This window comes from Prevotella sp., from assembly GCF_036570325.1.
In the GTDB taxonomy this organism is placed as follows: Bacteria; Bacteroidota; Bacteroidia; order Bacteroidales; family Bacteroidaceae; genus Prevotella.
The window spans coordinates 634,386-749,728 of the sequence record NZ_DATCYK010000056.1 but is presented as its reverse complement, the minus strand read 5'-3'; the positions used below and the strand labels follow the sequence as shown (position 1 = coordinate 749,728).

At 41.1% G+C, this 115,343-nt stretch carries 98 protein-coding genes and 1 tRNA gene (2 of these 99 cut by a window edge); 68 read left to right on the top strand and 31 right to left on the bottom strand.

Annotated elements, in window-relative coordinates; genetic code table 11:
- A protein-coding gene (locus VIR50_RS07325) for a DUF3078 domain-containing protein (RefSeq protein WP_331934476.1) crosses the window boundary here: on the top strand, nt 1–655 show its 3' portion. It extends 509 nt beyond the left edge of the window; the window shows 655 of its 1,164 coding nt (coding positions 510–1,164); its start codon lies off the left edge, out of view; the stop codon is at nt 653–655.
- A 296-nt stretch (nt 656–951) separates the two neighbouring features.
- Here VIR50_RS07325 and rlmH read toward each other — a convergent pair whose 3' ends face one another.
- Together rlmH and VIR50_RS07315 are read right to left on the bottom strand one after the other, a co-directional pair.
- Entirely contained in the window at nt 952–1,422 is a 471-nt protein-coding gene (rlmH, locus tag VIR50_RS07320) for a 23S rRNA (pseudouridine(1915)-N(3))-methyltransferase RlmH (protein ID WP_331934475.1), read from the bottom strand.
- Nucleotides 1,423–1,428: 6 nt separating this feature from the next.
- Complete coding sequence (locus tag VIR50_RS07315; RefSeq protein WP_331934474.1) at nt 1,429–1,713, bottom strand: DUF4491 family protein; 285 nt, start codon at nt 1,711–1,713, stop codon at nt 1,429–1,431.
- Between the two features lie 196 nt (nt 1,714–1,909).
- Here VIR50_RS07315 and VIR50_RS07310 point away from each other — a divergent pair, with 196 nt between their 5' ends.
- On the top strand, nt 1,910–3,658 hold the full coding sequence (locus VIR50_RS07310) for a phospho-sugar mutase (RefSeq protein ID WP_331934473.1): 1,749 nt from the start codon (nt 1,910–1,912) through the stop codon (nt 3,656–3,658).
- Nucleotides 3,659–3,786: 128 nt separating this feature from the next.
- On the opposite strand, the gene VIR50_RS07305 is transcribed toward VIR50_RS07310, so the two are convergent.
- Nucleotides 3,787–6,075, bottom strand: a complete 2,289-nt coding sequence (locus VIR50_RS07305) for an NADP-dependent malic enzyme (RefSeq protein WP_331934472.1) — start codon at nt 6,073–6,075, stop codon at nt 3,787–3,789.
- Between the two features lie 111 nt (nt 6,076–6,186).
- Between VIR50_RS07305 and VIR50_RS07300 the strand changes: the two genes are divergently transcribed.
- Complete coding sequence (locus VIR50_RS07300) at nt 6,187–6,843, top strand: TetR/AcrR family transcriptional regulator (RefSeq protein ID WP_331934471.1); 657 nt, start codon at nt 6,187–6,189, stop codon at nt 6,841–6,843.
- 155 nt (nt 6,844–6,998) lie between these two features.
- On the opposite strand, the gene VIR50_RS07295 is transcribed toward VIR50_RS07300, so the two are convergent.
- The 4 genes from VIR50_RS07295 to VIR50_RS07280 form a co-directional block, all read right to left on the bottom strand.
- Nucleotides 6,999–7,166: a PG1828 family lipoprotein gene (locus VIR50_RS07295; RefSeq protein WP_331934470.1), complete on the bottom strand. Its 168-nt coding sequence runs from the start codon at nt 7,164–7,166 to the stop codon at nt 6,999–7,001.
- Between the two features lie 166 nt (nt 7,167–7,332).
- On the bottom strand, nt 7,333–8,493 hold the full coding sequence (locus tag VIR50_RS07290) for a glycosyltransferase family 1 protein (RefSeq protein ID WP_331934469.1): 1,161 nt from the start codon (nt 8,491–8,493) through the stop codon (nt 7,333–7,335).
- 18 nt (nt 8,494–8,511) lie between these two features.
- Nucleotides 8,512–9,486 (bottom strand): glycosyltransferase family 2 protein, encoded by a 975-nt coding sequence (locus VIR50_RS07285; protein WP_331934468.1) that lies wholly within the window; start codon nt 9,484–9,486, stop codon nt 8,512–8,514.
- On the bottom strand, nt 9,438–10,331 hold the full coding sequence (locus VIR50_RS07280) for a glycosyltransferase family 2 protein (protein WP_331934467.1): 894 nt from the start codon (nt 10,329–10,331) through the stop codon (nt 9,438–9,440). The genes VIR50_RS07285 and VIR50_RS07280 overlap by 49 nt, the downstream gene beginning before the upstream one ends.
- Nucleotides 10,332–10,399: 68 nt before the next feature.
- On the opposite strand from VIR50_RS07280, the gene VIR50_RS07275 reads away from it, so the two are divergent.
- Together VIR50_RS07275 and VIR50_RS07270 are read left to right on the top strand one after the other, a co-directional pair.
- On the top strand, nt 10,400–11,290 hold the full coding sequence (locus tag VIR50_RS07275; RefSeq protein WP_331934466.1) for an RluA family pseudouridine synthase: 891 nt from the start codon (nt 10,400–10,402) through the stop codon (nt 11,288–11,290).
- A 15-nt stretch (nt 11,291–11,305) separates the two neighbouring features.
- Complete coding sequence (locus VIR50_RS07270) at nt 11,306–11,458, top strand: hypothetical protein (protein ID WP_331934465.1); 153 nt, start codon at nt 11,306–11,308, stop codon at nt 11,456–11,458.
- 85 nt (nt 11,459–11,543) lie between these two features.
- On the opposite strand, the gene VIR50_RS07265 is transcribed toward VIR50_RS07270, so the two are convergent.
- The 3 genes from VIR50_RS07265 to VIR50_RS07255 form a co-directional block, all read right to left on the bottom strand.
- Nucleotides 11,544–11,936: a hypothetical protein gene (locus VIR50_RS07265; RefSeq protein WP_331934464.1), complete on the bottom strand. Its 393-nt coding sequence runs from the start codon at nt 11,934–11,936 to the stop codon at nt 11,544–11,546.
- 120 nt (nt 11,937–12,056) lie between these two features.
- Complete coding sequence (locus VIR50_RS07260; RefSeq protein WP_331934463.1) at nt 12,057–12,626, bottom strand: Maf family nucleotide pyrophosphatase; 570 nt, start codon at nt 12,624–12,626, stop codon at nt 12,057–12,059.
- Between the two features lie 73 nt (nt 12,627–12,699).
- Nucleotides 12,700–13,218 carry a KdsC family phosphatase gene (locus VIR50_RS07255; protein WP_331934462.1) on the bottom strand — a complete coding sequence of 173 codons (519 nt, stop codon included), beginning with the start codon at nt 13,216–13,218 and terminating at the stop codon, nt 12,700–12,702.
- Between the two features lie 546 nt (nt 13,219–13,764).
- On the opposite strand from VIR50_RS07255, the gene VIR50_RS07250 reads away from it, so the two are divergent.
- From VIR50_RS07250 to VIR50_RS07220, 7 genes are all read left to right on the top strand, one after another.
- Entirely contained in the window at nt 13,765–14,235 is a 471-nt protein-coding gene (locus tag VIR50_RS07250; protein ID WP_331934461.1) for a helix-turn-helix domain-containing protein, read from the top strand.
- A gap of 8 nt (nt 14,236–14,243) precedes the next feature.
- Entirely contained in the window at nt 14,244–16,214 is a 1,971-nt protein-coding gene (locus VIR50_RS07245; RefSeq protein WP_331934460.1) for a dipeptidyl-peptidase 3 family protein, read from the top strand.
- Between the two features lie 21 nt (nt 16,215–16,235).
- Nucleotides 16,236–16,853, top strand: a complete 618-nt coding sequence (locus VIR50_RS07240) for a DNA alkylation repair protein (protein ID WP_331934459.1) — start codon at nt 16,236–16,238, stop codon at nt 16,851–16,853.
- A gap of 82 nt (nt 16,854–16,935) precedes the next feature.
- Complete coding sequence (locus VIR50_RS07235; RefSeq protein ID WP_331934458.1) at nt 16,936–17,430, top strand: Fur family transcriptional regulator; 495 nt, start codon at nt 16,936–16,938, stop codon at nt 17,428–17,430.
- Between the two features lies 1 nt (nt 17,431).
- The gene (locus VIR50_RS07230; protein ID WP_331934457.1) at nt 17,432–18,712 is read left to right on the top strand and encodes an adenylosuccinate synthase; all 1,281 of its coding nucleotides are present in this window, start codon (nt 17,432–17,434) and stop codon (nt 18,710–18,712) included.
- A gap of 11 nt (nt 18,713–18,723) precedes the next feature.
- Nucleotides 18,724–20,088, top strand: a complete 1,365-nt coding sequence (hisS, locus tag VIR50_RS07225) for a histidine--tRNA ligase (RefSeq protein ID WP_331934456.1) — start codon at nt 18,724–18,726, stop codon at nt 20,086–20,088.
- A 119-nt stretch (nt 20,089–20,207) separates the two neighbouring features.
- Nucleotides 20,208–20,768 carry an NADH peroxidase gene (locus tag VIR50_RS07220; protein ID WP_331934455.1) on the top strand — a complete coding sequence of 187 codons (561 nt, stop codon included), beginning with the start codon at nt 20,208–20,210 and terminating at the stop codon, nt 20,766–20,768.
- A gap of 72 nt (nt 20,769–20,840) precedes the next feature.
- On the opposite strand, the gene VIR50_RS07215 is transcribed toward VIR50_RS07220, so the two are convergent.
- Nucleotides 20,841–25,061, bottom strand: coding sequence for a translocation/assembly module TamB domain-containing protein (locus tag VIR50_RS07215; protein WP_331934454.1), 4,221 nt, complete (start codon nt 25,059–25,061; stop codon nt 20,841–20,843).
- A gap of 436 nt (nt 25,062–25,497) precedes the next feature.
- Between VIR50_RS07215 and VIR50_RS07210 the strand changes: the two genes are divergently transcribed.
- The 16 genes from VIR50_RS07210 (at nt 25,498) to VIR50_RS07130 (ending at nt 43,730) form a co-directional block, all read left to right on the top strand.
- A complete protein-coding gene (locus VIR50_RS07210; RefSeq protein ID WP_331934453.1) occupies nt 25,498–26,850 on the top strand; it encodes a Na(+)-translocating NADH-quinone reductase subunit A in 1,353 nt (450 codons plus the stop codon).
- 6 nt (nt 26,851–26,856) lie between these two features.
- Nucleotides 26,857–28,011: an NADH:ubiquinone reductase (Na(+)-transporting) subunit B gene (locus tag VIR50_RS07205; protein ID WP_331934452.1), complete on the top strand. Its 1,155-nt coding sequence runs from the start codon at nt 26,857–26,859 to the stop codon at nt 28,009–28,011.
- A gap of 15 nt (nt 28,012–28,026) precedes the next feature.
- The gene (locus VIR50_RS07200; protein WP_331934451.1) at nt 28,027–28,662 is read left to right on the top strand and encodes an FMN-binding protein; all 636 of its coding nucleotides are present in this window, start codon (nt 28,027–28,029) and stop codon (nt 28,660–28,662) included.
- A gap of 23 nt (nt 28,663–28,685) precedes the next feature.
- The gene (locus VIR50_RS07195; protein ID WP_331934450.1) at nt 28,686–29,309 is read left to right on the top strand and encodes an NADH:ubiquinone reductase (Na(+)-transporting) subunit D; all 624 of its coding nucleotides are present in this window, start codon (nt 28,686–28,688) and stop codon (nt 29,307–29,309) included.
- A gap of 3 nt (nt 29,310–29,312) precedes the next feature.
- Nucleotides 29,313–29,939: an NADH:ubiquinone reductase (Na(+)-transporting) subunit E gene (nqrE, locus tag VIR50_RS07190; protein ID WP_331934449.1), complete on the top strand. Its 627-nt coding sequence runs from the start codon at nt 29,313–29,315 to the stop codon at nt 29,937–29,939.
- Nucleotides 29,940–29,957: 18 nt separating this feature from the next.
- Entirely contained in the window at nt 29,958–31,226 is a 1,269-nt protein-coding gene (nqrF, locus tag VIR50_RS07185; RefSeq protein WP_331934448.1) for an NADH:ubiquinone reductase (Na(+)-transporting) subunit F, read from the top strand.
- Between the two features lie 208 nt (nt 31,227–31,434).
- Nucleotides 31,435–31,950 carry a pyridoxamine 5'-phosphate oxidase family protein gene (locus VIR50_RS07180; RefSeq protein ID WP_331934447.1) on the top strand — a complete coding sequence of 172 codons (516 nt, stop codon included), beginning with the start codon at nt 31,435–31,437 and terminating at the stop codon, nt 31,948–31,950.
- A 747-nt stretch (nt 31,951–32,697) separates the two neighbouring features.
- Nucleotides 32,698–35,334, top strand: coding sequence for a DNA gyrase subunit A (gene gyrA, locus VIR50_RS07170; RefSeq protein WP_331934446.1), 2,637 nt, complete (start codon nt 32,698–32,700; stop codon nt 35,332–35,334).
- A 34-nt stretch (nt 35,335–35,368) separates the two neighbouring features.
- Nucleotides 35,369–36,589 (top strand): tetratricopeptide repeat protein, encoded by a 1,221-nt coding sequence (locus VIR50_RS07165; RefSeq protein WP_331934445.1) that lies wholly within the window; start codon nt 35,369–35,371, stop codon nt 36,587–36,589.
- Between the two features lie 451 nt (nt 36,590–37,040).
- Nucleotides 37,041–37,961: a tetratricopeptide repeat protein gene (locus tag VIR50_RS07160; protein WP_331934444.1), complete on the top strand. Its 921-nt coding sequence runs from the start codon at nt 37,041–37,043 to the stop codon at nt 37,959–37,961.
- Between the two features lie 11 nt (nt 37,962–37,972).
- Nucleotides 37,973–39,319, top strand: a complete 1,347-nt coding sequence (locus VIR50_RS07155) for a DEAD/DEAH box helicase (protein WP_331934443.1) — start codon at nt 37,973–37,975, stop codon at nt 39,317–39,319.
- A 282-nt stretch (nt 39,320–39,601) separates the two neighbouring features.
- Nucleotides 39,602–40,675: a 3-phosphoserine/phosphohydroxythreonine transaminase gene (gene serC / locus VIR50_RS07150; RefSeq protein WP_331934442.1), complete on the top strand. Its 1,074-nt coding sequence runs from the start codon at nt 39,602–39,604 to the stop codon at nt 40,673–40,675.
- Nucleotides 40,676–40,693: 18 nt separating this feature from the next.
- Complete coding sequence (locus VIR50_RS07145; RefSeq protein ID WP_331934441.1) at nt 40,694–41,611, top strand: NAD(P)-dependent oxidoreductase; 918 nt, start codon at nt 40,694–40,696, stop codon at nt 41,609–41,611.
- A 96-nt stretch (nt 41,612–41,707) separates the two neighbouring features.
- Nucleotides 41,708–42,955: a DUF1015 domain-containing protein gene (locus VIR50_RS07140; protein WP_331934440.1), complete on the top strand. Its 1,248-nt coding sequence runs from the start codon at nt 41,708–41,710 to the stop codon at nt 42,953–42,955.
- Nucleotides 42,956–43,540, top strand: coding sequence for an IMPACT family protein (locus VIR50_RS07135; protein WP_331934439.1), 585 nt, complete (start codon nt 42,956–42,958; stop codon nt 43,538–43,540).
- 102 nt (nt 43,541–43,642) lie between these two features.
- A tRNA-Ser gene (locus VIR50_RS07130) sits at nt 43,643–43,730 on the top strand.
- A gap of 190 nt (nt 43,731–43,920) precedes the next feature.
- Here VIR50_RS07130 and VIR50_RS07125 read toward each other — a convergent pair.
- Nucleotides 43,921–44,856, bottom strand: a complete 936-nt coding sequence (locus VIR50_RS07125; protein ID WP_331934438.1) for a DMT family transporter — start codon at nt 44,854–44,856, stop codon at nt 43,921–43,923.
- Between the two features lie 41 nt (nt 44,857–44,897).
- Entirely contained in the window at nt 44,898–45,275 is a 378-nt protein-coding gene (locus VIR50_RS07120; protein WP_331934437.1) for a YccF domain-containing protein, read from the bottom strand.
- Nucleotides 45,276–45,469: 194 nt separating this feature from the next.
- Here VIR50_RS07120 and VIR50_RS07115 point away from each other — a divergent pair, with 194 nt between their 5' ends.
- The 6 genes from VIR50_RS07115 to VIR50_RS07090 all read left to right on the top strand — a co-directional run bounded on the left by VIR50_RS07115 (nt 45,470) and on the right by VIR50_RS07090 (nt 51,089).
- Nucleotides 45,470–45,937, top strand: coding sequence for a nucleoside deaminase (locus VIR50_RS07115; protein WP_331934436.1), 468 nt, complete (start codon nt 45,470–45,472; stop codon nt 45,935–45,937).
- A gap of 99 nt (nt 45,938–46,036) precedes the next feature.
- Nucleotides 46,037–47,116 carry a bifunctional hydroxymethylpyrimidine kinase/phosphomethylpyrimidine kinase gene (locus tag VIR50_RS07110; protein ID WP_331934435.1) on the top strand — a complete coding sequence of 360 codons (1,080 nt, stop codon included), beginning with the start codon at nt 46,037–46,039 and terminating at the stop codon, nt 47,114–47,116.
- Nucleotides 47,117–47,283: 167 nt separating this feature from the next.
- Nucleotides 47,284–48,156 carry a pyridoxal 5'-phosphate synthase lyase subunit PdxS gene (pdxS, locus tag VIR50_RS07105; RefSeq protein WP_331934434.1) on the top strand — a complete coding sequence of 291 codons (873 nt, stop codon included), beginning with the start codon at nt 47,284–47,286 and terminating at the stop codon, nt 48,154–48,156.
- Entirely contained in the window at nt 48,156–48,701 is a 546-nt protein-coding gene (gene pdxT / locus VIR50_RS07100) for a pyridoxal 5'-phosphate synthase glutaminase subunit PdxT (protein ID WP_331934433.1), read from the top strand. The genes pdxS and pdxT overlap by 1 nt, the downstream gene beginning before the upstream one ends.
- Nucleotides 48,702–49,010: 309 nt before the next feature.
- Complete coding sequence (locus VIR50_RS07095; protein WP_331934432.1) at nt 49,011–49,409, top strand: FKBP-type peptidyl-prolyl cis-trans isomerase; 399 nt, start codon at nt 49,011–49,013, stop codon at nt 49,407–49,409.
- A gap of 372 nt (nt 49,410–49,781) precedes the next feature.
- Entirely contained in the window at nt 49,782–51,089 is a 1,308-nt protein-coding gene (locus tag VIR50_RS07090; protein WP_331934431.1) for an NCS2 family permease, read from the top strand.
- A gap of 109 nt (nt 51,090–51,198) precedes the next feature.
- Here the strand turns inward: VIR50_RS07090 and VIR50_RS07085 are convergent, their stop codons facing one another.
- Nucleotides 51,199–51,885 (bottom strand): hypothetical protein, encoded by a 687-nt coding sequence (locus VIR50_RS07085; RefSeq protein WP_331934430.1) that lies wholly within the window; start codon nt 51,883–51,885, stop codon nt 51,199–51,201.
- A gap of 166 nt (nt 51,886–52,051) precedes the next feature.
- Between VIR50_RS07085 and VIR50_RS07080 the strand changes: the two genes are divergently transcribed.
- On the top strand, nt 52,052–52,495 hold the full coding sequence (locus VIR50_RS07080; RefSeq protein ID WP_331934429.1) for a hypothetical protein: 444 nt from the start codon (nt 52,052–52,054) through the stop codon (nt 52,493–52,495).
- A 76-nt stretch (nt 52,496–52,571) separates the two neighbouring features.
- Here the strand turns inward: VIR50_RS07080 and VIR50_RS07075 are convergent, their stop codons facing one another.
- Entirely contained in the window at nt 52,572–55,106 is a 2,535-nt protein-coding gene (locus tag VIR50_RS07075) for an ATP-dependent Clp protease ATP-binding subunit (RefSeq protein ID WP_331934428.1), read from the bottom strand.
- A gap of 167 nt (nt 55,107–55,273) precedes the next feature.
- Here VIR50_RS07075 and mtaB point away from each other — a divergent pair, with 167 nt between their 5' ends.
- Both mtaB and VIR50_RS07065 read left to right on the top strand, forming a co-directional pair.
- A complete protein-coding gene (gene mtaB, locus VIR50_RS07070) occupies nt 55,274–56,614 on the top strand; it encodes a tRNA (N(6)-L-threonylcarbamoyladenosine(37)-C(2))-methylthiotransferase MtaB (RefSeq protein ID WP_331934427.1) in 1,341 nt (446 codons plus the stop codon).
- An 11-nt stretch (nt 56,615–56,625) separates the two neighbouring features.
- On the top strand, nt 56,626–57,657 hold the full coding sequence (locus VIR50_RS07065) for a glycosyltransferase family 2 protein (protein ID WP_331934426.1): 1,032 nt from the start codon (nt 56,626–56,628) through the stop codon (nt 57,655–57,657).
- 168 nt (nt 57,658–57,825) lie between these two features.
- Here the strand turns inward: VIR50_RS07065 and VIR50_RS07060 are convergent, their stop codons facing one another.
- The 3 genes from VIR50_RS07060 to VIR50_RS07050 all read right to left on the bottom strand — a co-directional run bounded on the left by VIR50_RS07060 (nt 57,826) and on the right by VIR50_RS07050 (nt 61,715).
- Nucleotides 57,826–60,171, bottom strand: a complete 2,346-nt coding sequence (locus VIR50_RS07060; RefSeq protein ID WP_331934425.1) for an ATP-dependent helicase — start codon at nt 60,169–60,171, stop codon at nt 57,826–57,828.
- 28 nt (nt 60,172–60,199) lie between these two features.
- Nucleotides 60,200–60,937 (bottom strand): monofunctional biosynthetic peptidoglycan transglycosylase, encoded by a 738-nt coding sequence (gene mtgA, locus VIR50_RS07055; protein ID WP_331934424.1) that lies wholly within the window; start codon nt 60,935–60,937, stop codon nt 60,200–60,202.
- A gap of 100 nt (nt 60,938–61,037) precedes the next feature.
- Nucleotides 61,038–61,715 carry an OmpA family protein gene (locus VIR50_RS07050; protein ID WP_331934423.1) on the bottom strand — a complete coding sequence of 226 codons (678 nt, stop codon included), beginning with the start codon at nt 61,713–61,715 and terminating at the stop codon, nt 61,038–61,040.
- A 297-nt stretch (nt 61,716–62,012) separates the two neighbouring features.
- On the opposite strand from VIR50_RS07050, the gene proS reads away from it, so the two are divergent.
- A complete protein-coding gene (gene proS, locus VIR50_RS07045) occupies nt 62,013–63,494 on the top strand; it encodes a proline--tRNA ligase (protein ID WP_331934422.1) in 1,482 nt (493 codons plus the stop codon).
- Nucleotides 63,495–63,576: 82 nt separating this feature from the next.
- Here the strand turns inward: proS and tilS are convergent, their stop codons facing one another.
- The 3 genes from tilS to VIR50_RS07030 are packed head-to-tail and all read right to left on the bottom strand — an operon-like array spanning nt 63,577 to nt 66,805.
- Complete coding sequence (gene tilS, locus VIR50_RS07040) at nt 63,577–64,917, bottom strand: tRNA lysidine(34) synthetase TilS (RefSeq protein ID WP_331934421.1); 1,341 nt, start codon at nt 64,915–64,917, stop codon at nt 63,577–63,579.
- A gap of 6 nt (nt 64,918–64,923) precedes the next feature.
- On the bottom strand, nt 64,924–66,105 hold the full coding sequence (locus VIR50_RS07035; protein ID WP_331934537.1) for a class I SAM-dependent rRNA methyltransferase: 1,182 nt from the start codon (nt 66,103–66,105) through the stop codon (nt 64,924–64,926).
- Nucleotides 66,106–66,127: 22 nt separating this feature from the next.
- Nucleotides 66,128–66,805, bottom strand: coding sequence for a 3'-5' exonuclease (locus VIR50_RS07030; protein WP_331934420.1), 678 nt, complete (start codon nt 66,803–66,805; stop codon nt 66,128–66,130).
- A gap of 159 nt (nt 66,806–66,964) precedes the next feature.
- Between VIR50_RS07030 and VIR50_RS07025 the strand changes: the two genes are divergently transcribed.
- The 4 genes from VIR50_RS07025 to nudC all read left to right on the top strand — a co-directional run bounded on the left by VIR50_RS07025 (nt 66,965) and on the right by nudC (nt 72,671).
- Nucleotides 66,965–69,478, top strand: coding sequence for an FtsK/SpoIIIE family DNA translocase (locus tag VIR50_RS07025; protein ID WP_331934419.1), 2,514 nt, complete (start codon nt 66,965–66,967; stop codon nt 69,476–69,478).
- Nucleotides 69,479–69,494: 16 nt separating this feature from the next.
- Nucleotides 69,495–70,100: a LolA-like putative outer membrane lipoprotein chaperone gene (locus VIR50_RS07020; RefSeq protein WP_331934418.1), complete on the top strand. Its 606-nt coding sequence runs from the start codon at nt 69,495–69,497 to the stop codon at nt 70,098–70,100.
- A 112-nt stretch (nt 70,101–70,212) separates the two neighbouring features.
- Complete coding sequence (locus tag VIR50_RS07015) at nt 70,213–71,898, top strand: bifunctional metallophosphatase/5'-nucleotidase (RefSeq protein WP_331934536.1); 1,686 nt, start codon at nt 70,213–70,215, stop codon at nt 71,896–71,898.
- Nucleotides 71,898–72,671, top strand: coding sequence for an NAD(+) diphosphatase (gene nudC, locus VIR50_RS07010; RefSeq protein ID WP_331934417.1), 774 nt, complete (start codon nt 71,898–71,900; stop codon nt 72,669–72,671). Before VIR50_RS07015 ends, nudC begins: the two co-directional genes overlap by 1 nt.
- Before the next feature lie 50 nt (nt 72,672–72,721).
- Here nudC and VIR50_RS07005 read toward each other — a convergent pair whose 3' ends face one another.
- The 3 genes from VIR50_RS07005 to VIR50_RS06995 are packed head-to-tail and all read right to left on the bottom strand — an operon-like array spanning nt 72,722 to nt 75,620.
- A complete protein-coding gene (locus tag VIR50_RS07005) occupies nt 72,722–73,357 on the bottom strand; it encodes a trimeric intracellular cation channel family protein (RefSeq protein WP_331934416.1) in 636 nt (211 codons plus the stop codon).
- 22 nt (nt 73,358–73,379) lie between these two features.
- Nucleotides 73,380–74,336 carry a D-2-hydroxyacid dehydrogenase gene (locus VIR50_RS07000; protein WP_331934535.1) on the bottom strand — a complete coding sequence of 319 codons (957 nt, stop codon included), beginning with the start codon at nt 74,334–74,336 and terminating at the stop codon, nt 73,380–73,382.
- 9 nt (nt 74,337–74,345) lie between these two features.
- A complete protein-coding gene (locus VIR50_RS06995) occupies nt 74,346–75,620 on the bottom strand; it encodes a replication-associated recombination protein A (protein ID WP_331934415.1) in 1,275 nt (424 codons plus the stop codon).
- Between the two features lie 118 nt (nt 75,621–75,738).
- Here VIR50_RS06995 and VIR50_RS06990 point away from each other — a divergent pair, with 118 nt between their 5' ends.
- Entirely contained in the window at nt 75,739–76,551 is an 813-nt protein-coding gene (locus VIR50_RS06990) for a hypothetical protein (protein ID WP_331934414.1), read from the top strand.
- A 525-nt stretch (nt 76,552–77,076) separates the two neighbouring features.
- Nucleotides 77,077–77,868 carry a DKNYY domain-containing protein gene (locus VIR50_RS06985; protein WP_331934413.1) on the top strand — a complete coding sequence of 264 codons (792 nt, stop codon included), beginning with the start codon at nt 77,077–77,079 and terminating at the stop codon, nt 77,866–77,868.
- Nucleotides 77,869–78,030: 162 nt separating this feature from the next.
- Here VIR50_RS06985 and VIR50_RS06980 read toward each other — a convergent pair whose 3' ends face one another.
- Together VIR50_RS06980 and VIR50_RS06975 are read right to left on the bottom strand one after the other, a co-directional pair.
- A complete protein-coding gene (locus VIR50_RS06980) occupies nt 78,031–79,041 on the bottom strand; it encodes a GGGtGRT protein (protein WP_331934412.1) in 1,011 nt (336 codons plus the stop codon).
- A gap of 15 nt (nt 79,042–79,056) precedes the next feature.
- Complete coding sequence (locus VIR50_RS06975; protein WP_331934411.1) at nt 79,057–79,758, bottom strand: iron-sulfur cluster assembly scaffold protein; 702 nt, start codon at nt 79,756–79,758, stop codon at nt 79,057–79,059.
- A 201-nt stretch (nt 79,759–79,959) separates the two neighbouring features.
- Between VIR50_RS06975 and VIR50_RS06970 the strand changes: the two genes are divergently transcribed.
- The 15 genes from VIR50_RS06970 (at nt 79,960) to uvrA (ending at nt 101,176) form a co-directional block, all read left to right on the top strand.
- Nucleotides 79,960–80,613: a carbohydrate-binding family 9-like protein gene (locus VIR50_RS06970; protein WP_331934410.1), complete on the top strand. Its 654-nt coding sequence runs from the start codon at nt 79,960–79,962 to the stop codon at nt 80,611–80,613.
- 75 nt (nt 80,614–80,688) lie between these two features.
- On the top strand, nt 80,689–82,407 hold the full coding sequence (locus VIR50_RS06965; RefSeq protein ID WP_331934409.1) for a glutamine--tRNA ligase/YqeY domain fusion protein: 1,719 nt from the start codon (nt 80,689–80,691) through the stop codon (nt 82,405–82,407).
- An 85-nt stretch (nt 82,408–82,492) separates the two neighbouring features.
- Complete coding sequence (locus VIR50_RS06960; RefSeq protein ID WP_331934534.1) at nt 82,493–83,122, top strand: DedA family protein; 630 nt, start codon at nt 82,493–82,495, stop codon at nt 83,120–83,122.
- Between the two features lie 20 nt (nt 83,123–83,142).
- Entirely contained in the window at nt 83,143–84,666 is a 1,524-nt protein-coding gene (locus VIR50_RS06955; protein ID WP_331934408.1) for a DUF4301 family protein, read from the top strand.
- Between the two features lie 12 nt (nt 84,667–84,678).
- Entirely contained in the window at nt 84,679–86,895 is a 2,217-nt protein-coding gene (locus tag VIR50_RS06950; RefSeq protein WP_331934407.1) for a RelA/SpoT family protein, read from the top strand.
- A gap of 33 nt (nt 86,896–86,928) precedes the next feature.
- Nucleotides 86,929–87,786, top strand: coding sequence for an N-acetylmuramoyl-L-alanine amidase-like domain-containing protein (locus VIR50_RS06945; RefSeq protein ID WP_331934406.1), 858 nt, complete (start codon nt 86,929–86,931; stop codon nt 87,784–87,786).
- Nucleotides 87,787–87,924: 138 nt separating this feature from the next.
- Nucleotides 87,925–89,535: an ABC-F family ATP-binding cassette domain-containing protein gene (locus VIR50_RS06940; RefSeq protein ID WP_331934405.1), complete on the top strand. Its 1,611-nt coding sequence runs from the start codon at nt 87,925–87,927 to the stop codon at nt 89,533–89,535.
- Between the two features lie 79 nt (nt 89,536–89,614).
- Nucleotides 89,615–90,214 carry a nucleotide exchange factor GrpE gene (locus VIR50_RS06935; protein WP_331934404.1) on the top strand — a complete coding sequence of 200 codons (600 nt, stop codon included), beginning with the start codon at nt 89,615–89,617 and terminating at the stop codon, nt 90,212–90,214.
- 19 nt (nt 90,215–90,233) lie between these two features.
- Entirely contained in the window at nt 90,234–91,391 is a 1,158-nt protein-coding gene (gene dnaJ, locus VIR50_RS06930; protein ID WP_331934403.1) for a molecular chaperone DnaJ, read from the top strand.
- 9 nt (nt 91,392–91,400) lie between these two features.
- Entirely contained in the window at nt 91,401–92,696 is a 1,296-nt protein-coding gene (locus VIR50_RS06925) for a bifunctional folylpolyglutamate synthase/dihydrofolate synthase (protein ID WP_331934402.1), read from the top strand.
- 112 nt (nt 92,697–92,808) lie between these two features.
- Nucleotides 92,809–93,897, top strand: a complete 1,089-nt coding sequence (locus VIR50_RS06920) for an aldose epimerase family protein (protein ID WP_331934401.1) — start codon at nt 92,809–92,811, stop codon at nt 93,895–93,897.
- A 44-nt stretch (nt 93,898–93,941) separates the two neighbouring features.
- Entirely contained in the window at nt 93,942–95,252 is a 1,311-nt protein-coding gene (locus tag VIR50_RS06915) for an MFS transporter (RefSeq protein ID WP_331934400.1), read from the top strand.
- A 324-nt stretch (nt 95,253–95,576) separates the two neighbouring features.
- On the top strand, nt 95,577–97,598 hold the full coding sequence (locus VIR50_RS06910; RefSeq protein ID WP_331934399.1) for a transketolase family protein: 2,022 nt from the start codon (nt 95,577–95,579) through the stop codon (nt 97,596–97,598).
- A gap of 78 nt (nt 97,599–97,676) precedes the next feature.
- Nucleotides 97,677–98,123 carry a ribose 5-phosphate isomerase B gene (rpiB, locus tag VIR50_RS06905; RefSeq protein ID WP_331934398.1) on the top strand — a complete coding sequence of 149 codons (447 nt, stop codon included), beginning with the start codon at nt 97,677–97,679 and terminating at the stop codon, nt 98,121–98,123.
- Nucleotides 98,124–98,299: 176 nt separating this feature from the next.
- On the top strand, nt 98,300–101,176 hold the full coding sequence (uvrA, locus tag VIR50_RS06900) for an excinuclease ABC subunit UvrA (RefSeq protein WP_331934397.1): 2,877 nt from the start codon (nt 98,300–98,302) through the stop codon (nt 101,174–101,176).
- 148 nt (nt 101,177–101,324) lie between these two features.
- Here uvrA and VIR50_RS06895 read toward each other — a convergent pair whose 3' ends face one another.
- Nucleotides 101,325–102,245: a helix-turn-helix domain-containing protein gene (locus VIR50_RS06895; protein WP_331934396.1), complete on the bottom strand. Its 921-nt coding sequence runs from the start codon at nt 102,243–102,245 to the stop codon at nt 101,325–101,327.
- A gap of 185 nt (nt 102,246–102,430) precedes the next feature.
- Here VIR50_RS06895 and VIR50_RS06890 point away from each other — a divergent pair, with 185 nt between their 5' ends.
- From VIR50_RS06890 to VIR50_RS06875, 4 genes are all read left to right on the top strand, one after another.
- Entirely contained in the window at nt 102,431–103,375 is a 945-nt protein-coding gene (locus VIR50_RS06890; protein ID WP_331934395.1) for an aldo/keto reductase, read from the top strand.
- A 7-nt stretch (nt 103,376–103,382) separates the two neighbouring features.
- Nucleotides 103,383–104,825: a carboxymuconolactone decarboxylase family protein gene (locus VIR50_RS06885; RefSeq protein WP_331934394.1), complete on the top strand. Its 1,443-nt coding sequence runs from the start codon at nt 103,383–103,385 to the stop codon at nt 104,823–104,825.
- A gap of 189 nt (nt 104,826–105,014) precedes the next feature.
- Nucleotides 105,015–105,338, top strand: coding sequence for an amidohydrolase family protein (locus tag VIR50_RS06880; RefSeq protein ID WP_331934393.1), 324 nt, complete (start codon nt 105,015–105,017; stop codon nt 105,336–105,338).
- Nucleotides 105,338–105,649: a hypothetical protein gene (locus VIR50_RS06875; protein WP_331934392.1), complete on the top strand. Its 312-nt coding sequence runs from the start codon at nt 105,338–105,340 to the stop codon at nt 105,647–105,649. The genes VIR50_RS06880 and VIR50_RS06875 overlap by 1 nt, the downstream gene beginning before the upstream one ends.
- Before the next feature lie 46 nt (nt 105,650–105,695).
- Here VIR50_RS06875 and VIR50_RS06870 read toward each other — a convergent pair whose 3' ends face one another.
- Together VIR50_RS06870 and VIR50_RS06865 are read right to left on the bottom strand one after the other, a co-directional pair.
- Nucleotides 105,696–106,580, bottom strand: a complete 885-nt coding sequence (locus tag VIR50_RS06870) for a glycosyltransferase family 2 protein (protein WP_331934391.1) — start codon at nt 106,578–106,580, stop codon at nt 105,696–105,698.
- 3 nt (nt 106,581–106,583) lie between these two features.
- Nucleotides 106,584–107,036, bottom strand: coding sequence for a hypothetical protein (locus VIR50_RS06865; protein ID WP_331934390.1), 453 nt, complete (start codon nt 107,034–107,036; stop codon nt 106,584–106,586).
- An 85-nt stretch (nt 107,037–107,121) separates the two neighbouring features.
- Here VIR50_RS06865 and VIR50_RS06860 point away from each other — a divergent pair, with 85 nt between their 5' ends.
- Nucleotides 107,122–107,928, top strand: coding sequence for an MBL fold metallo-hydrolase (locus tag VIR50_RS06860; RefSeq protein ID WP_331934389.1), 807 nt, complete (start codon nt 107,122–107,124; stop codon nt 107,926–107,928).
- Nucleotides 107,929–107,937: 9 nt separating this feature from the next.
- Here the strand turns inward: VIR50_RS06860 and VIR50_RS06855 are convergent, their stop codons facing one another.
- Entirely contained in the window at nt 107,938–110,142 is a 2,205-nt protein-coding gene (locus VIR50_RS06855; RefSeq protein ID WP_331934388.1) for a translocation and assembly module lipoprotein TamL, read from the bottom strand.
- A 44-nt stretch (nt 110,143–110,186) separates the two neighbouring features.
- Nucleotides 110,187–111,374 (bottom strand): MltF family protein, encoded by a 1,188-nt coding sequence (locus VIR50_RS06850; RefSeq protein WP_414703537.1) that lies wholly within the window; start codon nt 111,372–111,374, stop codon nt 110,187–110,189.
- Between the two features lie 134 nt (nt 111,375–111,508).
- Here VIR50_RS06850 and hisG point away from each other — a divergent pair, with 134 nt between their 5' ends.
- From hisG to VIR50_RS06830, 4 genes are all read left to right on the top strand, one after another.
- On the top strand, nt 111,509–112,360 hold the full coding sequence (hisG, locus tag VIR50_RS06845; RefSeq protein WP_331934387.1) for an ATP phosphoribosyltransferase: 852 nt from the start codon (nt 111,509–111,511) through the stop codon (nt 112,358–112,360).
- Nucleotides 112,361–112,388: 28 nt separating this feature from the next.
- The gene (hisD, locus tag VIR50_RS06840) at nt 112,389–113,672 is read left to right on the top strand and encodes a histidinol dehydrogenase (protein ID WP_331934386.1); all 1,284 of its coding nucleotides are present in this window, start codon (nt 112,389–112,391) and stop codon (nt 113,670–113,672) included.
- Nucleotides 113,673–113,679: 7 nt separating this feature from the next.
- The gene (gene hisC / locus VIR50_RS06835) at nt 113,680–114,720 is read left to right on the top strand and encodes a histidinol-phosphate transaminase (RefSeq protein ID WP_331934532.1); all 1,041 of its coding nucleotides are present in this window, start codon (nt 113,680–113,682) and stop codon (nt 114,718–114,720) included.
- A 124-nt stretch (nt 114,721–114,844) separates the two neighbouring features.
- Nucleotides 114,845–115,343 carry the start of an acyl-CoA carboxylase subunit beta gene (locus VIR50_RS06830; RefSeq protein ID WP_331934385.1) on the top strand. 1,067 nt of this gene lie beyond the right edge of the window, so 499 of the gene's 1,566 nt are visible here — the first part of the coding sequence; the start codon lies at nt 114,845–114,847; the stop codon falls past the right edge of the window.

Here is a 115,343-nt window from a genome sequence, read left to right as displayed (position 1 = left end):
GAAGGTCAAGTGGGACAACAAGTTGGAAATGAAACTGGGCTTTCAGACTTCACGAAGCGACAGTCTTCATAACTTGAAGACCTCTGAAGACTTGCTAAGATACACGGGTAAGTTGGGTTTGCAGGCGTCGAAACGGTGGTATTACACGCTGCAATTGCTTGCTCATACGCAATTTATGCGAGGATTTAAGAACAATGATAGGAAAACCTATAGCGATTTCTTGTCGCCTTTCAATGCTAACTTATCTGTCGGTATGGACTATAACGTGGAATGGTTTAAGAAAAAACTAGTCGGAACCATCCATTTGGCTCCTTTGGCTTATAACTTTAAGTATGTGGGACGTAAGGATTTGGCTACACGCTATGGCCTTGATTCGGGTAAAAGGACACTCCATGATTTGGGTTCGGAGTTTACTGTTGACTTGGTTTGGAAGTTTAATAACATGATAAATTGGAAGACCCGTCTCTTTGGTTATACTACTTATAGAAGAGCGGAATTGGAGTGGGAGAATACACTGACGTTCCAATTTAATAAATACATATCATCAAAGATATTCTTATATCCTCGTTTTGACGACGGATCTATGCGTGATGACAAGTATGGCTATTGGCAATATAAGGAATATGCCAGCCTTGGTTTCTCTTATTCTTTCTGATAAGAAAAGGGAGATAACTGGTTAGAATAATTCTTTGATTATTAATCTTGTAGATCGAATCGATAGAGCTTTAGTTGTAATAGCTAAACGCTCGCTTTATAAAAGGGCTGCTTTTACACGTTAAAAGCAGCCCTTTTATTTGGTCAAAGCTATCCTTTCGATGGTTCAAAGCGGTCCTTTTGTTTATCCAAAGATGGTCTTCGGGTAGGCTAAAGCTGCCCTTGGGAAGGCATAGGGGGAAACTTTAGGAAAATTGTTTCTTGTGTAATAAAGAAATATAGTAGGAGAGTGGGCGATTACTCGTGGTGATAAGGCTCACCCTTAATGATGGTGCAGGCCCGGTAGAGTTGCTCGGTAAAGATGAGCCTCACCATTTGATGGCTGAATGTCATTCGAGATAAACTGATTAGCTCGTTAGCTCTTTGGTAGACTTCTTGGGCGAAACCATAGGGACCTCCAATGACAAAGATGAGATTACGAGCCGTGTTTTGCTTCTTCTGTATCCAAGAAGCGTATTCTATACTCTTAAATTCCTTGCCGTGCTCGTCAAGCAATACCACGGTGTCAGATGGCTTGACATGCTTCAAGATTTCTTCCCCCTCTTTGGCTTTCTGTTGCTCTTCGGATAGGCTTTTGGTATTTTTTATATCCGGAATAACCGTTATTTTGAAAGGTAAATAGTGGTTTATACGTTCTGTATAGTCCTTTATGCCCGCTTGAAAATGAGCATTATTGGTCTTGCCGATAAGGATTAGTTCTACTTTCATGGGGCTTTAATCTTTCTTTTCTCTCTTGGGAAACCATCCTTTTTCTACTCTTTTACGTTGAGCAAACAGCTCACCAATGCTCCATAGGAAAGAAGCGCCGAGTACGCCGAGCAGCGAAGAAATAATAATATTGCTCACAAAGAGGGCTATGACTACTGAGGCTATACCCAGAATGAGGAATATCCACCATGGTTTTGTGCCAAAATAATATTCTGTTTTTATGACGACCGGATGAAATATTCCTATGATAAGAAAAGTTGAAACTGCGATAAGAATACCTGTAAAGTGCATAATATTGGTTTTTGACGACAAAGATACAAAAAAATAACAGATATAGTTGGGTAGGTTTGACTTTAAATGATTATCTTTGCAATGGTACCATTTGTAATGAAATTCATGGCATGGCCTTGTTTAAATAAACAGTAGGAGTAAAGAAACCGTTATATATGAACATCTAAATATCAATTAATTTATACCAAATAAAATTATGGATAATAATTCAGAACTGATTGCACAGTGTGAAGCAAAAGCAAAACAATGGTTGTCTCCCGCCTTTGATGAGGAAACCCGAAAGGACGTTCAACAAAAACTTGAGGCAGCAGACAAAACAGACTTGATAGAAAGTTTTTACAAAGATTTAGAGTTTGGAACCGGTGGCCTTCGTGGTATTATGGGCGCAGGCTCCAATCGCATGAATATCTATACGGTTGGTATGGCCACTCAGGGCTTTGCCAATTATCTGAAATTGAACTTTAAGGACCGTGAAACAATCTCTGTTGTCGTTTGTCATGACTGCCGCAATAACAGTCGCAAGTTCGCTGAAACCGTAGCCGATATATTCTCTGCCAATGGCATAAAGGTATTCTTGTTTGATGACATGCGTCCTACGCCCGAGTGTTCTTTTGCCATTCGTCATTTAGGTTGTCAGGCTGGAGTTAACATTACGGCCAGCCATAATCCCAAGGAGTACAATGGCTATAAGGCTTATTGGGAAGATGGAGCGCAGGTTTTGTCACCGCATGACGTGGGAATCATTGCCGAAGTCAATAAAGTTACCGTTGATGATGTGAAATTTACGGGCAATAAGGAGTTGATAGAGATTATCGGCGAGGAAATCGATAAGATTTATTTGGAGCAAATTCATACGCTCAGCATTGATCCCGAGGTTATCAAGCGTCAGCATGATTTGAAGATAGTGTACACTCCGCTTCATGGAACGGGTATGATGTCTATACCGCAGTCCTTGAAATTATGGGGCTTTGAGAATGTTCATTGCGTAGAGGAGCAGATGGTACGAAGTGGCGATTTCCCAACCGTAAAGAGCCCTAATCCTGAAAATGGCGAAGCTCTTTCCTTTGCCATACGTGACGCGAAAAAATTGGATGCTGACATCGTTATGGCCAGCGACCCCGATGCAGACCGTGTAGGTATGGCTTGCAAGAATGATAAGGGCGAGTGGGTGCTTATCAATGGCAATCAAACATGTCTCTTATTCTTATATTATATCATTACCAATCGTAAGGCAAAGGGCTTGTTGTCACCGACTGATTTCATCGTTAAGACCATTGTTACAACCGAACTGATTAAGAAGGTGGCCGACAAGGCTGGCATAGAAATGCGTGATTGCTACACCGGCTTTAAGTGGATAGCCCGTGAAATCCGTATTTCAGAAGGCAAACAGAAGTATATCGGTGGTGGTGAGGAGAGCTATGGCTTCATGGCTCAGGACTTTGTTCGCGATAAGGACGCCGTTTCCGCTATGAGTTTGTTGGCAGAGATCTGTGCTTGGGCTAAGGATCAGGGTAAGACGCTCTATGATGTTCTTATGGATATCTATATTGAATATGGCTTCTCAAGAGAGTTTACCATCAATGTTGTTCGTCCGGGTAAGACGGGCGCTGATGAAATCAAGCAGATGATGACCAACTTCCGCAATGATCCTCCGAAGGAATTGGGTGGTTCTAAGGTTATTCTTAGAAAGGATTTCCAGTCTTTGGAGGCTTTGCACAGCGATGGTAGAGTAGAGAAATTGGATATGCCTGATACAAGTAACGTTCTCCAATGGTTCTGTGAGGATGGTACGAAGATTAGCGTAAGACCTTCAGGAACAGAGCCGAAGATTAAGTTCTATTTGGAAGTTAAAGATACGATGGCCGCTGCTTCTGAATATGAATCGCTCTACGAGAAGAGTTCTGTTCGTATTGAAGCGATTAAGAAGAGCCTTAATTTGGACTAAGACTCTCATAAAGTTAAGTTTACAAGGTGTAGGACAAAGTCCTATATCCTAAAGAACTTAGACTGAATTATAGAGTTTGATATATAAAATAAGGGCGACTCAATTGAGTCGCCCTTTATTTGTTCCAGTTATTTCTTTCCTTTTATTTTCTCTACGTATGCGTCGATGACGGCCACGGCCGTGATGTTTACAACATCGCGTACGGACGCTTCAAAGTCTGTGAAGTGGATAGGTTTGTTCAAACCCATTTGGATTGGGCCGATAATTTCCACGTCGGGATCAATCGCTTTTAAGAGCATGTATGAACCGTTTGCCGATGACATGTTGGGGAATACCAATGTATTGACGTCTTTTCCTTTAAGGCGTGTAAAGGGATATTTGTCATCCCGCAGTTCTTTATTCAGCGCGAAGCTCACCTGCATTTCACCATCGAGAGCCAAGTCTGGGTCTTCTTGTTGCAATCGTTCTACGGCTTGGTGCACTTTAAGTGGTGATCCGACTTCGTCGGTTCCGAAGTTCGAGTAGCTAATCATGGCCACAACGGGCTCTTCATTGAAGAATTTGACACTCTCAACACTAAGTTTCGCAATATCGTATAAGATGTTTTCATCGGGATGGCGATTGATAAGTGTATCTGCCAAATAGTAGGTTCCCTTCTTCGTATTCAAGATGTGCATGGTGCCAAAGGTCCTATAGTTGGGGCGTATGCCTACCACTTCTTTGGCAACTTTAATCGTATTTGAATATTTGGTATAGAGGCCTGTAATGAACGCATCGGCATCTCCATGTTCTACCATTGACATTCCGAAGTAGTTACGCTCGTACATTTTGTCGTAAGCCTCTTCAAATGTATATCCTTGACGTGCTCGTTTCTCTGCCAAGTGTTTGGCAAAGGTAGCTCGCCTTCCTTGCTCTTGATCGGCACGCATATCAATGATTTCTATACCGTCAAGATTAAGTTTGAGTCTGAGTGCCAATCGGTTGAGGCGGTCAGGATTGCCTAAGAGGATAGGAAAGCAAATGCCTTCTTGCTTTGCTTGTACGGCAGCTTTCATCATTGTTGGATGTCCGCCTTCCGCAAAAACAACACGTTGCGGGTGACGTCGTGCCGTATCATGCAGTTTTTGGGTTAATTTGGTCTCTTGGCCTAATAGCTGCATGAGTCCGTTCTTGTATGCGTCCCAATCCGTGATAGGGCTTCTGGCCACACCGCTTTCCATCGCGGCCTTGGCCACTGCTGCGCTGACTTCGGTAATGAGGCGTGGATCAACAGGTTTGGGAATAAAATAGTTGGGACCGAAGGTTAAGTCATTGACGTGGTAAACGTCATTGACCACATCTGGAACGGGTTGCTTTGCTAAGTCCGCAATGGCATGCACGGCTGCCATTTTCATTTCTTCGTTGATGGCACGGGCGTGTACATCTAAGGCTCCTCTGAAGATATAAGGGAATCCAATCACATTGTTGATTTGATTGGGATAGTCGCTTCGGCCTGTTGACATTAAGACATCAGGGCGGCTGGCCATTGCTTCTTCGTATGAAATTTCAGGAACCGGGTTGGCGAGAGCAAAGACAATGGGGCTCTCGGCCATAGAACGTATCATGTCTTGGGTAAGAATGTTGCCCTTTGAAAGGCCTACAAAAACATCTGCGTCTTTGATTGCTTCCTCCAAAGTGTGGATGTCTGTTCTGCTTGTAGCGAATTGTTTCTTCTGTTCCGTCAGGTTGGGACGATCCGCAGTGATAACTCCTTTAGAGTCAAGCATTACGATGTTCTCATGTTTTGCACCTAAAGCGCAATAAAGTTGAGTACAACTGATGGCTGCGGCTCCGGCACCATTCACCACGATTTTAACCTTACTGATGTCTTTTCCGGCAACTTCCAAGGCGTTCTTCAGACCGGCTGCTGAAATAATAGCGGTTCCATGCTGGTCATCGTGCATGACGGGAATATCCAAAGTTTCTTTAAGTCGCTTTTCGATATAGAAGCATTCGGGAGCTTTAATGTCCTCAAGGTTTATACCACCGAATGACGGTGCGATCTTCTCAACGGCTTCGCAGAATTTTACGGGGTCCTTTTCGTCCACCTCAATGTCAAAGACATCAATTCCACCATAAATCTTAAATAGCAATCCCTTACCCTCCATGACGGGCTTGCCGCTCATGGCACCAATGTCGCCGAGCCCAAGAACGGCGGTTCCGTTACTGATAACGGCAACGAGGTTTCCTTTGTCCGTATATTTATAAACGGAGTCCGGCTCGCTCTGAATTTCCAAGCATGGATAGGCAACGCCGGGCGAATAAGCAAGACTTAAATCGGTTTGTGTATGGTAGGGTTTAGTGGGTTTAACTTCAATCTTTCCGGGTCTGCCGTTTGAATGGTATTCTAAGGCAGCTTCTTTTGTAATTTTTACCATAATAGTTATGTGTTATGAAATTATTATCATTAAGGCAAAGTTAATAAAAAACTACTAAAAGAAAGTGGGTTTTTTGATTTTTTTGTAACTTTGCATGTATAAAGATATAATATGGATAAGAATACACAAACAGCTTATAGGCGAAATCTGAAGGGAATGATTTTGGATGTTGCGATGCATGAGTTTTATTCTAACGGAATAAAAAGTGTGAAGATGGACGATATTGCTAAGAAACTTCAGATATCAAAGCGTACCCTTTATGAAATTTATGGCAATAAGGAGGAGCTGTTATTGGAAGGTCTGCGTCGTGATGAGCTGTTTTTTGAAAAGCAACTTCAGCATTTTGCGAGTGAACAAGCAAGAAATGTCATGGAAATAGTCATGAAGTTCTTTCAGATGCAAATGAAGCGCTTGGCAATGGTGAATCCTTGTTTCTTTGTTGAATTACATAAATATGACCTGATTGTTTCTTATTTGGATAAGGTTCATATTAGGCGAAATGTGCGTTCAGTAGAGTTTTTCAAGACGGGCATTAAGGAAGGATTGTTTAAGGAAGACTTAGATTATGAATTGATTTCTTTGCTATGTGAGGAGATGATTCGGGGTGTCATGGCAAAGGAGTTGTATCGGGTTTACGATCTACAGCATATTTTTAGAAATATCATTATAGTCTTTGTTCGCGGTTTTGCGACCAAAGAAGGAATCGCGGTTATCGATAAACTTTTAGCAAAAGAGAACTTGGGATTGGAAGAAAGTAGCAAGTTTTAGTTGCTACTGCAAGTCTCTGATAGTGCCCTTTTATTTTTATTGTCAACAAATCAATGAAAAATAAAAGGGATGATTTATGTTTTGTCTTTTATAAGAACGAAAAAACCGCTAAGTGATTACTTAGCGGTGTTCTCTCATTTTGTTCTGTAGCTAAATTACATAGCGCTGTCAGCAGCAGCTGTATCAACAGCAGCAGAGTCTGCAACAGAGTCAACCATAGTGGTGTCAGAGTCTGCATTGCCAGCAGCGTTCTGAGTTTTCTGACCACAAGATGCGAAAGAGATAGCTGCGATAGCTACGAACATAAAAACTAATTTCTTCATTTTCTTTGCTTTTTAATTCTGTAAAACAATCATTTGTTTATTAAAACGATGCAAAGGTAAGTATTTTTTTTATACGTTGTTCTTTTTTTTATCTTTTTTTTTAGTGTATCTTGTAACATTTTTGCAAAGTGCTGTAAATCAATAATTTGTAAATGGTAAATAAATGTTAAATATCTTTGTGTGCCTTAACAGTAGTCTTTTTCCTTAGTAGATTCTCATAAATATGGAGGTAGTTTGAGGCTATTTTCATATAGTCATGATACTTATTTATATATTCTTTGCTATCTTTTTTCAACTTATCTATGAGGGTTGGGTGTTGAATAAGAAAAAGTAATTGATTATAAACACTATGGTAAGTCGGAAGAACGTTGATAATTGGCTTTAAATCCGTATCGTTCAATATTTCATAATTTTCGGGTTCGCCGCCCCCAACGCAGATTAATCCTTGGTTCATCGCTTCCAATGAGTTCATGGATGGGGTGTAGCTATAGAGTTGGTCAAGGATAACGTCGCAGTCCTTCATAAGTTCCCTGTACTCGTTGAAGGGGATATTTTCCGCGATTTTTAAATCGATTAGTTGGGGGAATTGGTGATGAATGTCTCTCGCAGCTTGCAACATAATATCCGTTCCTTTATATACGCTTCTCTCTTTATTGATTCCTATAAAAACTTTTAATTTGTCTTGGCACTTTTGTTCCTCTTTGTTTTTGAGGTGCTTGGTTGGTTGTGGCTGAGTCGTTAGTGGGATTATAGGCAAGGGGATGAAGTGAGTCTTTTCCACAAAGTAATCTTTATATGCAATCCAATATTCGTAAAGACCGCATATAATCGCGTCACAATCCAAGGCAATCATGCGATTGAGTGCTTCTTTTTGTGTGCCCAACCAATCTTTTCGCTCCTTAATCGCATCTTTGTTTGTTCTGAGTTGATTGCCAAAATTGAAGTCGCTGTAACGTAGTGGTTTGATATTTGTCCCGGAGTTAACCCAATAATAGTCCATCCCCATGGCGCATAAGACAACACGGTTGTTATGTTTTCTCAAGTATTTATATAAAAGAAAGATTCGCTCGGCTTTGAGTTCAACAAACATAGGATTGATAAGTTGAACAATATCATACCCTCTAAAGTGTTTCAGGTTGCGTATTATTTTGATGGCAAGGCGAATTCCACCCGCTTTACCTTGCCGGCGTGACAAATCAATATCCTTGTCATAATTCTTCCAAAAGTCACCATTTGAAGCGACAGTCACCTCATGCCCAAGTTTTCTAAAGCCTTGTGCTAAAGTTGCATGTACATTACTGTATTCGCCTAATAAAAGAATACGCATCTTATTGTGGTTATGCTTTTATCTGATTGTAGCCAATAAGAGAGTCTTTCCTATCTTACTTTTGATGGCTTTTCTGAATATTGTGTATTTATTCGTGTAATTCTTTTCCGGCAAGGGGAACAAACCATGCTCTTTTAAGTTGTTGATGGCTTGCGTCAAATGCTTATTGCTATGGGTCAGACGAATTACGTTATACAGATAGTCCATGGATAATTGGGCCACCCGTCGTTGCAAAGCCTCAGCCTCTTCCGTTGAAACCGTTGCTATCAGGTTTGATAAGCGGTGGATGACCTCGACGCTATTATTTAAACGTTGTATCTTGCTCATCGTATCAGTCTTGTGCGTGAGAGAGCCGTGCCGTTGTCTATAGTAGTAGGCTTTGGCCTCTGTAAAGTACACCGTCTTGGTTAAAAGAAGCAGTTTGGTCGTATATTCTTCGTCTTCCGCATAAGTAAGATCCTCGGAGAATTTAATGCTTTTCGCAATGGATTTCCTGAAGAGACAGCTCCAAACAGCCGACTTTAAACTATATTCTCTCATGTATTCACTACCGGAAATAGGTCCGTTTATATCTAAGGCATAGTCGCTCTCTTCATTGTCTGTAGCTTGAAAACGCACCATATCGGGGATAAAACGTTTTGCTATCTGTATACAATGGTCGTATGCGGTAGGCAACAGATAGTCGTCTGCGTCAACAAACTGTATATATTTGCCCGAAGCCATCTTCATACCCATGTTGCGTGCGGTGGAAGGACCTGCATGTTTACACCTTATATATATAATAGTATCTTGAAATTCGATAATGTCATCCAAGGGTGGAATGTCGCTCCCGTCATCAATAATGATAATCTCTCGTTCTGTATCAGCCAATCGCAGCTTTAGAATGTTCTCTATACACTCCTTTAATATCGTGGTAGGTTCATTGAAATAGGGGATGATGAAACTTATTTTAAAGCTCTCATCAGTTTGTGGTAAAGCAGGTTCAATTTGCATAATTTATCAAGACTAAGAATGTGTAATAAGCATAGTTTAATAGTCCCATAGTAAGGCTTTAGTGGCAGTCTTAGCTGTCTGTCGCCCAATTCGTAGGTGTCTAATTGTATATTGAGGACGCTCTCGTAATAAGCGCTATTGGAAACTTCCTGCAATATTTTAAGATAGGATGTCAGGAGAAAGGAAAAATCAGCAGCCGATGCGTTTGCGGTTATTCCCTTGTTGTTCCAACAATAGTGATAAAGACCTAATGAAGTGGTCCGGATTTTTCGACTTTGTTTGGCCAAGAGCGGCAGTGTCGCGACGTCTTCAAAGTGCTTCGCTATGGGAAAACGGATATTGTTGAATAATGATTTTCTGAAAATCTTATTACACATGTACGCATGCTGATAGGCGTAAGCCTGAAGCCAATAGTCCTTAAAGGTGGTATATGCCTGATTTGGCAATATCTTTTTGCGCTCAAGGCGCCGGTGTCCTTCTTTCTCAATGTAAGAAAATTCGATAATATCTGTGTTCTCATCTTGTTCGAAAAGCTGAAGCAATGGAATGTATGTGTTATCTTCCAAATAATCATCAGCGTCAACAAACGTGATGAAACTTCCCGTAGCAACGTCCAATCCCTCGTTTCTTGCACGGCTCAATCCCGCATGCGCTTGTTGAATATAGCGAATCTGCGGTATGGATTCGGCCAAATGCTCACACAAAATGTTGCACTCCTGATCGGTAGAGCCATCATTGACAAGGATAATCTCCATGTCGTCAACATGCTGGTCCACAACACTTTTGAGGCATTTCTCCAGTGTGGAAGCCGCATTGAATACAGGAATGATGACCGATAGTTTCATAAGGCAAAGATAATAAAAATACATTTAATCAACCATCTAATCGATATTCTTTTATTATCTTTGCAACAATGAAGACCAATAGAATCCAACAACCCAATGAGTATGAGCACTATATGGTCAAGGAACCGGCTCCTTTGTTGGAGTGGTTGCTTGCCAATGCCCGTGAAAGCAGGTCTAAAATAAAGGCAACGCTTAAAGGGAAAGGTGTCAAAGTCAATGGTAAAGTTGTTTCCCGTTTTGATTATCAGTTGACCGAGGGAGACAAAATTACGATTAGTAAGCACAAGCGTAACGACACATTTAAAAGCCGTTACCTCAAAATAGTTTATGAAGACCGTTATCTTCTCGTTGTTGAGAAGAACGTAGGAATCCTTTCTATGGCGGGCGGTCACGCCTCACTTCACGTCAAAGCGATATTAGATGATTATCTGAACAAAAGCCGACAGAAATGCACGGCCCATGTCGTGCATCGTCTCGACCGTGATACGAGTGGGCTGATGATTTACGCCAAGGACATGCAAACAGAGCAGTTGTTAGAGCGTGATTGGCATAACATCGTTTATGATCGCCGTTATGTCGCCGTTGTTTCCGGCGAAATGAAAGACGACGAGGGTACTGTGGCCAACTGGTTAAAGGACAATCGGTCTTATATAACCTATTCTTCGCCTGTCGATAATGGTGGAAAATATGCCGTGACCCACTTTCACGTGCTGCGGCGGTCGCCTTTTCATAGTTTGGTAGAGTACAAATTGGAGACCGGACGCAAGAATCAGATACGTGTTCATAGCGCGGATATGGGCCATCCCGTGTGTGGCGACATCAAGTATGGCAATGGTGACGACCCTTGTGGACGTCTCTGCCTGCATGCTTATTTGTTATGTTTCTATCATCCGATTACTCATGAGCGCATGGAATTTGAGACTCCGATTCCTCCTGCGTTCCAAAAAGTGTTTAAATAAATCAAAAGTTAGCGTATGGATTCCAGTATTATGTATTTTGTATATATCCTGATTGCGGTTGTAGTAGGTGTTTTCTTGTTGAAGAAAGTCACGAGCTGTCTTATCAAAACCGTATTGGGAATTATTTTGATAGCCATCTTGGCCGCGCTCTATTTCTTGCAATCTTAACGCATCAGGCGGTAAGCCTGATCCTTATATATCAACGCCATCCCGTTAAATCATAAGGGATGGCGTTTTTTGTTTCGTCTTTTCGTTAGTTTATGGCTATTCTTTGAAACAAGGTTTGGTTAGTAAATCCCATCACGGAACGATTGTATTCAAGAGGATATAGAATCTCTTTGTTTGTTATGATATAGGGTGTAGGGGCATTGCTTGGTATGGTGTAGGTCTTATTATTTATCGTGTCTTTAATCTGTTTGCTGATAATCCAAGGCCCAAATTCCTTAATTATGACAATGAAACGTCCCGTGAAGTCTATCAGTTCGGGTGGTTCTATGCTGACAGTCGTATCTTGTTGGTTGTTGATAGCATGCAGTGTGTCTTGGATGGATGGCTGTAAAGAAGAAAAACGAACCTGCTCGGTTTGGTGTCTGCTACATGAAAGCAAACTGATGATAGTGCAAAAAATAATGATTTTACGACTCATGACACCTTAATTATATATAAATAGACTTCCTTTTTATGGATTATCCCACCTTATCATTTATATGGTTGTTCTTTGGCCCCACATTATTCTCAATGTGAAAATTATGTCATTCGCAGCGATCTACATTGCATTCATTTCTTCATAGATTCTCTGCACGGGAAGTCCCATTACATTATAAAAACTTCCTTCCAAGTTAGTTACGCCGATATAGCCTATCCATTCCTGAATACCATAGGCGCCGGCTTTGTCAAAGGGGCGGTAGGTGCTGACGTAATAGTTGATTTCGGAAGGTGTCAGTTCCTTAAAAGTTACTTTTGTCGTGACGCTGAATGCCCGGTTGCCGGTCGTGGTTGTTAGGCACACTCCGGTGGTTACCAAGTGGGTTCTGCCGCTTAATAGGGAGAGCATGTGGCGGGCTTCCTCCTCGTTAGCAGGCTTGCCTAAAATCTCATTACCAATAATGACGACGGTATCAGCCGTTATCAGTAAATCACCTTCTTGTAAGTCGGCTTTATATGCGGCAGCTTTCTTCTTGCTAAGAAAGAGAGGTACGTCCTCGGGGGCAAGCTCATGCGGATAAGTCTCGTCAATGTCGGACTTCACTTTTACCTTAAATTCTATGTCTAAGCCGGCAAGTAATTCTTTCCTTCTTGGAGAGTTACTGGCTAAAATAACCTGCTTGAATTTCATAAAGTTTTAATATAGTAAAATAGATATAAATAGCAATATAACAATAAAATAAATATAGACTGTAAAGGTTTTGTTACCAACCAAACGCAACATTGCTGCTCAGCCATTTTCCTTGGGCGCTCAACACTTGTTCTATGATGTCTCGACCGACTCCATGGCCACCTTTCTTGTGGCTGATGTAGGTGCTGATTTGCTTGATTTCCGCACAAGCGTCAGCCGGGCAGCAAGGACATCCCACACGCTTCATCACTTCAAAATCGGGAATATCGTCGCCGGCATATAATATCTCTTGGTCGGTGAGTCGATATTTTTGCTTGAACTCCTCGTAAGTGGTTACTTTTACGGCGCATCCCATGTAAATATCCGTAACGCCCAAACCCTCATATCGTTTTCTGATAGCTTCTGTTTGTCCGCCCGTAAGAATAACGATGCGCAATCCCATTTTCACGGCCAACTGAATGGCATACCCATCCTTGATGTTGACGGTTCGCAAAGGTTCTCCACTCGAAGCCAAGGTAATTGTTTCGGCCGATAGCACACCATCGACGTCGAAGATAATGGCTTTAATTTGGGTTAGGTCATAATTTATCATAAGCCTTTCTTTTTCTGCAAAGTTAGTAATAATTAGTGATTTTGCGGTATGATTTCTATACAATAAAAATCTTTACAAATAAATCGTCAAACATCTTTACAAAAAGCAATTAGAAAGTACCCTTCATAGGCATGAATGTAGGGGAAGGGGTGGATGGAAGCGTTTTTAGTGGTTTTCGCTAACTTGCCATAGGTCAGCCGGATATGCGTGAATGGTGGTTTGTAGGTTTGGTTTTGTGGTGGTCAAAGCAGGCTTTTGGTCTTGTAAAAGCATGGCTTTGAGCTTGTGGTAGAGGCGTTTCAGCAATGCGGTAGAGTAGGAATAGGAAGGTGAAAGCGCAGTTTTGACATGATTGTTGTTTGTTTTGGGCTGTAGAATCATCTAAAAAGGAAGCGGTAATCGCTTTTTTATGGCATTTTCGGTGTTGAACAGTGATAATTTTGCTCGTCCTTTTTTATGAAAAATATTTATGAAAAGGCTTGATTATTATGTCATTTTTCTTTATATTTGCAAAATAAAAGACGGTGTTTCAAAAGCAGAAAGAATATGGCAAAGTACAACATTGTTGAGAAGAAAGAGAAAGATGCGGTTTATCGAACGCTGATTAGCCCCAAGCTGATGGATGAGCTGAAAGAGAAGATTTTGGACGTCATCCTGATTCAAAAGAAGTACAAGGATAAGGGCTATTCCGCCAAACGATTGGCCGAGGACTTGGGAACCAATACCCGATATATCTCTGCTGTCGTGAATGTTCGCTTCCACATGAACTACACTGCCTTTGTTAATAAGTATCGGGTGGAGGAAGCCATGTCGCTGCTTAGTGACAAACGATACAAGGATTTGAACATGGAAGATGTGTCAGACATCGTTGGCTTTGCCAATCGGCAGTCCTTTTATGCTGCTTTTTTCAAGCAAAATGGTTGTACGCCCCGTGATTACAAGGTGATGCACATGGCTGCGGATGACCCGAAACCCAAGAAACGTGGTCGTAAGCCGAAAGCCCTTAAAGAAAAATAGACTGTTATATGGATAATCAAAATATCAGCTCTGACATGCGTTTTGCCGACATTCAGATGCTGCGTTACCGGCTCAAAGGTTTTGAAAACCTGTCATTGAGCAATAAGATATTTATTTATTACCTCGCCCAAGCTACGCTGGTCGGTCGCGATATAACGACCGACCAATTTGGTGCGTATAACATTGTCGTCAGAAAAGTGCTGGAAAAGATTTATTGCCAATATGCGGGCGATAGGTCGGAGCCCGATTTTTTGGCGCTTGAAACCTACCTTCGGCAAGTTTGGTTTGCCAATGGTATTTATCATCATTACTCATGCGATAAGTTTCAGCCGGCGTTCTCGGAGCGCTTTTTCGTAGCGCAATATGAGCAATTGGCTCATGAGGATTTGCCGTTGGCTGACGGACAAAGCAGGGAAGAGTTGCTAAACGATTTGCGTAGTGTTATCTTTGACAAAGATTTTTTGCCCAAACGGGTGAATAAGACCGATGGGGCTGATTTGGTACAAACGTCGGCTTGTAATTATTACGAGGGAGTTTCGCAGCAAGAGGTGGAGGCTTTTTACCGTGAATTGTCTGAAGCCTATGCCCGGACTAATCCGCTGCGGGCGAACCGCCAGCCGTCGTGGGGGCTTAATTCGCGGCTGGTGAAAAGGGACGGACGGCTGCTGGAGGAGGTCTATTCCGTAGAAGGACGCTATGGAAAAGTTATCCGACAGATTGTGGGATGGCTTCAGAAAGCGCTTGATTTTGCGGAGAATGAACAGCAAAAACGGGTTGTAAAACAACTTATAAAATATTATCAGACAGGAGATTTGTCTGATTTTGATGAATATTCTATTGAATGGTTGAAGGAAACATCCGGTCAAGTGGATTTCATCAATGGGTTTATTGAAGTCTATGGTGACCCTCTCGGCCTGAAAGGATCTTGGGAAGGCATTGTGGAGTATAAAGATATGGAAGCTACAAAGCGCACACGCCTGATAAGCGAAAATGCCCAATGGTTTGAGGATCATTCACCCGTTGATTCCCGTTTTCGCAAGCAGCAAGTGCGTGGAGTGGTCGCGAATGTAGTGTGTGCGGCCATGCTTGGTGGCGACGAATACCCATCGACAGCCATTGGTATCAATCTTCCCAATGCCGATTGGATAAGAGCTGAACATGGCTCAAAGAGCGTTACGATAGGCAATTTGACGGAAGCCTATCATCAGGCGTCGCAGAACTCCGGCCTTTTGGAGGAGTTTGTGGACGGTGAGCAGACTTTGACGATGATACGGAAGTATGGCGATATTTGTGATGATCTGCACACTGATTTGCATGAATGTTTGGGGCATGGCAGCGGACAACTGCTGCCCGGGACCGATCCAAATGCCCTTAAACATTATGGCAATACGATAGAGGAGGCCAGAGCCGACTTGTTTGGCCTTTATTATATGGCTGATCCAAAGCTCGTGGAGTTGGGACTTGTGCCCGACGAGGAGGCTTATAAGAGCCTTTATTACACGTATCTGATGAATGGCAGCATGACGCAGTTGGTTCGTATTCGGCCGAATGACCGAATAGAAGAATCGCACATGCAGAATAGGGCCTTAATCAGTCGCTGGGTGATGGCCCACGGCAAGGGTGCCGCGGAGTTGGTAGAACGTGACGGGCGCCATTATGTGAAGGTGAATGACTACGTGGCTTTGCGTGGACTATTTGCCACTTTATTGGCTGAAATCCAGCGGATAAAGAGCGAGGGCGACTTCTCCGCGGCAAGAGAGTTGGTAGAAAACTATGCCATTCAGATTGACGCGGAATTGCATCAAGAGGTGTTGGAACGTTATGAGAGGCTTCATATAGCCCCTTATAAAGGCTTCATCAATCCTCGGATGACACCGGTTAGGAATGAGAAGGGCGAAATTGTAGACATCAACGTGGATTATGAGGAAAGCTATACGGAGCAAATGCTTCGTTACGGCAGCGAGTTCGGCATTTTGTAAAACGAATGATATTCGATGATAATGGAAGAAGAAATAAAGCAAAAGCTCAATAAGATAAAACAAGGTTTCCGCTTGTTCATGAGTGGACCGACATCACAGTCGATGCGGGAAAAAGGCGTCAGTTACAAACTTAATTGGGGAGTGTCGTTCTCTGATTTGAAAGTGATGGCACAAGAGTATGGCAAAGACAAGGCACTGGCTATTGAGTTGTGGAAAGAGAATATACGTGAGTGTCAGATTTTGGCCACATTGATTATGCCTGCCGATGAGTTCTCACGCGAAATCGCTGAGATATGGATGGAGCAAGTGACGGCTCCCGAGCAGGCCACCATGTTGGCTTTTAACTTGTTGCAAGACGTGGATTACGCTCCGGAGTTAGCATATCAATGGATAGCGGCAGATAAGCCGTTGTATGAAATATGTGCCTACACGCTGTTGGGTCGTCTTTTTCAGAAAGGAATGACGCCTAATGAAAGGGGTGTGAATGAGCTGATAGACCAGGCCATTACGGCTTTGAAAAGTGATAATATGATGGTTCGGCATGCCGCATTCAATTGTATGAATAAGTTGGGCGAGCTTGGCGAGGAGTATGATCGAATCGTGCAGACGGTATTGAGTCAACATTTGGGCAAGTCGTAATAAAAGTAACTTCAAGCAGAATATAGGGACCGGATTGATAAAAAAGTAGTACTTTTGTCCCAAGAGAGAGAAAAGAAAGCGTATGGAAGACAGCATTCACATAAAAGCCCGTAGGATATTGGAAAGCTATTTGGAAGAGAATAAGCTGAGAAAGACTCCGGAGCGCTATGCCATCCTTGATGCTATCTATCAGATGAAAGGTGTGTTCACACTGGAAGAATTAAGTCTGTTGTTGGCGGAGGATAATTTTCGGGTGAGTAGAGCTACCTTATATAATAACATTCGCTTCTTTCTGAAATTGCGTCTTGTAGTACGTCATACGTTTATGGAGGGCACCAAGTACTCCGCCGGTTTGGTAAAACAGAATCTCTGTCACCAGATTTGTACGGTGTGTGGCGAGGTGAAAGAAATTCAGATACCGGCTGTGATGCGTGCTGTCAGTGAGGCTCGGTACAAAAGATTTCATCAAGATACTTATGCCTTGTATGTTTATGGCATGTGCAGTAGCTGCCAAGCCAAGCAGACGAGGAAGAAACTTCAAAGTTATAAGTCGGATATACGAAAAACCAAAGCATAAAATGGAAACAAAGGGTAAAGTAGATGTCCTGCTGGGATTGCAGTGGGGCGATGAAGGTAAAGGAAAAGTTGTAGACGTGTTGACCCCCAACTACGATGTCGTAGCTCGATTCCAAGGAGGTCCCAACGCCGGTCACACGCTGGAGTTTGAAGGACAGAAATACGTGCTTCGCTCTATTCCTTCTGGTATTTTCCAAGGTGGGAAAATCAATATTATCGGTAATGGAGTAGTCCTTGCCCCGGATTTGTTCATGGCAGAGGCACAAGATTTGGAGAAAAGCGGCCACCCGTTGACCGAGCGTCTCTACATATCGAGGAAAGCCCATTTGATAATGCCTACCCATCGGCTGTTGGATAGAGCTTATGAAGCTGCCAAAGGAAAAGCCAAAGTTGGTACTACCGGCAAGGGAATCGGCCCTACTTACACAGATAAAATTAGCCGTAACGGTTTGAGAGTAGGAGATATACTTGAAAACTTTAAAGAAAAATATGAGGTTCACAAACAACGCCATTTGGATATGTTGAAGGCTCTTGGCTGGACAGACTTTGAGGGTTTGGAAGCTGCCGAAGCCAAATGGATGGAGGGTGTGGCCTATATGCGCCTTTTCCGTTTTGTGGATTCCGAGCATGAAATAAACGATGTCTTACGTAGTGGTAAGAGTATATTGTGTGAAGGTGCGCAAGGTACTATGTTGGATGTGGATTTTGGCTCTTATCCTTTTGTAACTTCATCGAATACGGTTTGTGCGGGAGCATGCACCGGATTGGGTATCGGCCCAAATAAAATCGGCAATGTGTATGGTATCATGAAAGCTTATTGTACGCGTGTTGGCTCTGGTCCTTTCCCAACAGAGCTGTTCGATGAGACCGGCAAGACGCTTCGTGACCTCGGTCATGAGTATGGTGCCGTGACCGGACGTGAGCGTCGGTGTGGCTGGATAGACCTTGTGCAGTTGAGATATTCTGTCATGGTGAATGGCGTTACGCAGCTGATCATGATGAAGAGTGACGTGCTGGATAGTTTTGAAACGATCAAAGCATGTGTGGCTTATCGGTTGCCGAACGGTGAGGAAACAACCAAACTGCCTTATGAGATTGACAATGTAACGCCAGTTTATAAGGAGTTTAAGGGTTGGAAAACAGATATGACCGGATTTACAAGTGAGGAGCAGTTCCCGGAAGCATTCTGTGCTTATGTAAAATTCTTAGAAGAGTTCTTGGAAACGCCTATCAAGGTTATTTCAATAGGTCCGGATCGTGCTCAAACAATTGTTAGAAAATAAAATACAAACTAATGTCGCAGAAAACGAATATACCGAAAGGAACGCGTGATTTTGGTCCATTGGAAATGGCCAAGCGTAACTATATCTTTAATACAATAAAGGAAGTCTATGCCTTGTATGGGTTCCAGCAGATAGAAACTCCATCTATGGAAACCCTGCAAACATTGATGGGAAAGTATGGAGAAGAGGGAGACAAACTCCTTTTTAAAGTCCTTAATTCGGGTGACTACCTAAGTAAGATTACGGATTCGGAGCTTACGGAGCGTAATTCTTTACATTTGGCTTCCAAACTGTGCGAAAAGGGCCTGCGTTATGATTTGACCGTTCCTTTTGCCCGCTACGTTGTGATGCACCATGATGAGTTGCAATTTCCTTTCAAGCGCTATCAGATTCAACCCGTTTGGCGTGCCGATCGTCCGCAGAAAGGGCGTTATCGTGAGTTCTATCAGTGTGACGCTGATGTCGTAGGATCGGATTCTTTGATGAACGAGGTGGAGCTCATGCAGATTGTTGACACCGTTTTTACCAAGTTTGGTATTCGTGTTCAGATAAAGATTAACAACCGTAAGATTCTGTCAGGTATAGCCGAAGTGATTGGCGAAGATGACAGAATTGTTGATATTACGGTAGCTATAGACAAGCTGGATAAGATAGGGCTGGATAAAGTAAATGCGGAATTGAAAGACAGCGGGCTTTCAGACGAGGCTGTGGAGAAGCTGCAGCCCTTTATTACTTTGTCAGGTTCTAACGAAGAGAAGCTGCAAGTGGTGGCACAAGCCCTCGCTTCTTCGGAAATAGGACAAAAGGGTGTAGAGGAAATAGAGTTTATTTTGAATACCCTGAAAGCAATAGGCTTGCAAAATGAGATACAGTTTGACTTGACATTGGCACGTGGTCTTAACTACTATACGGGTGCTATCTTTGAGGTAAAGGCGCTTGATACACCGATGGGAAGTATAACCGGGGGTGGTCGTTACGACAACTTGACGGGTATTTTTGGAATGCCGGGATTGAGCGGAGTAGGCATTAGTTTTGGAGCTGACCGTATTTATGACGTATTGAATACCCTTGATTTGTATCCGAAAGAGACAATTAGTTCCACGAAGGTGATGTTCATCAACTTTGGAGAGCAGGAAACAATGTACTGTTTGCCTGTTTTGAGCGAATGCAGGAAAAGAGGTGTACGTGCGGAAATCTATCCGGATGCGGTTAAGATGAAAAAGCAGATGAGCTATGCCAATGCCAAGCAAATACCGTATGTGGCGTTGGCCGGTGAGAATGAAATGAAAGAAAGAAAGATTACGCTCAAGAATATGGTTACAGGCACCCAAGAGCTGTTGGCGCTTGAGGAGCTATGTGACAGATTGATAGATTAAATGTTGTTAATAAAAGAAAGAATATTTTTATATATGTAGATAAAAGTCTATTTTCGCATAGCTACTGAATATAAGACATTTTTTATTTTATATAGAGTTTATTTTTAATACAAAGACTTATGAAAAAGAAATTTATTTGCACCGTTTGTGGTTATATTTATGAAGGTGCAGAGGCTCCTGAGCAGTGTCCTATTTGTAAAGCTCCTACCAGCAAGTTCAAAGAGATGGAAGACGTAGCTGTTGATGATCTCGAATTGGCTACGGTTCATTATTTGGGTGCTGCTTATAAGGAAGGTGTCAGTGAAGAGTTGATTCAACATTGCAAGGATACTTTTGCCGGTGAGTGTGGTGAAGTAGGTATGTACTTGGCTATGGCTCGTCAGGCTGATCGTGAAGGCTATCCTGAAATTGCCCGTGCTTATGAGCATTATGCTTATGAAGAGGCTAACCACGCTTCTCGCTATGCAGAGTTGCTGGGTGAAGTTCTCGGTGATACCAAGAGCAATTTGGAAGCACGTATCGCTGCAGAAAAGGATGCATGCGCTGAAAAGTTTGCTATGGCTAAGAAGGCTAAGGCTGAAGGCAATGACACACTTCATGATACCATTCACGAAATGGCTAAGGATGAGGCTCGTCACGCAGCTGGCTTTGCAGGTCTCTACAAGCGTTTCTTTAAGTAAGAGCAGAGTAACCAAATTTTAGTGATAATAAAAGGAGACATCAACAGATGTCTCCTTTTTTGGTATCTCTTTTTATTTCTTTGATTTGTTTTTCTCCTTTTGAGAGTTCGTATCTTTCTTCTTTTTAGACTTATTCTTACGGAAGAGATCTCTCCAGCGGTTGAATTCTTTCTTGATGACAAAACCAATGCCTTGCGTATTCAAGCTGTTGCGGGTAAAATAGCGGTCATTGGACTGATTATAAACGCGAATAGCGTAATTCCCACTTGGGGTCAGTAAATACTTTGCTTCAAAATCGCCAATGAAGCTGGTCGACGCCTTGGTGGCGTTATCCCGATAGCCAAATTGCCCATTAATCAGCAGGCGATTGTTTAATAGACGCCCGGAAAGGAGCCCCTCGTATTCAGCGTTACTCCAGCCTTCGTTGCCGGTGGATATATTGGCACCAAAATTCCAATTGTCGTTTTTAGTGACAGAAGAAAGGATATTGTTGATTTGTTGGCTGACAGTGCCACTGAGCAAGCTCTGCATGGCAAGACTTGTTTGGCTTTGCTGTGATGGACTTCCGGGAGTGCTTTCCGTATTGTTGCCTTGTGAATAGAATCGGCCTATTGCCAGCAGGTATAGTACTTGTTGGTTCATTTCGTTTTCGCTGTTGATGAGGCTGAAAATCATCTGTTTGGCTTCATTATTCAAAGAAGGTATGTCTAACGAAAAATCCAACTTGGGTGTGGCCGGTGTTCCGGTAATATTCATAAGGCAGTTGACACGTACATTATTCGTGGTAAAGCTTTGTCCTATATTTAAATCGGACAAACTTACGGCAGGGACGACGTATTGTGCCTTTAAATCAAGCGCAGCCGCATAGGGATCACCTCCGAAAGCGATGGTGCCACCTTGGTTAAAGTGGAAATCTTTCTTGATGATATTCTGTATTGTGAGTTTATAGATACCGTGGTCAATGATATAATTTCCATACATATCTAAGCGTCCCTTATTAAAATAGGTGGCTCTGAGGACGCCATTGCCATTTAAGGCTATATAGTCGCCAGTCTTCTCATCCATGAGTAATCTCAACGTTGCATCCGGTGTCATGTTGATGAGAAAGTTTATGTGCATATTGGAGGGAATGTCTGCATCGTCGTTATCCGGTAGGGTAGCAAGCGTGCTGTCACCAGCAATTAATGCCGTTGGTTGATTCTTTTTCCAATGGATAAATTCTTGATTGCTTACTCCTCCCGGACTTGCGGCATTGTATACGAATTGTGAACCCTTCTCGGGGGTAACGTCTATGTCTAATATGATTTCTCCATTATGTTCATAAATGTGGCAGTTTCCGGAAGCATAGGCAGTGCCATAGAAGGTGTCGTCGCCAAAATCATGTGTGTCGTATGCTAACAGATTTTTAGCAGTTATATTTAAATCGTAAGTAAGTTGGGTAAGATTATGATGGCGAAGTGTACCATTAACAATGCCAATGTTTCCTGCTCTATCATATACGGTATCTTGAGAGAGTATGATTTGGTCAGGAATCATACGGATTGTATCGTTTGATAATCGATAGGTTGTATTGGTTGGAGTAATTTTTAGAGAGCCATTAGCTACCACTTCTCCTGTGAGATTGATGGCATTCAGCGGGCCGACAATTCTGACATTACCTTCTGCGGTTGCGTTGATGTCGCTCATAAAACTGCCACAGAAGCTCTTTAGAAATTCAATATTTGTGTCTTTGGCTTTGATGGCTAAATCAATATTATTATGCAAAGGGGATACATAGCCATTGATAAATGTCTCTTTTCTCTCGTCTTTTGCAATCGCATCGATATTAATTTTGCCTTCAGAGTTGTCGTAAATAGCCGTAGCTTTTAACCTTCCCAATGGTCCGTCTTCAAAATGGAAATTATCAACCGTTAAATTTGCGGAGGCTTCCGGATGGTTAAAGGCCGATGAAATGGTAGCGGTTCCGGAGGCTTTGCCGCTAAAGGAAACCGCATGGAAGTTGACTAAATTTAGAATATAGCTCAGGTCAACCTCTCTGAGGTCGGCAGTAAGTACGTCTGCTTTGTTTTGTGAGGCTTGTCCTGATATGATAATATGTTGCTTATTATGCTGAATGGCAAAATGGTCTACGGTTAAATGATTCTTAGAGTATATAATGTCGCTGGGTTCAATACTCCAAGTAGAATCGCTGACAAGTATGGTTGACGGTAGTATTCTGATATGTGCAGTGGCCTCCTGCTTCTGATTTTGAAAAAAAGAAGTGCTGGTTTTGAGAGAGCCTTTGAAAAGATTTATTCTATTGTTATTGAAGTCTAATTGTGTTTCTAAGTTATTGTGGCTGGCTGTTGCGTTAACTCCGATAGATAGCTTCTGACCTTTTTCTTCTTTTTTTTGGAAAGCAGCAACTAATTTCAAAGAGTCATTGATCGAAAAAAGATTTATACTTCCACTCTTTAAAATATTATTTTCATACTCAAAGTGTGGAAGATGGGCTGTAAGAATTACTTCTTTATTTTTATCATTAATGTGCCCTTTTAATGCTAACGGTTCATGAAGTATAAAAGGAATGTGGAACAGTTTGGAAAACAACTCGTGATTGCGAATCTGCGCAGTGATATGAAAGTTGTTTTCGGTAGCTTTGGTCTTGGGCAGACCGGGGATAGAAGGCAGTCTGCTACCTATAATATTATAAATGGTAGCAGGTAATTGTGAATAGTTGAAAACTCCATTGATATGAATGTCAGCAAAGTCACTGATGAGCGAAGCAAAGTTTTTATGCTGTTCTTTTCCCATTTTTAACTGCAAGTTATTCATGGTGTATTCACCGGAATGATCTTGCAATTTTAAATCTTGTATGCTTAAATGGCCTATTGCGTTTGTAAAGTTAGTGCCTGTAAATCGCGTTTCAATGTCGGTGCTGATTCGTGTTCCTTCCCACTGGTTGCTAAGGTGCATGGCAGAAAGGTTAAGATTTCTAATTTGGGCTTTGGCCCAAAGAGTAGGAGAAGACGAATTAATGATATACTGTCCTTCTGCCTGAATAACTCCATTAGGGTCGTTTACCGTGATATTTGCATCTATCGTTTTATTTGTAGCAGCTTGCTTGAATTGACCGGCAAAGGCTACATCTTTGTATTGATAACCATTAAAGTTTAGTTCGAATAGGTTACCTTTTGTATGGATGGCAACTGATTTCTTATCGAGAATTCCGTTGAAAGTGAGTCTTGTGGAAACTTTACCTAACTGTTTAATATCTAATAGTTTTCCAATATTTAAGTTGGTGCTTTCTATATATCCTGTAATGTCTTTATAATTTTTTGTGCATAAAAACTTGGAAGAGCCGAGGTTCGTTGATATTTTTCCGTCTAAACTTAGTTGCTGTTTCTTTCCCCTTGCGGATCCGATTAAAGATAAATGTTTAATATGGCCAAGCTGTTTGGGGAGATTTGCCATCTTTATGATGGTTTTAATACCGGCTTCTCCTATGTCTAATTTGTTTATTTTACCACTCCATTGGGGTGAAAAAGAGTCTTTAGTATAAAGGATCTTACCCTGGATATTGACATTTAATCCATATTGATTATGATAAATGTTTAGATGCTTAATATTCGTTGTAGATTCGTCCCCTTCAATGCTGGTCGTCAAATAGAAAGGATTCTTAAGATTAGACAGTAGGGGTGCAATAAAGGCAAAGTCGGAAAAAGAAATTTTACCGTCAATCTCTGTTATTCCATGATGTGCTCGCAATAAATCAAGTGGCTTCTTTCCCAATGGCTTTTTGATAAGAATTTTATCTATTTTGAGCTGGGTATTAGGGAGGGTTAATGCAATTTCACTGAGTTGAAATTGGTTGAGAGTAGCTATAAAATTAGCGTGTAAGTCTTTTAAAGTAAGCCCTGAAGCTTCTGTGAAAGACAATTCTTTTATGTGAGTGGAAATAGATTCTTTCTCATTAAGATGAAAGAATAGGTGAGTATTAAAGTTGTTGATATTCAAATGGTTAATGTCGAGTTTGTGAAGTGTTTTGTCTTTGGGCATAAACCATTTGTCGAATTGTAAAGAACTGTTACGAATGATGAGAGAACCTATCGTAAGGTCTATAGGTGGCTTTGCCTTGTTATCATCTTTTGACTTAAAGGCGTCAATAAGAAATTGACAGTTTAAGTCAGAAGTAGGAGTTCTTTGATATATATGAGCATGTAATCCAAAAAGTTGAGCGGCAGCAATATTAATATTTCCTTGGAGTAAATCTATTATGGAAAGTTGTACCGACAAACGGTTGGCTGACAGCATGGGCTGATGGCTTCTGTCAAGAATCTTAATATCATCAATGATAATTCTATTTAAAAAGCCTAAATCTATTCGGGAAATTTCAACTTTGGTCTTGAGTTCTTTTTCTATAGCATCGCTGGTAATATGTGCGATTTTATGTTGTATTACAGAGATATTCAGTAATACAACGCAGGCTATATAGATGGTAAGAAATGACCAAATAATGCCATTTATGATATGTACAAGCTTTTTCAGATGTATGTTGATAGTAATTTAGTAAGACAAAATTACACCATAAAAGCTGAATATTAAAATAAAAACATGTTTTATTTCTAATTACAGTTAAAAATGATTATATTTGCAGATGAATTTCAAGTATGGTTGTCAGAGAGAATATCTATATAGATAATGGCTTGTCTTTTTGAAAAATAATCAATAAAATATATTTTATAAAACAATGGTGAATGTCATAAAGTTACGAAAAGGCTTGAACATTAACCTTAAAGGAAATGCGGTAAAGGAAATTGTTTCTGTGGTTTTACCATCAGAAATTGGTTTTATTCCAACTGCTTTTGAAGGAGTCGTTCCTAAGGTTATTGTAAAAGAAGGTGATGTAGTAAAGGCTGGAGACACATTGTTCGTTAACAAAGCTTTTCCTGCAGTTAAGTTTTCTTCTCCTGTTAGTGGTAAAATTACGGCTATCGTACGAGGAGATAGAAGAAAAGTGCTTTGCGTAAAGGTTTTGGTTGATAGCGAACAGCAGTATGTGGATTTTGGTAAAAAAGATGTTTCTCAGTTGTCTGGGGATGAGGTAAAGAGCGCTTTGTTGGATGCAGGTTTGTTTGGGTATATTAATCAATTACCTTATGCAGTCTCAACAAATCCAAGCACACAGCCGAAAGCCATTTTTATTTCTGCATTACGTGATATGCCTTTGGCTTCTGATTTTGAAGTAGAGCTTGAAGGAAATGAGGACGCTTTTCAAGCAGGGTTGACTGCTTTGAGTAAGATTGCAAAAGTTTATTTGGGTTGTGGTACACAGCAAACTAACAAGGCTCTTGTTAATGCTCATGATGTTGTGACGACTGTTTTTGATGGTCCATGCCCGGTAGGTAATGTTGGAGTGCAGGTAAATAAGATAAATCCTATCAATAAGAACGAAATTGTTTGGACTGTAGATCCCGCTTCTGTCATCTTTTTTGGCCGTTTATTCTTGACCGGTAAAGTAGATTTACAGAAGGTTGTGGCTATCGCTGGTAGTGAAATCAATACCCCATGTTATGTCAAGACAATAGTAGGTGCACCTCTTTCTGATGTTTTGCAAAATCAACTAAAGCATACTGAGCATGTCAGACTTATTCATGGTAATCCTTTGACGGGATATAAAACAGATTTAACAGATTATATCGGTGGTCATACTTCTGAAGTGACAGCGATTCCTGAAGGAGATAATGTAGATGAAATGTTGGGATGGATTCTTCCAAGATTTAATCAATTTTCTGCTTCTCGTAGTTACTTTACATGGTTGTTGGGTAAAAAGAAAGAGTATAATCTCGACGCTCGAATAAAAGGAGGTGAGCGCCACATGATAATGGGAGGCGAATACGATAAGGTTCTTCCTATGGATATATATGCGGAATATCTTATAAAAGCGATTATTTCTGGAAATATAGAGCGCCAAGAGCAATTGGGAATATATGAAATAAGTCCGGAGGATTTTGCTTTGGCTGAATTTGTGGATAGTTCAAAATTGCCTCTTCAAAAGATAGTTCGTGATGGCTTGAATATATTAAGAAAAGAAAACGCATAAAGAAATATGAGCTTAAGAAATTATCTCAATAACATTAAGCCAAACTTTCAACAAGGTGGTAAGTTGCACATGTTTGAAAGTATTTTTGATGGCTTTGAAACTTTCTTGTTTGTTCCGAATAAAACTTCTGCGGCTGGAGCAAATATACACGACTCTATAGATTCTAAACGAATCATGAGTATTGTCGTTATTTCGTTGTTACCGGCCTTGTTATTTGGCATGTATAATGTTGGGTATCAAAATTATATTGCGGCAGGAACATTTGCTTCGGCAAGTTTTATAGAAGTCTTTTGTTATGGCTTTTTAGCCGTGTTGCCAAAAGTTTTAGTAAGTTATATTGTGGGCTTAGGAATTGAATTTGCTTGGGCACAATGGAAACACGAAGAAATTCAGGAAGGCTATTTGGTTTCAGGAATTATTATACCTTTAATAGTCCCGGTTACAACTCCTTTATGGATGTTGGCATTAGCTTGTGCATTTGCTGTCATTTTCTGTAAGGAAATCTTTGGTGGTACGGGAATGAACATATTCAATGTGGCAGTTGGTGCAAGAATGTTCCTATTCTTTTCTTATTCTTCCAAGATGACCGGCGATACAATATGGGTTGCACAGAACTCTATTTTTGGTTTGGGAAATACTCTGCCTGATGGTTTTTCGATGGCAACTCCACTGAGCCAAATAAGTCAAAGCATTGTTCCACAAGGAAGTTTGTACGATATGATAGTTGGGTTTATCCCCGGTTCTATTGGCGAGACGTCTGTTATAGCGATTGGAATAGGTGCTATAATTTTGTTATGGACGGGCATAGCTTCTTGGAAGACGATGGGGAGCGTCTTTGTTGGAGGAATTGTTATGGCCCTTATATTCAGTTCTTTGGATATGACTTCCATTGCTTGGTATGAACATTTGGTTCTGGGTGGCTTCTGCTTTGGTGCCGTATTTATGGCAACAGACCCTGTAACATCTGCTCGTACAGAAATGGGTAAGTATATTTATGGATTTATGATTGGAGCGATGGCAATCATTGTAAGAGTTATGAATCCCGGATACCCTGAGGGTATGATGTTAGCAATATTCTTTGGTAATATGTTTGCGCCGCTGATAGACTATTGTGTTGTCAGCAGAAATATTGCCCGAAGAACTAATCGTATTAACAAATAGAGAGAAAATTAGGTTATGAAAACAAATTCAAATTCATATACTATTATCTATTCAGCGATATTGGTTGTTATCGTCGCTTTCCTATTGGCCTTTGTTTATACAGCTCTAAAGCCCATGCAAGATGCAAATGTTGCATTGGATCAGAAAAAACAAATTCTGAATTCTCTGAATCTTCGTAATTTATCGAATGAAGAAGCCGAGAAAACATATAATGAGTTTGTTAAAGAGCAACAGGATCAAGAACGAGTATATTACAAGTGTAGTATAAAAGGAAAGACCGTATATGTTTTTCCTCTTAAAGGTATGGGGCTTTGGGGAGGAATCTCCGGTTACGTAGCCATTGAGGGTTCAGATATGAATACGGTATATGGAGTCTATTTTAATCATGAAGGTGAAACAGCCGGTTTAGGTGCGGAGATTAAGGATAATCAGAAATGGCAGGAGCTATTTATTGGAAAGAAAGTTTTCAGTAAGTCTGGTGAAATAGTCCTTGGCGTAAAGAAAACCGTGAAGGTTCCTGAGAGCGAGGTTGACGCTGTCACCGGTGCGACTCTTACTTCAAATGGTGTAGATGAAATGCTAAAGGACGGGTTGTCAGCATATAATCTTAAAGCCTTGAAGTCAGAAGCTTCTTTAAAGTCTGAAAAGTAATTGAAATAATAAGAAAATTAATTATGGCATTATTTAGTAAACAAAATAAAGAGGTGTTCTGCAACCCCTTGAATTTGGATAATCCTATTATGGTTCAAGTTTTGGGTATATGCTCCGCCTTAGCAGTTACTTCCCAATTAAAGCCTGCTATTGTTATGGGATTGGCAGTAACTATAATTACCGCTTTCTCTAATGTGATAATTTCTGTTATCCGAAATACAATACCTAACCGTATTCGTATCATTGTTCAGTTGGTGGTGGTTGCTGCTTTGGTAACAATCGTAAGCCAAATATTGAAAGCTGTTGCTTATGACGTGAGTGTTCAGTTGTCTGTATACGTAGGTTTGATTATAACCAACTGTATTTTGATGGGACGCTTGGAGGCTTTTGCTATGACCAATAAACCTTGGCCCAGCTTTTTAGATGGTGTAGGAAATGGCTTAGGCTATGCAATGATTTTAGTGATTGTAGGTGCTGTTCGTGAACTGTTTGGCCGTGGTAGCTTGTTAGGATTTCAGTTGATTCCGCAGGGTGCGTATGATGCAGGTTATATGAATAATGGAATGATGACCATGTCAGCCATGGCTTTGATTCTTGTAGGCTGTGTGATTTGGGTTCATCGTGCTTTCTTCTATAAAGAAAAATAAACTATGGAACATTTAATAAATTTATTCTTCCGCTCCATTTTTGTAGATAATATGATCTTTGCATATTTCTTAGGAATGTGCTCTTATTTGGCTGTTTCTAAGAATGTAAAGACTTCCTTGGGGCTGGGACTTGCTGTTACTTTCGTGTTGTTGATAACAGTTCCTGTTGATTATATACTTCAAACAAAAGTGTTGGGACCGGATTGCTTAGTGCAAGGAGTGGATCTCTCTTATTTGAGCTTTATTCTCTTTATTGCTGTAATCGCAGGTATCACCCAATTGGTAGAAATGGTGGTTGAAAAATATTCACCTTCTCTTTATAGTGCTTTAGGTATTTTCTTACCATTGATTGCTGTAAACTGTGCTATTATGGGTGCGTCTCTCTTTATGCAGCAGCGTGTTTTGATGGATCCTTCAAGCAGTCAGGCGATTACCAGTTTGAGTGATAGCATTGTATATGCAGTTGGTTCCGGCATAGGATGGACGTTAGCGATAGTTTCCATGGGAGCCATTCGTGAAAAAATGGAATATTGTGACGTGCCTAAACCTCTGCAAGGTCTTGGCATTACCTTTATTACAGTAGGCCTCATGGCTATGGCTATGTTGTGTTTCAGTGGTTTAAAATTTTAGTAAGGAGGACGTATTCAAATGATGGAATTTATATCTATAAGCATAGGAGTATTCCTTATTATAATTATTCTCTTGGTTATCATTCTTCTGATAGCTAAGAAGTATTTGAGTCCGAGTGGCAACGTAACCATTGACATCAATGGTGAAAGTACATTGTCTGTGGAGCAAGGCTCCTCTTTGATGAGTACATTAAATGAGAATGGAATCTTTTTGCCATCTGCTTGTGGTGGTAAAGCCAGTTGCGGACAATGCAAGGTGCAAGTTTTAGAAGGGGGAGGAGAAATCCTCGACTCTGAACGTTCTCACTTTACACGCAAGCAAATTAAAGAACATTGGCGTTTAGGTTGCCAATGCAAAGTGAAAGGTGACCTGAAAATAAAGGTGCCCGAAAGTGTTATGGGCGTAAAAGAGTGGGAGTGTACCGTTATCTCTAATAAGAATGTCAGCTCATTCATCAAGGAATTTAAGGTGGCCCTTCCTCCCGGAGAACACATGGACTTCGTGCCGGGTTCGTATGCGCAGATAAAGATACCTGCTTATGACTGTATCGATTACAATGTCGATTTTGACAAAGAAGCTATCGGTAAAGATTATATCGGAACATGGGAAAGGTTCAATATCTTATCTTTGAAGGCACATAATCCCGAACCAACCGTTCGTGCCTATTCAATGGCTAACTATCCGGCAGAAGGCGATATTATAACATTGACGGTTCGCATTGCCAGCACCCCATTCCTGCCACGTCCGCAAATAGGATTCCAAGACGTTCCCACCGGTATAGGTTCTTCCTATATCTTTAGCTTGAAGCCCGGAGATAAAGTGATGATGAGTGGCCCTTATGGCGACTTCCATCCTAATTTCACTTCAGGAAAGGAAATGATTTGGATTGGTGGAGGTGCAGGTATGGCTCCTCTGCGTGCTCAAATCATGCACATGACAAAGACTTTGCACACGACTGATCGTGAAATGCATTTCTTCTATGGTGCCCGTGCTTTGGGTGAAGCGTTCTTCTTGGAAGATTTTTGGGCCTTGGAAAAAGAATATCCTAACTTTCACTTCCATTTATCGCTCGATAGCAAGGACCCAATAGCAGATGAACAAGGTGTAGCTTACTATCAAGGTTTTGCGGTGAATTGCATTCGCGATACCTATTTGAAAGACCATGAAGCTCCCGAGGATTGTGAGTACTATCTCTGTGGTCCTCCTATGCTTATCAAGACGGTTACAGACTATCTTTATAGTTTGGGTGTTGAGCAAGATGCGATTATGTATGATAATTTTGGATGATTTCGTAAGAAATCGATTGCCAAGACAATTTGTTTTTAAAGAAATTATTGCTTAATAAGTAAAGAAAGAAGGCTGATCAGATAATGATAAGTCTTCTTTCTTTTTATTTAAAGAAAGTGTTTCGTTTCCATGAAACAGCAACCTTTTTGAGATTATTCTTTATATCTACACTGATTTTATTTATCTTTGAACGCAAAATCGAAGCATAATGGAAAATATAAGAGCCATGCGCCGTAAGCGCCAACTGCTTTCCGGAGCAGAGAGTATTGAAATTCTTAATCAGGCAACATCAGGTGTTTTATCTTTAATAGGTGATGAGGGCTATCCGTATGGAGTTCCTATCAGCTACGTGTATTACGATGGCAAACTTTTTTTCCATTCCGCATTGGCTGGTCATAAAATAGATGCTATAAGAAATAATGCCAAGGCCTCATTTACGGTAATTGCTGCTGATGACGTTAAACCAAAAGAGTTTACTACTTATTTCAGGAGTGTAATCTGTTTTGGCAAGGTACATATCATAGAAGATGGTGATGAGAAAATGTGTACTTTACGCCTATTGTCCGAACGATATAGTCCAAACGATGAGGAAGGACTGAATGAAGAAATCCGCAAATCCTTCTCTCACATGTGCATGATATGTTTTGAGATAGAACACATGACGGGAAAAGAAGCCATAGAATTGGTACGACAGAAAAACTTACAGCGCAAAGAAAATGAATGATAACAGTTTCTCTTATATGTGTACGCAGCTTAGAGGAAGATGAATATTTAATTTAATCTTATACTATATAAGTACCACTGAAGATGCAGAGTGCGATAAATATGTACTATTTAAAGTTTAGCATGTTGGCTAATTGAAGAAAATGGTCATTCGACCAAATATCCAGTTACTTCGGATTGTGAACAAATGACAGAACTTCTGTTTTTACTTGATTAATGTCGGCTGTAGAGAGGCGCTCTTTTAGCTTCTCTATGAATGATTCTTTAGTAATGTTCTCTACGTTAAACTGTTATGCACGTTTGAGCAAGTGAGTGAAGTAGAGTGAGGTGTTGCGATGCATGTACCACCATAAAAGGCTGCTTTGAGCCGCTGAAAAGGCTGTTATGAGCGGGTAAAAGCTATGCTTTGGCGAGCCCATTTGGCATGTTTGGGAAGCGCATAACTAAAGACTGTGCTTTTGCTTTCTATTAATTAGTTTGTCAGCCCCTTGTTTTACGCTATTTTATAGTGGTTTTCAGCCTTTCTTGGTAGCAAATACTACGAGCTTTATAGGGATTTGTTAGCAGGTTGACCAATATTTTGTAAAATCAAGTTTATTTAGATATAATAATTTGAATAAACCATTTTTTTTATATAATTTAGCAGCTTGAAAACGTGCAAAACGCCTTAAATCGAAAGGAAATGTGTTTAAAATGAATTTCCTTTTATTGCAGGCGAGCAAAAAACAAATAAAAAAGAAACTGTTAAATGGACGAAAATCAGACAATTGATCAGGATCGTATCTTGAAGATAAACATTGAAGAAGAAATGAAATCTTCATACATAGATTATTCTATGTCGGTAATTGTAGCCCGTGCGCTTCCTGATGTGCGTGATGGATTTAAACCTGTTCATCGACGCATTCTTTATGGTATGCTTGGTATTGGTAACACAAGTACAAGCCCATATAAGAAATGTGCCCGTGTAGTTGGAGAAGTGCTTGGTAAGTATCACCCCCACGGTGACAGCTCGGTGTACGGTGCCCTTGTTCGTATGGGCCAAGAGTGGAATATGCGTTACAAGCTGGTAGACGGTCAGGGTAACTTCGGTTCTGTAGACGGAGACTCTCCTGCGGCCATGCGTTATACCGAATGTCGTTTGTCTAAGATGGGCGAGCATGTAATGGATGACCTCGAAAAGGACACCGTTGACATGACAAATAACTTCGACGATACCCTGCAAGAGCCTACCGTTATGCCAACGAGAATTCCTAACTTGTTGGTAAATGGAGGTAATGGTATTGCCGTGGGTATGGCCACCAATATGCCTACGCACAATTTAGGAGAGGTGATCGATAGTTGCTGTGCCTATATCGATAATCCCGATATTGACACGGAAGGTCTTATGCAGTATCTTCCGGCTCCTGATTTCCCGACCGGTGCGACCATCTATGGCCTACAGGGCGTGAAAGACGCTTATGAAACCGGTCGCGGACGTATTATCATCAGGGCCACTGCCGATATTGAAAGTGGCGAGGATCATGATAAGATTGTCATAACAGAAATTCCTTATGGCGTCAATAAGCAGCAGTTGATAGAGTATATCGCTGACCTTGTGAAAGAGGGCAAGCTCGATGGTATTTCAAATGCCAATGACGAGTCAGGCCGTCAAGGTATGCGTATCGTTATCGATGTGAAGCGCGACGCGAATGCCAACGTTGTTTTGAACAAGCTCTTTAAGATGACTGCGTTACAGAGTTCATTCTCAGTAAACTGCATAGCGCTGGTGAAAGGTCGTCCACGTTTGCTGAGCTTGAAGGAATGTATCAAGTATTTCGTTGAGCACCGTCATGAAGTTACCATTCGTCGCACGCAGTATGACTTGAAGAAAGCGCAGGAGCGTGCCCATATTCTGGAAGGTTTGATTATCGCATGTGACAACATTGACGAAGTAGTACATATCATTCGCAACAGTAAGACGCCTTCAGAGGCTCAGGCTAATTTGGAGAAACGCTTTAATTTGGACGAGCTTCAGAGCAAGGCTATTGTTGATATGCGTCTGAGTCAGTTGACCGGCCTGCGCATGGATCAACTCCATACAGAGTATGAGGAGTTGGAGCGTCAGATAGAATATTTTAACCAAATATTGAGCGATCCGGAGCTTTGCAAGAAGGTTATGAAAGACGATCTCTTGGAAGTAAAGGAGAAGTATGGAGACGAGCGTCGCACCAAGATTAAGCCCTATGACCATGAGTTTAATCCGGAAGACTTCTATCCTAACGATCCCGTTGTAATTACGGTTAGCCACATGGGCTACATCAAGCGCACTCCTCTTTCTGAATTCAGGGAGCAGGCTCGTGGAGGTGTGGGCAGCAAGGGCGCCCGTCATCGTGAACAAGACTTTACAGAGTTTATTTATCCGGCTACGATGCACCAAACCATGTTGTTCTTCACCAAGAAGGGAAGATGTTATTGGTTGAAGTGTTATGAGATACCTGAAGGAGGCAAGGACTCTAAGGGAAGAGCCATTCAGAATATGCTCAATATTGAGTCAGACGATGCCATCAATGCCATCTTGCGCTTGAAGGGCTTGAATGACGAGGAATTTATCAATTCACATTACGTGGTATTCGCCACTAAGAACGGTACCGTAAAGAAAACCAGCCTTGAGGCTTACTCTCGTCCTCGCACAAACGGCGTTATTGCTATCAACATAGCCGAGGGTGATGAGGTGGTTGACGTACGCCTGACCAATGGTAATAACGAATTGATTATCGCCAATAAGAATGGACGTGCTGTTCGTTTTGATGAGAATACAATCCGTACCATGGGTAGAACCGCTACCGGCGTACGTGGTATGAGATTGGATGACGACAACGACCAAGTTGTTGGTATGGTTGTAATCAACAATCCTGAGGAGGAAACTGTAATGGTTGTCAGCGAGAATGGTTATGGTAAGCGTTCACAAGTAGAGGATTACCGAGTGACCAACCGTGGCGGTAAGGGTGTGAAAACCCTGAATATTACCGATAAGACCGGATTGTTGGTTGCTATCAAGAATGTGACTGACGAGAACGACTTGATGATTATTAATAAGAGTGGCATTGTCATTAGACTTGCTGTTTCTGATTGTCGTGTGATGGGCCGTGCTACACAAGGCGTGAAACTCATCAATCTTGAAAAGAAAAATGATGTGATAGCAAGTGTTTGCAAAGTAATGTGCTCTGAATTGGAGGCTTCGGTCGAAGAAGAGAGCCGTTCTAAGTGGGCACGTAAAAATGAAGAAATTCAAAAAGATATGGACTCGTCTGTAACTTTACAAAGTGAATTACCGTCTAACCCAATAGAAATTGATGAAACAGAAGGTGAGCAGAATGACACCGCTTCTGATCAAGAATCAAATTAATATTGAAATAATCAACCTTTTAAACAATTCAATTATGAAAAAATTGATGATTGCTGCCATGATGTTACTAGGTACATCAGCAGCATTTGCTGGCGACAGCGAACCACTGAAGGCTATTCTGAAGTCAAAGACTTATGAGGAGGCACAAAATTTGGTTAAATCAAGTCTCAACCAGTTAGCTAACGCAGAGGAGAAAGCCAAAGCTTACAATAAATTGGTGGATCTTGCTATGGACAAGGTGAGCAAGGAGCAGTCCATCATCACTTCCAATCAAATGGCTGCACAGTTCGGGCAGGGCAAGCAGCAGGCTTTTGACACGCTTGGCTTTTACAATGCGGTTATGAATGCCATGGAGAGTGCTATGGCTTGTAACGAGTTTGACCAGCAGCCTAACGCAAAAGGTAAGGTTAAGCCAAGATTCCAAAAGTCAAATGCTGACAGACTTTGGGGCCTCAGAACGCATCTGATCAATGGTGGTCAGCAGGCAGGAAACGCTGAGAATACTGCCTTGGCTTATAAAAACTACTCTCTGTATGTAGATACATCTACTCATCCTTTGTTCAGTGGCATTGACAAGACCAAGGCTCCTGATCAGTATTTGGGTGAGGTTGCACGTGTTGCGGCTGTTTTCGCTTTCCAAAATAAGCAGGTTGAAAATGCCAACAAGTATGTTGACATCGCAATGAAGGATACCGCTGTTTATAAGGATGCGTTGAACTTGAAGTTATACATCATGCAGCAAGGTCTGAAGACCAAGGAAGATTCTGTCAACTATGTTAATAAGTTGAAGGATTTGTACATGCAAGATAGCAAGAACGATCAAATCTTCGCCACTTTGGCCAGCATGTATGGAAGTCTTAAGATGAATGCGGAGCAGGATCAGATTATCAAGGACAAATTGACCAAGGAGCCTAACAACTTCTCTGCTTGGGCTTTGAAGGGTCAAAACGAAATGAACGCCGGTAAGACCGAGGAGGCTATAGCCAGCTTCAAGAAGGCTTCCGCTATTGATGACAAGAATGTTATCATTCTGACTTATCTTGGCTTCTGCCTGAACTCTAAGGCCGCCAATCTTAACGTAGCTTCTGAGCAGAAGGCTTTGTATCAGGAGTCTATGGGAATATTGGAAAAAGCTAAGTCATTGGATCCTAACCGTGATAAGGCTAACTGGAGTTATCCTTTGTATCAGTGCTATTACACAATTTATGGCGCTAATGATGCAAGAACAAAGGAAATGGAAACTCTTAACAAGTAATACTTTTAAAAGCAAAGGCAGCAGTCATGTGGTTGCTGCCTTTGTCTTTTCTGAAAAGCCATCGCAGACAGAAAAGTCTGTGTGGCTCTACAATCACATGATAAGAAGAGAGAAATTGAGGAACACGTAAGGCGAAAGGTTTTAGACACTCACAATGCGAAATAATATGAAGAAAATATTTTTGTTATCATTGTTTTTTTGTACTTGCTTTTTAGGCTTTTCTCAAAAGAAAGATATTTCATTAGCTCATAGTTATATAAAGTCCGGGAAGAATCTTCAGAAGGCAGAAGAGCTAATGCAAAATCTTTTAAACGATTCGACCAATAGGACTAATGAGAAAATTTGGTTGACTCTTTATGAGACTGTTTTGAAACAATATGAAATAGAAAACGAAAAATTGTATCTGAAACAGAAGTATGATACGGTTTCTTTGTATTTGCAAACAAAAAAGATGTTTGCGATATTGGAGCGTCTTGACTCTGTGGATGCGCTGCCTGATAAAAAGGGTAGGGTTAAGTTGGATTTTCGTAAGAAGCACGCAGAGGTGTTGCATGACTTCCGCCCCAATCTTTATAGTGGAGGAATTTATTTCGTGCGAAAGCAAAATTACGAATTGGCCTATCAGTTTTTTGATGAATATATTAACTGTGCAACAATCCCATTGTTTTCCTCTTATCATTATTTGGAAAAGGATAAGACTCTTCCATCGGCAGCCTATTGGGCGGTTTATTGTGGATATAAATTGAGGGATCCGAAGGCTACGTTGCACCATTCTTATATAGCGTTGAAAGACTCGTCAAATTACTGTCTCATGCTCCAGTATTTGGCAGAGACTTATTACATGGAGAATGACACGGTTCGTTACTTTAAAACGATAGAAGAGGGATTTAAGAAATATCCGACTTTCCCTTATTTCTTTCCGCGATTGATAGAATATTATTCTACGAGGTCAGAGCATGATAAGGCTTTGAGAATATGTGACGAGGCCTTGGCTGTTGATAGTTTGAATCAGAATTTTCTTTTTGCGCAAAGCACGCTTCTGCTGAATACCTCGCAATATGATAAATGTTTGGATGTATGTAATAGGTTTATTGCATTAAACGATAGTTTCCCCGATGTTTATCTGAATGCAGGTTTGGCTTATTATAATCAAGCGGTAGAAATAGATAAGAATTATAAAATTGCCCGGAGGCAGCATGGCAAGGTGATGCAACTTTATAAGAATGCGCTTCGGTATTTTGAGAAATATCGCATTTTGGCACCCGAACAGAAAAATAAGTGGGCATTGCCCTTATATACTATATACTTGAATTTAAATATGGGAAAGGAATTTGACACGATAGATCAGATTCTCCGTAATATGGAAAAATAATTTGTACGAATATGGTCGATATACAAGAAATAATTAATAAGCTCGGAATTACTCCGAATCGGATGCAGCAGGAAGTCTATGAAAGTTTTAAGCGCTCCGGAACAAATAATCTCATTATTCTTTCGCCGACAGGCACGGGTAAGACTTTGGCTTATCTTTTGCCGATAGTTCAACAGCTTGACGTGACGAGTAACGAGGTACAATGTATCGTTGTAGTTCCGGGACGAGAGTTGGCGCTTCAGTCTTCTAAGGTCGTTTCCCAAATGGGAGCCGGAATCAGAGCGTGTGCATGCTATGGTGGTCGGCCGACAATGGACGAGCACAGAGTATTGCGTCAAAAGCAACCGGTAATCGTTTTTGGAACTCCGGGACGTCTTAATGATCATATTACAAAGGGCAATATTTTAACCGAGCATGTACGTTTTATCGTTTTGGATGAATACGATAAGTGCTTGGAAATGGGATTCAGGGATGAAATGAAGGAACTGTTGTCTCGACTTCCTCATGTGGCTCATCATGTTCTTCTCTCCGCTACTCGTTGTCAGGATTTTGATACACAAGCTTCTTTAGCTGATTATAAGCAATTGGACTATCTTCCTAAAGAGGGAGGTATATCTTCAAGAATAAAACTTTACCAAGTAAATAGTCCTGAAAAGGACAAATTGGATAGTCTTGTGCGACTGTTATTGCATGTGGGAAATCAGAGTAGTATTGTCTTTTTGAATTATCGGGAATCGGTAGAGAGAACAGCAAACTATTTGCGGTCTTTGGGTTTTAAGCCGACTGTTTATCATGGAGGATTGGAGCAACCCGTGCGAGAAGAAGCTATTTATAAGATTATGAATGGCAGTTCAAATATCCTTGTGAGTACAGATTTGGGTTCAAGAGGACTCGATATTCCTGATGTCGAGAATATTATCAATTATCATATTCCGGAAACCTATGAGGCTTTTGTTCATCGTGTAGGCCGTACGGGTAGATGGCAAGCAGAGGGAAAGGCCTTTATGATACTTGGTCCGGAAGAGGCTATGCCGGAATATGCTAATGTAGAAATCAATCGTTTTGAATTTCCCGAGGGATTACAAGCGGAGAATTTTAAAATAGAAAATCTTGAAATTCCATTACCCAAAATGACTACCTTATATATAGGTAAGGGTAAAAAGAGCAAAATCAGTAAGGGTGATGTGCTGGGATTTCTGTGCAAGCAATGTGGCTTGGTAACAAACGAGATCGGTAGAATAGACGTTTATGACTATTATTCTTTAGTTGCAGTGCAAGCTCAAGTGGTTGAAAAGGTCTTGAAAATGGCTGTGGGACAGAAAATAAAAGGAGTAAAGACCGTTGTTGAGAAGAAATAATTATTTTCATAGTGATTTTTCTTTGTAGTATCAAAATAGTTGTTTATCTTTGATGCGTAGGACGAGAAAAATATATTTAGTGGAATAATATTTACCTTAATTCTCATAGATTGTAAAAGCAACAAATGTTATTTGTGAGTCTGTAATTGTAGCAAAAAGTCATTAGATTTATAATATTTGTGTATTTTTGCTCAATTATTTGCCAAAATCAAATAATTTAAGTACTTTCGCAGTGTAATAGATTTGCTTATTTTATTATCTAATATTTAAAACTTATACCAAATGAAGAAGTACAACTTTAATGCAGGTCCTTCAATGCTTCCCCGCGAAGTTATTGAGAATACAGCTAAACAGATTTTGGATTTTAATGGTTCCGGGCTGTCTTTGATGGAGATTAGTCATCGTGCTAAAGATTTTCAACCTGTTTTAGATGAGTGTGTAGCTCTGTTTAAGGAACTCTTGCAGATTCCTGATGGATATTCTGTAATATTCTTAGGTGGCGGTGCTTCCCTCCAGTTTATGCAGATTCCGGCAAACTTCTTAATTAAGAAAGCTGCTTATGTAAATACCGGTACTTGGGCAAAAAAGGCCCTTAAGGAGGCTAAAATGTTTGGTGAAGTAATAGAGGTAGCTTCTTCCGCGGATTCTAATTATACTTATTTTCCTATTGGTTATGAGGCAAATGTCCCGGCGGATGTGGATTATTTGCATATTACCACCAATAATACGATATATGGTACAGAAATAACAAAAGATCCGGAAGTGGCAGTTCCAATGATAGCAGACATGAGTTCTGATATTATGAGCCGTCCTGTTGATGTCTCTAAATACACGGCTATTTATGCCGGTGCTCAAAAGAATATTGCTATGGCGGGTGTTACTGTGGTAATATTGAAAGATGATATGCTTGGTAAAGCGCCAAGAACATTGCCTACAATGATCGATTATCGTACGCATGTAGAAAAGGGTTCTATGTTCAATACACCTCCGGTTGTGCCTATTTATTCTATGATGGAAAATCTTAGATGGCTCAAGAAAAACGGTGGAGTAGAGGCTGCGGCCCGTCGTGCTCAAGAACGTGCCGATTTGTTATACGGTGAAATTGACCGGAATAAGTTATTCAAAGGTACTGTAGATGAGAAATCACGGTCACTTATGAATATCTGCTTTGTGATGGCGGATGAGTACAAGGAATTGGAAAAGCCATTCTTGGATTTCGCCACAGAACGTGGTATGGTTGGAATTAAAGGCCATAGAAGCGTAGGTGGATTCCGTGCATCTTGCTATAATGCGCAGACAATAGAAGGTGTTAATGCTTTGATAGCAAGCATGAAAGAGTTTGAAGCTCAGTATTAATATTATAATTAGGTAATTATGAAAATATTGATAGCGACAGAAAAGCCTTTTGCATCATCCGCTGTTGCATGTATGTGTACAGAGATAGAAAAGGGAGGTCATGAATTGGTTCTGCTGGAAAAATATACAGATAAAGCTCAATTATTAGCTGCTGTTGCAGGCGTGGAGGCTTTGATTATCCGTTCTGACAAAGTTGATGCGGAAGTTTTTGAGGCAGCAAAGAAGCTTAAAATAGTAGTTCGTGCCGGTGCTGGATACGATAATGTAGATTTGGAAGCAGCAACGGCTCATAATGTTGTGGTTGAGAACACTCCGGGACAGAACGCTAATGCAGTTGCAGAGCTTGTTTTGGGATTGTTGGTCTATGCTGTTCGTAATTTCTATAACGGTAAATCGGGCACAGAGTTACAAGGAAAGAAATTAGGACTCTTAGCTTTTGGTAATGTGGGACGTAATGTCGCACGGATTGCTAAGGGCTTCGGCATGGATGTTTATGCCTACGATGCTTATTGCCCGGCTACGATTATAGAGGAAGCTGGTGTGCATGCTGTTGCAAAACAAGAGGAATTGTTCGAGGTATGTGATATTGTATCATTACATATCCCCGCTACTCCCGAAACGAAAAATAGCATAAATTATGCTATGGTTGACAAGATGAAGAAAGGTGGTATTCTTATTAATACAGCCCGTAAAGAGATTATCAATGAGCAGGAACTCTTGAAGTTGCTTGCTGATCGTGATGATTTGAAATTCATCACAGACATTAAGCCTGACGCAGACGCAGATTTTGCTGCTTTTGAAGGACGCTATTTTACGACACCCAAGAAGATGGGAGCCCAGACTGCGGAGGCCAATCTTAATGCGGGTGTTGCCGCTGCTCGTCAGATAAATGCCTTCTTTGCGGAAGGTTGCACAAAATATCAAGTAAATAAATAACTTAAACTCCCTGCCTAAATTATAGGTTTAGGCAGGGAGTTTTATTTTTAATCATTCTTTTGATTATCATATTTTTTCCTTATAAAAATCTTACCTATGGCAACTATTAAACCTTTTAAAGGAATTCGTCCACCTAAGCAGTTTGTTGAAGATGTTCAAAGCCGCCCATACGACGTTTTGGATTCAGAGGAGGCACGCATGGAAGCTGGTGATAATGAGAAAAGTCTTTATCATATAATTAAGCCGGAAATTAATTTTCCTATGGGAACTTCAGAATATGATTCGCGTGTCTATGAAAGTGCGGCAGAGCAATTTAAGAAGTTTCAGGAGAAAGGATGGCTTGTGCAAGATACGAATGATTGTTATTATTTATATGCCCAAACGATGAATGGTAAAACCCAATATGGTTTGGTTGTTGGGGCTTTCGTTAATGATTATCTAACGGGAGTTATAAAAAAACATGAGTTGACGCGTCGAGATAAGGAAGAAGATCGTATGAAGCATGTTAGGGTAAATAATGCTAATATGGAGCCGGTTTTCTTTGCTTATCCTGATAATCAGGTGCTTGATGAGCTGATAAAGCGTTACGCTGCATTGCCACCTGAATATAGCTTTGTGGCAAAAGAGGATGGATTTGGTCATCAATTTTGGATTATTGATAACGAAGCTGATATACAGTGTATCACTTCAGAATTTAAAGCCATGCCTTCTTTGTATATTGCTGATGGCCATCATCGCTCGGCTGCCGCTGCTTTAGTTGGCGCTGAGAAGGCAAAACAGAATCCTAATCACACGGGTACAGAAGAGTATAACTATTTTATGGCTGTTTGTTTTCAGGCCAGTCAGTTGACAATATTAGACTATAACCGTGTTGTAAAGGATTTGAATGGCTTGTCATCAGAGGAGTTCTTAGCCAAATTGAGTGAGAATTTCGATGTTAAAGATCAAGGGACAGAAGCATATAGGCCTCAACATTTACATGAATTTTCGCTTTATTTGGATGGTCATTGGTATAGCCTGACCGCGCATGCAGGTACTTTTGATGATTCAGATCCTATCGGTGTGCTTGATGTGGATATATCATCACGCCTTATTTTAGATCATATTTTGGGTATCAAAGACTTGCGAAGTGATAAGCGAATTGATTTTGTAGGTGGTTTGCGTGGGCTTGAGGAGTTGAAACGTCGTGTAGATAGTGGTGAAATGCGCATGGCTTTAGCGCTTTATCCGGTAACGATGAATCAGATTATGAGTATAGCTGATAGTGGGAAAATTATGCCTCCTAAGGCTACTTGGTTTGAGCCAAAGCTCAGAAGTGGCTTAGTTATTCACAAATTAGATTAAATGGAAGACGAATATAAGACAATTCCAAATAATGAAATAGGCGAGGGATTTTATACTGAGAGCAAAAGTAAATTCCTCGCCTTTGCTCATCATGTAGAGAATACAGATGAGATAAAAAGTATAGTGAGCGAGTATAAAAAGCGTTTTTATGACGCTCGACACGTGTGTTATGCCTATATGCTTGGGGCGGCACGTGAAAACTTCAGGGCCAATGACGATGGGGAACCCAGTAGTACAGCAGGAAAACCTATATTAGGTCAGATAAACAGCAATGAACTGACCAACATTTTAATCGTAGTTGTTAGATACTATGGCGGAGTAAATTTAGGAACCAGCAGATTGATAGTTGCCTATCGTACAGCCGCCGCATTGGCTTTGGAAAATGTATCCGTTGAGAAAAGGTTGGTGGAAGAAACCTTTACGGTTGCCTTTTCTTACGAGCAGACGAAAGATGTGATGAAAATAATAAAGGAGTTAAGCCCCAAAATCGTAGAGCAAACTTTTGATACAGAGTGCTCAATGACATTATCTATCAGAAAGAGCGAGGCTGCTTTGTTAGAAGCTAAGATAAAGAAATTATTATAAAAATAATTTTGTCGTTTCGTCAAATATTCATACTTTTGCAATGAAGAAACTAAGGCAAGCCTATTCTATTAAGGTAAGAAAGTAATTGTTTTAGTTGAATATGGAAGATTGGCAGAGTGACCGAATGCGCTGGACTCGAAATCCGGTATACCCCTTTCGGGTATCGGGGGTTTGAATCCCTCATCTTCCGCTAAGAATATGGGTGTCGATTAAAGTTTATTGGTGCCTTACGTAACTAAAGAAGTCGTTGTAGATAAGATTTACAACGACTTCTTTAGTTTTTTATTATAACTAATCCGCTTAGGAGGATATGGAATTTTTAAAAGGTTTTTGAGTCCCCTTGCTCGTATTTACTTTAAGTTTAGGGAAGGCAAAACCGCTTATCCTTTTTGGCGGTTGATGATGTATATTCCAGTAGCAGCTAACATGCCGGCTACAGCGTACTTCCAATAAAAAGGCTCTTTCAGGCAAAGGCAGGAAGTAACCGCACCGATGATAGGGATAAGCGAGTTATAAATAGCAACCTTGCCCACCGGATTACAAGTAAGTAATTTGTTGTAAAGAGTAAATCCCAACGTGCTGATGCAGATGAGGAGGAAAAGATACAAGCTACCTGCGTATGTGATTTGAGGAAGTATACCGCCTATCAATATTCCCGGGATAACCAGCAATAGGCCCCCTATGGCCAAACTTAGCCCGGTGCCCACAAAGACATCGATACGTTGGCCCAGCCCTCTTGTCATTAATGAGGCCACGGCTCCGCAAAGCGCATTAAGGATAATCATACCGTCTCCCAGCCAAGTGAAGCGTCCGCTTTCCACCGTTCCCAAATTCAGCGATAAGATACCGGCAAAGCCGACTACGCAACCTATCAGTTTGTTGATAGTCATCTTGTCGCTTTTAAAGAAGAGGCAAGCCATGATGACTACAGAAAAGACACTCAGTGAGTTGAGGATAGCGGCACGAGACCCGGCACTATGAGATAATCCGAAATAGAAAAAAGCGTAATGGAGCGTCGTATTAGCAAGGCAGAATAGGAGAATATACCACCAACTACCGCTCTTTTTGAAATGAAAATCCCTACCAGCCGCTTTGGCAACAAGCAGAATAATAGCTCCTGATAGACTGAATCTTATTCCTGCAAACAAGAGCTTACTACCTGTCATATCAGTAGTTATGCCAAATTCGTTATAGCCTAACTTAATCAAAGGGTAGGCCCATCCCCATGCGATTGCAGCCAGCAAAGCAAATAGGGAAACGAATACGGGACGTTGAAAAATACTTATATTGCTTTTCTGAAGTTTTGTTTCTTCCATATATTGGGTGACCTCTGTTCCAATCTTAGCCTTCAAATGATTTAAATACCTAATTCCACTTCCTTTCCAAAAGGCGCCAATGACAGTTTTGCCATCTTGAAATGTTGCTTTCCGAAGGGTATGCCAATGATGGAGATATAGAGCAAAATGCCAAAGAATATGTGGCAAATCCATGCCCAAAGTCCACCGAAAATGATCCAAAGAATATTCAAAGGAATAGCTACACATCCATTGGGGCCTTCTGTTTCCTTTACTGTGGAGCCAAATGGCCATAGGCATAGCAGGCCTATTTTGAAAGTCTGTAGCGCTACGGGTATGCCTATGATGGTACAAAACAGAACAAGACTTCCCGTAAAATATCCCAAGGCAGCTTCCAAACCACCGAAGAGCCACCAAATGATGTTTCCTATAATTTTCATGTTTGCTGTGTTAGTTAAATTATATATGTGCAAAGTTACGATTATGAAGCCCCTTTGCGTGCTTTTACACAAAAGTAATGCTTATATTTGGTTATGTCAAAAAAAATGACGAATTTTGGATAAAGAAAGTCGTTTTCTTATCTTTCTGAACTGTAGAAATAAGAAAACTCTATGTAAAACATTATAAAAGAAGTATGGGAAAAGAAGAATTTATGCGTCGTGCCATTCAGCTTTCAGAAGAGAGTGTCAGCACCGGCGGAGGACCATTTGGGGCCGTTATCGTGAAAGATGGAGAGATTATAGCCGAGGCTTCTAACAGTGTGACGATAAGCCAAGACCCCACTGCTCATGCGGAAGTGAATGCCATTCGTAAAGCTACGAGCCGTTTGGGAAGTTTTGATCTTGCCGGATGCGACATTTATACGTCATGCGAACCTTGTCCGATGTGTCTTGGTGCCATTTATTGGGCCCATCTTGACCATATTTATTACGCCAATGACCGCCGCGACGCAGCTTCTATCGGTTTTGATGATGATTTTATTTATAAGGAATTAGAGCGCAAACCATCGGAGCGCAGCAAGCTGATGCGGATTTTATTACCTGAAGAAGGCAAGAAGGCTTTTCGTATGTGGAAGTTAAAAGCGGATAAAACAGAGTATTGACTTTTTATCTTTTAATTTTCATCGTTTTATTTTTTATCAACTCATTACGGTCCATTGCCAACAAGCAGTGCCATTTTTGAGATGTGCGCATAGGTGTTTATGAGACGGATAATCCCTATTTTGAGCATTACAGGTTCTGACGGCAGTGGTGGGGCAGGTATCCAAGCCGACGTCAAGACGATAGCCGATATGGGTGGTTATCCCGTAACTGCCTTGACTGCCATTACCGTACAGAACAGCAAATCGTTGGCGGATATTCAGTATTTGCCAACTGATTGGGTTGTGAAACAAGTGCGTGCTATCATTGATGATTTGCATCCAACTGTGGCAAAGATAGGACTTGTCGGCAGTGGGCCTACGGTGGAGCGTTTACGTCATGAAGTGATTGGCTGTCGCCACATCGTCCTTGACCCGGGACTCATCAGTTCTTCGGGTAAGCGGATGGCAGATGATGCAACGCTTGCAGCCTTTGTCGATATTCTGCTTCCCGAATCTTCATTGCTCATGCTAAAGTGTAATGAAGCTGAGTTGATACTTCATACCACTATCTTGTCGGATGATGACATGCTTGGTGCTGCCCGTCGCTTTTGTGAAATGGGGGCCAAGTGGGTATTGTTGCGTGGAGGCAGTCATATTGAAGGGCAATTAACAGCCCTGCTTTACAGCGAGAATTATAGTCGTTTTTTCACTTCATACAATACTGAAGGATGGCGTAAACATGGAGTGGGGGGCGCCTTGTCAGCTGCCATTGCCACCCGTTTGGGTATGGGCGATGACATGCTGTCGGCCATTCGCAAAGCCCATGAGTATATCCATAGCCAAGTTGTCTATTCGGTAGCCGCTGAAACAAAGAGTTTTCGACCATCCGATTTGTATAATGAGTTTCTCTCTCATTTGGCTGCCAATTATCAGACGGCTCATGATGTGAAGTTTTACGCAGACAAACTTTGTATTACTTCACGCTATTTAAGCCTGATAACTGACAAGGTGGTGTCGAAATCTCCTAAGCAGGTCATTGACGATTATGTGATGAATCAGGCCAAAGTGTTGCTCGAATCATCGCGAATGACCATTCAGGAAGTGGCCGGTAAGTTGGGGTTTTCGTCGCAAGCCATGTTTTGTCGCTACTTCAAACATTATGAGGGGCGTACTCCCACGGAGTTCAGGGGGCAATTCTAAGTGCTTGCTCATGGCCGAAAGTTATGTTTGATGATATGAACTTACGGCATATTTTAGTCCAATTCTTATTATTATAGGTATATTTTTTTACAGAATAGGAAGCATATCTTTCCTATTTTGATAATTCTGTGGACCTTTGTCTGTATAGAATTATCAAATAAAAAAATATGGAAGACAGAACATTACTTAACCGTCAGTTGGCTCAAATGCTCAAAGGCGGTGTTATCATGGACGTTACAACCCCTGAACAAGCTAAGATAGCAGAGGCTGCGGGAGCTTGTGCAGTAATGGCATTAGAGCGTATCCCGGCTGATATACGTGCGGCGGGAGGTGTCAGTCGCATGAGCGATCCCAAGATGATACGGGGTATTCAGGAAGCCGTTACGATTCCCGTCATGGCTAAGTGTCGCATAGGTCATTTTGCGGAGGCACAGATTCTTGAGGCCATTGAGATTGATTATATTGATGAGAGTGAGGTTCTTTCACCGGCTGATGACGTTTATCATATTGACAAGCGTCAATTTAAAGTGCCTTTCGTGTGTGGAGCCAAGGACTTGGGCGAGGCGTTGCGCCGTATCAATGAGGGGGCGACGATGATTCGTACCAAGGGAGAGCCCGGCACGGGAGATATTATTCAGGCTGTGCGTCACATGCGTATGATGCAGAGCGAGATACGTCGCTTGGCGTCGCTTACCAACGATGAGCTCTATGAGGCAGCCAAACAGTTACGTGTGCCTTATGAACTGGTTAAATATGTGCACGAGAATGGTAAACTGCCCGTTGTGAATTTTGCGGCCGGAGGCGTTGCTACACCGGCAGACGCGGCGCTGATGATGCAGTTGGGAGCTGAGGGAGTATTCGTTGGAAGTGGAATCTTTAAGAGCGGCAATCCCGAAAAGCGTGCGCAAGCTATCGTAAAAGCAGTTACCAACTATCAGAATCCTAAAATATTGGCGGAACTGAGCGAGGACCTCGGTGATGCAATGGTGGGTATCAATGAGAGTGAGATACAATTATTGATGGCAGAAAGAGGTAAGTAATGCGCATAGCGATATTAGCATTGCAGGGGGCATTTGCCGAGCATAGGCAAATGCTCTCCGATATTGGAGTGGAGGCTTTTTTAGTGCGGAATGCCGCGGATTGGAACCAACCCAAGGACGGTTTGATTATTCCGGGCGGTGAGAGCACGGCCATAATGCGTGTGGCTGCCGATGCGGGCTTGGACGTATTGCTTCGTGAGGCAATCAAGGCGGGACTTCCGGTATTCGGAACTTGCGCAGGCCTTATCATGCTCGACCATGATCATCTTGGCACAATGAATATCAAAGTGAGGCGCAATGCTTATGGCCGTCAGCTGGGAAGTTTCCGTGTTGAAGGGCATTTTGAGGGCATAGGCGATATTCCGATGACTTTTATTCGTGCACCTTATATAGAGGAAGTCGGCCATGGGGTAGAGGTCTTGTCGGTCATTGATAATCATATCGTAGCGGCTCGACAAGGCAAGCAGATGGTGACGGCTTTCCATCCGGAATTAGACGAGAGCACGTCTGCTCACGAGTTGTTCATTGAAATGTGTCGGGAATAGGCCCGCTGATAGGCTCATTATTTTGTAGTTCTTAATGATTGACTGAGCAGATGATTACGGTTGATTTTCTGAAAGCAGTGCTTTTGCGTGACAAGAGCACTGCTTTTATCTTGTAAAAAGGCTGCTTTGAGCGGCTAAAAGGTCTACTTTGAGAGAGCCGAAGATTAGGAGGATGGTTTAATTTTGTAAACTTAATGGGAGGGTGCAAAGTGGTGCGGTAAAAGGACTTTAACAGCGCCGGTTTCGTGGCTTTTCGTGCTATAAATCGTGAGTTTAGCATAAGTAAAAAGTATTAAATAATAAGTTAATATGGCCAAAAGAGAATATGTAGAAGCTAATAAGAAATGGCTTGAAGTAAAGGCTCAAGAAAGTGATGTAAAATCCCTTATTAAGGGTATTTACTATAAGATAATAACTGAAGGCGACCCTGCTGGTCGTCAACCATCAGCTCGAAGTATTATAACAGCTCATTATGTAGGGCGGACTATCAATGGAAAGAAATTTGATAGCAGCCGTGGCGGTGCGCCCTTAGCTTGTCGTTTGAGCGATTTAATTGAGGGATGGATTATCGCTTTGCAGCAAATGCACGTTGGAGATAAGTGGGAAATTTATATTCCTGCCGAATTAGGATATGGTAAGTTCTCGCAACCGGGCATTCCGGGAGGTTCCACGCTTATTTTTGAAATAGAATTATTGGGTGTAGCTTAGTGACTTGATATTATCTTATGTGTGCAGTTTAATCTTTTAAAACTGTAGTTATGAAGTTGTATCAATTTTTCTGCTGTTATGTCGGAATTTCATTTACATGAATAACATTATGATATATGGGTATTTAGCCATCAGGTAACACCCTCCTGATAGCTACTCCGATTTTTGACATAATCAGTATTATGATAAATAGGTAGTTTAGATATTGATAATGATCCTCTCCTTTATCCCTTCACTACTTTTGAGAAAGTGAGCGGTTGGTATGTGGAAATAAAGTTTAATTTAGTTATTAAGAGCTATTCTGTTTCGGGCGGATTATGCGAAAAAATATTGTACCTTTGCAAAATATTTTAAATCCGTTAATAAATTACTATGCAAACAAAAATCTTAGAGAAGCTTTTGGGATTTGATCCCCAAAAGGCAAGTTTGAAAACAGAAATTGTTGCGGGGGCAACAACTTTTCTGACAATGAGTTACATTCTTGCTGTAAATCCGGCTATTCTTAGCTCTACGGGAATGGACAAAGGTGCGTTGTTTACGGCTACAGCTATTGCTTCTGCTATCGCAACACTTCTGTTGGCGCTGATGGCTAAATTGCCATTTGCTCAAGCACCCAGCATGGGTTTGAATGCTTTTTTCGCCTATACACTGTGTCAAGCCATGGGCTATTCATGGCAACAGTCATTGGCTATCATGCTTATTGAGGGTATTTTGTTCCTTCTAATTACGTTCTTGAATGTACGAGAGCATATTTTAGCGGCTATTCCTGAGAATCTAAGATTTGCTATTTCAGCCGGTATCGGTATGTTCATTGCTTTTATCGGATTGAAGAATTCCGGGATTATTGTTGCTAATCCGGCTACCTTTGTGGGACTGGGTAAGTTCACTCCTACCGCTTTATTAGGTGTGATTGCGATAGTTTTAAGTGGTATTTTGATGGCCAAACAAGTAAAGGGAGCTTTGTTCTACAGTATTGTGATAGCTACAGTTGTGGGCATTCCAATGGGTGTAACGCAAATGCCTGACGGCTGGTTCCCGGTTTCTACCCCGGAAAGTATCAAGCCTATCTTCATGAAGTTTGACTTTACCGGTTTGCTGAATGTTAAGTCTGCTTTGGTGGTTATTTCTCTCCTACTCGTAAATATCTTTGATACCGTAGGTACCTTAGTAGGTTTGGCTTATAAAACTAAAATCGTTCGTGAAGATGGTTCGATTCCTCATATTAAGGAAGCGATGATGAGCGATGCTATCGGTACCACATGCGGTGCGTTCTTGGGCTCAAGTACTTTGACTACTTATGTGGAAAGTGCTTCAGGTATTGCCGAAGGTGGTAAGTCGGGTGTGACCTCTGCGTTTGTTGGTCTCTTATTCCTTCTTTCCTTGTTCTTGGCTCCTATCTTCCTTCTTATCCCTAGTTCAGCGACGAGCGGAGCATTGGTTTTGGTAGGTGTTTTGATGATTGACAGTGTGAAAAGAATTAATCTGACTGATGTCAGTGAGGCTTTTCCTGCCTTTATTACGATGATAACCATGGTACTTTGCTACTCCATCGCTGATGGAATTTGTTTAGGTATCTTGAGTTTTGTCATTCTTAAGGCCTGTATCGGTCAATGGAAAGACCTTAATCCTACCCTAATTATCCTTTCTCTCCTATTTATCGCTAATTTTGTCTTTGGATAAAGGCGAGATATTTGCCCTTAAATGTGGTTATATAACTTGGCCCAAGCATGAATGTGCTTGGGCCAAGTTTCTTTTTATGCTATGTAAATTGTTCTATATCAGCACTCTCCTATTTTGCTATTTTACGAGCTTGCTTATAAAGATTTGACAAAGAGCTTCTGTTGACTCCAAGCCTAACAAGCTGCTCTAAATCACGTATGGCAGCTTCACTCTGTTTAGTTGCGATGAGCAAATCTACTCGGTTCAAGAGATAATCTTTATTTTTAGGATCTCTGCGGATAGCCTCGCTGAAATCAAAAATGGCCAATTCTAACAATCCCCTCTCCTTTTCTATTCCCCCACGGGCTGCATAAGCCACGGCGTTGTTTGGAAATTGGTTGACCAAACTGTTAATTTGATCGAATGCTTCTGTATATCGTTTAGACTTTTGGTTCAACAACGCAAGTCCCAATTGCCCCTCAAAATTTCCCGGTACCAATGTTAATAGATGTTCGTAGTCAAGGCGAGAGAAATTCAGTCTGCCCATTCGCTCATTTACAAAGGCCCTATAATATAGCCCGGCAATGTTATTTGGCGAGAGGTATAATACTTTATCTAAATCATCTTTCGCATAATTCCATTGTTCCAATTGTATATTCCACGCAACTTTCTTTAAGCGTAAGTCTATGCTGTCGGGGTGATATGCCAAGGCGTCTGTGGCTTTGGCCAAAGAATCTCTCAAGGCTTGGTTGGATTGTCCCCAAGATTTGGCAAGGCAAGAACAACAAAGTAAAAGAGTAAATATAAATTTATACATGCTTTATTTCTTTTGGGCAAAGATAATAGAAAAGTGCTGTGCCGTTATTTTTATAATTGTTATTTATCCACAAAAGAATGAAATATCAGAAAAATAGGCTTGAAATAAATACTATAATCAAAAAATAGTATATCTTTGCAATAGCATTATTTATAAATGATTAATTATGAACACCTCTGAGCAGACACTGCAGCAAATTGATAGATTTATCAATAAGATAGCCCAAAAATACCCGAAGGGCTGTGACGAAAACTCCGTCTTGACTGATATTCATATTCTTGTGAATCAAGATTCTGGCGAAATGAAAGCGTTCAATGATGACCAAGAAGAGATAACACGCTGCGTGGTGGAACAGTGGATTGATAATCAGGATGAACAGTTTTATGATGAGGTGACGAATGTTTTACGCAAATCCTTGCATGGTAAGTGTGATGTTGTAGACCATTTGGGGCTTCTCAAACCTTATAGTTTCGTGTTGGAGGATGATGACGAGGAAACTATCGCCGAACTCTACGTGGCAGATGATGATACCATTATTATTGGTGGAGACCTGATGACCAACTTGGATGAGGAGTTGGATCAGTTCTTTAATAATTTGATAAAGGAATAATTACTATTATCTTTTGTGTTATAAAATAAACGAAATCGGGTATGTCTCACTGAAAGACATACCCGATTTTTTGTCATTATTTGAATGTTAGTTCATTCTTGTCAGGTTCTTTATCGATGGTTATGGTATTGCCGGCTTGTATTTGGCCGTTAAGTATACATTCGCATAGCCCATCCTCAATGTAATTTTGGATAGCACGCTTTAATGGACGTGCGCCAAATTGTACATCATAACCTTTGGTTGCGACAAACTCCTTGGCTTCTTCCGTAATGTTTACTTCGTAGCCTAAGTTGTTCATTCGCTTGAAGAGATCCCTTAATTCCAAATCAACAATCTGCTTGATAGCCGTAATATCCAACTGGTCAAAGGTGATAATCTCATCCAAACGGTTGATGAATTCAGGCGCAAACTGCTTACTTAAGCTCTTTTGTATCACACTGCGTGCATACTCTTTGTCCTTTTCATTTGTACTGATACCATTGGCTTGTACAGCATTAAAGCCTATTCCACGTCCAAATTCCTTCAATTGTCGTGTTCCGGCATTTGATGTCATGATGATAACAGTATTACGGAAGTCAATGAGACGGCCGTTGCCATCGGTCAGTCGACCTTCATCCAATACTTGCAGGAGCAGATTGAAAACATTGCCATGGGCTTTTTCAATTTCGTCAAGCAAGACAATGGAATAAGGATGGCGCCGTACTTTCTCGGTCAGTTGTCCACCCTCTTCGTAGCCAACATAGCCGGGAGGCGCTCCTACCAAGCGAGACACATTGAAACTTTCGGTATATTCACTCATGTCAACCCTGATAATTGCATCCGTGGAGCCAAACATGTACTCGGCTAACTTCTTTGCCAAGTAAGTTTTTCCTACTCCGGTAGGACCTAAAAACATAAATGCGCCTATCGGATGGTTGGGAGCTTTCAAGCCGACACGGTTTCTCTGAATGGCTTTCACTACTTTATCAATTGCCGCATCCTGCGCAATGATGTCATGTTTTAGCTCCGCTCCCATGTTCACTAAGCGTGCACCCTCGGTTTGAGCCATCTTTTGAACAGGGATACCCGTCATCATGGAAACCACATCAGCTACGTCATCGTCAGTGACAACTTGAAGATTATTCATGTCGTCAGCCATCCAATGCTCGTTGAGTTGCTTAAGTTCAGCCTCAATTTGAGTTTGTTTGTCCCGATAGCTGGCTGCCAATTCAAAGTTCTGATTCTTAACAGCTAAGTGCTTTTTCTGCTTAACTTCTTCTATTTCTTTTTCCTTTTTCTCTATATCAGGGGGCAAGACCGCATGTCTCAAATGAAGTCTGGCACCCACCTCGTCCAATGCGTCAATAGCCTTATCAGGGAAGTTACGGTCTGTCACGTATCTTTCTGTCAGTTTGGCGCAGGCTTCCAAAGCCTCATCGGTGTACTTCACGTGATGATGTTTCTCATATCTTTCCTTGATATTATGGAGAATTTCTACCGTTTCATCGAGTGTTGTCGGTTCAACCAATATCTTTTGGAAACGACGTTCCAAGGCTCCATCCTTTTCAATGCTATTTCGATATTCATCAAGCGTGGTAGCTCCAATACATTGTATGGTACCACGTGCCAGCGCAGGCTTCATGATATTGGCCGCATCCATGCTGCCCGGGGTGCTTCCTGCGCCAATAAGCGTGTGAATCTCGTCAATGAACACGATGATTTCAGGGTGCTGTTCAAGCTCTTTCAAGAGCATTCTGATACGCTCCTCGAACTGTCCCCGATACTTCGTTCCTGCCACAATGGCAGTCATGTCGAGCGCCACCACACGGCGGTTGAAGAGCATTGGACTTGTGTGGTGCTTGCTTATCATTTGGGCCAATCCCTCTACAATAGCGCTCTTGCCGACTCCGGGCTCTCCAATAAGAATGGGGTTATTCTTTTTTCTTCGACAAAGAATCTCCGTAATACGGATGATTTCCTTTTCCCGACCAACCACCGGATCCAATTTGTTGGCCGCAGCCAATTGGGTAAGGTCGGTGGAGAAATTATCCAGCATGGGCGTTTTGCTTGCTGATTGAGAGCGTGTTTGGGTGGTAGAGGCTGCCGAAGCCGACGCCCCTTGTGTGGAACTGTCGCTCCCTAATTCCTCATCTTCCTCCTCATCGGGCAAGTCCAATCCATCCTGAACTTGCTGTTCCGGCTGATGAAGGAGTGATAAGATATCTTCGTAATCCATGTTGTTGAGTTCTAAAACTTGTTTTGCGCCGTTATCCAGTTTGTCATGAAGGATGGCAAGCAGCAGATGTTGAACGTCAACGATTGAGGAATGCTGCATCCGAGCTTCCAAAACGGCCAGCTTCAGAATGTTGCTGGCATTCTCGTTCAATACTAATTCGCTTGTAATGACGGGCTGTCCAAAAGCCTCATCCCTGATTTTATCCTCTAACTTATCCTTAACGAGCTGTGTATTGATATTTAACCTATTGAATAATTCATCTATCAGACCATTCTTCTCTCGAATCATGCCGAGCAGCAAGTGCTCCGGACCGACAGAACGGCTGGCCAACCGAGTTGCCTCTTCCCTACTGAAAGCGAGTATTTCCGATACTCTGGGCGAGAATTGACTAGTCATAATTAAATCTCCTCTTATTATATTCGTTATTAGCAAATGGCAAATACCATGCCAATAGCTGCCTTTTGAGATGGTCGATAAGGGTATAAAAGTATGTGAAAGTATAGCCATTTGGCTGTTATGAGTAGTTTTTTTCGTATCTTTGCCGCCTTAAAAGAATATAAAACATGATAGATTCTTCTGCTTTTCAAGGCAAAAAAGCAAAATATTATACGCTTGGTTGCAAGCTGAACTTCTCAGAGACGTCTACCTTTGAGCGTCTTTTGGCCGATATGGGTGTAATAACGGCGACCGGCGATGAGCTGGCTGATATATGTTTGATTAATACTTGTTCCGTGACAGAGGTGGCTGACCACAAGTGTCGTCAAGTAATTCATAGGATGGCACGTGAAAATCCCGGGGCTTTTGTCATCGTTACGGGATGTTACGCCCAGCTTTCTTCCGAGACAATCAGCAAGATTAAAGGCGTAGATCTCGTGTTGGGATCTAATGAAAAGGCCAATCTCATACAATATTTGAACGACGCCTTTACCGGGCAAAAGACCGATGAACATCTTCATATCCATCATTCGGTAAAGACAAAGGACATTAAGACCTTCTCACCCAGTTGCTCTCGAGGCAACAGAACACGCTATTTTCTGAAAGTACAAGATGGTTGTAACTATTTTTGCACGTACTGTACCATACCTTATGCACGTGGATTCTCGCGCAATCCCTCCATTTCGTTCCTCGTGGAGCAGGCCCGTCAGGCGGCCGAAGAGGGCGGAAAGGAAATTGTTATTACCGGAGTGAACATCGGAGACTTCGGAGAGACGACCCATGAGCGGTTCATTGATTTGGTGAAAGCTTTGGACCAAGTCGATGGAATCAAGCGTTTTAGAATCAGCTCGCTGGAGCCTAACTTGTGTACAGACGAACTTATAGACTATTGTGCTACGTCAAGAGCTTTCATGCCCCACTTTCATATTCCCTTGCAGAGTGGCAGCGACGCCGTCTTAAAGCTGATGCACCGCCGTTATGACAAGGCGTTGTTTGCCCATAAGATTCATTTGATAAAGGAAAAAATGCCACATGCGTTTATCGGGGTGGACGTGATGGTGGGCAGCAGAGGCGAGACCGAGGAATATTTTGAGGAGTGTTATGAGTTCCTGAAGTCACTTCCCGTCACCCAACTCCACGTGTTCCCCTATTCCGAACGCCCCGGAACGACAGCGCTTTCCATTCCCCATGTCGTGACAGATAAGGATAAAAAAGAGCGTTCCAAGCGCTTGTTGCAGCTTAGCGATGAGAAAACGCAGGCTTTTTACGCGCAATATATAGGTACGGAAGCTGAAGTCTTGTTTGAGAAATCGGCCAAAGGAAAGCGCATGCACGGCTTTACGAAGAATTATGTTCGTGTGGAACTGCCTGCCTCCATCGCTAAGGAGGAATATGACAATCGGCTCATCAATGTGCGACTTACCAAATTCAATTTTGACAAATCGGCATTGATAGCTGAACTTATCTAAACTATGATTCTATGAAAAAAGACACTGCTGTCGTTATCCTCAATTGGAATGGGCATAAAATGTTGGCCCAATACCTTAAAACCGTGGAGAATTATTCTCGGGATGAGGCCGATGTGATTGTGGCCGACAATGCCTCAACGGATGGCTCTTTGGCCTATCTGCGAGATAACCATCCCAATGTACGCACGATTCTATTCGACAAGAACTGGGGATTTGCCGAAGGATACAACAAAGCCTTGGACCAATTGAGGGAATATAAGTATTATGTTCTGTTGAATTCGGACGTGAAAGTCACCCATCATTGGCTGACTCCGCTGTTGGAATTTATGGAAGCCCATGACGAAGTGGCAGCTTGTCAGCCAAAGCTGTTGTCCTTGCTTGAACCCGAAAAGTTTGAGTATGCGGGAGCTGCCGGTGGCTATCTTGACAAATATGGCTACCCCTTCTGTCGGGGACGCATATTTGACAAGGTTGAAAAGGATGAAGGACAATACGATCAGCCTATCAATATAATGTGGGCCACGGGGGCATGCCTGCTCGTCAGGTCAGCTGATTATTGGGCAGTGGGCGGACTTGACGCACGCTTCTTCGCGCATAATGAGGAGATTGACTTGTGCTGGAGAATGCGCCAACGTGGCAAGAAAATCTTTTGCCTGACAGACAGTCAGGTTTATCATTTGGGCGGAGGAACCCTTCCTAAGGGCAATCCTATGAAAACGTTTCTGAACTTCCGCAACAATCTTACTATGCTTTATAAGAATTTGCCTGAAGCCGAATTGAAGCAAGTAATGCGGATGCGTTGGTTCTTGGATTATCTGGCAGCCTTTGCTACCTTGATTCTGAATCGCAATTATAAGGATTTTGTGGCCATATACAAGGCTCGGAAGGCTTTTAAGAAGTGGTTGCCCGAGTTTGAGAAAGACCGTGAGGCGATTCAGAAAGCATGCGTTGAACCTATCATTCCGGAGCGAACAAACTATTCCATATTGTGGCAATACCATGTAAAGAAAGTGGGTCGGTTTGAGGATTTGCCTGAAGTGTGAATCCGATAGTGCTACTCCCCTATTTTAAAAGCAGCCCTTTTGGCGTCTGAAAGCTATGCTTTGACACGCTAAAAGGGCTGCTTTGGGTTGGTGAGAAAGCAACTTTAAGAAAGTGTTTGCTTGTATGTTATGAAGTGTTTGATAATCAATTATTTATGTGTTGGTTATCTACTCGCCTTGCTTCACGATGTTAAAGCGGGCAAATTTTAGGAGAAGTTGCTTTTTACCACTATGTTGGAATTCAACCGTGGCTTTCTGGTTTTCGCCCGATCCTTCAAGTTTCACAATCACACCCTTGCCAAATCGCTGGTGTTCGATAATCGTGCCTTCGTGTAAAGTGCCTTGGGGCGTTTCCAAAGAGGTTACGCCTATACTCTGTTGTGTTGGTTCAGGCACGATAATTTTACGTAAATGGGTTGGCTCTTCCGGCTGACGAACCGGGCGAGGCATGAGGGAACGACGCGTCTCATACATGGTTTGGCGGCGTGGTTCCATGTATTCGGGCACGTCCCATGGTGCCCGCGGCCGACTGATCGTACTGCTGTATTCCTCTTCTTTCGTGATATAAGCAGGATCAATTTCGTTAAGGAAACAGCTCGGATTGCAGAATTCGGTCTTTCCGTAGCGCCATCTGTTCTGCGCGCTCGTCAGGAAGCAATGCTTTTCGGCCCGTGTAATGGCGACGTATAATAGGCGGCGCTCCTCCTCCAAGCTGCGCAGGGTGCTGGCCGATTGTGGACTGGGGAAAATATTTTGTTCCATTCCAACGATGAAAACGGTCTGAAACTCCAAGCCTTTTGAGCTGTGGATGGTCATCAAACTTACTTTGTCGCTGCCTCGGTCGTCATCGCTCTCCACATCGGTCAGCAGCGCCACTTCCTGAAGGAAGTCGGATAAGCCCGCTTCTTCTATCCTTCCCTCTTCCCGTCGTTCCTCCACAAAGTTCTGAATGGCGCCAAGAAACTCGTCCACATTTTCCTGTCGGGCCATCGCTTCGGGTGAGCTGTCGCCAAAAATATCCTTGTTAATGCCCGAAGTCTTGATAATATCCGAGCCTAATAAATAGGCGTCTTCCGTGTCGAGGCGCTGCTGATAACCGGAAATAAGGGCATGGAAAGCAGATAGTTTGCCCAATGTGCCTTTATTAACATCCAACCCAAAGTGGACGGGATTGCTGATAACGGCCCAAAAACTTACTTCGTTGCGTACGGCGCAGGCCGTAATCTTATCCATGGTAGAATTGCCTATGCCGCGTGCCGGATAGTTAATGATGCGTTTGAAGGCCTCTTCGTCATCGGGATTGGCTACCAACCGATAGTAGGCGATGATGTCTTTTATTTCCTTACGCTGGTAAAAGCTCAGGCCCCCGAATATTTTATAAGGAATATTCTGTTTGCGCATTTCCTCCTCAAAGCTGCGGCTTTGGGAGTTGGTACGGTATAATATGGCAAAGTCAGTGTAGCTACATTGGTCCTCACGCTTGATTCGTTTGATTTCCTTACATACGATGAGGGCTTCTTCTTTATCGCTATAAGCATTTTTATAATGCAGCTTATCGCCTTCCGATTTTCGGCTGTAGACTTCCTTTTCTATTTGGAATTGGTTTCGTTTAATGAGGCTATTGGCTGCTTTGACGATGTTTTGTGTGGAGCGGTAGTTCTGCTCTAACTTGAACAGTTTGGCTCCCTCATATTGTTGCTCAAAACTGAGAATATTGTCAATTTCGGCTCCACGGAAGCTGTAGATACTCTGTGAGTCGTCGCCGACCACACAAAGGCGGCGCTTCTGCTTTGTAAGTTGGTAGACAATACGTTGCTGTACAAAGTTGGTATCTTGGTACTCATCGACGAGAACATAATCAAATCTGTCGGCATATTTAAGCCGAATATCCTCATACTTGTTGAAAAGAAGATATATTTGCACGAGCAAATCGTCAAAGTCCATGGCGTTTGCTTGTAGGCTTCGTTGGCTATAAGCTGCGTAAATCTTAGCAACTTCGGGCAGGTTTTCCCGCCGGTCTCGCTCTGATATATCGGGATCATTGGCATAAGCATCAGGTAGAATGAGCCGGTTTTTGGCGAGTGATATTTTCTTTAGTACGGTGGCGGGTTTATAGGTTTTGTCATCAAGTCCCTTTTCCTTAATGATCGTTTTCAAGAGTGACCTGCTATCAGCGTCATCATATATGGTAAAGTTGGAAGAATAGCCCAAAAGTGTAGCCTCGGCCCTTAATATTCGGGCGAAAATACTGTGAAAAGTACCCATGTATAAGTACTTGGCTTTGTCGTTACCCACGATGGAAGCGATACGCTCTTTCATTTCGCGGGCAGCCTTGTTGGTGAAGGTTAGCGCCAAAATGTTCCATGGGTTGTAGCCCTGCTCCAGCAAATAGGCTATCTTGTAAGTAAGTACACGGGTCTTGCCGGACCCTGCTCCCGCTATCACGAGTGATGGTCCGTCATTATATTGCACAGCGGCACGCTGCGAGTCATTCAGTTCTTCTAATATATTCATAGATGTGAGCTAAGGCGATTGCGAGGTTTTATCGATGTCGATAAACGCCTCCTACCGCGGTGTTGGGGTCATAGTCTTCCCCCTCTTTGGGGAAGACGGGGATGTAGCGCATGTTATGTTGAATCTGGCGCTGCCTTTTCCGCATGTAAGCACTTGGTGTTTTACTGCTGAATTTCCGGGGATTAGGCAGGGTGGCCGCTATCAGTGCGCAATCGGCACGACTTAATTCTATCGCCCTTTTGCCAAAATGATATTCAGCGCATGCGTCAACCCCATATATGCCGTTACCCATTTCAATGGAATTGAGATAGACTTCCATGATGCGTTGTTTACTCCACATCAGTTCTATCAATGCGGTGAAATAAACTTCACACCCTTTTCTGAGCCAGCTTCGTCCCGGCCAAAGGAAAACGTTTTTGGCAGTTTGCTGGCTGATGGTGCTGGCTCCGTATTTCTTTCCATGTTTCAGATTGCGCTTGGCAGCCTTTTCGATGGCCGCGTAATCAAATCCATGGTGGAGTAAAAAGTGAGTATCTTCACTGGCCATGACCGCCACAGGCATGCTGGGGGCTATTTCTTTCATCGGTACCCAATGATGATGCAGGGTAATGCTCTCGCCATTGCTCACCTGCTGAAAGCTGCGAATGACCATCAATGGCGTGATATAAACGGGAATAAACTTCAAGATGATGACGCTCAAAATGGAAGAGGCCAAAAATAATCCCAGCCCCCATCGGATGATTTTCCAAAGAATACGGATCAGCATGAAAATGAAATAACGGCTAATAAGTGATTATGCAAGAATGGCCATCGCTAATAATTGATAGCGATGACCATTCGTTTGGATTGTCAATATGTCAATGACATTAATTCAAAGTACCATTGTTGGCTGCGTTAACCATAGCTTGGCTGGCGTAGAGATAAATCTCAACACGGCGGTTCTGCTGGCGACCTGCGGCGCTGGCGTTGTCAGCTATAGGCTCCGCACTACCCTTACCGGATACGTTTTGCAACTGAGCGGCGCTAACACCACAGCTCTGCAAGTAAGTGGCAACGCTCTGAGCGCGGCTGTTACTCAATGGAATGTTGATACCGTCATTACCGGTTGCGTCAGTGTGACCGTAAATATCAACGTAGCACTGGTTGTTATCTTTCAGTACGGTAGAGAACTTTGCCAATTCGCCTTTGCTCTTTGCGTTGAGCACAGACTTGTTGGTGGCAAAGAGAATACCGCTGTCGAATGTCACCTTAACAGCCTTCAGACCGTTAGCGTCGGTTACTTCTTCAACTTTGGCGTTCTGTACCTTGGCTGCAGTTTCGGCAGCGACTTTATCCATGTGGCGACCAATGATGGCTCCGGCACCGGTACCTACGGCGGTTCCGATGGCTGCGCCTACGGCCGTATTGCCTGCTATCTTACCAATAATGCCTCCCAAAAGAGCGCCACCGCCGGCTCCGAGCAATGAACCTGTACCCTGTTTGGTTGCACAACTACAAACTGCCAGCATACACATGCCGAGAGTCATTAATTTAAACTTCTTCATAATCTCTAATCATTAAAATGTTATTGTTTGTACTTAATATGTCAGATTTTTTGCAAAGGTAATCGTTTTTTTCAGCAACACCACAAGTTTGTCAACTTTTTTATGTAATTTTGCAATCATCGATTTGGCTGCAAAGGTAGCCGTTTGACATAGGAAAAAGAGTGGAAAAAGCCCTATTAAGGGATAGGGAAATCCCTATGGATTGTATAATATTTTCGTAATTTATTCTGCAAAATCCTTGTTCTGATTCCAATGTTTTTACAAAGTGATAAAGCAATAACAAATAAATATAGATTAATGGCAAAAGAACTGAAAGATTTGACCAAGAGAGCTGAAAATTACAGTCAGTGGTATAATGATCTGGTTGTAAAGGCTGATTTGGCAGAGCAAGCTCCTGTTAGAGGATGTATGGTAATTAAACCATACGGATTCGCTATTTGGGAAAAGATGAAGGAGCAACTTGATAAAATGTTTAAGGCTACCGGCGTGCAGAACGCATACTTCCCATTGTTGATTCCTAAGAGCTTTTTGAGTCGTGAGGCTGAACATGTAAAAGGCTTTGCTAAGGAATGTGCGGTAGTGACCCATTACCGTTTGAAATCCAGTGAGGATGGCAATAGCGTGGTTGTTGACCCAACGGCCAGACTTGACGAGGAGCTGATTATCAGACCAACTTCTGAAACCATTATTTGGAACACCTATAAAGGTTGGATTCATTCGTGGAGAGATCTGCCGCTCATGTGCAACCAATGGTGTAATGTCATGAGGTGGGAAATGCGTACACGCCCATTCTTGAGAACATCAGAATTCTTGTGGCAGGAAGGTCATACGGCTCATGCCACGCGTGAAGAGGCTGAAGCAGAGGCACAAAAGATGTTGAAAGTTTATGCGGAATTTGCGGAAAAATGGATGGGTGTGCCCGTATTGCAAGGCGTGAAGAGCGAGACCGAGCGTTTCGCCGGTGCATTGGATACCTATACTATCGAAGCGATGATGCAGGACGGAAAAGCCCTTCAAAGTGGAACAAGTCATTTCTTGGGTCAGAATTTTGCCAAGAGTTTCGATGTAACATTCCTCAATAAAGAGAATAAGCCTGAATACGTGTGGGCTACTTCATGGGGAGTTTCTACCCGATTGATGGGTGCTTTGATCATGACCCATTCTGATGACAACGGTCTTGTACTTCCTCCACGCCTCGCTCCTATTCAGGTTGTGATTATACCTATTTATAAAGAGGAGGCACAGCATGAGGCTATTACCGCTAAACTGCAGCCCGTAATAGATAAATTACAAGCCTTGGGCATAACTGTGAGATATGATGATGCGGATAATAAGCGTCCCGGATTTAAGTTTGCTGATTACGAGTTGAAGGGTGTTCCAGTGCGCCTTGTCATGGGAGGTCGTGATTTAGAGAATAATACTGTTGAGATTATGCGCCGTGATACTCTTGAGAAAGAGAGTGTAAGTTTTGATGGTATCGTTGAGCGTATCGAGCGCTTATTGGATGATATTCAGCAAAATATTTTCGAGAAAGCCCGTAAATTCCGTGATGATCGCGTTTATGAATGCGATGATTACGAGGAATTTAAAAAGCGTGTAAAAGATGGTGGTTTCTTCCTCTGCCATTGGGATGGAACAGAAGAAACAGAGGCTAAGATTAAGGAAGATACGCAAGCTACGATTCGTTGTGTGCCTTTTGCTTACGAGCAGACACCGGGTACAGACATGGTTAGTGGTAAACCTGCTAAATATCGTGTGATTATAGCAAGGAGCTATTAATCTGCTGATAGAAAAAATTATGTATTATTTAAAAGCCCTATCTTTAGTTTAAGACTATTAGATAGGGCTTTTAAAATGTTGGTTATTTCAATTCTATTCTTAAAATGTTATGTGTTTGTGGAGTAATCCGGAAGCGATTGTCACTTCTTCTGCCTACTATCCAAACTATTTTTCCTGCTCCATCCTCTAAAACCAGTTGATCTTGCTTGTCAAAGAGGTTGAGTTTTAAATCAGTCAAATAGTCGCTGACCAATTTACTTCCACACATTCCAAAAGGTGTGAAATGGTCTCCGGATTTGCAATGCCTGAGTATGAGTGGGAAAATAGTTTTATCCGCGTCAACTGTTATCATAAATTTTTCTTTGCTGGGGGCAAAGCCTTGGCAATAAGTTTCGGTAGATACAAGTAATTTATGATTGTTTTCTAAAATATAATTTCCCGGTTCGGGTATTTTCAGAAAAAGTTTATTGGAATCTTTATTGCGTCTGACAACAAATTCATTGCGGTCAACAATCAACGTATGAGAAAGCGAAATCCAGCTCTGTCCGCTGTTAAAGTGTTGGATTTCTGCTATTTGCTCAACTTGCTTGGATGAGAAACCATAGTCCTTTAATATCTCAAAAAGAATAGTCTCATGGGCAATTTCGTTATAGAGTGTAGGAATGGAAATGCGTAATTCTTGTTGGTCATGCTTAGAGACAACTTTTTTCTTGCTTTCAGCTACGGCATGGTCGTAAATCTGTAGGGCCATGTTGACTTTATGAGCTGTGGAGGCGATGCTGCCGGTTGCATTGGGATTGATGGTTTGCAGTAAGGGAATGATATTCAGACGGAGCTTGTTTCTTTGAACATCATCGATTAAGTTAGAGCTGTCAGTCACATAATCTTGGTGAATATATGCCAAGTATTCTAAAATATCAATACGGCTGACAGCCAGCAGCGGGCGGATAATGTGTTGTTGTTGGGGTTGTATTCCTTGTAATCCGCGTATTCCTGTTCCTCTGATAAGATTGATAAGAAGTGTTTCCACACTATCGTCTTGATGATGAGCCACCAACACCGCTTCGGCGGAAATATCTTGGCGAAGTTGCTCAAAATATTTATAGCGTAAATCACGGGCAGCCATTTCTATGCTGACTTTATGAAGTGTTGCATATTCTTTAGTGTCGAAGTGGATGCGATGAAAAGGAATTGCGTATTGCCGGCATAACTCTTCGCAAAATAATTCGTCTCTGTCAGACTCTGTCCCTCGCAAATGAAAATTACAATGCGCAGCTTCTATGTCATATCCCAACTCACTACAGATACGCAATAAACATACGCTGTCAGCTCCTCCGCTTAAGGCTACTATGTATTTTTTTCCCTTTTGGAGTAACTGGTTCTTTTCAATGAATAGTTGGATATGATTGGCAAAGTTGCGCATTGTCAATTATTCTACATATAAAACGAGACCTTTAAGGTATTCGCCTTCAGGGTGATAAATGTTTATAGGATGGTCGGCCGGTTGATGGAGTTGGTGGAGAATTCTGACTTTTCGGCCGGCTTGAGCCGCTGCTGTAAACACTGCATTACGGAAATTATCCTTGGTAACAACTTGTGAGCAACTGAAAGTGAATAGAATTCCCCCACTCTTAATGCGTTGGAAGCCCTTAACGTTAAGGCGGGTGTAGCCTTTAAGTGCATTGTGGAGTGCACCTCGATGTTTTGCAAAGGCCGGTGGATCGAGAACGATTAAGTCATACTTGTTATCGTGTTCTTCCAAGTATTTGAACGCGTCTTCGCAAAATGCTTCATGACGGTTATCATTCGGGAAGTTTAAAGCAATATTTTCATTTGTCAGTTCGATAGCTTTTGCGGAACTGTCAACGGAATGTACCAATTTTGCTCCACCTCTCATGGCATATACAGAGAAGCCACCAGTGTAGCAAAACATGTTAAGTACACTCTTGCCTTGTGCATAATATTCTAATAAGGAGCGGTTATCGCGTTGGTCAACAAAGAATCCGGTCTTTTGTCCACGGAGCCAATCTACATGGAATTTCAAACCATTTTCTATTGCAATGTCATTGTCTGAGGAGCCATGGATAAATTCGTTTTGCTGTCGTAAATCAGCTTTAAACGGAAGGGTTGTTTCGCTTTTGTAATAGATATTCTTAATCTGTTCCCCCATGACATCTATTATTGCCCGGGCGATGGCCTCTCGATCTACGTGCATACCGACGCTATGTGCCTGCATAACCGCAGTTTCACCATAGCAGTCAATGACTAATCCGGGAAGATTATCTCCTTCTCCGTGAACCAAGCGATAGGTGTTATTGGTAGGATTATTAGCTATTTTCATTGCGACACGGGCTGCGAAAGCGCTTTGAATCCTACTGCGCCAAAATGTGTCGTCAATATTTATATCTCTGAAAGAAAGAATTCTGACTGTGATAGAGCCTATTTGATAATGTCCGATGGCGATGAACTCATCAGAATTGGTAAGCACTCTGACAATCTCTCCTTCTTCTATACCATCATCCGCATGATGAATTGCTCCGGAGAAAACCCATGGATGGAAACGTTTTAAACTATCTTCCTTTCCACGTTTTAAATAAACGTTTTTATATATAGCCATATTGTAAAGTTTTATTCTATGTAGATTGTGGTACGAGTTGTTGGTTTTCCTCTTTTATATTGGTCGTAGGAACTGGTTCCGGAATGACAACAAGCTCATAATTTTTGGTAGCTTTTAGCTGTTTTATCTCTTCATATAAATTGATACAAGTCCACGCATCTGTTGCCGCATATTCTTTTTGCCTTTCTGTCAGAATATCTGCATCCCAATTGGTTAAGCGTTGACGCTTGCTGATTTTTTGATGGAAAATATTTGCATACAGCTTTTGCAGACTTAAATCTTTTATTCCTATTTCTCCAACAATATTTTGCAAATCAATGAAATAACCCGGGGAAAACTCTCGCCTCTTATGCAAAGAAAGTATGTCGTCGTGCCATGATAATCCTACCATTGGAACCTTCTTGTTTTCTAATAGCTTTTTGATGGAGTCAGTGATTCCTATTCTGTTAAGACGGAAAAGGAAACAGATGTCTTTACTGGCAACTTGTAATAAAGATACTTTATGATTCTGACCTTTCCGAAAAGTAGGCTTGGTTTCTGTGTCTACTCCTAAGATGTCACAACTTAGTAAATATGCGACAGCTTTATCGGCTTCGCTTTCAGATATAACCGAAACTATCTTCCCGGGAAAAAGAACCTGTGGTAAATCTCCAATTACTCTTTTATCAAATTTACTATATATAATTCGTTTCATTTTGCACTTTTAACAAACTGCAAAATTAGAAAAAAGTTATGGATTTATGGCCGTTTCTTAGTTTTTTCCACTATTTTTGCAGTTAATTACATTAGCGGATATACAGAATTAAACGGCTTGGCGCTTAATTTTATTAATTGAATAACAAGAATAATCAAAATGGCAAGAAAGAAATCTGACCGTAAGCCTAAGAATATAGGCCAAGCTGTCGGCTTTGATAATATTATAAGTAATGAAAAAACGGATTTCCTGTTTGGTGTAATTCTTCTTATAATCTCTATTTATGTTATTATAGCTATGGTTTCCTATTTTACTACCGGTCAGGCTGACCAAAGTATTTTAGAGGATATGAGACCCGGCGAATGGATAAATACTGATAAGGCTTTTACCAACTATTGTGGCTCTTTAGGTGCGATTCTCTCCTATTATCTTATCACGGTAAACTTTGGATTACCGGCTTTCATGATACCGGCTTTCATGATATTGGCGTCTTTAAAAATGATGAAAGTATATAAAGTTAATTTACTTTCTTGGTTTTTTGGAACGATGCTCGTCATGATATGGAGTTCTGTTACTTTAGCAAAATTCCTTACACCTATTATGGGTAATCAGGTCTTTAACCCCGGAGGAAACCATGGCTTGTTCTGTGTGCAACAATTGGAAAATTTAATTGGCCCGCCGGGATTGACCGGAGTACTTCTTTTTGTGGCTTTGGCATTTTTAACTTATTTAAGTGCTGAAACTATAAATGTCATAAGAAAAGCGTTGAATCCGGTAAAATATTTAACCAGCAAGGTACATTTTACTATTACAAATATGCAGTCGGACACAGAAAAAGTGGACGATGTACAACCGCAAGAAAGTAAAGAAGAGCCAAGTCCTATTATAAATGAGGTTGCTAAAGATCAAGAGAGGAACGAGGAAGTTGAAAATTTGGTAAACAATACAAAGCTTGAAGATATTCCTGAAGACGTTCCGGCACCTGTTGTTGATTTGTCTAATATCGTGATGGATTCACCCAAACAACAGCCCGTTGTTGCTTCACGAGAAAAAAACAAGTCGGATGAAGGCTCTGAATTGATAGTTGAGGCTGCGAAGAAAGAAGAAATTGCGAGTGAGAAAACTATCGAAGAGATTTTAAGTACTCCAATCAATCCATTGGAGCCATACACAAAGTACAAGAAGCCTGCCTTGACTTTATTGAAAAAATATAATGACTCTGATAGTCCCGTGATTGATATGGATGAAATCAAAGCGAACAATCAGCGTATTATAGAGGTCTTGAACAGCTTTGGAGTCAGTATTAGTAAAATAAACGCGACAGTAGGTCCTACCATTACTTTGTATGAAATTACTCCGGCAGAAGGTGTCAGGGTAAGTAAAATTCGTGGACTGGAAGATGATATTGCTTTGAATCTATCAGCGCTTGGCATTCGTATCATTGCTCCAATTCCCGGCAAAGGAACGATTGGTATTGAAGTTCCAAATAAGAAACCTCAAATCGTTTCTATGGAGAGTTGCCTGAACTCTAAGAGATTCCAAGAGAGTAAAATGGAACTCCCTGTGGCGATTGGTAAGACTATCTCTAACGAGGTGTTTATGTTTGACTTGCATAAGTTACCTCACCTCCTTGTTGCGGGTGCTACCGGACAAGGTAAGTCTGTTGGTTTGAACGCAATTATAACTTCACTTCTTTATAGAAAACATCCCAATGAATTGAAGTTTGTGCTTGTCGATCCAAAGAAGGTTGAGTTCTCGATTTATAATAAAATCGCTCCTCATTTTATGGCTTGTTTGCCCGAGAATGACGAAGAGCCAATTATCACCGATGTCAGTAAAGTTGTAAGGACTTTAAGTTCTTTATGCAAACTCATGGATCATCGTTATGATCTTTTGAAGATGGCAGGTGTGAAAAAAATTGAAGAATATAACTTTAAATTCCTCAATCATAAGCTGGACCTTACAAAGGGACATGAATATATGCCCTACATCGTTGTCATCATTGATGAGTTTGGTGATTTGATTATGACTGCGGGAAAGGAAATAGAGCAACCTATAGCTCGAATTGCGCAGCTGGCTCGTGCAGTCGGTATTCACATGGTGATAGCTACGCAACGGCCTACTACAAAGATCATCACCGGAAATATCAAAGCGAATTTCCCCGGTCGTATCGCATTCCGTGTAACTTCTGTTATTGATTCTCGAACTATTTTGGATAAGAAGGGAGCTGATCAGCTTGTTGGAAAGGGAGATATGTTGTTTTTGGGTGGCGGTGATCCTGTCCGTGTTCAATGTGCCTTCATTGATACTCCTGAGATAGAAGCTGTCAATGAGTTTATTGCTGATCAACCCGGCCCTATCGAACCAATAGAGCTTCCTGAGCCGGCGACAGAAGAACAAGGCAACTTTGGAGGCGTAGGACAAGGCAATGTAGACGCTCATTCGTTAGATCCTTATTTTGAAGAAGCAGCTCATGCCATCGTCATTTCACAGCAAGGTTCTACAAGTATGATTCAACGGAGATTCTCGATAGGTTATAATCGTGCAGGAAGATTGATGGACCAATTAGAGCAATATGGTATTGTCGGACCGGCACAAGGCAGCAAGCCCAGAGACGTTTTGATTGCTGATGATAGTCAGTTACAGTCTCTTATTTCACAAATTAGAGGATAAAATATAATAAAGTTATATGAAACATTTTTTTAGACATATTTTTTTAGCTGCCCTTTTAAGCGTCAGCTATACTGTGATAGCCCAAACTCCTCGGCAAGTGTTGGATAAGGCAGTTCATCTTATTACGTCAAAAGGGGGCGCCACAGCCCAGTTTACTGTTAAAGCCAATAGCCTGAATGCGCGGGGGACAATATATTTAAAGGCGAATAAGTTTTATGCTTCAACTCCACAAGCTGCGGTATGGTTTAATGGAAAAACGCAATGGACTTATATGAAAGGAACAAATGAAGTAAATATTTCCACACCTAATGAGGCTAAGCAGGCGCAGATGAATCCTTATAAGTTTATGACTTTATATAAAAGTGGATACCAGCTAAGCATGAAGAAGGCGCAAGGAAAATATATCGTTCACTTGCTGGCACAAAATAAAAAACGCAGTATTCAGGAATTATATATCACTATAAATCGTAATACCAATAAACTTACCGAGGTGAAAATGAGGCAAGGCGCAGCTTGGACGACGTTATCAATTCATAAAATTGTATCCAATAAGCTGTCTGACTCTATTTTTACTTTCCCTTCTAAAGATTATCCTAAAGCGGAAATCATAGATTTACGGTAATGTGGTAATATGATATTATTCGGTGTGAATATGCCAATATAACTAAAGACATTGTCAAATGATTTTCAAGTTCTTAATCGTTAGCGCTTTCTCTTTCTTAACAAGTGCGTCTATGGTGGCACAAACTAAAACGGTTTCCTTACGTGTTATTGAAACGAGTGATGTTCATGGATGTTTTTTCCCATATGATTTTATCAATAGAAAACCTAAAAAGGGTTCCTTAGCACGTGTCAGCTCTTATGTAAAATCCTTAAGAAAAGAGTATGGGGAAAATGTTATCTTATTAGATAATGGTGATATTTTACAAGGCCAACCTACGTGTTATTACTATAATTATATTAATACGAAGAGTCGTAATGTTGCCTCGGATATTGTAAATTATATGCGGTATGACGTAGAAAACTTTGGCAATCATGATGTAGAGACGGGACATTCGGTATATGATAAATGGGTAAAGGAATTGAATTGTCCGGTTTTAGGTGCTAATATCATTGATAAAAAGACTAATAAGCCTTATGCAAAGCCTTATACCATACTTCGACGTGATGGTGTAAAAATTGCGGTGATAGGACTTTTAACCCCTGCAATTCCCAATTGGTTACCTGAAAATCTTTGGACCGGTCTTTACTTTGAAGATATGGTAAAGAGTGCACGTAAATGGGTGAAGCATGTACGTCGAGTAGAAAAGCCGGATGTTATCATCGGTCTCTTTCATAGTGGTAAAGAAGGTGGAATTGTCACTAAGGATTATGAGGAAGATGCGTCATTACGTGTAGCCAAAGAAGTTCCCGGTTTTGATTTGGTATTATTTGGGCATGACCACACACGATTTAACGGTACGGTGAAGGATGTTAATGGCAAAGACGTCGTGTGTTTAGACCCTGCGAATAATGCTTTGACGGTTGTGGAGGCAAAGATAGACGTCGTATTTGAGAAAGGAAAACGGAAGAAAACAACGGTTACGGGTAGCCTTGTTGATATATCCAATCATCCTATTGATGAAGACTTGGTACGTGCTTTTAAGAGTCGGACTGATGAGGTGTCCCGGTTTGTGAATCAAGAAATAGGAGAATTTAAGAATGCAATCTATTCAAGGGATTGTTTCTTTGGGAGTAGTGCGTTTACAGATTTGATTCAAAATCTGCAATTGCAGATTACCGGAGCCGACATTTCTTTCAATGCTCCTCTCCTATTTAACGCCACTATCAATGCAGGCCCCGTGTTTGTAGCAGATATGTTCAATCTTTACAAGTATGAGAATCAGCTGTACGTAATGAAATTAACCGGAGAAGAAATCAGGAAATATCTTGAAATGAGTTATTCTTTGTGGGTTAACACAATGACTTCCAAGGATGATCATTTGTTGTTGCTTAGCGAAACGACCAAGGGCGATCAGCAGCGTCTTGGCTTTAAGAACTTCTCTTTTAATTTTGATAGTGCTACGGGTATTGATTATACAGTAGACGTAACGAAGCCTAACGGACAAAAAGTAAGTATCTTACGCATGAGTAATGGACTGCCTTTTGATGAACATGCAGTCTATAAAGTAGCTATTAACAGTTACCGAGGTAATGGCGGAGGTGAGTTGCTGACCAAAGGTGCGGGCATTCCTAAAGAAGAATTGGATAAGCGTATTATATGGCGTAGTGAACGTGACCAGCGTTATTACCTGATGAAAGAGATTGAAAAGCAAAAAGTTCTCGACCCGAAGCCCAATCATAATTGGAAGTTTATTCCAGAATCTTGGACCCTTCCTGCTGCAAAACGTGATAGTATAATTCTTTTTGGCAATAAATAGTGAAAGCATATTGGTTTGTTTTCCAAGACTCCAATCTCCTTTTGGAGAAACAGAAAGATGGTTTATCCTATTCTATTCCTTATAGTGAAGAGCCACCTATCGCTATAGATGAGCATTCTAATGTTTTGAATGTCACACCAATGGAAGGAGGTGAAAGTGTAAAAACTTACGCCGTAAATCATTCTGTTGTAACCGGGGTGTATGAAATGTGCGGGCTTCGAGCCTCATTTTATAAGCTCTCAAACGATCTGTATCTAAAAGCGGGAAAATGCCATGAACTTCTTTATTGGGATAAAAACACTCAGTATTGTGGTGTTTGTGGTTCTCCTATGGTGATGCACACAGATATTAGTAAGCGCTGCACCTCGTGTGGTAAAGAGGTTTGGCCTCAGTTGGCCACTGCTATCATCGTTTTAATACACCGTGGAGATGAGGTTTTGCTGGTTCATGCGCGAAACTTTAAATCAAATTTCTATGGGCTGGTGGCCGGTTTCGTTGAGACCGGCGAAACGTTAGAAGAAGCCGTACATCGTGAAGTGATGGAAGAAACGGGCATTGTTATTGATAATCTGCGCTATTTCGGGAGCCAGCCATGGCCCTACCCTTGTGGCCTGATGATTGGGTTCAACGCTGATTACGTGTCAGGGGAAATCCATTTACAGCAAGAAGAACTTTCAAGAGGCAATTGGTTTACGAAAGATAATTTGCCAACGATACCCGAAAAATTGAGTATTGCACGAATGATACTTGATGATTGGTTGGAAAACAGTTAATCTTGTATCTAATAACCGTAAGGTAAATGGTAAAATTAAAGAGCGAGGAATTACTCCTCGCTCTTTAATTTTGGTAATGAGATATGATATTTAACAGCCAAATATCGAATCAGGCAAATAAGTAAGAATGTTGACACTGCGGTCACAGCGATATTGATATTGACACCTACCATCAACCAATAGAGACATCCACCTGCCACACTTGCCATGGCATATATCTCTTTTTGAAAAATAACGGGTTCCTTATTGAGTAGAATGTCTCGTATCACACCACCTGCGGCACCGGTTATACAGCCCATTATGATAGCCACCCACATGGGATGACCACATTGCAGTGTCTTTTGAATACCCGCGATAGTGAACAAAGCCAAGCCGAGTGTATCGAATACAAACCACGCATTATCAAGACGTTTCAATGACTTGGCAAATAGTATTACTAATGCTTGTGCAAAAAAAGTACAGCCTATATAGAGTGCCGAAGTCATCCAAAACGGCGTCACTCCAAGCATGACATCACGGATTGTTCCTCCCCCTATCGCTACAGCGAAGCCACATACAAATCCTCCAAACCAATCGAATTGTTTTGATGCGGCATGTCGAATGCCGGATATTGCAAAGGCTAAGGTTCCTACAAATTCAAGAATTTGCTGAATGGAGTGAACGAAGTCTGGGTCTTGATAAAACATGAGATAATTTGCCTAAGCTCCATTAGGGGTTGACAATATTGACAGGGTGTCCTTCGACGAAAGCTTTTACATTAGAAATGCAAATCTCCATCAAACGTGTTCTGGCTTCCTTGGTGGCCCATGCTATGTGAGGAGTTATGAATGCATTGGGTTGTGCAAACAAAGGATTATCGCTTGCAGGCGGTTCTTTCTCCATTACGTCTGCGCAGTAAGCGCTGAGGTTACCATTTGCCAATGCTTCAGCCACGGCAGTCTCATCAACGATAGGACCACGGGCTGTGTTTACTATGACTGCTCCCTTACGCATTTTGCCCAGCGTCTCTTTATTAATAAGATGTCGGGTGGTTTCTGTTAAGGGACAATGCAGACTTAGAATGTCACTGGCAGATAGCAAACCCTCAAATGTTGTTTTCTGAATGCCTGACGGTAAGTCTGCTGAGTTCTTACTTGTAAAGGCAAACACGTCCATACCAAAATTACGGGCAATGCAAGCTACTTTACAGCCGATATTGCCAAGACCGATAATACCGAGCGTTTTCCCAGCCAACTCATGCACGGGAGTGTCCCAATAGCAGAAGTCCTGATTAGCGCTCCAGCGTCCATTACGTGTTTGCTCTGCGTAATGGTCTACCCTATTATATACATTCAGGATATGCGCAAAGGTCATTTGAGCGACACTATCCGTGCTATATGCCGGAATATTAGTTACAATAATGCCTCTTCGTTTAGCCGCGGCGATGTCTATGGTGTTGTAGCCTGTGGCCAACACTCCTATATATTTAAGGTTAGGCAATTGGGCCATCATTTCATCGGTGATTTTAATTTTATTCACCAAAATAATATCAGCGTCCGAAGCTCGTTCGATAACCTTATCTGCGGGTGTGCGTGGAAATACCACTAATTCACCAAATTCTTTCAATCCTTCCCAAGACAAATCCCCGGGATTGGCGGCAAAGCCGTCTAATTCAACAATCTTCATCATATTTGTTTAATCTTTATATCGGTCGCCCCATAGTTTCAGCATTTGCTGGTATTGCTTTTCTTCCGAAGGCGAATGTTGGGCGTGCCAAATGCGTTGTGTTTTTATTTCGTCGGGCAGATACTGCTGCTCTACGAAGTTGTTAGGATAATCATGGCTATACTTGTAGCCATCATGGTAGCCCAATTGGGCCATTAGTTCTGTGGGAGCATTTCTCAAATGGAGCGGTACTTGAAGATTTCCGGTCCGTTCTACCGTCTGTAACGCTGTGGCAATGCCCATATAGGCAGAGTTGCTCTTAGGGCTTGTCGCCAAATAGACCACAGCTTCCGCCAAGGGGATTCGTCCTTCAGGCCATCCTATCTTGGTTACGGCGTCAAATGCGGCATTGGCTAATAGTAAAGCATTGGGATTGGCCAATCCAATATCTTCTGCGGCACTGATGACTAACCTACGGGCTATGAACTTAGGGTCTTCCCCTCCTTGTATCATTCGTGCCATCCAATAAAGCGCCGCGTCAGGATCGCTTCCTCTTATGCTTTTGATAAAGGCCGAGATAATGTCATAGTGCATTTCGCCGTCTTTATCATAAGCCAATGGATTTTGTTGCAGTCTATTGACTACAATATCATCCGTAATCTCTATATCGTCGGAGCCGGTCGCATCGATGACCAGTTCTAAAATATTCAATAGTTTGCGTGCGTCTCCTCCGCTATATCTAAGAAGCGCATCTGTTTCGCTTAGCGTTATCTTCTTTTCTTTCAGTTCAATATCATGACTGATAGCTCTTTGGAGAAGTGCTAATAGGTCGTCTTTATCCAATGACTTTAAGACATAAAGCTGACAACGTGACAGCAGGGGGCGAATAACCTCGAATGAAGGATTTTCCGTAGTTGCACCAATTAAGGTGACAATGCCTCTCTCCACGGCTCCCAGCAGGGAATCTTGTTGAGATTTGCTGAAACGATGGATTTCATCTATAAATAAAATAGGTGATTGCGAACTGAAGAAACGATTATTTTTAGCACGTTCTATAACCTCACGCACATCTTTTACACCACTGGTCACTGCGCTCAAGGTGTAAAATGGCGTATCCAATTTGTTAGCTATAATCTGTGCTAACGTGGTCTTGCCTACTCCCGGCGGTCCCCAAAGGATAAAAGACGAAATATGGCCGGAATCAATCATTTTTCTCAGTACGGCATTCTTGCCCACCAAATGCTGCTGACCGACGTAATCATCCAATGTCCGAGGACGCATTCTTTCTGCTAAAGGTTCGCTCATAATTGTATTTGCAAAAATAGAAAATATATAATAGATGGGCAAAAAATAGTATAGAAAAGTTTGTGAATATGGGTCAAAGTATATACTTTTGCAGCCAAATGAAATATAGATTGTACGTATGAAAGAACTAAAAGCTTTGACACTCAAAACGTTAAATAAAAGTAATGTATGGGACACTCAGGAAAATGATGTTTTCAGGATGTGGGAAGCTGCCGAAAAGGATATTGATCTGAAGGATAATGTACGGCACTACACCGATATTATTAGGAGCGCCTATGATATTGAGGAAATCAAAATTGATAAACCTGAGATAGTCAAGAAGATTGAGGCCCGTGGCTTTAAGACCGGTATTATTCGCATAGATGACAGCACTAAGATGAAGGTTGGCTTGAAGAAAAAGCCCATCATGCGGGTTACCGACCTTACCTACGAGAATATCCGTCATATTTCCGCATCGAAACTTATAGAGGTTCTTGAGCGAAATTTCGGTGGAGGCTGGGATAGTCTTTCACAAAGTATTCAAGATATTATTGAAAGTGGCTTTGATATTAGCACCACTACATTGCCGGCTAACAGACTTCATAAGCCGGGTGGAATGTATGAGAAGAAAGTCAATGATGGTTTTGAGGTGCTTGAAATTCCCAAAGGTCTATGGATAGAGGCTATCTTCGCAAAGGAAAAACCTGAAGTGGAACGTCCTAGAGTGAGGTTTGAGACGGAGGATGAGTTGGATAATGACGTGCTTGGTAGAGACTTGGAAGAAGAGGAGGACCTGCCCGAAGAGGACGATCATTACAATGATCCTGACGAAGACGATGGTCTTTTCGATGAAGACAAGTTGACCGAAGAAAGTTATCGCACTACGTTTGATGAAAATCCGGACGACTTGAACATGGAGGCCGAGGACGTCAGTGACGAGGACGAATATTAATATTGAGGTCTTGAAAATAGTGTAATCAAAAATAATCATATATGGTAAAGCCAATTCTTTTCTTAGAGAATTGGCTTTACTGTTTATTGTTCTTTGTTGTTATTAGCTTATTTCTAACTTATAATAGTTGCCTTTTGAGGCGCCCAAAGAGGGCTTTTGGCCTTGTAGAAGCAGTGCTTTGAGAGTCTTAAAGGCGGCTAATTCCTTTGCCGGATACATTAACTTTCCGAAAGTGTGGATAGGATTACCTCATTCAAATGAAAATACAGATGTTCATGGAAACATCCGTGAAGAACGTTAGCCATGAATAACGCTCGTCAAGGGAAAGCCAGTTGGAGTAGCAAAGGAAAAAAGTAGGGGAAATCGATAAATGTTAAATACCGTCTGATTTGCCGAAAAAATACAGTACACTGTTTGTAGTGTACTGCACTTTTTCTATATTTGTTAGCAAAAGTGATATGCTAACATAAAATAACAGCCGATTTTGCTGTAAGTATAACATTAGCAATTTAGTAAAGAAATACGATGGAAGCTATTAGATTGAATTGTCATTCAGCCCTTGAAAGTGAAGAAAACGACTGTTATTTTTGGACGGATGGTAAACTTGTTTTTTATGAGCGAAATAATATTCCCTTAAAGAATGCTCATCCTGAAAAGATGAGATGTTGGAGAAATTTTGCTTATGATGACGAACGGGTATTTCTTGAAAATAAACTATTGCGTGGTGTATCTCCTAATGGTTTCACGATATTAAACCATGCTTTTGTCAAAAGCAATAGTCATGTAATCACAGAAAATGGATGTGTGAAAGTCAGTAATGATTCTGTTGTACAAACCTTAGACGATGGTCTATGGTATGGTTCTTCGGAGGTGTCAGCTTATGGCTATATTAAAATTGACAACACGATATGGTATCATGCACATTGGAATGACGGCTTAACCAAATTGACAAGTGTAAATGCAAAGTATTTTATTTCTTTACATGATGGAGTTTTAGGGATGGATAATGAGAAAGTTTATGCCTTTGGAAAAATTGTGGCAGGAGCAACGGCTAAGGATTTTCGGAAAATTGTTGATAGCGTATATTGTGGCTATTACATAAGCAATGGTAAGCTGTTTTTTGAGAACAAAATGATACGAGAGGCTTCTATTGAGATGGTCCATATACCAAACGAGGTTCTAAAAGCCATGCGAAGTATTCGGCTTTTAGTATGTGATAATAGATATTATGCAGGAGAAGTAGAAGTATCTTATGAGAGATTTGAAAAAAGATTGAATAGTTATAAAGAAGTAGCTAACAATCAGCATGTCGACTGAATAAATGGGACGCTGCCAAGTGCTAGTATTTAATCATCATCTCTTTCCTCAAATAATTCGCTAAAATTTTATTGCTTAAAAAATAAAGCGGGCCGAGTAAAAAGATTACCCGGCCCCGCTTATATAATATAACTCTGCATTTAAAATGCAGCAAGTAATTCTTTACTTATTCAAGGCGAGTGAAGTTGCCACGGCGATAGCTACGGTTGCACCAACCATAGGATTGTTACCCATACCGAGGAAGCCCATCATTTCAACGTGAGCAGGAACCGATGATGAACCGGCAAACTGAGCGTCAGAGTGCATACGACCCATAGTGTCGGTCATACCATACGAAGCGGGACCTGCGGCCATGTTATCCGGGTGGAGTGTACGACCGGTACCACCACCTGAAGCAACAGAGAAGTAAGGCTTACCAGCAGCTACACGCTCTTTCTTATAAGTTCCGGCTACAGGGTGCTGGAAGCGTGTTGGGTTAGTTGAGTTACCGGTGATAGATACGTCTACGTTCTCTTTCCAAAGAATGGCTACGCCTTCACGAACGTCATCAGCACCGTAGCACTTTACTTTGGCACGAGGACCGTCTGAGTAAGCTACTTCCTCTACGACGTTAACCTTACCTGTGTAGTAGTCGAACTGAGTCTGAACATAAGTGAAACCATTGATGCGGCTGATAATCATAGCGGCGTCTTTACCTAATCCGTTCAGGATAACACGTAATGGTTTTTGACGAACCTTGTTAGCCATTTCGGCGATTTTGATAGCGCCTTCTGCTGCGGCAAATGACTCATGGCCGGCGAGGAAAGCGAAACATTCGGTTTCTTCACGCAGCAAGCGGGCAGCGAGATTACCATGTCCCAAACCAACTTTACGATCATCGGCCACTGAGCCGGGGATGCAAAAACTCTGCAGACCAATGCCGATAGCCTCTGCTATGTCGGCAGCGCTCTTGGCGCCCTTCTTGATAGCGATGGCTGTACCGCAAACGTAGGCCCATTTAGCATTCTCAAAGCAAATGCGTTGGGTTTCCTCACATTGCAAATAAGGATCAACACCTGCATTCTCGCAAATCTCATTAGCCTCTTCGATACTGTTGATACCGTTCTCTTTCAAAGCGGCGAGGACTTGGTCCATACGGCGCTCTTGGCTTTCAAAACTTACTATTCTAATCATTGTAGTATCTCCTTATTATTCTTTACGTGGATCAATAAATTTGACAGCACCCTGCTCCTCACTTGTACGACCATAACGACCTGTGAATTTCTTAACAGCCTCATTGGCGTCCATGCCATTCTTGATAGCTTCCATCATCTTGCCAAGGTGAACATACTCGTATCCACAGACTTGATTGTCCTTATCAAGGAATTGCTTGGTAATATAGCCTTCGGTGAGCTCGAGGTATCTTGTACCCTTAGCTACTGTTCCGTAAAGTGTACCTGTTTGGCTACGGAGTCCCTTGCCAAGGTCCTCAAGGCCGGCGCCAATAACCAAACCGCCTTCAGAGAAAGCACTCTGGCTACGTCCGTAAACAATCTGAAGGAAGAGTTCGCGCATAGCTGTGTTGATAGCATCGCAAACAAGGTCGGTGTTGAGCGCTTCAAGAATAGTCTTACCCGGAAGTATTTCTGAAGCCATAGCGGCTGAATGGGTCATACCGGTACAACCGATTGTTTCAACCAACGCTTCTTGAATAATACCATCCTTGATGTTAAGAGACAGTTTACATGCTCCTTGCTGGGGAGCACACCAGCCTACACCATGTGTATAACCCGAGATGTCTTTAATCTCTTTTGCTTGAATCCATTTCCCTTCTTCAGGAATTGGAGCAGGACCATGATTAGGACCTTTGGCGACAACACACATGTTGTCTACTTCTTTTGAATAAATCATTTTGTGTATTATTTATGAATAATAAAATAATAGAATAATCAATTTGTCTGCAAATGCTTTGCAAAAGTAAGAAAAACTTGTGTAAAATGCCATAAGCCATGTTTTGTTTTTCTATTATTAACATGATTTTGTACCTATCCCTATTAAGTTTTTCCTATTTTTGCATAGAAATAAATTTATTCAATCACTAATCTCATGATTATGAACCATATTGAAATACCAAAAGTAGAAAAAGTACCTTTTGATTTTACTTCCGCAAATGAGTTGTTCGATAAGAACGGCATTGATTATGTTCCGGTTGACAATGTCAATTGGGCTTCAGATTACCCCTATAAGCCCGAATTCGCGTTTAGAATGGCCCATACCGGTGATAATGTCATTATAGAATATAAAGTCAGGGAAAACAGCGTAGCTTCTGTAGCGGGGAAAGATAACGGAAGAGTATGGGAAGATTCTTGTTGTGAGCTTTTCACCCAACTACCGGGGGAAGATGTTTATTATAATATGGAGTGTAATTGCACCGGAAGGCTGTTGATTGGCTGTGGACCGGTAAGAGAAGGTAGAACTTTGGCGCCCGTAGAAGTGCTTGAAATGGTGAAACGTTGGAGTTCCTTGGGTACTGACGACTTTGAACTTAAGTCGGGAGATGTTTCATGGCAAATGGTTTTGGTCATACCCAAAGAAGCGTGGTTCAAATCATCTATTCAAACTCTTAATGGATTAAGTCTTAAAGCCAATATTTATAAATGTGGCGATAAGTTGGCACAGCCTCATTTTCTTTCATGGAATAAGATTGATATTAAATCTCCTGATTTTCATCGTCCAGATTTCTTTGGCAATGTAGTGATGAAATGATATAAGCGGGCGTTTTATTTTGCAAATTGATACTTTTCTATTACTTTTGCATACTAAAATAGTTGATAAAGCATTATGGCAGTTATAGAAGATTTATCCAAGGAAGAAAAGCGTGGACTGAGCTTTGTAGAGCAGTTGGTAGAAAAAGACCTCGAAGAAGGTAAGAATGGCGGACGAATACAAACTCGTTTTCCGCCGGAACCTAATGGGTATCTGCATATAGGGCATGCCAAAGCCATCTGTATGGACTTCGGTGTTGCGGAAAAGTATCACGGCGTTTGTAATCTAAGGTTTGATGATACGAATCCGAGCAAAGAAAATACAGAGTATGTTGATAATATCTTGAATGATATTAAATGGCTTGGTTTTCAGTGGGGAAACATATATTATGCTTCCGATTATTTTGAAAAGCTTTGGGCTTTTGCCGTTTGGATGATCAAGAAGGGGCTTGCTTACGTAGATGAGCAGACCTCACAGCAAATTGCCGAACAAAAAGGCACCCCTACTGTTCCCGGTATTGCCAGTCCCTACCGAGACAGACCCATAGAAGAGAGCCTTAGGTTGTTTGAGAAGATGAATACTCCGGAAGCCGTAGAAGGAAGCATGGTACTGCGGGCAAAGCTGGATATGGCCAATTCAAATATGCACTTCCGTGATCCGATTATGTATAGAATTATTCAAACTTCGCATCATCGTACCGGCACGAAATGGCATGCCTATCCTATGTATGACTTTGCTCATGGTCAGAGTGATTACTTTGAGGGTGTTACACATAGTATTTGCACATTGGAGTTTGTTCCCCATCGCCCACTCTATGACAAGTTTGTCGATTTCCTGATTGAAATGGAAGGTGCGACCGATGAGGTTGTTGGCTATCGTCCCCGACAGATCGAGTTTAATCGGTTGAACCTTACCTATACTGTCATGAGCAAGCGTAAATTGCATGCTTTGGTAGACATGAAACTTGTTAATGGATGGGATGACCCAAGAATGCCGACCTTGTGTGGTATGCGCAGACGTGGTTATAGTCCGGAAAGTATCAAGAATTTCATAGATTCTATTGGTTATACGAAATTTGATGCGTTGAATGACATCGCTTTGCTGGAGTCTTGTGTACGTGAGGATTTGAATAAAAAGTCATGTCGTGTAAGTGCTGTGCTGGATCCGGTAAAGTTGGTAATTACCAATTATCCGGAGGGACAGATGGAAGAGTTGGAAGCTGTTAATAATCCGGAAAACGAAAATGACGGAACGCATACAATAGAGTTCTCGAGGAATCTTTGGATAGAGCGTGAGGATTTTATGGAAGATGCGCCTAAGAAATTCTTCCGTATGACCCCCGGAAAGGAAGTACGACTGAAGAATGCGTATATTGTTCTTTGCACAGGATGTACAAAAGACAGTGATGGAAATATTATAGAGATTCAGGCTGAGTATGATCCTACCAGTAAGAGTGGCGAGTCCGGAGCTAACAGAAAAGTAAAAGGAACACTCCATTGGGTATCTTCAGACTATTGTCAAGAAGCGGAAGTAAGAGAATATGACCGCCTCTTCACCGTAGAGGATCCTTCTTCTGATGAGCGTGACTTCTTGGAATTACTCAATAAAGATAGTTTTATCGTACGCAAGCACTGTTATGTGGAGAACTATGTTGCGACGAAGAATGTCGGTGAATACTTGCAATTCCAGCGAATTGGATATTTCATGAAGGATCCGGATTCAACGGCTGAACATTTAGTCTTTAACAAGACTGTGGGTTTAAAGGATACATGGGCAAAACTTAGTACTAAATAAACACACAATGGTGGGCCATAGGATATTTCTATGGCCCATTGAATTTTTTTGTCCCAATATTTATCTATAACATTTACCAGTGATGATGTCTATCTTCTCTTCTTTATTAAACAATCTGAATTATTTTACAGTTTGGTTCCTCATGCTTTTGGAAAGCACGGTTATCCCCGTTCCTTCTGAGCTTGTTGTGTCGCCTGCGGCCTACCATGCGGCTGGTGGAAACTTGAATATTTGGCTTGTGATTCTATTTGCGACGATAGGAGCCGATTGTGGAGCTACTATCAATTATATAGCCGGTTATTATTTGGGACGCCCTATTATATATAGGTTTGCCGAAAGTAAATTAGGTAAACTCTGTCTGCTTAATCAGCAGAAGGTAGAGCAAAGTGAACAATATTTCAATAACCATGGCATGTTTGCCACAATCACGGGTAGGTTAATCCCCGGCATTCGCCATCTTATCTCTATCCCGGCCGGCTTAGCTAAAATGCACTATGGCCAATTTATACTTTATACAACAATAGGTGCCGGAATATGGAATTGTATATTGGCCTTTTTAGGATGGTATCTCTACTCTATCGTTCCTGAAGATAAACTTTACCAAACCATTGAGCAATACAGCGAATATATTAAATATGTAGTGCTGGGATTGGTGGTGATAGTTGTAGGTTTCTTCTTGATAAAATATCTATTACGAAAAAATAATAAACACTAACTTTAATTGGAGGAATGATTATGCTACTAACAGAACATGACAAAACACAGATTATCAATCGAGGAATGACCGAGGAACAGGTACTGAATCAATTGGAGCAGTTATCTTCGGGTTTTCCCTATTTGAAACTTAAGGCTGCGGCTACTATTGGGCAGGGTATCTTGTCTATCCAAAATAGTGACAAAGAACATTATCAAAAGATTTGGAGAGACTACAAGAATAGTGGTAAGAATAGAATACTGAAATTTGTTCCGGCAAGCGGTGCGGCCAGTAGAATGTTTAAAGACTTATTTGCTTTTATAGAAGCTGATTATGATGTACCGACTACTGATTATGAAAAAGAATTCTTTGGGAATATCAGCAAGTTTGCTTTGTATGAAGCATTAGACGCCGCTTGTGTAAAGAATACGGGCAAGACTATACAAGAGCTTGTCGCTGCGGGCCTATATAAAGATGTTGTAAAGAACATGTTGCTTCCTATGGGGCTCAACTATGGGCAGTTACCAAAAGGACTGATACTTTTCCATTCTTATGAAGATGGTTCTCGTACGCCTATGGAAGAGCATTTGGTAGAGGCTGCTTTATATGCAAGTGCTAATGGTATGGCAAGTGTACATTTCACCGTTAGCCATGAGCATTTGGATTTGTTCAAGCAGAAAGTGGAAGCTAAGAAAACTTTATTTGAAGGCAAGTTGCATGTAAAGTTTGAAATCTCTTTCTCAGAACAGAAGTCTAATACGGATACAGTTGCCGCTAATATGGATAATACGCCGTTTAGAAATGAAGATGGTTCCCTACTCTTTCGTCCCGGAGGTCATGGCGCGTTGATAGAGAATCTTAATGATATGGACGCCCATGTGGTCTTCATTAAGAATATAGATAATGTAACCCCCGATCGTTTAAAGGCAGACACAGTTGCCTATAAGGAAGTGATTGCCGGAGTCTTGGTGGAAAAGCAAAAGCAGGCTTTTGAGTATTTGAACGTGTTGGATAGTGGTAAATACGATCATGACGTATTGGAAAATATCATAAGGTTCTTACAACAAGATTTATGTTGTTTGAAAGATAATATCAAAGATTTAGGTGATGAGGACTTAGTATGTTATCTTAAAGCAAAACTAAATCGGCCTATGAGAGTATGTGGTGTTGTCAGGAATGTAGGTGAACCGGGTGGCGGCCCCTTCCTTGTATATAATCAAGACGGGACTATCAGCTTGCAAATTCTTGAAAGTAGCCAAATTGATACACACAACGCTGAGTTTATGCAGATGTTTACAGATGGAACTCACTTTAATCCGGTAGATCTTGTTTGCGCAACTCACGATTATAAAGGAAATAAATTCAATCTTCCTGACTATGTAGATAAGTCAACGGGCTTTATCAGTCACAAGAGCAAGAATGGAAAAGAATTAAAGGCGCTTGAGCTTCCCGGTTTGTGGAATGGAGCTATGAGTGATTGGAATACGATATTTGTAGAAGTTCCGCTCAATACATTTAATCCTGTTAAGGTTGTAAATGACTTGTTGAGGGATCAGCACCAATAATAATATGTTACTATGGTAGAGAGATTAAAGTTTACAGATGAAGAATTATTAGAGGTAAAAGAACTGACGTTGTATTTGAAACGTGAGATTGCTGATACATTGTTGCCTGATGATGAGAGCAAACTTTATCGTTATCTTCTCGTTTCAATCAATGAAGGGGGGATGAAACATGATACCTTTGGCTTGAACCCTATTTTACAAGGATTGCGTACTGCTGTAATCGCTGTAGATGAAATAGGTTTAAAGCGTGACGCTGTTCTTTCTATTCTTCTTTATAGCTGTATTGCGAATGATTTCTCTACCATAGATATTGTTAAGCGGGAATTTGGAGACAGTGTTGCTCATATTATTCATGGATTAGTAAGAGTTCAAGAACTTTATAAAAAGAATCCGATTATAGAGAGTGAGAACTTTAGAAATCTCTTAGTCTCGTTCTCAGAGGATATGCGAGTAATTCTTATCATGATAGCTGACCGTGTTAATTTGATGCGGCAGATTCGTGATACGAATCAAGTGGAGGCACAACGTGCCGTGGCAGAAGAAGCCAACTATCTTTATGCTCCATTAGCACATAAGTTAGGGCTTTATAAGATAAAAAGCGAGTTAGAAGATTTGAGCTTGAAGTATTTGGAGCATGACGCTTATTATATGATAAAGGATAAGCTGAATGAAACAAAACAAGCTCGTGACGCTTATATAGAAAGATTTATTTCTCCTGTAGATGAACACCTTAAGTCGCTTGGCTTGAAGTATCACATGAAAGGGAGAACAAAGAGTATTCATTCTATTTGGCAAAAAATGAAGAAGCAGAAATGCAACTTCGAAGGTATATATGATTTATTTGCGATTCGTATTATCATAGACTCGCCTATTGATAAAGAAAAAATGCTATGTTGGCAGGTTTATTCCATTGTGACCGATATGTATCAGCCTAATCCTAAGCGTTTGCGGGATTGGTTAAGTGTACCCAAAAGCAATGGTTATGAGAGTTTGCATATTACGGTGCTGGGGCCTGAAAACAAATGGGTAGAGGTTCAAATTCGTACAGAGCGCATGGATCAGGTAGCGGAGCGTGGTCTTGCTGCGCATTGGCGGTATAAAGGCATAAAGAGTGAAGGCGGTATTGATGAGTGGTTGGCAAATATACGTTCTGCCCTTGAGAATAATGATGACCTTCAGTTGATGGATCAGTTCAAGATGGATCTTTATGAGGATGAGGTCTATGTCTTTACTCCAAAGGGAGATTTGCTCAAGTTTCCTAAGGGAGCAACCATCTTGGATTTTGCTTATCATATCCATTCTAATATTGGTAATACTTGTGTAGGTGGTAAAATAAATGGTAAGGCTGTTTCTTTTAGGGAGGCACTGCATTCCGGTGATACGATAGAAGTGTTAACTCAAGCCAATCAAAAGCCCAAACGAGATTGGCTTAAGATTGTGAAAAGTAGTAAGGCTAAATCTAAAATACGGCTTGCTTTAAAAGAAACGCAGACTAAAGATGGTCTGCTGGCCAAAGAGCTACTTGAGCGTAGATTCAAGAATCGGAAAATAGAAATGTCTGAATCGGTAATGTCTCATTTAATTAAAAAGATGGGCTATAAAGAGAATTCAGATTTCTATAGGGATATTGCGGAAGAAAAACTTGATTCTAATTTGGTAATAGAGCGTTATACAGAGGTTTATAATAATGAACAGAATCAGTCGAATGCGACACGTCCCGCGCCAAGTGCTGACCAATTTGAATATGAGAGTCCACGTGAGAACTTGGCACGTAATGCTGATGATGTACTGATTATTGATAGAAATCTTAAAGGGATAGAATATAAATTAGCCCAGTGTTGTCATCCTATTTATGGAGATCAGGTCTTTGGTTTTGTGACTGTTAATGGTGGTATAACGATTCATCGCATTGATTGCCCAAATGCTCCGGAGTTGCGTAAGCGCTTTGGCTATCGTGTAGTGAAAGCGAAATGGAGTGGTAAGGGAAGTGGTCAATACACCATCACATTGCGTGTTATAGGTATTGATGACATTGGAATCGTGAGTAATATAACCAATATTATCTCACGAGAAGAGAAAATAGAGATGAGGAGTATCAATATAGATAGTAATGATGGTATATTCAAGGGCAATTTGGCAGTGCGGTTGGATGATACCAGCAAATTAGACGCATTAATAAAAAAAATAAGAACAGTTAAAGGAGTGAAGCAGGTTGAGCGTATTTATTAAAGGCGCTACCCTATTCAATTAATTTGTCATTCAATGAAAAAGTACATATTTTATTTGCTATTGTTGTTGTGCAGTTCCAATATTAATGCTGCACAAAATTTTGTTGTAGATTATACTAAGCAAGATAGTGCACTTGTTGTTCGGCTGTTGAAACAAGCAGTTGGTCACAAAGGTCCTACCAATTATGTAATTTATTTCGGTAAGCAGTTGAAGAGCGTACCGTATGTTGCAAAAACACTTGAAATCCATAAGGTAGAACAATTGGTTGTTAATTTAAGGCAGCTTGATTGTACTACTTATGTTGAAACAGTTTTAGCATTAGCACAATGTGCTAAATTGCACAAAACTAAGTTTGAAGATTTTTGTTCTGCGCTAAGAAATATTCGTTATCATGATGGGAATGTTGCCTATACCGCACGAAAACATTATTTTACAGATTGGGTAGCGGCTAATTCAAAACAAGGATTTGTTAAAGAGGTAGGTAAGGGTGCGTTCCCATTTACCACTGTTCAAATAGTTAAGGCTAATTATATGTCTACTCATGTATCCTCCTACCCTATGCTGGTAAACCAACCCGAGAGATTGGCAAAAATAATAGCAGTAGAGAAACAAATATCTGGAACTAAATGTTATTATATCCCCAAGAGGGATATTAGAAATACGCAAGCTTATAGAAGGGCAATCCATGATGGTGATATTATTGCAATAGTTACGAATAAAAAAGGTTTAGATACAAGTCATTTGGGAATTGCCATTTGGCATAAGGATGGTTTGCACATGCTAAATGCCAGCCAAATAAGAGGAAAAGTTGTAGAAGAACCAATGACTCTACGGCACTATATGAGTAAGCATCCTATACAAATAGGAATAAGAATTATCAGACCTCTATAGGCTTTTGTATAAAAAGCTACGGAATAATAACTCTCTGTAGCTAAAAATGAAAGAGCACTTCATAAGCTTTGGGTAAGACCAAAAAAAACTGTACTTTTGCAAGTGAATTAAAATAATAGCAATTAATTAATAAAAATAATGATAACAGTAACTAATCTTGCGATTCAATTTGGAAAGAGAGTCCTTTATAAGGATGTAAATATTAAGTTCACACATGGTAATATTTATGGCGTTATTGGTGCAAATGGTGCAGGAAAATCAACATTGCTCCGTGCTATTAGTGGTGACTTAGAGCCTAATAAAGGTACGGTAGAACTTGGTCCGGGTGAACGACTTTCTGTATTGGAGCAGGATCACTTCAAGTATGATGAGTTTCTAGTAATGGATACTGTCCTTATGGGCCATCAGCCGCTTTGGGAGAATATGCAGGAGCGAGCAGCTCTTTATTCTAAAACAGAAATGACCGAGGCAGATGGTATCCGTGCTGCAGAGTTAGAGGAGAAGTTTGCGGAAATGAATGGCTGGGAAGCGGAAAGCGACGCTGCCCAGCTTCTTCAAAATTTGGGTATCAAAGAAGGACTGCACACCAAGCAGATGAGTGAACTTTCAAATAACGAGAAAGTACGCGTAATGTTGGCCAAAGCTTTATTTGGTAAGCCTGACAATTTGTTGCTTGATGAGCCTACTAATGACTTAGATTTGGATACAGTAGAATGGTTAGAGGACTATCTCGGAAATGTGGAGCAGACAGTACTTGTTGTAAGTCATGACCGTCACTTTTTGGATGCGGTTAGTACTCAAACCGTAGACATAGACTTTGGTAAAGTGACGATATTCTCCGGTAACTATTCATTTTGGTATGAAAGTTCCCAATTAGCTTTACGCCAAGCTCAAAATCAACGTCAAAAAGCTGAAGAGAAAAAGAAAGAGTTGGAAGAATTTATTCGTCGTTTCTCTGCAAATGTGGCAAAGAGTCGTCAAACTACATCTCGTAAAAAGATGCTGGAGAAGTTGAATGTAGAAGAAATCCGTCCTTCAAGTAGAAAGTATCCGGGTATTATCTTCCAAATGGATCGTGAACCGGGCAATCAAATTCTTGAGGTAAATGATCTGAAGGCTGTAGACGCAGACGGAACAGTTTTGTTTGACCATGTAAGTTTCAATATAGAAAAGGGACAAAAGGTTGTTTTTTTAAGCCATAACCCTAAGGCAATGACTGCCCTCTTTGAAATAATCAATGGAAATCGTGAGGCTGATGGCGGTGATTTCAAATGGGGCGTAACCATTACGACAGCTTATCTTCCTTTAGATAATACGAAGTTTTTTGAGACAGATAAGAATCTTGTGGAATGGCTCAGCCAATATGGAGTTGGTAATGAAGTCTTGATGAAAGGTTTCTTAGGCAGAATGCTTTTTAAGCAAGAAGAGGTTGAGAAGAAAGTTAATGTACTTTCCGGAGGAGAGAAAATGCGTTGTATGATAGCTCGTATGCAGTTGCAAAATGCGAATTGTTTGATTCTTGATACCCCTACCAATCATCTTGATTTGGAGAGTATTCAAGCATTTAATAATAATTTGAGCACATTTAAGGGAAATATTCTTTTTGCGAGTCATGACCATGAATTTATTGAAACCGTGGCAGATAGAATCATAGAATTAACTCCTAAAGGCACAATTGATAAATTGATGAGCTATGATGAGTATATCTATGACAGCGGCATAAGAGAATTAAAAGAAAAGATGTATTGAAATAATAAGAATCCCTTCAAATAATGAGGGGATTTTTATTGGCACAATATTTGTTAGAGCTATATAAAAAATGATTATTATGACAGCAGAAAAGAATATAATTAATGATGATGAGCTGCAGAACGATTCTCAACAGCAGGATTTAGAAGGACAGGAAACTTATAATTCTGAAGATACTTCTGTGAAGGCAGATAATAAAGATGAAGCTGTTGAGGATACATCGGATTCTTCAAAGAGCGAGTTGGTAGTGTTGCAAGAAGAAAATGCCCAGCTCAAAGATCAGTTATTAAGGAAAATCGCGGAGTTTGATAATTATCGCAAACGCACTGTAAAAGAAAAGACTGAGCTTATATTGAATGGTGGAGAAAAGGCCATTTGTTCAATATTGCCCATCTTAGATGATTTTGAGCGGGCCCTATCCGATAAAAGCGATGACCCAAATGCTATACGTGAAGGTGTCGAAATGATCTTTAATAAGTTTAATAAGGCTTTAGAGAGCTTGGGGGTTAAGAAAATCGACACAGAAGGTGTAGACTTTAATGTAGATTATCATGAGGCTATAGCGATGGTTCCCGGCATGGGCGATGATAAAAAAGGCAAAGTAATTGATTGTGTACAAAGTGGATATACAATGAATGACAAAGTCATCAGACATGCTAAAGTTGCTGTTGGTCAATAATATATAGTAAGAAGATTTTATGGCAAAGCGTGATTATTATGAAGTCTTAGGAGTCGATAAAACTGCGTCTGATGATGAAATAAAGAAAGCTTATCGGAAAATAGCAATAAAATACCATCCTGACCGCAATCCTGACGATAAGGAAGCTGAAGAAAAGTTTAAAGAAGCGGCTGAGGCATACGATGTTCTTCACGATCCTCAAAAGCGGCAACAATACGATCAGTTTGGCTTCAATGGTCCACAGAATGGAGGCTTCGGAGGCTTTAGTGGCGGAGGAATGGACATGGATGATATATTCTCTATGTTTGGAGATATATTTGGTGGCCATTCCGGGTTTTCAGGATTTGGAGGCTTCTCCGGAGGTGGCCAGCGTCAGCAATATCGGGGAAATGATTTAAGGTTGAAGGTAAAGTTATCGCTTCTTGAGATTTCTACCGGCGTCACTAAAAAATTTAAAGTTCGTAAAGATGTTGTTTGTGACCATTGCCATGGTAGCGGCGCAGAGGCAGGAAGTGGTAGTGAAACTTGCTCAACATGTCAAGGACGAGGTGTTGTCGTGCGTTCAGTTCGTACAATGCTTGGTATGATGCAAACCCAAACAGAATGTCCTACTTGTCATGGTGAAGGTTCTGTTATCAAAAACAAATGTAAGGTTTGTGGTGGAAATGGCGTAGTAAAAGGCGAAGAGGTTGTTGAAATCAATATTCCGGCTGGCGTTGCTGAAGGCATGGTTGTCAATGTGCCGGGTAAAGGTAATGCCGGCCCTCATAATGGAGTCAATGGCAATATTCAGGTGTTGATAGAAGAAGAGCCAAATGATTTATTTGTTAGAGACGGACAGGATGTTATTTATAATTTATTACTTGACTTCCCTACTGCTACATTAGGTGGTGATATTGATATTCCCACTATTACCGGTAGTAAAGTGAGAATAAAGATAGAACCGGGAACACAACCGGGAAAAACTTTACGCCTGCGTAACAAGGGATTACCTGCTGTTCAGGGCTATGGTTCTGGTACGGGAGATTTAGTCGTAAACATCAGTGTTTTCGTTCCCAAAACATTGACTAAGGAAGAAAAGAAATCTATAGAAAGTTTCAAGAATAGTGATAATTTTAAAGGAGATTCTGTAACTCGTAAAACAATTTTCGAGAAGTTTAAGAATTACTTTAATTGATAAAATAAGATGACTTATCAAGAAACATTAGAGTATCTATATAAAAGCACCCCTGTTTTTGAACATGTGGGTGCTTCTGCATATAAGGAAGGATTGTATAATACTCAAGCGTTGGACGCTTTCTTTGGACATCCTCATCAGGCTTATAAAACAATCCATATTGCCGGAACCAATGGCAAAGGCTCTTGTTCGCATAGTTTGGCGGCAATACTTCAGGCTGATGGATATAAGGTAGGCCTATATACAAGTCCTCATATCATTGATTTTAAAGAACGAATTAGGATAAATGGCAAATGTGTTGAGGAGTCATTTGTTATAGATTTTGTAGAAAACTATCGTTCTTTTTTTGAACCTCTCCACCCTAGTTTCTTTGAATTAACGACTGCTATGGCCTTTAAGTATTTCGCAGATAATCAAGTAGATATAGCTGTGATAGAAGTGGGATTAGGCGGAAGATTAGATTGCACAAATATAATTACACCTATTTTATCTGTAATTACAAATATAAGTCTTGATCATACACAATTTTTAGGAACTACTTTAGCGCAGATAGCTGAGGAAAAAGCCGGTATTATTAAACCGGGAAGGCCGGTTGTCATTGGTGAAAGTTGTGATGAAACTATATCGGTATTTCTCAAACACGCCAAACTTAATCATTCTCAAATTATTTTCGCCGAGGATATGACAGAAAAAATGGTTGTATCTTCATCTGAGAATATTACCGGCGGGCGGCATTATATTTTAAAAGATGGAGTTTGTTTTGATGGAGATTTATCTGGTGATTACCAAGAGAAAAATATGAATACGGTTCTTGTGGCTGCCCGAGAGTTGCATAATATGAATTTGATTCGTAAAGAAGATTCTATAAGAATGGGCGTTTCAAATGTCATTGGACTTACGGGATTATTGGGGCGTTGGCAATGCCTTAGCAAGCAACCTTATGTTGTTTGCGATACGGGACACAACTCCGGGGGGTGGAATTATTTGGCAAAGCAAATTGCGAGACAAGCAAAAAATAAACGGATTGTCTTTGGAATGGTGGATGATAAGGATTTAGATGAGGTGATGTCAATGCTTCCCGTAGATGCGATTTATTATTGGACTCAACCATCAACTCACAGAGCTTTTCCCGTGGAGAAAATTGAACAATGCGGTAAAAGATATGGGCTTTCAGGACAAGTATTCCATAATGTTATCACTGCTTATCACCATGCTTTGAAAGATGCGAGCCTTGATGATTTTATATTTGTGGGAGGCAGTAGTTACGTTGTGGCAGATTTATTATCTGAATTAAATAGAAAATAGATTCTTTTCTTCGATTATTTTGACTTTTTTCATGCCTTTATTTGTTGTTTCCGTTTTTTTTTAATTACTTTGCAACTCAATAATAAACCTAAACTCACATAAATTAGCTATAATGATGAACACTACTGAAACCCCAAATATATGTGGTTTGAAGCGGAGTGATTTTCAAACCACAATTGAGAATAAGCAAACTGATCTTTATATTTTACGAAATTCTTTAGGGAATGAAGTAGCCATTACCAATTATGGAGGCGCCGTCGTTGCTATTATGGTGCCGGATAAGAATGGTGTAAAGGCTAATGTCATACAAGGACATGATAATATCAATGATGTAATATCATCGCCTGAACCTTTCTTGTCAACCTTGATAGGACGCTATGGTAATAGGATCTGCGAGGGAAAGTTCCAACTTCATGGAAAGAAATATCAATTAGGTGTTAACAATGGTCCCAATCATTTACATGGTGGTGTGACCGGTTTTCATGCTCGGGTATGGGATGCACAGCTGATGAATGACCAAACGCTTGTTTTACATTATGTGAGTGCTTATGGTGAAGAAGGCTTTTCAGGCGAATTGAAGACCACTGTTGTTTACTCTTTTACTGATGATAATGAGTTGGTAATAGAGTATTTAGCCTCTACAAATAAGAAAACAATCATTAATTTAACCCATCATGGTTTCTTCTCTTTATCCGGAATTGCTAATCCGACTCCGACCATTGAAAACATGATTTGCGAGATTAATGCCAATTACTATTTACCAATTGATGAAAATAGTATTCCTACCGGTGAAATTTTGAAGGTGGAAGGAACTCCTTTTGATTTCCGCACACCTAAAACAATAGGGCAAGATATAGAATCAGATAACCAGCAACTGAAATATGGGGCAGGCTATGACCATTGTTTTATCTTGAATAAGAATGAAGAAGCTGAATTGAGTTTTGCCGCAAAAGTTACTGATCCACAGTCTGGTAGAGTAATGGAAGTATTCACAACAGAACCCGGTGTTCAGATCTATACAGATAATTGGGCTACCGGTTACAAAGGTCAATTTGGTGCAACTTTCCCTAAGCGGAGTGCTATCTGTATTGAGGCACAGCACTTCCCTGACTCGCCCAATCATACCTATTTCCCCTCTGTTGTCTTAGAGCCTGATAGAGAATATAAGCAAAAGACGGTATATAAGTTTGGAGTGATGTAGTAAATATAGTTAGAATAAAATATCAAATAATAATTAAAACCAAAATGAACAATCAAACAAAACAAAATGGAAGCATAATAGCCATCATCACGATGATGTTTCTTTATGCGATGATTTCATTCGTTACTAACTTAGCAGCGCCTATTGGTGTTATTTGGAAGAATGCGTTTGCAGGTGACAGTGCAAATACAGTGGGTATGCTTGGAAACGCAATGAACTTCTTAGCTTACTTATTTATGGGTATTCCCGCAGGAAAACTCTTAACTAAGATAGGCTATAAGAAAACAGCGATGATTGGTATTGCTGTAGGTTTCTTCGGTGTTTTAACCCAATTTGTGTCAGGTACAATAGATGCTAAGACTACAGGCTTCGCTATCTACTTATTGGGAGCTTTCATCTCAGGTTTCTCTGTATGTATTTTGAATACCGTTGTTAACCCTATGCTCAACCTTCTTGGTGGCGGTGGTAATAGAGGTAACCAGTTGAACATGATTGGTGGAACCTTGAACTCTCTTTCAGGTACACTGACTCCTCTGTTTGTAGGCGCTTTGATTGGAACTGTTTCTGCGTCAACAAAGATGGTAGATGTTAACCTCGTGTTGTACATCGCAATGGCTGTATTTGCCGCAGCATTTATTATACTAAGCTTCATTCCTATTTCTGACCCCGATAAGGGCAAGGTTACTAAAGACACTGTCTTTGAACATAGTCCTTGGGCGTTCCGTCATTTTGTTTTGGGAGTAGTCGCCATATTCGTATATGTAGGTGTTGAGGTAGGTATTCCCGGTACATTGATTTACTATCTTAGTGACCAAACATCAGCCGGAGCAGGTCTGACCGGTAATGCGGTTGCTATCGCTGGTTCTGTAGCTGCTACATATTGGTTCTTGATGTTGGTAGGTCGCTTCTGCTCAAGCTTCATTGCAAGTAAGGTTTCAAGTAAGACCATGATGACGGTGGCCACTTCTATGGCCATGATATTTATCGTCTTGGCAATATTCTTAGGCAATTCAGTTACTGTTTCTATGCCGGTATTCTCTGGTTCTTCATTCGATACCGTAGTTGTTCCAGTTGCTGCCGTATTACTCGTGCTTTGCGGTCTTTGTACTTCAATCATGTGGACTTCTATCTTTAACTTGGCCACAGAAGGACTTGGAAAATACACAGCTGCTGCCGCCGGTATATTTATGATGATGGTAGTTGGTGGAGGTCTCCTCCCCTTGCTCCAAAGCTTTATCGCTGACAATGCAGGTTATTTAGTTTCATACGTAGTACCTCTTTGCGCAATTGCATACATGTTCTTCTATGCAGTTGTTGGTTGCAAGAATGTGAACAAGGATATTCCTGTAGAATAATATATGATATAAGGAAGCCTCTTTTGCCCGTTGGTATGGCAAAAGAGGCTTTTTTGTTTTATTATATGCCCTTTTTTATAAGGTAAAAGTTATCCTTTTACCCTCTTAAATGAGGCATATTACATTAGCAAACAGTAAGACCAATTGGCTCCAACTTTATCCCCTATCTAATACGTCTGATGTACTTTGTTGGATGTTTATTCATAAAAACGTCTTGAATTTATGAAAAAAATCAATGTGCAATCAGTAAATTAAGGCAAATCAGTTGGGGTTATAAATAATAAATAGTATATTTGCAATATTAAGTCATAACATTTAAAAGTAATGAATAGTACAGCTTTAATGAATTTGGCAGCTGATAATATACGCATTTTAGCTGCTTCGATGGTTGAGAAAGCCAAGTCCGGACATCCCGGTGGTGCTATGGGCGGAGCAGATTTTATAAATGTATTGTTTTCAGAATTCCTTGTATATGATCCCAACGACCCTGATTGGAGTGGCCGTGACCGTTTCTATTTAGATCCGGGACACATGTCCCCGATGTTATATTCAGCATTGGCATTGCAAGGCAGATTCACTTTAGAAGATTTACAACAATTTCGTCAATGGGGCTCTCCTACCCCGGGCCATCCCGAGCGCGACCTACTTCATGGTATTGAAAATACTTCCGGTCCTTTAGGTCAGGGCCATGCTTTTGCTGCCGGCGCAGCAGTCGCAGAGAAATTCTTAGAGGCACGCCTTGGAAAAACCATGATGCAGCATAAAATTTATGCTTATATTTCAGATGGTGGAATACAAGAGGAAATCTCACAAGGTGTTGGTCGATTAGCCGGTACATTAGGACTTAATAACTTAATCATGTTCTATGATTCCAACGATATACAGCTCTCGACAGAGTGTGGCGTTGTTATGGCTGAGAATACTGCGGAAAAGTATAAGGCTTGGAATTGGAATGTGCTCACTATTGATGGAAATAATCCCGATGAAATCAGAGAAGCGCTTCGCTTGGCACTACAAGAAGAGCAACGCCCAACGCTTATTATTGGCAATACAACGATGGCTAAGGGAGCTTTGAAAGATGACGGAACCAGCTATGAGCATAACGTTAAGACACATGGAGCACCTCTTGGTGGCGAAGCCTATATTAATACAATCAAAAACTTAGGTGGAGATCCTACTAATCCATTTGTTATTTTTGAAGAGGTACAACAACTCTATAATAGTCGTCATAAAGAGCTTCTTCAAATAGTAGCAGAGCGTCGTAAGGCAGAGAATCTTTGGGCAGAGACTAATCCTGCTTTGGCAAAGCAGAAAGAAGAATGGTTTTCCGGTAAAGCTCCTATTATCAATTGGGAGGGTATTCAGCAAAATGCCGGTGATGCAACTCGTGTAGCCAGCGCCACATGTTTAGGTGTGTTGGCCGAACAAGTACCTAATATGATTTGCGCAAGTGCCGATTTGTCTAATTCAGATAAGACAGATGGTTTCTTAAAGAAGACCACTTCATTAGTCAAGGGCGACTTTAGCGGTGCATTTTTCCAAGCAGGTGTGTCTGAACTTACCATGGCATGTATGTGTATAGGCATGATGTTACATGGTGGAGTTACGACAGCTATGGGTACATTCTTTGTCTTCTCTGATTATATGAAGCCGGCTCTACGTATGGCGGCGTTAATGCGAGTGCCCGTAAAGTTCATTTGGAGCCACGATTCTTTTAGAGTAGGTGAAGACGGGCCTACCCATGAGCCTGTTGAGCAAGAAGCCCAAATCCGCTTGATGGAGAAATTGAAGAATCATAAAGGCCAAGATAGTATTAGAGTTTTCCGTCCTGCCGATGCGGATGAGACTACAGAATGCTGGAAGATGGCTATGGAAAATGTAGATACTCCTACTGCGTTTATCTTGTCTCGACAAGGAGTTGATAAATTACCTGAGAACAATCCGTATTCTAATGCAACTAAAGGGGCTTATATAGTAGCAGGAAGTGACGAGAATCCTGATGTTATTTTGGTGGCAAGTGGCTCTGAGGTTTCTACCTTGGTAGCAGGTGCTCAATCTTTGAGAAATGACGGAGTAAAGGTGAGAATCGTTAGCTGTCCGTCTGAAGGTTTATTCCGTCAACAACCGATAGAATACCAAGAGGCAGTATTGCCGGAAAGCGTTAAGAAGTTTGGACTTACGGCCGGACTTCCCGTAACCTTGGAAGGTATTGTTGGTCTTGGTAAGAATTCAAAAATATTTGGACTAAACTCTTTCGGTTATTCTGCTCCTTTTAAAGTTTTGAATGAGAAGTTAGGTTATACTGGTGAGAATGTTTATCGTGAGGTGAAGGCTTTCTTAGCCTGACTTTGAACAGCACACTCCACATAGCAAGTACATCGGTAGACAAAGCATTTAATATTAACCATAAATTTGTAAAAGCCTATGGAAATTAAAACAGTTGGACTTGCCTGCGACCATGCAGGATTTCCATTGAAACAATTTGTTCTTGATTACCTTGAGAAAAAAGGTTATCCGGTAAAGGACTTTGGCACATATAGTGATGAGAGCGTGGATTATCCTGATTTTGCTCATCCGTTAGCTGAAGCTGTTGAGAGTGGTGAAGTTTATCCGGGTATCGCAATTTGCGGTAGCGGTGAAGGCATGGCAATGACCCTTAACAAGCATCAGGGCGTACGTGCGGGTTTGGCTTGGAATAAGGATGTCGCTGAATTGATTCGCCAGCATAATAATGCCAACGTATTGGTTATGCCCGGTCGCTTTATCGACAATCGTACCGCTGAAGGAATCATGGATGAATTCTTTAAGGCAACTTTTGAAGGTGGACGTCATGAGCGTCGTATTAATAAAATACCTACAGCAGCAAAATAAATTATTTTAGATATTTTAGTGGGGGCGCATCAAATATAAGTCATTATTTTTGATGTGCCCTATTTTCTTGAATCCAGCATGTGGGCAGGGGGTAAGCTATATTTGTTTTTCTCATTGTGATTATCTTGTCACATGCTTTGTTTAGTATCCTCACGCTATAAGAATATTTTTATATTATGTCAGAAGAGCAATCTTTTATTCATGTTAAAGGTGCCAGAGTCAACAACTTAAAGAATATTTCGTTGCAAATTCCACGAAACGCTTTTATTACTATATCAGGTGTTTCAGGATCGGGAAAGTCAAGTTTGGCTTTTGATACACTATATTCGGAAGGTCAGCGGCGTTATGTAGAGAGTCTGTCAGCTTATGCTCGACAGTTCCTTGGCCGAATGAAGAAGCCGGAATGCGATTTTATAACAGGATTGCCACCTGCCATAGCTATCGAGCAAAAAGTCATATCTCGTAATCCAAGGTCTACCGTAGGTACAACAACCGAAATTTATGACTACTTGCGCCTGCTTTTTGCCCGGATTGGTAAGACATTTTCTCCTATCAGCGGCGAAGAAGTAAAGAAGCATTCCGTAGAAGATGTTTTGGCCGTTATAAAGGAATTTAGCGAAGGTACTAAATTTATGATTTTGGCACCTCTGCAAATTACAGCCGAACGAACATTGTTGCAGCAGTTGCAGATGTCTTTTCAGGAGGGTTACACACGTTTGTTTCATGAAGGAGAAGTCGTTCGGATTGATGATTTTATTGCTCAGTTAGAGGGCAAAGAAGGCTCTGAGGAGGATGCGAAACGGGGTAACTCTACCCCACTGACTTCTGATGATGAGATCTATTTGGTGATTGATCGCCTGAGCGTATCAGGCGAAAAAGATGTTGTCAATCGCATTTACGACTCTTCTGAAACGGCTTTCTATGAAGGCGATGGCAAGATGAAATTGGTATTTTTGCCTTCTAAAATTTCCTATGACTTTTCTACGAGCTTTGAGGCAGACGGTATTCGCTTTGAGGAACCTAATGAAAACATGTTTTCATTCAACAGTCCGGCAGGCGCATGCCCAACTTGTGAAGGTTTTGGAAGTGTCATTGGAATAGATGAAAGATTGGTCGTTCCCAATACGTCTTTGAGCGTCCATGGAGGTTGTGTGCAGTGTTGGCATGGTGAGAAGTTGAAAATTTGGAACGAAGAGTTCTGTCGTCGTGCGGCTTCAGCCAACTTTCCTATATTTGAACCTTACTATAAGTTGACTAAAGAGCAAAAAGATTGGCTGTGGCACGGGCTTCCATCAGAGCAGAAATTGGATATTCATGACCGGATATGTATTGATTCCTTCTTTCAGATGGTAAAAGAGAATCAATACAAAATTCAATATAGGGTTCTAATGAGTCGCTATCGTGGTAAAACAATTTGCCCTGACTGTCATGGAACTAAGCTAAAGAAGGAGGCGCTTTGGGTGAAGATTAATGGCATGAATATAGCAGATCTTGTTCAAATGCCGGTTTCTAATTTACAACATTGGTTTGCTCAGCTCCAACTTGACCGTCACGACGCGGATATTGCGAAACGTTTGTTGACCGAAATCAATAGCCGACTTGAATTTCTGACAGCTGTTGGCTTGGGCTATCTCACACTGAATCGACAAAGCAGTACGTTAAGCGGTGGAGAAAGTCAACGTATCAATCTGACAACTTCGTTGGGCAGTTCTTTGGTTGGCTCACTCTATATCTTGGATGAACCCAGCATTGGATTGCATAGTCGTGACACAGATCGGCTCATTAATGTACTGAAACAATTGCGAGACGTAGGTAACACGGTGATCGTAGTGGAACATGATGAGGAAATCATGGCAGCCTCTGACTACCTAATTGATATAGGACCTAATGCTGGACGATTGGGAGGCGAAGTCGTCTATTCAGGAAATCTTCAACAAGAATCTGATAAACAGCAGCTTGTAGTTAAATATCCGGATAGCTATACGGTACAATATCTTTCAGGTAATCTGCAAATTGCCATGCCTACTTCGCGTCGTGCATGGAATCATTCTATTACGCTGAAGGGATGTCGCATGAATAATTTAAAGGGAATAGACGTTGAATTTCCACTGAATGTCATGACGGTTGTAACCGGTGTATCGGGTTCCGGCAAGTCAAGTTTGGTAAAAGGAATTCTTTATCCGGCCTTGAAACGCCATTTGGATGAAGTATGTGACGCTCCCGGTGAATATATATCATTGGAAGGCGACCTAAACTTGATTAAGCATGTTGAATTTGTCGACCAAAATATGATAGGTAAGAGCACACGATCGAATCCCGCCACTTATGTGAAAGCTTATGATTTGATTCGTCAACTCTTTGCGGAACAGCCTCTTGCCAAACAATTAGGATTCACGCCACAGTATTTTTCATTTAATGCTGAGGGCGGCCGATGCGAGGAATGTAAAGGAGCCGGTGTGATTAACGTAGAAATGCAGTTTATGGCAGATTTGGTCTTGACATGCGAAGCCTGCCATGGTCGTCGCTTTAAGCAAGACATCTTGGATGTCAGGTTCAATGATAAGAATATCTATGACGTGCTCGAAATGACGATTGACGAGGCAATTGACTTCTTCAAAGGTAGCAATCAAAAAGCGATTGTCAATAAACTGAAACCATTGCAGGACGTAGGACTTGGTTATATCAAGATGGGACAGAATTCAAGTACCTTGTCAGGTGGAGAAAATCAACGAGTTAAATTGGCTTATTTCATCGGTCAGGAGCGGCAGGAGCCTACCCTATTTATTTTTGATGAGCCTACAACGGGACTTCATTTTCATGATATAAATAAGTTGTTGACGGCTTTCAATACCCTTATAGCGCATGGCCATACCATATTTATTGTAGAACATAACATGGATGTTATTAAATGTGCCGATTGGATAGTTGATTTAGGCCCTGAAGGTGGTGATAAAGGAGGTAACTTGGTCTTTGCGGGTAGCCCCGAAGATTTGGTCAACTGCCCTGCAAGTATTACCGGTAAATTTCTTAAACCTAAGTTTACAGCTTTGTAAAAGTAGCCTTTTGATAGCTTAATAGTGGCCTTTCCATCGTGTTAAAGTTACCCTTTGACATGGTAGAAAGGCCACTTTCATTTTTTATAGTCAGGAGTATGTTATGCAGAAATAGTCTTAAAGTTATATTTTTGGGGGCAGAAAGAAGCTATAAAAGTGTAGTGGATTCCTCGTCATTCTCTAACAATTGCTTTGGAGATACGCCGAAATGCGCTTTAAACTGACGGCTAAAGTGTTGCGGATAGTCAAAACCAAGAGCATAAGCAGTTTCTGTTACAGTCCGTCCTTCGGTCAGCAGAGCTTGTGCCCGTTGCATGACAAACTTACGAATAGTATGGATGGCGGTCTCTCCGGTAAGTTGTCGGATGAGGTCACCAAAGTAGTTAGGAGACAAGAAGAGTTCTTGCGCGCAATATTTAACGGTAGGTACACCATATTTATATTGCCGATTTTCCTTATAATATTGGTGAAGAAGTTTGTCAAAACGTTTCAGTAGATCATTGTTGCGGCTGACCGCTTCCGTATGGAATTGCCGTTCATAAAAACGAGAGCAGTACTCCAATATGAGCAGTAAATAGGTAATAAGAATATTCCGTTGGCGGGGTGTCTCGGGATTTGTTTGTAGTTCGTTGCGAATCATTTTAATACAAGTCACAATAGTGCGCCATTCATTAGGTTGCATTCGCAAGGCTTCACTTTGATAATAGGAGAAAAAGTGATAGTCCTCTATCTGCTTTTCAAGTAAAGTTCCGGCTATGAGTTGTGGAGAGAACAGTAGTACCCAACCTTTCAACTGAATTTCCTCGCCCGTGTCCGACACTCCGCCCATCTGCCCCGGTGCAACGCAGATTAACGAATGATTACCGGCTTTATACACTCCTTGTCCGTAGGCAAGTGTATAAGGACTTTCTTCCATTAAAAAGAGGCCATAAACGCCATAGTAATTAAGGCTGTGCCGGCAGTGTTCCAATTCGCAATAATGAATGACACTGATGAGAGAATGTAGTACCTCGCCTCCAATATGCTTTACATAATCATTGACAGAATTTACTTCTAACACTTTTTTCATAGTGATTTCCTTTCTCTTTTCGGAGGTTAAAGATACGCATTTCGGGTTATATATCCACAAAAATGGTAGGCATTTCCGTAAATTATTTATTATGGCTTCTTATTTTCAGCCTTAACTTTGCACCGTGATTTTAAACCAATTATGGGAATATAAAACAAATAAACATAAACTGAAGATAGAAAGTTATGATGAATGAGTCAAAAATAGCCTTGGGAACTTGGGCTTGGGGAGCAGGAGCTTTTGGTGGAGACAGTGTTTTTGGTAATAAAACAGATGAAAGTACACTCCGTCCCGTGTTTGAAACAGCGATGAAAGCAGGACTGAATCTATGGGATACTGCCACAGTTTATGGCATGGGAGAATCTGAACGCATCCTCGGTACATTCGTAAAAGAGCACAGACGTGAAGATGTACTTGTTTCAACAAAGTTCACGCCCCAAATAGCGGAAATGTATGAGAATAGTGTTACGAAAATGGCTGAAGCCTCTATGGAACGTATGGGATTAAACTATATTGATATTTATTGGATTCATAATCCGATGGACGTAGAGCGTTGGACGCCGGAATTGATTCCGCTGTTGAAGTCTGGCAAAGTAAAGCGCATAGGCGTTTCCAACCATAATCTTGATGAGATACGCCGTGCCAATGAAATTCTTACCAAAGAAGGCTTTCATATTTCAGCTGTGCAAAACCACTACTCCCTGCTCTACCGCTCATCGGAAAAGGCAGGAATCCTTGATTACTGTAAGCAGAACGACATAGAGTTTTGGGCGTATATGGTTTTGGAACAAGGTGCATTGTCGGGAAAATATAATAAAGAGAATCCACTTCCTGCTGAGAGTGACCGTGGTAAGCGCTACAATTCGGTCCTCGATAAACTCGAAGCTCTTACTAATGGCATGAAGACTATTGGGGAGAAATATGGAATTTCTTGCTCACAAGTGGGTGTGGCATGGGCTGTTGCCAAAGGTGCATTGCCATTGATTGGTGCCACAAAGATACATCATGTGCATGAAGCTGTGGATGCAGCCAAAATAAAATTGTCACAAGAAGATGTTGAACAACTTGAACTGCTCGCCAATGCTACGGGTATTGACACCCGTGGTGAGTGGGAACATACGATGGAGTAACGAAAAAATGATAAAGAATCTTATCCTCACGACGTTTATGACAATGCTTTCTTTAGGCATAGAAGCGCAAACACAGATGGTGCGTATAGCGGATATAGAAGTATATCCCCAATATTTAGATGAATATATTAAGGCAGGTAAGGAAATTGCCACAATCAGTATGCGGGAGGAAGCGGGCGTTATCTGTCTCTTTCCCAATCAGATGAAAGAAGATAAAAATCGTTTTCGCATTGTAGAGATCTATGCTTCACCTGAAGCCTATCAACACCATATCCATACGGAACACTTCCTGCGTTACAAGCAGGATACAAAGAAGATGGTAAAATCATTGAAGTTAAACGATCTTATGCCCTTGGATACGGATAATATGCCAAATCTTTTTAAACGAATGACAAGTAAAACGAATCAAAATATTATGGAACTGACAATGCGTCAACAAGCACTTATTCTCATCGCTTCCATGGAAGCTAAGGGAGATATAGAGGGGCTCAAGGTGGCCCTCAATAAAGGTTTTGACAATAAATTGACCGTAAGTGAGGCTAAAGAAACGCTTTCGCAGCTCTATGCTTATACGGGATTTCCTCGAGCATTGAATGCTTTGAGTGCGCTGCAGGAGGTCATTAAGGAGCGTGAGGAGAAAGGGCTGACAACTGAAAAGGGCGTTGAAGCCCCTGCCCAGCCTGCTAATTACGATGCTTTAAAGGCGGGAACAACCGTACAGACACAACTCTGTGGCGGCAAACCGTTTGACTATACCTTTGCCCCACAAGTAGATTACTATCTCAAAGCCCACCTCTTTGGTGATATTTTCAGTCGTAGCACACTCTCTTTCGCAGATCGTGAGTTGGTAACTATCGGAGCTATTTCCGCTCTATCCGGTTGTGAACCGCAATTGCTTGCCCATGTGTCGGGCAGCCTTAATATGGGAGTTACGGGCGCGCAACTGCGTGACATAGCGGTTCTTCTTCGTTCACAAGTTGGCGAAGCTGAAGCTAACCGCACTGCAAAGGCTGTTGCAACGGTGCTGAATGAGCCTATAGAGGCAGCTGCGACCGTAGACTTTAGTGTTTGGCCTAAAGGTGAACCTAACACTGCTTATGCTCAATACTTCATAGGAAATAGTTATTTGGCCGACATGAACAGCCAGAATGGTGGCCCCCATAACGTTACTTTTGAGCCTCATTGCCGTAACAATTGGCATATTCATCATAAGTGTGTGCAAGTACTTGTGTGTGTGGCTGGCCGTGGTTGGTATCAGGAATGGGGAAAGCCGGCCGTGGAGATGAAGCCGGGTACGGTCATAGCCATTCCTGAAGGCGTGAAGCATTGGCACGGTGCTGCCCGTGATTCTTGGTTTCAACACCTTACTTATACGGCTAAGGTGGAGGAAGGAGCCTTCAATGAGTGGCTGGAAGCTGTCGCGAATGAGCAGTATGATAAACTGAAATAAAATGAAGAGGATTATCTTAATTACGCTGTTAATGTCTCCCTTGCTTCATACCGCATTTAGCCAAACAGTCATTGACGTGCATTCGCATATCATTCCACGCTCCTATGTTGGTGTTCTTACTCAACATGGTGCCTTGCAGGAGGAGGGATTCCCACTCCCAAGTGGGATGTGGAAAACCAGTTAAAGTGGATGGATGACGCAGGAGTAAAGACTTCCGTCCTAACTTTAGCTGCTCCGCAGCCTTACTTTGGAGACGCTAATGAGAGTAAGAAAATCATTCGTCAGATTAATATGGAGTCTGCACGTGTCAAAAAGGAACTTCCCGGCAGATTCCTCTGGTGTGCCACTTTACCCCTACCTGACGTGAAGGCAGCTATAGAAGAGGCACGATATGCTCTTGATACACTCCATGCTGATGGTATTAAACTGGCAACTAATGCTCGTGGACAATATCTTGGTGTGCCGGAATTAGATACACTCATGGCTTTTTTGAATGAACGCCATGCGGTGTAATGCAGCGTGCTAAACTCATTGGAGAGATTAATTGGGAGCGTAATCTATCCGCACTTTATTATGACTTGGCAGGTTCTCATTCTCCTGAAGCTATACGTATGCTGCTCACAATTACCTCGCCTAATCATCTTCTTTATGGCTCGGATTATCCCTATGTAGTATCACAAGCAGCGACAGCCGGGCTTCAACGTATGAAAGGATATTTGGGATCGGAAACAGATATACATCCTTATATGGATATGATATTGGGAAAGAATGCTCAACAGTTATTTAGTAAAAGCATAAGTTTCAGTTCCATGGGAGATAACTAAAAGCAGATACGTCTGTTAAGGGCGTGCTGTTTCTTGGCAAACAGTGCTAAGTAAGGGATAAATAATAACCTAACTTATACATGTAGAATAGGTATAAGTTAGGTTTCTTCATAATGAGTGACTGCCTCCAACTCTTTTCTTTAAGGTGGAAAATATATTTAATGAAAGCGTCTAAATAACTATATCTTAGGAATATAACAAGATATAATAGTAATGACTCATGTCTTAAATCTTGTTCGTTTGCTTTTAAATTACGCAATCCTTCTTCTGTCTTTTTGATAAAACTTTCATTCGATTCAAACTTGTGAAAGTCAACCGGATTATCACTTATCGTTATAACAAAGCCTGAATTATATAATTCTTTAGCAAAGAGCATATCCTCATAGCCATAACGGATGAAAGTACTATTAAAAGGATGTGAACGGAAAACATCTTTTGCTATCAGAAAATTACAAGACCTGAATTGTTGATAAGTATGGCGTTTAGGTTGTTGTAATACGTGAAGTTTCCTCCAATACTTTTTTTCATAGAGCCATCGAAGATTGTCAGGAAACTCTCCTATGACTTCATATCCTCCATAGATAAGTGAGGAGGCGGTATTGTGATTTAGATAGCTTGTGATAAAATCAGCCTTTGATACCCGCATGTCGCCGTCTATGAACAAAAGCCAATTGAATTGTGCCATCGCAGCCAACTTATTACGTGTTGCTGCTCGCCCCATGTTCTTACCATTAATAATATAACGGCATTGCGGGATCTGGTTGATTTCCATGCTTTGGTGGTGACAATCGGGATCGTCAGATGCGTCGTCTAAAACGATGATTTCATATTTTAAAGTCTTGAGCCGGTTACACTGTTCCGACAATGTGGCAACCAATTCGTGGCAATTCGCATTGTATACCGGAATCAATATGGAGAGCTCGTTTCTCATAAATTATAAATTAGAACGATGCTTGGGACGTAATGGCTTATCAAGATCGACCTGCCACTTATCTTCGCTGTATATCATGGGAAGACGGAAGATAACGTTACTCTTTACGTAACCTACGCTGTCGATATTGGAAGTGGTATATAAGTCGTTTACTTCCAATGTGACGAAGGAAGAGGTATCGGTCGAGTATTCTATAGATTGAATATTATAGCTTATGCCTTGCGGTTTGGCAACAAGCTGTTTTACGTCGGCTTCCTTCATCTGAGCTGCTTCATAGCGGAGCCACTTGCCAGATTCAGGAGTACAATAATTAGCTGCCGACTGGAAATTATAATTGAAATAAGATTCGGCAAAGCCATCTATAATTTTTAATTGTTGATTCTTTTCAATGCTGTCGGAACACGATGCAAGAAGAAAAAATAAAACCGCGAGAAAGATACTTTGCTTATACAACATAATTTAAAACTTATCTCAACAAAGGTATTTAAATTTCTTGGTAATTTAAAGAAATATCTCTACTTTTGTCAAAAATATTGATATAATGCTCAATTTTATTTCGTTCGGAAGTGGTAGCAGCGGTAATTGCTATTTATTATATACAGAGCAAGAAGGCTTGTTAATCGATGCAGGGGTTGGAGTAAGGATACTAAAGAAGCAAATGCGGGATTTTGGACTTAATTTAAGTTCTATTCATCATATATTAGTTACTCATGATCATGCTGACCACATTAAAAGTGTGGGAAATATCAGTGCGGATTTAGGCATACCAGTATATGCTACGGAGAAGGTGCACGCAGGAATTCAGGTAAACTATAGCGTAAGAAAGAAAGTTCCACAAGCTAATGCCAAAGTCATTCAGGCAAGTGAATCTTTCGTACTTGGCGATTTTAAAATTATTCCTTTTACAGTTCCGCATGACAGTTCGGATAATGTTGGCTATCAGATAACTTACCATGATATAGTTTTTTGTATCATGACAGATATTGGGCAGGTTACCGATGAAATGAAAAGTTTCATTAGCAGTGCTGATTATTTAATCATAGAAGCCAATCATGACACGGAAATGCTGAAGACGGGGCCCTACCCCCAATATTTGAAAAATAGAATCTCAAGTGGTCATGGGCACTTGAGTAACACAGCTTGTGGTGAAGCTATCGCGGAGAATGCGACCCCACGTTTGAAACATGTGTGGCTTTGTCACTTGAGCGAGGAGAACAATCACCCTATCCTCGCATACAAAACGGTAGAGCAAATATTGGCTTCGTATGGTATAGGTCCTGCTGATTTTGCTTTAGAAGTGTTGAAGCGAAAATTGCCTTCAGGCCCTTATGAGTTGCATAAGGGCTGAATGGGGGTGTCAAAATGGCAGCCCCACGGCAAAGTGGAACGTAAAATCACGTTTAAGATTGGGTCGGAAGAGGGTGAAATACTCCTTGGGAGTTTCGTAAGCAGGGTTCAGCGCTTTCATACCTGCATCTAAACGTAAGATAAAATAACTGAAATTCAATCGGAGACCTAGTCCGTATGACATGGCGATTTGCTTGTAGAAAGTGTCGAACTTAAATTGTCCGCCGGGTTGCTCCTCATAGTTTCTTAGGGTCCAAATATTACCTGCGTCAATGAAGGCTGCACCATCAAATTTCCAAAACAGCCAAGTTCTGTATTCAATATTGATGTCTAATTTCATGTCACCGGTTTGATTGATGAAATCTATTCGTCTATCTTTTCCCTTGAAAGTTCCCGGTCCTAATTCTCTTACACTCCATCCTCTTACGCTGTTAGGGCCACCTGCGAAATATCTTTTTTCAAATGGCAGGACCTTGCTGTTACCATAAGGCCATGCTATGCCAAAGCCGATGTGCATAGCCAAGTTGTTTTGCTTGTCAAAAGCAAAGAGTTTCGTATAATCAAAGTCAAATTTAAGATACTGCGCATAGGCTGTATTAAAGATAATATGGCGACCTTGATCATCATGTTTCAGTCGAAGCATAGATGAGCTAAGTTGTAACAAGTTGCCCGATGTCTCTATATTTCCCTTGATAGCTTCAACTCCGTTGTTATAGGCGAAACCAAAGCCAACTTTCATGATGAGCAAGTTTTCGTAGTTATAACGCAATATGGCATTACGGCTATTGGCATTGTCTAAATAATCATGTTTGAAAGTAGCACTTATCCATGGCATATAGATATAGTTAAGGTCGAGAAGGTCGAGACGGTATCTTGTAAAATGATGTGGTTCTGACCATCGGTAACGCCATGACCCCGTGAAATAGCGACGATGAAACTCAGGTCTGTTCTGAAGATTATAGCTTACAGAGATTTCGCTTGTCGCATTACTCTTTCGTTTGAAGGATTTAGATAAGAATGGGGATAGGAAGCGTGGAATTTGCAGTTTGGCTTCTATTCCATACTCTTCATATTTATCGTTTTGATAACCTTCCAATCCTTTGATAGCCTCATAGGCTCCTCGAACTTGTAAAGTAAGATGTTCAGAGCCATGAAAGAGATTGCGGTTTTCATAAGAAAGCGTCATGGCTGCTCCTAAATCACCGGCTGTGTTAGTGCCTTCGGGTTGTATGGAAAGCAAATGAGTTTTGTTCATTTGTAGTAAAACGTTGCAATCGAGCAAGAGTGAGTCAGGAAGTTCATTAAACTTGATATTGGAATATTGCACAGCGCTCAACTTGGCAAAACGGTTATATGTCTTTTGCAAATCTTCATGGTTGAAAGGTTGCCCCACAACTATAGAAGTATTGTTTTGTAGAACTTTTTCACTCAAGGGGATGGGGGTACCATCAATATTCGTATAGTTGATACTCTCTATTTTATAGCACGGATGTAAAGTGGCGATTTTACCATTCTCGTTACGATATGGCAAAAGATTCATAATTAAATCAATTTGATTCCCGTCTATGGTGTCGGCTTCGTATTCTATGTAGTCTTTATGGAATTTATAATATCCTTTTGATAACAATAAGGATGTAATGCGGTCACGCTCATTATTCAGTTCTTCTACCGAGAATTGCTTTCCCTGCAAACTACCAATAATCGAAGGCGACTTTGGAGGAGTCGGTTCAGTTTTTAGAATACGTGAAATTAAGGAATCGGGGATATTGTAATGAACAGACTTAATGTAAAACGGACTACCCGGGTGTAGTTGGTAGGTGATGTCTATATGCTTCTTATGTATTTTCGTGCGAGTATCTACTTCCGCTCTTAAATATCCCATGTTACGAAGCATTTTCTGCATGTCGTTAATTGTGATATTGGTTTGCACCGAGTCGTATAGTACATGGCGCTCTTTGGACCTGTCAAAGCGGGCTTCTTCTTTTGTTGTTGATGGCTTCTTGGATGTGGGAAAGCGTAAGAATGAAAGCAGCTGGCTTTTAGGTTGCTGACGAACATAGGGAGTGAGTAGAGAAGGGTTAACTTCTTTGCTGTCAGACTCTATCTTTACTTTGTGTAATAAGTATGAACCTTCGGGTATGTCGTTGCTTGTGCCACATGCAGAAAGGATAAAGATAAAAGCTATAAGTATGTAAGATTGAACGTTTTTTATCATATTTGTTGTATGTAAATTGCGTATATATGGATTTTAGCCCAATATTATAATTTAAAACGATTGCGGCGGGAGGCCTTTTGGGGAGTCATGTTTCCAAAATTATAAGTTCCCGGTTTGGCGACTCCGCGATATTGTTGCCAACGAGCAATAATACGTTGTACATATTCTACCGTCTCATTTCCTCGCATGTAACCGTATTTTACGACCGGATCATTGTAATATTCCGGTTGGCGTAATTTTAAAACAAATTCGGAAACATCAGTCCAACGATATGGATTCTTGCCATATTTGCGTGCGAGGGCCATAGCGTCCCTGATGTGGAAGGAGCCTCCGTTGTAGCTTGCCAATACATAGTGATATTGTTCTATCGGATTTCTTACATCTTTAAAATGTCGACTGAGTTCAGCAAGATATTTGGCGGAAGCCGCTATATTACTCTCCGGATCAAAAATATTCTCAAGTGGGAGTCCCAAATGACGTGCAGTCCCCGGCATGATTTGCATAAGACCACATGCCCCGGCCCATGAACGTGCCCGAGGATCAAAGGTAGATTCCTGATAGCATTGTGCGGCCATTAAACGCCAATCCCAGCGTGCTAAGGGCGCATATTGCAGGAAATATTTATCATAATGTGAAATAGTGCCGTTAGCTCTGTTCAGCATTGGGGAGTACACGTGCCTAACAATACTACGTGTTGATAATAAGAAATTTTCTTCTTTTCGGATTTTTGCGATGAGTTGGGGTTGAAACCATTGGTTTAGTTTGTCTGCAAGCTCTTGGTTGTCTTGGTTGACAGCCCATTTACCCATAGGATTTTCTGTGTGAACACCGCATAAAATCAGTTGCTTATGATGATGAGTTAAAGGATAAGCAATAATATCAGCTTCTCCATTAGATAGGCGTTGGATCATTTCCACGGTGTCTTTGCAGACCTCTACACGGAGCGATACGCCTAATTTTTGCGCGAATTGTTCACATAAAAGGTAATGGAGACCGAGGTGTTTGCCACGATAATCATAATAGGTATTGGGGCCTGAAATAGTGAGCATAATCAACTCACCGTTATTTTGTATTTCCGACAGAGAGAATGCGTCGGCTTTATAGGATATGGTATCTTCCGAGAGGCTTGTTCCCCAAGGAGTGAGCTGCTCTGTTTTTTTGTCGGTGCATGCCATGAGGGCAAATGCTAAGGTAAAGCAAAGCAGCAGATATTTATTGCATATAAATGTCATAAAGATGATTAACTCATGATGAGATAAGTACAAAGTTACGGCTTTATTTGGAAATTCTTTAGGAAATCTATATTTTTGCATATATTTTTTGATGAAATAGAATCTTAGAACGAATAGAATAATTTGTATCATATATGCTACGTATAGCTGTACAATCCAAAGGCCGTCTTTATGAAGACACGATGGCTCTTTTAGCAGAGGCTGATATTAAAATCAGCTCTAGTAAACGCACTCTTTTAGTACAGTCTTCAAATTTTCCATTAGAAGTTTTATATCTGCGTGATGACGATATTCCTCAAAGCGTTGCAAATGGGGTTGCTGATATAGGTATCGTGGGTGAAAACGAGTTCTTAGAGCGTGGTGAAGACGCTCAAATAGTTAGCAGGCTTGGATTTAGTAAATGTCGGTTGGCATTGGCTATTCCCAAGAATGTTGAGTATCACGGTTTGGAATGGTTTAATGGTAAGAAAATTGCGACCTCTTATCCAAATATACTTTCTCAATTCTTGAAAAAGAATCAGGTGGATGCGAAAATCCATGTTATAACCGGTAGTGTTGAAATTAGCCCGGGTATCGGATTGGCTGACGGCATATTTGATATTGTCAGCTCTGGAAGTACGTTGGTTAGTAACAACCTTCGTGAGGTGGAAACGGTGATTAAGAGCGAAGCCTTACTGATAGGAAATAAAAATATGGATGATGAAAAACTCAACATCCTTAATGAAATGCTCTTCCGTTTTGAAGCAGTCAGATCTGCCCAAGATAAGAAGTATGTCATGATGAATGCGCCTAAGCATAAGCTGAAAGAAATTATAGAAGTTTTGCCGGGCATTAAAAGCCCTACTATTATCCCATTGGCTGATGATGAGTGGTGCTCTATCCATACTGTACTTGATGAAAAGCGCTTTTGGGAAATCATAGGTAAGTTAAAAGAATTGGGCGCTCAAGGTATTCTTGTAACTCCCATAGAAAAAATGATTTTATAGTAACAGCTTTGTTTTAATAGGCATAAAGATGAATATACTAAAGTACCCGCAGAAAGCGCAGTGGGCGGAGATCGTAAAGAGACCGCAGTTGGAAATGTCGCAATTAAGACAGACTGTAGAGGGAGTTCTTCGTGATGTGAAAGAAAATGGTGACGAAGCTATTTTGCGATATGAAGCTAAATTTGACCATGTAGAATTATCCTCGCTCATCGTCAGCGAAGAAGAAATGAATGAGGCAGAGCGGTTGGTGCCACAAGAGTTGATTGCTGCTCTAAGTTTAGCGCATGATAATATAGCCAAGTTCCATCAAAGTCAATATTTGGAGAGCCGGAAGATAGAAACTTCTCCGGGTGTTGTATGTTGGCAAAAGAGCATTGCGATAGAACGAGTGGGACTTTATATACCGGGTGGAACGGCTCCACTTTTTTCCACGGTGCTGATGTTGGCTACCCCGGCTAAGATTGCGGGATGTAAGGAAATCGTCTTATGTACTCCTCCAAATAAGGAAGGAAAGGTAAATCCTGCGATTCTGATGGCGGCAAAGATTGCCGGTGTCAGCAAGATATTTAAAATAGGTGGAATTCAAGCTGTAGGTGCCATGGCCTATGGAACTCAAAGTGTGCCAAAGGTATATAAGATATTTGGCCCGGGCAATCAGTATGTTATGGCCGCTAAGCAAGAAGTTAGTTTGCATGATGTTGCTATTGATATGCCGGCCGGACCCTCCGAAGTCTGTGTGATCGCTGATGAAACAAGCAATCCCGCTTATATCGCAGCAGATCTGTTGTCACAAGCTGAGCATGGAGTAGATTCTCAGGTCCTTTTGATTTGTACTTCAGAGCGTATGTTGGATGAGGTAGCGAGTGAAGTTCAAATACAACTTGAACGCCTGCCGCGTAAAGATATAGCCGTAAAGGCTTTGGCAAATTCAAAAATGATATTGGTTCATAGCTTGGAAGAGGCTATTGATTTGAGTAACCTATATGCTCCTGAACATCTTATTCTCGGATTTGATAAATGGGAAGATGTAGTAGAGAAAGTGGTAAACGCTGGAAGTGTTTTCCTTGGCACTTACGCATGCGAAAGTGCCGGCGACTATGCAAGTGGTACTAATCATACTTTACCAACTCACGGATATGCCGTTGCCTATAATGGCGTGAACCTTGATAGCTATATGAGGAAAGTCACATTTCAACACTTAGATAAGCAAGGTGTGCTCAGTATAGGCGGTGCCGTTGTAGAAATGGCACAAAACGAATTGTTGGAAGCTCATGCTAACGCGATGAGAATTCGGCTGAATGACTTAAAATAGTTTTATGATGGAGAATATAAAAAAACTTGTCCGCAAGAATATTTTGGACTTAGCTCCCTACTCCAGCGCCCGTGACGAGTATAGCGGACATGAAGCCCATGTTTTTTTGGATGCGAATGAAAATCCTTACAATGCGCCGTTAAATAGGTATCCTGATCCTTTACAGAAGGATTTAAAACAACATATTAGCAAGATAAAAAGCGTATCGCCCAATCAGATATTTCTCGGAAATGGTTCTGATGAGGCTATAGATTTACTTTATCGGGTATTTTGTGTTCCCGGACAAGATAATGTTGTAGCAATAGAACCTACATACGGAATGTATAAGGTATGCGCAGAGATTAATGATATAGCATATAGGCCTGTATTATTAGATTCTAATTTCCAAATTGAGGCTGAAACACTTTTGGAAGCTATTGATTCCCATACTAAATTAATGTGGATTTGTTCTCCCAATAATCCTACCGGCAATTGTATTAGACGAGAAACAATCGTAGATGTGCTGAAGTGCTTTGACGGTGTTGTTGTTATAGATGAGGCGTACAGCGATTTCTGTTCTGAAAAGCCTTTTAGGAAGGAGTTAGAGAACTTTCCTAATTTAGTGGTGTTAAATACTTTAAGTAAAGCTTGGGGATGTGCCGGAATTCGTTTGGGTATGGCTTTCTCATCTGCGGAAATTATAGGCTTATTGAACAAAGTAAAGTATCCTTATAATGTCAATGCACTTACGCAGCAAGAGTCTCTGCAAATCCTGAACAATCCATTGCAGGTTGAAAAATGGGTGAGTCTAATTTTGGCAGAGCGTACGCGTTTAATAGAAGCATTTAAACTGCTACCAATCTGTGAATACGTATATCCTACAGATGCAAATTTCTTTTTAGCCAAGATGACTGACGCTTCAAAAATCTATGATTATTTAGTAGAAAAAGGAATAATCGTTAGAAATCGCAGTTCAGTTAAGTTATGCGATAATTGTTTAAGAGTAACAGTGGGAATGAAATCTGAAAACCAAGAATTACTTGCAGCTCTCAGATGTTATAAGTCATGAGAGATAATCAAAGGTTAAGTATGTTGTAAATCAATATTATTTAAAACTTTTAGGCATTATATCGTACATTTCTTTAGTTTCAATTATTATTACTATCTTTGCAACATTTAGAAAAATAGGAATTATGACAAAACAAGTAGAAAAAATTAAAGAACTTATAGCCAAGCGGGAGCAAGCTCGTTTGGGAGGTGGCGAAAAGGCTATCGAGAAGCAGCATGCTCGTGGAAAATATACAGCGAGAGAGCGTATAGATATGCTCGTGGATAATGGTAGCTTCGAAGAGTATGATATGTTTAAGCTCCATCGCTGCCATAATTTTGGAATGGAGAAAAAACAATACCTTGGTGATGGTGTGGTTGCTGGTAGTGCTACTATAGCCGGTCGTCTTGTTTATGTATATGCTCAGGACTTCACTGTGAATGGCGGCTCACTTTCAGAGACAATGGCACAGAAAATCTGTAAAGTAATGGATATGGCCATGCAGAATGGAGCCCCCGTTATTTGCATGAATGATTCAGGTGGAGCTCGTATTCAGGAAGGTATATCTGCGTTAGCCGGTTACGGTGAAATTTTTGAACGTAACATATTGGCGAGTGGAGTGATCCCTCAGATTTCTGCAATCA

Bases quoted from the DNA above. Each gene is read 5' to 3' on its own strand.
- rlmH (WP_331934475.1), bottom strand. From the start codon at position 1,422: ATGAAAGTAGAACTAATCCTTATCGGCAAGACCAATAATGCTCATTTT.
- VIR50_RS07315 (WP_331934474.1), bottom strand. From the start codon at position 1,713: ATGCACTTTACAGGTATTCTTATCGCAGTTTCAACTTTTCTTATCATA.
- VIR50_RS07310 (WP_331934473.1), top strand. From the start codon at position 1,910: ATGGATAATAATTCAGAACTGATTGCACAGTGTGAAGCAAAAGCAAAA.
- VIR50_RS07305 (WP_331934472.1), bottom strand. From the start codon at position 6,075: ATGGTAAAAATTACAAAAGAAGCTGCCTTAGAATACCATTCAAACGGC.
- VIR50_RS07300 (WP_331934471.1), top strand. From the start codon at position 6,187: ATGGATAAGAATACACAAACAGCTTATAGGCGAAATCTGAAGGGAATG.
- VIR50_RS07295 (WP_331934470.1), bottom strand. From the start codon at position 7,166: ATGAAGAAATTAGTTTTTATGTTCGTAGCTATCGCAGCTATCTCTTTC.
- VIR50_RS07290 (WP_331934469.1), bottom strand. From the start codon at position 8,493: ATGCGTATTCTTTTATTAGGCGAATACAGTAATGTACATGCAACTTTA.
- VIR50_RS07285 (WP_331934468.1), bottom strand. From the start codon at position 9,486: ATGCAAATTGAACCTGCTTTACCACAAACTGATGAGAGCTTTAAAATA.
- VIR50_RS07280 (WP_331934467.1), bottom strand. From the start codon at position 10,331: ATGAAACTATCGGTCATCATTCCTGTATTCAATGCGGCTTCCACACTG.
- VIR50_RS07275 (WP_331934466.1), top strand. From the start codon at position 10,400: ATGAAGACCAATAGAATCCAACAACCCAATGAGTATGAGCACTATATG.
- VIR50_RS07270 (WP_331934465.1), top strand. From the start codon at position 11,306: ATGGATTCCAGTATTATGTATTTTGTATATATCCTGATTGCGGTTGTA.
- VIR50_RS07265 (WP_331934464.1), bottom strand. From the start codon at position 11,936: ATGAGTCGTAAAATCATTATTTTTTGCACTATCATCAGTTTGCTTTCA.
- VIR50_RS07260 (WP_331934463.1), bottom strand. From the start codon at position 12,626: ATGAAATTCAAGCAGGTTATTTTAGCCAGTAACTCTCCAAGAAGGAAA.
- VIR50_RS07255 (WP_331934462.1), bottom strand. From the start codon at position 13,218: ATGATAAATTATGACCTAACCCAAATTAAAGCCATTATCTTCGACGTC.
- VIR50_RS07250 (WP_331934461.1), top strand. From the start codon at position 13,765: ATGGCAAAGTACAACATTGTTGAGAAGAAAGAGAAAGATGCGGTTTAT.
- VIR50_RS07245 (WP_331934460.1), top strand. From the start codon at position 14,244: ATGGATAATCAAAATATCAGCTCTGACATGCGTTTTGCCGACATTCAG.
- VIR50_RS07240 (WP_331934459.1), top strand. From the start codon at position 16,236: ATGGAAGAAGAAATAAAGCAAAAGCTCAATAAGATAAAACAAGGTTTC.
- VIR50_RS07235 (WP_331934458.1), top strand. From the start codon at position 16,936: ATGGAAGACAGCATTCACATAAAAGCCCGTAGGATATTGGAAAGCTAT.
- VIR50_RS07230 (WP_331934457.1), top strand. From the start codon at position 17,432: ATGGAAACAAAGGGTAAAGTAGATGTCCTGCTGGGATTGCAGTGGGGC.
- hisS (WP_331934456.1), top strand. From the start codon at position 18,724: ATGTCGCAGAAAACGAATATACCGAAAGGAACGCGTGATTTTGGTCCA.
- VIR50_RS07220 (WP_331934455.1), top strand. From the start codon at position 20,208: ATGAAAAAGAAATTTATTTGCACCGTTTGTGGTTATATTTATGAAGGT.
- VIR50_RS07215 (WP_331934454.1), bottom strand. From the start codon at position 25,061: ATGCTGTCAGCCAACCGTTTGTCGGTACAACTTTCCATAATAGATTTA.
- VIR50_RS07210 (WP_331934453.1), top strand. From the start codon at position 25,498: ATGGTGAATGTCATAAAGTTACGAAAAGGCTTGAACATTAACCTTAAA.
- VIR50_RS07205 (WP_331934452.1), top strand. From the start codon at position 26,857: ATGAGCTTAAGAAATTATCTCAATAACATTAAGCCAAACTTTCAACAA.
- VIR50_RS07200 (WP_331934451.1), top strand. From the start codon at position 28,027: ATGAAAACAAATTCAAATTCATATACTATTATCTATTCAGCGATATTG.
- VIR50_RS07195 (WP_331934450.1), top strand. From the start codon at position 28,686: ATGGCATTATTTAGTAAACAAAATAAAGAGGTGTTCTGCAACCCCTTG.
- nqrE (WP_331934449.1), top strand. From the start codon at position 29,313: ATGGAACATTTAATAAATTTATTCTTCCGCTCCATTTTTGTAGATAAT.
- nqrF (WP_331934448.1), top strand. From the start codon at position 29,958: ATGATGGAATTTATATCTATAAGCATAGGAGTATTCCTTATTATAATT.
- VIR50_RS07180 (WP_331934447.1), top strand. From the start codon at position 31,435: ATGGAAAATATAAGAGCCATGCGCCGTAAGCGCCAACTGCTTTCCGGA.
- gyrA (WP_331934446.1), top strand. From the start codon at position 32,698: ATGGACGAAAATCAGACAATTGATCAGGATCGTATCTTGAAGATAAAC.
- VIR50_RS07165 (WP_331934445.1), top strand. From the start codon at position 35,369: ATGAAAAAATTGATGATTGCTGCCATGATGTTACTAGGTACATCAGCA.
- VIR50_RS07160 (WP_331934444.1), top strand. From the start codon at position 37,041: ATGTTTGCGATATTGGAGCGTCTTGACTCTGTGGATGCGCTGCCTGAT.
- VIR50_RS07155 (WP_331934443.1), top strand. From the start codon at position 37,973: ATGGTCGATATACAAGAAATAATTAATAAGCTCGGAATTACTCCGAAT.
- serC (WP_331934442.1), top strand. From the start codon at position 39,602: ATGAAGAAGTACAACTTTAATGCAGGTCCTTCAATGCTTCCCCGCGAA.
- VIR50_RS07145 (WP_331934441.1), top strand. From the start codon at position 40,694: ATGAAAATATTGATAGCGACAGAAAAGCCTTTTGCATCATCCGCTGTT.
- VIR50_RS07140 (WP_331934440.1), top strand. From the start codon at position 41,708: ATGGCAACTATTAAACCTTTTAAAGGAATTCGTCCACCTAAGCAGTTT.
- VIR50_RS07135 (WP_331934439.1), top strand. From the start codon at position 42,956: ATGGAAGACGAATATAAGACAATTCCAAATAATGAAATAGGCGAGGGA.
- VIR50_RS07125 (WP_331934438.1), bottom strand. From the start codon at position 44,856: ATGGAAGAAACAAAACTTCAGAAAAGCAATATAAGTATTTTTCAACGT.
- VIR50_RS07120 (WP_331934437.1), bottom strand. From the start codon at position 45,275: ATGAAAATTATAGGAAACATCATTTGGTGGCTCTTCGGTGGTTTGGAA.
- VIR50_RS07115 (WP_331934436.1), top strand. From the start codon at position 45,470: ATGGGAAAAGAAGAATTTATGCGTCGTGCCATTCAGCTTTCAGAAGAG.
- VIR50_RS07110 (WP_331934435.1), top strand. From the start codon at position 46,037: ATGAGACGGATAATCCCTATTTTGAGCATTACAGGTTCTGACGGCAGT.
- pdxS (WP_331934434.1), top strand. From the start codon at position 47,284: ATGGAAGACAGAACATTACTTAACCGTCAGTTGGCTCAAATGCTCAAA.
- pdxT (WP_331934433.1), top strand. From the start codon at position 48,156: ATGCGCATAGCGATATTAGCATTGCAGGGGGCATTTGCCGAGCATAGG.
- VIR50_RS07095 (WP_331934432.1), top strand. From the start codon at position 49,011: ATGGCCAAAAGAGAATATGTAGAAGCTAATAAGAAATGGCTTGAAGTA.
- VIR50_RS07090 (WP_331934431.1), top strand. From the start codon at position 49,782: ATGCAAACAAAAATCTTAGAGAAGCTTTTGGGATTTGATCCCCAAAAG.
- VIR50_RS07085 (WP_331934430.1), bottom strand. From the start codon at position 51,885: ATGTATAAATTTATATTTACTCTTTTACTTTGTTGTTCTTGCCTTGCC.
- VIR50_RS07080 (WP_331934429.1), top strand. From the start codon at position 52,052: ATGAACACCTCTGAGCAGACACTGCAGCAAATTGATAGATTTATCAAT.
- VIR50_RS07075 (WP_331934428.1), bottom strand. From the start codon at position 55,106: ATGACTAGTCAATTCTCGCCCAGAGTATCGGAAATACTCGCTTTCAGT.
- mtaB (WP_331934427.1), top strand. From the start codon at position 55,274: ATGATAGATTCTTCTGCTTTTCAAGGCAAAAAAGCAAAATATTATACG.
- VIR50_RS07065 (WP_331934426.1), top strand. From the start codon at position 56,626: ATGAAAAAAGACACTGCTGTCGTTATCCTCAATTGGAATGGGCATAAA.
- VIR50_RS07060 (WP_331934425.1), bottom strand. From the start codon at position 60,171: ATGAATATATTAGAAGAACTGAATGACTCGCAGCGTGCCGCTGTGCAA.
- mtgA (WP_331934424.1), bottom strand. From the start codon at position 60,937: ATGCTGATCCGTATTCTTTGGAAAATCATCCGATGGGGGCTGGGATTA.
- VIR50_RS07050 (WP_331934423.1), bottom strand. From the start codon at position 61,715: ATGAAGAAGTTTAAATTAATGACTCTCGGCATGTGTATGCTGGCAGTT.
- proS (WP_331934422.1), top strand. From the start codon at position 62,013: ATGGCAAAAGAACTGAAAGATTTGACCAAGAGAGCTGAAAATTACAGT.
- tilS (WP_331934421.1), bottom strand. From the start codon at position 64,917: ATGCGCAACTTTGCCAATCATATCCAACTATTCATTGAAAAGAACCAG.
- VIR50_RS07030 (WP_331934420.1), bottom strand. From the start codon at position 66,805: ATGAAACGAATTATATATAGTAAATTTGATAAAAGAGTAATTGGAGAT.
- VIR50_RS07025 (WP_331934419.1), top strand. From the start codon at position 66,965: ATGGCAAGAAAGAAATCTGACCGTAAGCCTAAGAATATAGGCCAAGCT.
- VIR50_RS07020 (WP_331934418.1), top strand. From the start codon at position 69,495: ATGAAACATTTTTTTAGACATATTTTTTTAGCTGCCCTTTTAAGCGTC.
- VIR50_RS07015 (WP_331934536.1), top strand. From the start codon at position 70,213: ATGGTGGCACAAACTAAAACGGTTTCCTTACGTGTTATTGAAACGAGT.
- VIR50_RS07005 (WP_331934416.1), bottom strand. From the start codon at position 73,357: ATGTTTTATCAAGACCCAGACTTCGTTCACTCCATTCAGCAAATTCTT.
- VIR50_RS07000 (WP_331934535.1), bottom strand. From the start codon at position 74,336: ATGAAGATTGTTGAATTAGACGGCTTTGCCGCCAATCCCGGGGATTTG.
- VIR50_RS06995 (WP_331934415.1), bottom strand. From the start codon at position 75,620: ATGAGCGAACCTTTAGCAGAAAGAATGCGTCCTCGGACATTGGATGAT.
- VIR50_RS06990 (WP_331934414.1), top strand. From the start codon at position 75,739: ATGAAAGAACTAAAAGCTTTGACACTCAAAACGTTAAATAAAAGTAAT.
- VIR50_RS06985 (WP_331934413.1), top strand. From the start codon at position 77,077: ATGGAAGCTATTAGATTGAATTGTCATTCAGCCCTTGAAAGTGAAGAA.
- VIR50_RS06980 (WP_331934412.1), bottom strand. From the start codon at position 79,041: ATGATTAGAATAGTAAGTTTTGAAAGCCAAGAGCGCCGTATGGACCAA.
- VIR50_RS06975 (WP_331934411.1), bottom strand. From the start codon at position 79,758: ATGATTTATTCAAAAGAAGTAGACAACATGTGTGTTGTCGCCAAAGGT.
- VIR50_RS06970 (WP_331934410.1), top strand. From the start codon at position 79,960: ATGAACCATATTGAAATACCAAAAGTAGAAAAAGTACCTTTTGATTTT.
- VIR50_RS06965 (WP_331934409.1), top strand. From the start codon at position 80,689: ATGGCAGTTATAGAAGATTTATCCAAGGAAGAAAAGCGTGGACTGAGC.
- VIR50_RS06960 (WP_331934534.1), top strand. From the start codon at position 82,493: ATGTCTATCTTCTCTTCTTTATTAAACAATCTGAATTATTTTACAGTT.
- VIR50_RS06955 (WP_331934408.1), top strand. From the start codon at position 83,143: ATGCTACTAACAGAACATGACAAAACACAGATTATCAATCGAGGAATG.
- VIR50_RS06950 (WP_331934407.1), top strand. From the start codon at position 84,679: ATGGTAGAGAGATTAAAGTTTACAGATGAAGAATTATTAGAGGTAAAA.
- VIR50_RS06945 (WP_331934406.1), top strand. From the start codon at position 86,929: ATGAAAAAGTACATATTTTATTTGCTATTGTTGTTGTGCAGTTCCAAT.
- VIR50_RS06940 (WP_331934405.1), top strand. From the start codon at position 87,925: ATGATAACAGTAACTAATCTTGCGATTCAATTTGGAAAGAGAGTCCTT.
- VIR50_RS06935 (WP_331934404.1), top strand. From the start codon at position 89,615: ATGACAGCAGAAAAGAATATAATTAATGATGATGAGCTGCAGAACGAT.
- dnaJ (WP_331934403.1), top strand. From the start codon at position 90,234: ATGGCAAAGCGTGATTATTATGAAGTCTTAGGAGTCGATAAAACTGCG.
- VIR50_RS06925 (WP_331934402.1), top strand. From the start codon at position 91,401: ATGACTTATCAAGAAACATTAGAGTATCTATATAAAAGCACCCCTGTT.
- VIR50_RS06920 (WP_331934401.1), top strand. From the start codon at position 92,809: ATGATGAACACTACTGAAACCCCAAATATATGTGGTTTGAAGCGGAGT.
- VIR50_RS06915 (WP_331934400.1), top strand. From the start codon at position 93,942: ATGAACAATCAAACAAAACAAAATGGAAGCATAATAGCCATCATCACG.
- VIR50_RS06910 (WP_331934399.1), top strand. From the start codon at position 95,577: ATGAATAGTACAGCTTTAATGAATTTGGCAGCTGATAATATACGCATT.
- rpiB (WP_331934398.1), top strand. From the start codon at position 97,677: ATGGAAATTAAAACAGTTGGACTTGCCTGCGACCATGCAGGATTTCCA.
- uvrA (WP_331934397.1), top strand. From the start codon at position 98,300: ATGTCAGAAGAGCAATCTTTTATTCATGTTAAAGGTGCCAGAGTCAAC.
- VIR50_RS06895 (WP_331934396.1), bottom strand. From the start codon at position 102,245: ATGAAAAAAGTGTTAGAAGTAAATTCTGTCAATGATTATGTAAAGCAT.
- VIR50_RS06890 (WP_331934395.1), top strand. From the start codon at position 102,431: ATGATGAATGAGTCAAAAATAGCCTTGGGAACTTGGGCTTGGGGAGCA.
- VIR50_RS06885 (WP_331934394.1), top strand. From the start codon at position 103,383: ATGATAAAGAATCTTATCCTCACGACGTTTATGACAATGCTTTCTTTA.
- VIR50_RS06880 (WP_331934393.1), top strand. From the start codon at position 105,015: ATGGATGACGCAGGAGTAAAGACTTCCGTCCTAACTTTAGCTGCTCCG.
- VIR50_RS06875 (WP_331934392.1), top strand. From the start codon at position 105,338: ATGCAGCGTGCTAAACTCATTGGAGAGATTAATTGGGAGCGTAATCTA.
- VIR50_RS06870 (WP_331934391.1), bottom strand. From the start codon at position 106,580: ATGAGAAACGAGCTCTCCATATTGATTCCGGTATACAATGCGAATTGC.
- VIR50_RS06865 (WP_331934390.1), bottom strand. From the start codon at position 107,036: ATGTTGTATAAGCAAAGTATCTTTCTCGCGGTTTTATTTTTTCTTCTT.
- VIR50_RS06860 (WP_331934389.1), top strand. From the start codon at position 107,122: ATGCTCAATTTTATTTCGTTCGGAAGTGGTAGCAGCGGTAATTGCTAT.
- VIR50_RS06855 (WP_331934388.1), bottom strand. From the start codon at position 110,142: ATGATAAAAAACGTTCAATCTTACATACTTATAGCTTTTATCTTTATC.
- VIR50_RS06850 (WP_414703537.1), bottom strand. From the start codon at position 111,374: ATGACATTTATATGCAATAAATATCTGCTGCTTTGCTTTACCTTAGCA.
- hisG (WP_331934387.1), top strand. From the start codon at position 111,509: ATGCTACGTATAGCTGTACAATCCAAAGGCCGTCTTTATGAAGACACG.
- hisD (WP_331934386.1), top strand. From the start codon at position 112,389: ATGAATATACTAAAGTACCCGCAGAAAGCGCAGTGGGCGGAGATCGTA.
- hisC (WP_331934532.1), top strand. From the start codon at position 113,680: ATGGAGAATATAAAAAAACTTGTCCGCAAGAATATTTTGGACTTAGCT.